Annotated in this window: 112 protein-coding genes, 1 tRNA gene, 1 pseudogene and 1 riboswitch (2 of these 115 cut by a window edge); of the genes and pseudogenes, 58 read left to right on the top strand and 56 right to left on the bottom strand. The window is 59.3% G+C overall.

The genetic code is table 11. The annotated features are described in order from the left end of the window. Window positions 1–97: the start of a YVTN family beta-propeller repeat protein gene (locus tag HH213_RS17485; RefSeq protein ID WP_169113056.1), read on the bottom strand. 857 nt of this gene lie to the left of the window's left edge; only the first 97 of its 954 coding nucleotides appear in the window; it begins with the start codon at window positions 95–97; its stop codon lies beyond the left edge, outside the window. Window positions 98–230: 133 nt separating this feature from the next. Here HH213_RS17485 and HH213_RS17480 point away from each other — a divergent pair, with 133 nt between their 5' ends. Then, the gene (locus HH213_RS17480) at window positions 231–587 is read left to right on the top strand and encodes an FKBP-type peptidyl-prolyl cis-trans isomerase (protein WP_110847095.1); all 357 of its coding nucleotides are present in this window, start codon (window positions 231–233) and stop codon (window positions 585–587) included. Window positions 588–599: 12 nt separating this feature from the next. Here the strand turns inward: HH213_RS17480 and HH213_RS17475 are convergent, their stop codons facing one another. Continuing rightward, window positions 600–1,382: a hypothetical protein gene (locus HH213_RS17475; RefSeq protein WP_110847096.1), complete on the bottom strand. Its 783-nt coding sequence runs from the start codon at window positions 1,380–1,382 to the stop codon at window positions 600–602. Window positions 1,383–1,598: 216 nt separating this feature from the next. Here HH213_RS17475 and HH213_RS17470 point away from each other — a divergent pair, with 216 nt between their 5' ends. Both HH213_RS17470 and HH213_RS17465 read left to right on the top strand, forming a co-directional pair. Beyond that, window positions 1,599–1,886: an HU family DNA-binding protein gene (locus HH213_RS17470; protein WP_110847097.1), complete on the top strand. Its 288-nt coding sequence runs from the start codon at window positions 1,599–1,601 to the stop codon at window positions 1,884–1,886. Between the two features lie 164 nt (window positions 1,887–2,050). Further along, entirely contained in the window at window positions 2,051–2,302 is a 252-nt protein-coding gene (locus tag HH213_RS17465) for an acyl-CoA-binding protein (protein ID WP_110847098.1), read from the top strand. 45 nt (window positions 2,303–2,347) lie between these two features. Here the strand turns inward: HH213_RS17465 and HH213_RS17460 are convergent, their stop codons facing one another. Then, window positions 2,348–2,626: a polyhydroxyalkanoic acid system family protein gene (locus tag HH213_RS17460; protein ID WP_169113055.1), complete on the bottom strand. Its 279-nt coding sequence runs from the start codon at window positions 2,624–2,626 to the stop codon at window positions 2,348–2,350. Window positions 2,627–2,865: 239 nt separating this feature from the next. Between HH213_RS17460 and fdxA the strand changes: the two genes are divergently transcribed. From fdxA to nth, 5 genes are all read left to right on the top strand, one after another. Then, window positions 2,866–3,189, top strand: a complete 324-nt coding sequence (gene fdxA / locus HH213_RS17455; protein ID WP_110847100.1) for a ferredoxin FdxA — start codon at window positions 2,866–2,868, stop codon at window positions 3,187–3,189. A gap of 49 nt (window positions 3,190–3,238) precedes the next feature. Continuing rightward, window positions 3,239–4,306, top strand: coding sequence for an NAD(P)/FAD-dependent oxidoreductase (locus tag HH213_RS17450; protein ID WP_169113054.1), 1,068 nt, complete (start codon window positions 3,239–3,241; stop codon window positions 4,304–4,306). Window positions 4,307–4,528: 222 nt separating this feature from the next. Then, a complete protein-coding gene (locus tag HH213_RS17445; protein WP_110847102.1) occupies window positions 4,529–5,764 on the top strand; it encodes a polyhydroxyalkanoate depolymerase in 1,236 nt (411 codons plus the stop codon). Window positions 5,765–5,833: 69 nt separating this feature from the next. Continuing rightward, the gene (gene rsxB / locus HH213_RS17440) at window positions 5,834–6,508 is read left to right on the top strand and encodes an electron transport complex subunit RsxB (RefSeq protein ID WP_229263043.1); all 675 of its coding nucleotides are present in this window, start codon (window positions 5,834–5,836) and stop codon (window positions 6,506–6,508) included. Continuing rightward, the gene (gene nth, locus HH213_RS17435; RefSeq protein WP_110847104.1) at window positions 6,505–7,152 is read left to right on the top strand and encodes an endonuclease III; all 648 of its coding nucleotides are present in this window, start codon (window positions 6,505–6,507) and stop codon (window positions 7,150–7,152) included. Before rsxB ends, nth begins: the two co-directional genes overlap by 4 nt. A 72-nt stretch (window positions 7,153–7,224) precedes the next feature. Here the strand turns inward: nth and proB are convergent, their stop codons facing one another. From proB to rplU, 4 genes are all read right to left on the bottom strand, one after another. Continuing rightward, window positions 7,225–8,343, bottom strand: coding sequence for a glutamate 5-kinase (proB, locus tag HH213_RS17430; protein ID WP_110847105.1), 1,119 nt, complete (start codon window positions 8,341–8,343; stop codon window positions 7,225–7,227). A gap of 164 nt (window positions 8,344–8,507) precedes the next feature. After that, entirely contained in the window at window positions 8,508–9,617 is a 1,110-nt protein-coding gene (gene obgE, locus HH213_RS17425) for a GTPase ObgE (protein WP_110847106.1), read from the bottom strand. Between the two features lie 101 nt (window positions 9,618–9,718). After that, complete coding sequence (gene rpmA, locus HH213_RS17420) at window positions 9,719–9,979, bottom strand: 50S ribosomal protein L27 (protein ID WP_110847107.1); 261 nt, start codon at window positions 9,977–9,979, stop codon at window positions 9,719–9,721. Window positions 9,980–10,018: 39 nt separating this feature from the next. Next, window positions 10,019–10,330, bottom strand: coding sequence for a 50S ribosomal protein L21 (rplU, locus tag HH213_RS17415; RefSeq protein ID WP_110847108.1), 312 nt, complete (start codon window positions 10,328–10,330; stop codon window positions 10,019–10,021). A 249-nt stretch (window positions 10,331–10,579) separates the two neighbouring features. On the opposite strand from rplU, the gene ispB reads away from it, so the two are divergent. Both ispB and HH213_RS17405 read left to right on the top strand, forming a co-directional pair. Continuing rightward, complete coding sequence (gene ispB, locus HH213_RS17410) at window positions 10,580–11,569, top strand: octaprenyl diphosphate synthase (RefSeq protein WP_110847109.1); 990 nt, start codon at window positions 10,580–10,582, stop codon at window positions 11,567–11,569. Between the two features lie 125 nt (window positions 11,570–11,694). Continuing rightward, window positions 11,695–12,606, top strand: a complete 912-nt coding sequence (locus HH213_RS17405; RefSeq protein WP_169113053.1) for a TIGR03571 family LLM class oxidoreductase — start codon at window positions 11,695–11,697, stop codon at window positions 12,604–12,606. 17 nt (window positions 12,607–12,623) lie between these two features. Here the strand turns inward: HH213_RS17405 and HH213_RS17400 are convergent, their stop codons facing one another. The 5 genes from HH213_RS17400 to HH213_RS17380 all read right to left on the bottom strand — a co-directional run bounded on the left by HH213_RS17400 (window position 12,624) and on the right by HH213_RS17380 (window position 18,707). After that, a complete protein-coding gene (locus tag HH213_RS17400; RefSeq protein ID WP_169113052.1) occupies window positions 12,624–14,048 on the bottom strand; it encodes a helicase-related protein in 1,425 nt (474 codons plus the stop codon). Next, complete coding sequence (locus HH213_RS17395) at window positions 14,041–14,859, bottom strand: CBS domain-containing protein (RefSeq protein WP_110847112.1); 819 nt, start codon at window positions 14,857–14,859, stop codon at window positions 14,041–14,043. Before HH213_RS17395 ends, HH213_RS17400 begins: the two co-directional genes overlap by 8 nt. Before the next feature lie 106 nt (window positions 14,860–14,965). Further along, window positions 14,966–15,313, bottom strand: coding sequence for an arsenate reductase (glutaredoxin) (arsC, locus tag HH213_RS17390; protein ID WP_169113051.1), 348 nt, complete (start codon window positions 15,311–15,313; stop codon window positions 14,966–14,968). Between the two features lie 41 nt (window positions 15,314–15,354). Then, window positions 15,355–17,673 (bottom strand): TonB-dependent receptor, encoded by a 2,319-nt coding sequence (locus HH213_RS17385; protein WP_169113050.1) that lies wholly within the window; start codon window positions 17,671–17,673, stop codon window positions 15,355–15,357. A gap of 107 nt (window positions 17,674–17,780) precedes the next feature. Then, window positions 17,781–18,707, bottom strand: a complete 927-nt coding sequence (locus HH213_RS17380) for a LysR family transcriptional regulator (protein WP_169113049.1) — start codon at window positions 18,705–18,707, stop codon at window positions 17,781–17,783. 100 nt (window positions 18,708–18,807) lie between these two features. Here HH213_RS17380 and HH213_RS17375 point away from each other — a divergent pair, with 100 nt between their 5' ends. From HH213_RS17375 to pyk, 4 genes and pseudogenes are all read left to right on the top strand, one after another. Then, window positions 18,808–19,896, top strand: a complete 1,089-nt coding sequence (locus HH213_RS17375) for a tartrate dehydrogenase (protein ID WP_169113048.1) — start codon at window positions 18,808–18,810, stop codon at window positions 19,894–19,896. Window positions 19,897–19,974: 78 nt separating this feature from the next. Then, the gene (locus HH213_RS17370) at window positions 19,975–21,324 is read left to right on the top strand and encodes a dicarboxylate/amino acid:cation symporter (RefSeq protein WP_110847117.1); all 1,350 of its coding nucleotides are present in this window, start codon (window positions 19,975–19,977) and stop codon (window positions 21,322–21,324) included. Beyond that, on the top strand, window positions 21,321–22,601 hold the full coding sequence (locus HH213_RS17365; RefSeq protein WP_169113047.1) for a glycerate kinase type-2 family protein: 1,281 nt from the start codon (window positions 21,321–21,323) through the stop codon (window positions 22,599–22,601). The genes HH213_RS17370 and HH213_RS17365 overlap by 4 nt, the downstream gene beginning before the upstream one ends. Window position 22,602: 1 nt before the next feature. After that, window positions 22,603–24,023: pseudogene (gene pyk, locus HH213_RS17360) on the top strand (pyruvate kinase). A 3-nt stretch (window positions 24,024–24,026) separates the two neighbouring features. On the opposite strand, the gene HH213_RS17355 reads toward pyk, so the two are convergent. From HH213_RS17355 to HH213_RS17345, 3 genes are read right to left on the bottom strand one after another with little or no spacing between them, the layout of a single operon-like run. Further along, window positions 24,027–25,406: a cytochrome c gene (locus HH213_RS17355; RefSeq protein ID WP_169113046.1), complete on the bottom strand. Its 1,380-nt coding sequence runs from the start codon at window positions 25,404–25,406 to the stop codon at window positions 24,027–24,029. A 7-nt stretch (window positions 25,407–25,413) separates the two neighbouring features. Further along, window positions 25,414–27,192: a GMC family oxidoreductase gene (locus HH213_RS17350; RefSeq protein WP_110847120.1), complete on the bottom strand. Its 1,779-nt coding sequence runs from the start codon at window positions 27,190–27,192 to the stop codon at window positions 25,414–25,416. Window positions 27,193–27,201: 9 nt separating this feature from the next. After that, window positions 27,202–27,891 carry a gluconate 2-dehydrogenase subunit 3 family protein gene (locus HH213_RS17345; RefSeq protein ID WP_110847121.1) on the bottom strand — a complete coding sequence of 230 codons (690 nt, stop codon included), beginning with the start codon at window positions 27,889–27,891 and terminating at the stop codon, window positions 27,202–27,204. A 188-nt stretch (window positions 27,892–28,079) separates the two neighbouring features. Between HH213_RS17345 and HH213_RS17340 the strand changes: the two genes are divergently transcribed. Continuing rightward, window positions 28,080–28,844 carry a FadR/GntR family transcriptional regulator gene (locus HH213_RS17340; RefSeq protein WP_169113045.1) on the top strand — a complete coding sequence of 255 codons (765 nt, stop codon included), beginning with the start codon at window positions 28,080–28,082 and terminating at the stop codon, window positions 28,842–28,844. 6 nt (window positions 28,845–28,850) lie between these two features. Here HH213_RS17340 and HH213_RS17335 read toward each other — a convergent pair whose 3' ends face one another. From HH213_RS17335 to HH213_RS17315, 5 genes are all read right to left on the bottom strand, one after another. Next, the gene (locus HH213_RS17335; RefSeq protein ID WP_169113044.1) at window positions 28,851–29,903 is read right to left on the bottom strand and encodes a DMT family transporter; all 1,053 of its coding nucleotides are present in this window, start codon (window positions 29,901–29,903) and stop codon (window positions 28,851–28,853) included. An 81-nt stretch (window positions 29,904–29,984) separates the two neighbouring features. Then, entirely contained in the window at window positions 29,985–30,341 is a 357-nt protein-coding gene (locus tag HH213_RS17330) for a winged helix-turn-helix domain-containing protein (RefSeq protein WP_110847124.1), read from the bottom strand. 46 nt (window positions 30,342–30,387) lie between these two features. After that, window positions 30,388–30,966: a hypothetical protein gene (locus tag HH213_RS17325; RefSeq protein ID WP_229263042.1), complete on the bottom strand. Its 579-nt coding sequence runs from the start codon at window positions 30,964–30,966 to the stop codon at window positions 30,388–30,390. Window positions 30,967–31,003: 37 nt separating this feature from the next. Next, complete coding sequence (locus tag HH213_RS17320; RefSeq protein ID WP_169113043.1) at window positions 31,004–32,476, bottom strand: chemotaxis protein CheW; 1,473 nt, start codon at window positions 32,474–32,476, stop codon at window positions 31,004–31,006. A gap of 1 nt (window position 32,477) precedes the next feature. After that, the gene (locus HH213_RS17315) at window positions 32,478–34,928 is read right to left on the bottom strand and encodes a methyl-accepting chemotaxis protein (protein ID WP_169113042.1); all 2,451 of its coding nucleotides are present in this window, start codon (window positions 34,926–34,928) and stop codon (window positions 32,478–32,480) included. A 252-nt stretch (window positions 34,929–35,180) separates the two neighbouring features. On the opposite strand from HH213_RS17315, the gene HH213_RS17310 reads away from it, so the two are divergent. Together HH213_RS17310 and HH213_RS17305 are read left to right on the top strand one after the other, a co-directional pair. After that, window positions 35,181–35,257 (top strand) — tRNA-Pro (locus HH213_RS17310). A gap of 177 nt (window positions 35,258–35,434) precedes the next feature. Next, window positions 35,435–36,946, top strand: a complete 1,512-nt coding sequence (locus HH213_RS17305; RefSeq protein ID WP_169113041.1) for a site-specific integrase — start codon at window positions 35,435–35,437, stop codon at window positions 36,944–36,946. 290 nt (window positions 36,947–37,236) lie between these two features. On the opposite strand, the gene HH213_RS17300 is transcribed toward HH213_RS17305, so the two are convergent. Continuing rightward, window positions 37,237–37,575, bottom strand: a complete 339-nt coding sequence (locus tag HH213_RS17300) for a hypothetical protein (RefSeq protein WP_169113040.1) — start codon at window positions 37,573–37,575, stop codon at window positions 37,237–37,239. A 107-nt stretch (window positions 37,576–37,682) separates the two neighbouring features. On the opposite strand from HH213_RS17300, the gene HH213_RS17295 reads away from it, so the two are divergent. Further along, the gene (locus HH213_RS17295; RefSeq protein WP_169113039.1) at window positions 37,683–38,189 is read left to right on the top strand and encodes a tyrosine-type recombinase/integrase; all 507 of its coding nucleotides are present in this window, start codon (window positions 37,683–37,685) and stop codon (window positions 38,187–38,189) included. A gap of 407 nt (window positions 38,190–38,596) precedes the next feature. On the opposite strand, the gene HH213_RS17290 is transcribed toward HH213_RS17295, so the two are convergent. Beyond that, entirely contained in the window at window positions 38,597–39,862 is a 1,266-nt protein-coding gene (locus HH213_RS17290) for a DNA primase family protein (RefSeq protein WP_169113038.1), read from the bottom strand. A gap of 521 nt (window positions 39,863–40,383) precedes the next feature. Then, window positions 40,384–41,028, bottom strand: a complete 645-nt coding sequence (locus tag HH213_RS17285; protein WP_169113037.1) for a hypothetical protein — start codon at window positions 41,026–41,028, stop codon at window positions 40,384–40,386. Window positions 41,029–42,130: 1,102 nt separating this feature from the next. Here HH213_RS17285 and HH213_RS17280 point away from each other — a divergent pair. Further along, window positions 42,131–43,153, top strand: a complete 1,023-nt coding sequence (locus HH213_RS17280; RefSeq protein WP_169113036.1) for a replication-relaxation family protein — start codon at window positions 42,131–42,133, stop codon at window positions 43,151–43,153. An 83-nt stretch (window positions 43,154–43,236) separates the two neighbouring features. Next, complete coding sequence (locus tag HH213_RS17275) at window positions 43,237–43,560, top strand: single stranded DNA-binding domain-containing protein (RefSeq protein ID WP_169113035.1); 324 nt, start codon at window positions 43,237–43,239, stop codon at window positions 43,558–43,560. A 141-nt stretch (window positions 43,561–43,701) separates the two neighbouring features. Here the strand turns inward: HH213_RS17275 and HH213_RS29885 are convergent, their stop codons facing one another. After that, window positions 43,702–44,010, bottom strand: coding sequence for a helix-turn-helix domain-containing protein (locus HH213_RS29885; protein ID WP_169115244.1), 309 nt, complete (start codon window positions 44,008–44,010; stop codon window positions 43,702–43,704). 323 nt (window positions 44,011–44,333) lie between these two features. Here HH213_RS29885 and HH213_RS17265 point away from each other — a divergent pair, with 323 nt between their 5' ends. The 3 genes from HH213_RS17265 to HH213_RS17255 all read left to right on the top strand — a co-directional run bounded on the left by HH213_RS17265 (window position 44,334) and on the right by HH213_RS17255 (window position 46,513). Continuing rightward, window positions 44,334–44,981 carry a hypothetical protein gene (locus tag HH213_RS17265; RefSeq protein ID WP_169113034.1) on the top strand — a complete coding sequence of 216 codons (648 nt, stop codon included), beginning with the start codon at window positions 44,334–44,336 and terminating at the stop codon, window positions 44,979–44,981. A 672-nt stretch (window positions 44,982–45,653) separates the two neighbouring features. Then, window positions 45,654–46,262 carry an HAD domain-containing protein gene (locus HH213_RS17260; RefSeq protein ID WP_169113033.1) on the top strand — a complete coding sequence of 203 codons (609 nt, stop codon included), beginning with the start codon at window positions 45,654–45,656 and terminating at the stop codon, window positions 46,260–46,262. Next, entirely contained in the window at window positions 46,262–46,513 is a 252-nt protein-coding gene (locus HH213_RS17255) for a hypothetical protein (RefSeq protein WP_169113032.1), read from the top strand. Before HH213_RS17260 ends, HH213_RS17255 begins: the two co-directional genes overlap by 1 nt. 310 nt (window positions 46,514–46,823) lie before the next feature. On the opposite strand, the gene HH213_RS30695 is transcribed toward HH213_RS17255, so the two are convergent. Continuing rightward, entirely contained in the window at window positions 46,824–47,249 is a 426-nt protein-coding gene (locus tag HH213_RS30695) for a helix-turn-helix domain-containing protein (protein WP_169113031.1), read from the bottom strand. 650 nt (window positions 47,250–47,899) lie between these two features. Here HH213_RS30695 and HH213_RS17245 point away from each other — a divergent pair. The 5 genes from HH213_RS17245 (at window position 47,900) to HH213_RS17225 (ending at window position 51,550) form a co-directional block, all read left to right on the top strand. Further along, window positions 47,900–48,466, top strand: coding sequence for a hypothetical protein (locus tag HH213_RS17245; RefSeq protein WP_169113030.1), 567 nt, complete (start codon window positions 47,900–47,902; stop codon window positions 48,464–48,466). Between the two features lie 220 nt (window positions 48,467–48,686). After that, window positions 48,687–49,037 carry a hypothetical protein gene (locus tag HH213_RS17240; protein ID WP_169113029.1) on the top strand — a complete coding sequence of 117 codons (351 nt, stop codon included), beginning with the start codon at window positions 48,687–48,689 and terminating at the stop codon, window positions 49,035–49,037. A 541-nt stretch (window positions 49,038–49,578) separates the two neighbouring features. Continuing rightward, the gene (locus HH213_RS17235) at window positions 49,579–50,433 is read left to right on the top strand and encodes a flagellin N-terminal helical domain-containing protein (protein ID WP_169113028.1); all 855 of its coding nucleotides are present in this window, start codon (window positions 49,579–49,581) and stop codon (window positions 50,431–50,433) included. A gap of 23 nt (window positions 50,434–50,456) precedes the next feature. Continuing rightward, on the top strand, window positions 50,457–51,152 hold the full coding sequence (locus HH213_RS17230) for a hypothetical protein (RefSeq protein ID WP_169113027.1): 696 nt from the start codon (window positions 50,457–50,459) through the stop codon (window positions 51,150–51,152). An 8-nt stretch (window positions 51,153–51,160) separates the two neighbouring features. Then, complete coding sequence (locus HH213_RS17225; RefSeq protein WP_169113026.1) at window positions 51,161–51,550, top strand: hypothetical protein; 390 nt, start codon at window positions 51,161–51,163, stop codon at window positions 51,548–51,550. A 71-nt stretch (window positions 51,551–51,621) separates the two neighbouring features. Here the strand turns inward: HH213_RS17225 and HH213_RS17220 are convergent, their stop codons facing one another. The 3 genes from HH213_RS17220 to HH213_RS17210 all read right to left on the bottom strand — a co-directional run bounded on the left by HH213_RS17220 (window position 51,622) and on the right by HH213_RS17210 (window position 53,071). Continuing rightward, window positions 51,622–52,344, bottom strand: coding sequence for a TIGR02391 family protein (locus HH213_RS17220; protein WP_169113025.1), 723 nt, complete (start codon window positions 52,342–52,344; stop codon window positions 51,622–51,624). 43 nt (window positions 52,345–52,387) lie between these two features. Next, a complete protein-coding gene (locus HH213_RS17215) occupies window positions 52,388–52,795 on the bottom strand; it encodes a YunG family protein (RefSeq protein WP_217363446.1) in 408 nt (135 codons plus the stop codon). Between the two features lie 81 nt (window positions 52,796–52,876). Then, window positions 52,877–53,071 (bottom strand): hypothetical protein, encoded by a 195-nt coding sequence (locus tag HH213_RS17210; protein ID WP_169113023.1) that lies wholly within the window; start codon window positions 53,069–53,071, stop codon window positions 52,877–52,879. Window positions 53,072–53,663: 592 nt separating this feature from the next. On the opposite strand from HH213_RS17210, the gene HH213_RS17205 reads away from it, so the two are divergent. Both HH213_RS17205 and HH213_RS17200 read left to right on the top strand, forming a co-directional pair. Beyond that, window positions 53,664–54,089 carry a hypothetical protein gene (locus tag HH213_RS17205; protein WP_169113022.1) on the top strand — a complete coding sequence of 142 codons (426 nt, stop codon included), beginning with the start codon at window positions 53,664–53,666 and terminating at the stop codon, window positions 54,087–54,089. A gap of 74 nt (window positions 54,090–54,163) precedes the next feature. After that, the gene (locus HH213_RS17200; protein ID WP_169113021.1) at window positions 54,164–54,745 is read left to right on the top strand and encodes a hypothetical protein; all 582 of its coding nucleotides are present in this window, start codon (window positions 54,164–54,166) and stop codon (window positions 54,743–54,745) included. Between the two features lie 31 nt (window positions 54,746–54,776). On the opposite strand, the gene HH213_RS29880 is transcribed toward HH213_RS17200, so the two are convergent. The 6 genes from HH213_RS29880 to HH213_RS17175 all read right to left on the bottom strand — a co-directional run bounded on the left by HH213_RS29880 (window position 54,777) and on the right by HH213_RS17175 (window position 58,992). After that, entirely contained in the window at window positions 54,777–55,037 is a 261-nt protein-coding gene (locus HH213_RS29880) for a hypothetical protein (RefSeq protein ID WP_229263041.1), read from the bottom strand. Between the two features lie 118 nt (window positions 55,038–55,155). Continuing rightward, the gene (locus tag HH213_RS17190) at window positions 55,156–55,332 is read right to left on the bottom strand and encodes a DUF3606 domain-containing protein (protein ID WP_169113019.1); all 177 of its coding nucleotides are present in this window, start codon (window positions 55,330–55,332) and stop codon (window positions 55,156–55,158) included. Window positions 55,333–55,632: 300 nt separating this feature from the next. Further along, entirely contained in the window at window positions 55,633–56,502 is an 870-nt protein-coding gene (locus tag HH213_RS30190; protein ID WP_229263040.1) for a hypothetical protein, read from the bottom strand. A gap of 158 nt (window positions 56,503–56,660) precedes the next feature. Next, a complete protein-coding gene (locus tag HH213_RS30185) occupies window positions 56,661–57,581 on the bottom strand; it encodes a helix-hairpin-helix domain-containing protein (RefSeq protein WP_229263039.1) in 921 nt (306 codons plus the stop codon). After that, window positions 57,578–58,348: a PP2C family serine/threonine-protein phosphatase gene (locus tag HH213_RS17180; protein ID WP_229263038.1), complete on the bottom strand. Its 771-nt coding sequence runs from the start codon at window positions 58,346–58,348 to the stop codon at window positions 57,578–57,580. Before HH213_RS17180 ends, HH213_RS30185 begins: the two co-directional genes overlap by 4 nt. Then, window positions 58,333–58,992, bottom strand: a complete 660-nt coding sequence (locus HH213_RS17175) for a vWA domain-containing protein (protein ID WP_169113017.1) — start codon at window positions 58,990–58,992, stop codon at window positions 58,333–58,335. The genes HH213_RS17180 and HH213_RS17175 overlap by 16 nt, the downstream gene beginning before the upstream one ends. Window positions 58,993–59,332: 340 nt before the next feature. Here HH213_RS17175 and imuA point away from each other — a divergent pair, with 340 nt between their 5' ends. The 4 genes from imuA to HH213_RS17160 are packed head-to-tail and all read left to right on the top strand — an operon-like array spanning window position 59,333 to window position 64,632. Then, a complete protein-coding gene (gene imuA / locus HH213_RS30690; RefSeq protein WP_371875716.1) occupies window positions 59,333–60,079 on the top strand; it encodes a translesion DNA synthesis-associated protein ImuA in 747 nt (248 codons plus the stop codon). Next, window positions 60,003–60,644, top strand: coding sequence for a Y-family DNA polymerase (locus tag HH213_RS30570; RefSeq protein WP_308494500.1), 642 nt, complete (start codon window positions 60,003–60,005; stop codon window positions 60,642–60,644). Before imuA ends, HH213_RS30570 begins: the two co-directional genes overlap by 77 nt. Further along, complete coding sequence (locus HH213_RS30565; RefSeq protein ID WP_308494499.1) at window positions 60,641–61,477, top strand: DNA polymerase Y subunit UmuC family protein; 837 nt, start codon at window positions 60,641–60,643, stop codon at window positions 61,475–61,477. Before HH213_RS30570 ends, HH213_RS30565 begins: the two co-directional genes overlap by 4 nt. Then, window positions 61,477–64,632, top strand: coding sequence for an error-prone DNA polymerase (locus HH213_RS17160; RefSeq protein WP_169113015.1), 3,156 nt, complete (start codon window positions 61,477–61,479; stop codon window positions 64,630–64,632). Before HH213_RS30565 ends, HH213_RS17160 begins: the two co-directional genes overlap by 1 nt. A gap of 58 nt (window positions 64,633–64,690) precedes the next feature. On the opposite strand, the gene HH213_RS17155 is transcribed toward HH213_RS17160, so the two are convergent. After that, window positions 64,691–65,338: a hypothetical protein gene (locus HH213_RS17155; protein ID WP_169113014.1), complete on the bottom strand. Its 648-nt coding sequence runs from the start codon at window positions 65,336–65,338 to the stop codon at window positions 64,691–64,693. 92 nt (window positions 65,339–65,430) lie between these two features. On the opposite strand from HH213_RS17155, the gene HH213_RS17150 reads away from it, so the two are divergent. Further along, window positions 65,431–66,219 carry an SOS response-associated peptidase family protein gene (locus HH213_RS17150; RefSeq protein ID WP_169113013.1) on the top strand — a complete coding sequence of 263 codons (789 nt, stop codon included), beginning with the start codon at window positions 65,431–65,433 and terminating at the stop codon, window positions 66,217–66,219. 21 nt (window positions 66,220–66,240) lie between these two features. Here HH213_RS17150 and HH213_RS17145 read toward each other — a convergent pair whose 3' ends face one another. Continuing rightward, entirely contained in the window at window positions 66,241–67,113 is an 873-nt protein-coding gene (locus tag HH213_RS17145) for a S8 family peptidase (RefSeq protein WP_169113012.1), read from the bottom strand. A 533-nt stretch (window positions 67,114–67,646) separates the two neighbouring features. On the opposite strand from HH213_RS17145, the gene HH213_RS17140 reads away from it, so the two are divergent. Next, window positions 67,647–68,030, top strand: coding sequence for a hypothetical protein (locus HH213_RS17140; RefSeq protein ID WP_169113011.1), 384 nt, complete (start codon window positions 67,647–67,649; stop codon window positions 68,028–68,030). 47 nt (window positions 68,031–68,077) lie between these two features. Beyond that, the gene (locus HH213_RS17135) at window positions 68,078–68,866 is read left to right on the top strand and encodes a HEPN domain-containing protein (RefSeq protein ID WP_169113010.1); all 789 of its coding nucleotides are present in this window, start codon (window positions 68,078–68,080) and stop codon (window positions 68,864–68,866) included. A 152-nt stretch (window positions 68,867–69,018) separates the two neighbouring features. Here HH213_RS17135 and HH213_RS17130 read toward each other — a convergent pair whose 3' ends face one another. The 3 genes from HH213_RS17130 to HH213_RS17120 all read right to left on the bottom strand — a co-directional run bounded on the left by HH213_RS17130 (window position 69,019) and on the right by HH213_RS17120 (window position 74,347). Then, window positions 69,019–69,498, bottom strand: coding sequence for a hypothetical protein (locus tag HH213_RS17130; protein WP_169113009.1), 480 nt, complete (start codon window positions 69,496–69,498; stop codon window positions 69,019–69,021). 16 nt (window positions 69,499–69,514) lie between these two features. Further along, window positions 69,515–70,444, bottom strand: a complete 930-nt coding sequence (locus HH213_RS17125; RefSeq protein ID WP_169113008.1) for a hypothetical protein — start codon at window positions 70,442–70,444, stop codon at window positions 69,515–69,517. A 126-nt stretch (window positions 70,445–70,570) separates the two neighbouring features. Then, on the bottom strand, window positions 70,571–74,347 hold the full coding sequence (locus tag HH213_RS17120) for an anti-phage protein Upx-like protein (RefSeq protein ID WP_169113007.1): 3,777 nt from the start codon (window positions 74,345–74,347) through the stop codon (window positions 70,571–70,573). A gap of 624 nt (window positions 74,348–74,971) precedes the next feature. Between HH213_RS17120 and HH213_RS30685 the strand changes: the two genes are divergently transcribed. Then, window positions 74,972–75,307, top strand: a complete 336-nt coding sequence (locus HH213_RS30685; protein WP_169113006.1) for a helix-turn-helix transcriptional regulator — start codon at window positions 74,972–74,974, stop codon at window positions 75,305–75,307. Between the two features lie 1,034 nt (window positions 75,308–76,341). Next, window positions 76,342–77,082, top strand: coding sequence for a LuxR C-terminal-related transcriptional regulator (locus HH213_RS17110; protein WP_169113005.1), 741 nt, complete (start codon window positions 76,342–76,344; stop codon window positions 77,080–77,082). Between the two features lie 50 nt (window positions 77,083–77,132). Here the strand turns inward: HH213_RS17110 and HH213_RS17105 are convergent, their stop codons facing one another. Genes HH213_RS17105 through HH213_RS17095 form a run of 3 tightly spaced genes read right to left on the bottom strand, consistent with a single transcriptional unit; the run spans window position 77,133 to window position 79,438 of the window. Beyond that, complete coding sequence (locus HH213_RS17105) at window positions 77,133–78,182, bottom strand: NAD(P)-dependent alcohol dehydrogenase (RefSeq protein WP_169113004.1); 1,050 nt, start codon at window positions 78,180–78,182, stop codon at window positions 77,133–77,135. Between the two features lie 35 nt (window positions 78,183–78,217). Next, window positions 78,218–78,646 carry a (R)-mandelonitrile lyase gene (locus tag HH213_RS17100; protein WP_169113003.1) on the bottom strand — a complete coding sequence of 143 codons (429 nt, stop codon included), beginning with the start codon at window positions 78,644–78,646 and terminating at the stop codon, window positions 78,218–78,220. A 27-nt stretch (window positions 78,647–78,673) separates the two neighbouring features. Then, window positions 78,674–79,438, bottom strand: a complete 765-nt coding sequence (locus HH213_RS17095) for an SDR family oxidoreductase (protein WP_169113002.1) — start codon at window positions 79,436–79,438, stop codon at window positions 78,674–78,676. A 114-nt stretch (window positions 79,439–79,552) separates the two neighbouring features. Between HH213_RS17095 and HH213_RS17090 the strand changes: the two genes are divergently transcribed. The 6 genes from HH213_RS17090 (at window position 79,553) to HH213_RS17065 (ending at window position 84,712) form a co-directional block, all read left to right on the top strand. Further along, window positions 79,553–80,446 carry a LysR family transcriptional regulator gene (locus HH213_RS17090; protein ID WP_110847132.1) on the top strand — a complete coding sequence of 298 codons (894 nt, stop codon included), beginning with the start codon at window positions 79,553–79,555 and terminating at the stop codon, window positions 80,444–80,446. Between the two features lie 117 nt (window positions 80,447–80,563). Next, entirely contained in the window at window positions 80,564–81,031 is a 468-nt protein-coding gene (locus HH213_RS17085; RefSeq protein ID WP_217363444.1) for a (R)-mandelonitrile lyase, read from the top strand. After that, window positions 81,031–82,221 (top strand): multidrug effflux MFS transporter, encoded by a 1,191-nt coding sequence (locus tag HH213_RS17080; protein ID WP_169113001.1) that lies wholly within the window; start codon window positions 81,031–81,033, stop codon window positions 82,219–82,221. Before HH213_RS17085 ends, HH213_RS17080 begins: the two co-directional genes overlap by 1 nt. Window positions 82,222–82,228: 7 nt before the next feature. After that, window positions 82,229–83,020, top strand: a complete 792-nt coding sequence (locus tag HH213_RS17075; RefSeq protein WP_169113000.1) for a carboxymuconolactone decarboxylase family protein — start codon at window positions 82,229–82,231, stop codon at window positions 83,018–83,020. A 163-nt stretch (window positions 83,021–83,183) separates the two neighbouring features. Next, window positions 83,184–83,534 carry a CzcE family metal-binding protein gene (locus HH213_RS17070; RefSeq protein ID WP_110847135.1) on the top strand — a complete coding sequence of 117 codons (351 nt, stop codon included), beginning with the start codon at window positions 83,184–83,186 and terminating at the stop codon, window positions 83,532–83,534. A gap of 101 nt (window positions 83,535–83,635) precedes the next feature. Then, window positions 83,636–84,712 carry a porin gene (locus tag HH213_RS17065; protein ID WP_169112999.1) on the top strand — a complete coding sequence of 359 codons (1,077 nt, stop codon included), beginning with the start codon at window positions 83,636–83,638 and terminating at the stop codon, window positions 84,710–84,712. Window positions 84,713–84,722: 10 nt separating this feature from the next. On the opposite strand, the gene HH213_RS17060 is transcribed toward HH213_RS17065, so the two are convergent. Then, entirely contained in the window at window positions 84,723–85,256 is a 534-nt protein-coding gene (locus HH213_RS17060; protein WP_229263037.1) for a DUF302 domain-containing protein, read from the bottom strand. A gap of 95 nt (window positions 85,257–85,351) precedes the next feature. Further along, window positions 85,352–86,311 (bottom strand): GlxA family transcriptional regulator, encoded by a 960-nt coding sequence (locus HH213_RS17055; RefSeq protein ID WP_110847137.1) that lies wholly within the window; start codon window positions 86,309–86,311, stop codon window positions 85,352–85,354. A gap of 154 nt (window positions 86,312–86,465) precedes the next feature. Here HH213_RS17055 and HH213_RS17050 point away from each other — a divergent pair, with 154 nt between their 5' ends. Further along, complete coding sequence (locus HH213_RS17050; protein ID WP_169112998.1) at window positions 86,466–87,230, top strand: SDR family oxidoreductase; 765 nt, start codon at window positions 86,466–86,468, stop codon at window positions 87,228–87,230. A gap of 3 nt (window positions 87,231–87,233) precedes the next feature. Beyond that, window positions 87,234–88,421, top strand: coding sequence for an MFS transporter (locus tag HH213_RS17045; RefSeq protein WP_169112997.1), 1,188 nt, complete (start codon window positions 87,234–87,236; stop codon window positions 88,419–88,421). 6 nt (window positions 88,422–88,427) lie between these two features. On the opposite strand, the gene HH213_RS17040 is transcribed toward HH213_RS17045, so the two are convergent. Then, a complete protein-coding gene (locus HH213_RS17040; RefSeq protein ID WP_229263036.1) occupies window positions 88,428–89,114 on the bottom strand; it encodes an alpha/beta hydrolase in 687 nt (228 codons plus the stop codon). Window positions 89,115–89,285: 171 nt separating this feature from the next. Between HH213_RS17040 and HH213_RS17035 the strand changes: the two genes are divergently transcribed. From HH213_RS17035 to HH213_RS17020, 4 genes are all read left to right on the top strand, one after another. Further along, window positions 89,286–90,146, top strand: a complete 861-nt coding sequence (locus HH213_RS17035; RefSeq protein ID WP_169112995.1) for a winged helix-turn-helix domain-containing protein — start codon at window positions 89,286–89,288, stop codon at window positions 90,144–90,146. A gap of 74 nt (window positions 90,147–90,220) precedes the next feature. Next, entirely contained in the window at window positions 90,221–92,134 is a 1,914-nt protein-coding gene (locus HH213_RS17030) for an ATP-binding protein (RefSeq protein WP_169112994.1), read from the top strand. Window position 92,135: 1 nt separating this feature from the next. Next, window positions 92,136–93,419 carry an MFS transporter gene (locus HH213_RS17025; RefSeq protein ID WP_169112993.1) on the top strand — a complete coding sequence of 428 codons (1,284 nt, stop codon included), beginning with the start codon at window positions 92,136–92,138 and terminating at the stop codon, window positions 93,417–93,419. Between the two features lie 52 nt (window positions 93,420–93,471). Beyond that, window positions 93,472–94,134 carry a response regulator transcription factor gene (locus HH213_RS17020; RefSeq protein ID WP_169112992.1) on the top strand — a complete coding sequence of 221 codons (663 nt, stop codon included), beginning with the start codon at window positions 93,472–93,474 and terminating at the stop codon, window positions 94,132–94,134. Window positions 94,135–94,136: 2 nt separating this feature from the next. On the opposite strand, the gene HH213_RS17015 is transcribed toward HH213_RS17020, so the two are convergent. Both HH213_RS17015 and HH213_RS17010 read right to left on the bottom strand, forming a co-directional pair. Then, a complete protein-coding gene (locus HH213_RS17015) occupies window positions 94,137–95,603 on the bottom strand; it encodes a PepSY-associated transmembrane domain-containing protein (RefSeq protein WP_169112991.1) in 1,467 nt (488 codons plus the stop codon). A 2-nt stretch (window positions 95,604–95,605) separates the two neighbouring features. After that, window positions 95,606–97,702 carry a TonB-dependent receptor gene (locus HH213_RS17010; protein ID WP_169112990.1) on the bottom strand — a complete coding sequence of 699 codons (2,097 nt, stop codon included), beginning with the start codon at window positions 97,700–97,702 and terminating at the stop codon, window positions 95,606–95,608. A gap of 145 nt (window positions 97,703–97,847) precedes the next feature. Then, window positions 97,848–98,066, bottom strand: a riboswitch (cobalamin riboswitch). 97 nt (window positions 98,067–98,163) lie between these two features. Between HH213_RS17010 and HH213_RS17005 the strand changes: the two genes are divergently transcribed. Beyond that, window positions 98,164–98,955: a HoxN/HupN/NixA family nickel/cobalt transporter gene (locus HH213_RS17005; protein ID WP_169112989.1), complete on the top strand. Its 792-nt coding sequence runs from the start codon at window positions 98,164–98,166 to the stop codon at window positions 98,953–98,955. A gap of 98 nt (window positions 98,956–99,053) precedes the next feature. On the opposite strand, the gene HH213_RS17000 is transcribed toward HH213_RS17005, so the two are convergent. The 4 genes from HH213_RS17000 to HH213_RS16985 form a co-directional block, all read right to left on the bottom strand. Next, entirely contained in the window at window positions 99,054–100,598 is a 1,545-nt protein-coding gene (locus tag HH213_RS17000; RefSeq protein ID WP_169112988.1) for a class I SAM-dependent methyltransferase, read from the bottom strand. 109 nt (window positions 100,599–100,707) lie between these two features. Further along, window positions 100,708–102,411, bottom strand: coding sequence for a glycoside hydrolase family 9 protein (locus HH213_RS16995; protein WP_169112987.1), 1,704 nt, complete (start codon window positions 102,409–102,411; stop codon window positions 100,708–100,710). A 159-nt stretch (window positions 102,412–102,570) separates the two neighbouring features. Beyond that, a complete protein-coding gene (locus HH213_RS16990) occupies window positions 102,571–102,807 on the bottom strand; it encodes a hypothetical protein (protein WP_169109988.1) in 237 nt (78 codons plus the stop codon). Between the two features lie 92 nt (window positions 102,808–102,899). Beyond that, window positions 102,900–104,189 carry a DUF2325 domain-containing protein gene (locus HH213_RS16985; protein WP_169112986.1) on the bottom strand — a complete coding sequence of 430 codons (1,290 nt, stop codon included), beginning with the start codon at window positions 104,187–104,189 and terminating at the stop codon, window positions 102,900–102,902. A gap of 106 nt (window positions 104,190–104,295) precedes the next feature. Between HH213_RS16985 and HH213_RS16980 the strand changes: the two genes are divergently transcribed. Genes HH213_RS16980 through HH213_RS16970 form a run of 3 tightly spaced genes read left to right on the top strand, consistent with a single transcriptional unit; the run spans window position 104,296 to window position 106,003 of the window. Continuing rightward, window positions 104,296–104,850, top strand: a complete 555-nt coding sequence (locus HH213_RS16980) for a molybdopterin-dependent oxidoreductase (protein WP_169112985.1) — start codon at window positions 104,296–104,298, stop codon at window positions 104,848–104,850. Continuing rightward, the gene (locus HH213_RS16975; RefSeq protein WP_169112984.1) at window positions 104,847–105,623 is read left to right on the top strand and encodes a glutamine amidotransferase; all 777 of its coding nucleotides are present in this window, start codon (window positions 104,847–104,849) and stop codon (window positions 105,621–105,623) included. Before HH213_RS16980 ends, HH213_RS16975 begins: the two co-directional genes overlap by 4 nt. 35 nt (window positions 105,624–105,658) lie before the next feature. Beyond that, window positions 105,659–106,003, top strand: a complete 345-nt coding sequence (locus tag HH213_RS16970; RefSeq protein WP_169112983.1) for a winged helix-turn-helix domain-containing protein — start codon at window positions 105,659–105,661, stop codon at window positions 106,001–106,003. On the opposite strand, the gene HH213_RS16965 is transcribed toward HH213_RS16970, so the two are convergent. Further along, a complete protein-coding gene (locus tag HH213_RS16965) occupies window positions 106,000–106,890 on the bottom strand; it encodes a LysR family transcriptional regulator (protein ID WP_169112982.1) in 891 nt (296 codons plus the stop codon). The two genes, HH213_RS16970 and HH213_RS16965, sit on opposite strands and share 4 nt — an antisense overlap. Window positions 106,891–106,984: 94 nt before the next feature. On the opposite strand from HH213_RS16965, the gene HH213_RS16960 reads away from it, so the two are divergent. Continuing rightward, window positions 106,985–107,812 carry a pirin family protein gene (locus HH213_RS16960; protein WP_169112981.1) on the top strand — a complete coding sequence of 276 codons (828 nt, stop codon included), beginning with the start codon at window positions 106,985–106,987 and terminating at the stop codon, window positions 107,810–107,812. 19 nt (window positions 107,813–107,831) lie between these two features. Next, complete coding sequence (locus HH213_RS16955; protein WP_169112980.1) at window positions 107,832–108,200, top strand: DoxX family protein; 369 nt, start codon at window positions 107,832–107,834, stop codon at window positions 108,198–108,200. On the opposite strand, the gene HH213_RS30180 is transcribed toward HH213_RS16955, so the two are convergent. The 4 genes from HH213_RS30180 to HH213_RS16940 are packed head-to-tail and all read right to left on the bottom strand — an operon-like array spanning window position 108,190 to window position 112,113. Beyond that, entirely contained in the window at window positions 108,190–108,354 is a 165-nt protein-coding gene (locus HH213_RS30180; RefSeq protein ID WP_229263035.1) for a hypothetical protein, read from the bottom strand. The two genes, HH213_RS16955 and HH213_RS30180, sit on opposite strands and share 11 nt — an antisense overlap. After that, window positions 108,345–108,989 carry an isocitrate lyase/PEP mutase family protein gene (locus HH213_RS16950; protein WP_229263034.1) on the bottom strand — a complete coding sequence of 215 codons (645 nt, stop codon included), beginning with the start codon at window positions 108,987–108,989 and terminating at the stop codon, window positions 108,345–108,347. The genes HH213_RS30180 and HH213_RS16950 overlap by 10 nt, the downstream gene beginning before the upstream one ends. A 19-nt stretch (window positions 108,990–109,008) precedes the next feature. After that, window positions 109,009–111,405: a DNA polymerase II gene (locus HH213_RS16945; RefSeq protein WP_169112979.1), complete on the bottom strand. Its 2,397-nt coding sequence runs from the start codon at window positions 111,403–111,405 to the stop codon at window positions 109,009–109,011. Between the two features lie 42 nt (window positions 111,406–111,447). Continuing rightward, window positions 111,448–112,113 (bottom strand): hypothetical protein, encoded by a 666-nt coding sequence (locus HH213_RS16940; protein ID WP_169112978.1) that lies wholly within the window; start codon window positions 112,111–112,113, stop codon window positions 111,448–111,450. A 130-nt stretch (window positions 112,114–112,243) separates the two neighbouring features. Here HH213_RS16940 and HH213_RS16935 point away from each other — a divergent pair, with 130 nt between their 5' ends. Continuing rightward, window positions 112,244–112,586, top strand: the start of a protein-coding gene (locus HH213_RS16935; protein ID WP_169112977.1) for a response regulator transcription factor. It continues 374 nt past the right edge of the window; 343 of the gene's 717 nt are visible here — the first part of the coding sequence; it begins with the start codon at window positions 112,244–112,246; its stop codon lies beyond the right edge, outside the window.

Here is a 112,586-nt window from a genome sequence, read left to right as displayed (position 1 = left end):
GCACGGTGGCGTCGCGGGAATTAAGGACTACGACGACATTAGCCTGGGCGGCGCCGAAAGCCATCAGGACGCTGGAGAAAACAAGACTGCGGAGCATGGAGAAAATCGCCGAGATGAACAAAGTCTTATTTTACGTGCAAACCAGACACAGGCGAGACGAAAGCCGACAAATCTTCATGGGAACTGTGGCCCTGCTACAATTCTGCCCTGTTTCTAATGAAAGGAAGATCATGTCCACTATTACTACCGACTCCGGCCTGCAATACATCGAACTGACCGTAGGCGAAGGCGAAGAAGCCAAAGCCGGCCAAAACGTCACCGTGCATTACACCGGCTGGCTGCAAAACGACGACGGCAGCAAGGGTTCGAAATTTGATTCGAGCAAAGACCGCAACGATCCATTCGAGTTCGCCCTGGGCGCCGGCATGGTCATCCGCGGTTGGGACGAAGGCGTGCAAGGCATGAAGATTGGCGGCGCTCGCCAGCTGATCATTCCAGCCGAACTGGGCTACGGCGCGCGCGGCGCTGGTGGTGTCATCCCACCAAACGCTACGCTGATTTTTGACGTTGAACTGCTGGGCGTTTAAGCCAGCTTAGCTTTAACGCTGCCAGTTGCGGCGTAAAGCTTCCAGCTCTGCTCGCGTGTCGAGCATGCCGCCGACGATGCGCTGGTCGATCGCTTCCAGCAGCGCCGTCGGCATCTCGGTTCCCGCCATGCGGTAGCCGCCGGTCGACGGCATCGGCCGCGCATTCTGCACCAGCACCGGTATGCGCCACTCCTCGCTGGCGCGGCAAGCAATCCCCACCAGATCCTGCGTCATCCCCACCAGCGTAAAGCTGCGGCAGTACGTGCCCTCGTTCGACAGGAAGCTCAGACCCACGCGCACTTCGCCTTCGGCCTGCGCCGCCGCGCCGCCCAGTTGCTGGCTCAACACCGCCGCCAGCTTGCCCTGCGCCACCAGCCAGCCATTGCGGCTGACCACTTCGGTCGGCACCGGCGCCGGCTCGCCGCTGAACCAGGTCGGCTGCCACTTGGCCAGGCCAAACTTGCCGGCCGCCAGCCCCATCACCATCACCAGTCCCAGCGCGCTCCACTCCAGCCAGCTCCAACGCCGCCGCGTGGCCTTGCGCACCGCCTGCTGCGCGGCCAGACGCTGCGCCCGCACCGCCGCCAGCTGCACCACATTGGCGCCCTGGCGCGCGCGCCCTCCAGACGGATTGCGCTGATCGGCATAGACCCCTTCGTCACGCGCCGCGCGCAGCCGCGCCACCCGGCGCACCAGGCTGCTGTCATGGCGCATGGCGAGTTCGACCTGCTGGCGGGTCTCCTCGTCCAGTTCGCCATCGGCATACGCGATCAGTGTCTCGTCTGAAAAGCTCATCTTCGCTGTCCTTTATGCGTTCAATCATAAACCTTTTTTGACCGGAATGCGGTTTTACAGAAAGCGCAGAAACCCTTTAAATACAAGGCCTTGTTCGCGTTGCAGCGCAGCGAGGCAGCCACTACAAGGCTTGCTTCATCAAGAGTTCGTACAGAAACCATTACTTTTAACAATATTTATGCTAATCTGCGCGCTCCAATAACCAAGGAGGTAGTAATGAAAAAAGGCGAACTGATTGCAGAATTTGCGAAACGCACCGAGCTGTCCGCTGCTGCCGCCAACGGCGCAGTGAACACCCTGATCGCCATCATCACCGAGCGTCTGAAAAAAGGCGACACGGTAGGCATCACCGGCTTCGGCACCTTCTCCGTAGCCAAACGCGCTGCACGCAAAGGCCGCAATCCCGCAACCGGCGAAGCGATCAAGATCGCTGCGTCGAAAACCCCGAAATTCTCGGCTGGCGCCACGCTGAAATCGGCTGTCAACCCGACGAAGAAGAAGTAATTCTTCCGGAGTTTTACGCGTGCCCGCGAGGGCACCGGAAACGGCGGTTCATGCGGGATCATTCCCGGCATGGCCGCCGTTCTGTTTTGGAGCGCGCACTCTAGCGGCTTTTGCCAGCGCTGCGGTTATGATGCGGTGATCAACCACACAACAAGGAGCGCGGTATGAGTTTGCAAGAACAGTTTGAACAGGCCCAGGCGGACTCGAAGAACCTGCCGGAACGTCCCGACAACCTGACGCTGCTGAAAATCTATGCGCTGTTCAAGCAGGCATCCAGCGGCGATGCAACCGGCGAGCGTCCGGGCATGACCGACTTCGTCGGCCGCGCCAAGTTCGACGCATGGGCTGAGCTGAAAGGCAAAACCCAGGACGAAGCCAAGCAGCTGTACATCGACCTGATCGAAGACCTGAAGTAATCAGGTCGCATGACGTAAAAAAGGCCCATCCGGGCCTTTTGTCTTTTAGCCAACAAACACTGTCCGCATTTTTTCCGCCACCTTGGCCTCGATCTGCGACGCCATCATGCTGATCGGGAAGCCCAGGTCGATCGTCAGCTGCGCCTGGTTCGGCAGCAACGTCAGCGCGCCGTTCACGCCGCTGCGCTCAAAGCGCAGCACATCGCCTTCCCAACGGCACGTCAGTTCAAATTGCTCGGCCAGTTTGTCGGCCACTTGTTGGGCCGCCGCGCGGGCCTGCTCCGGCGCCAGGTGGTGTTCCTGGACGATGTTGATATCCGCCATGTGGCTTCTCGCTCAATAAACAAAGCCGCCATGATGCCAGTTGCGCCCGCGCCGCGCCAGTCTCCAAACGGCCAGGCAACGTATGACGCTTTCGCCGAATGAATTTGCTTATATGTATTGTATATAAGCCCAATTTGTGAGAAATAGCGAATTACCTTAAAATACAGTGCTTTGCCAAGGTTAGCCGGCACTGCCCCGCCCGCCGAAGCCGCCAGCACACCAACATTGATAGGACTGTTATGACCCACGTTGTCACCGAATCTTGCATCGCCTGCCGTTATACGGACTGCGTCGATGTTTGCCCGGTAGATTGTTTCCGCCAAGGCCCCAACTTCCTCGCCATTGACCCGGACGAGTGCATCGACTGCGCCGTCTGCGTGGCCGAATGCCCGGTCAACGCCATCTACGCCGAAGAGGATGTCCCAGGCGACCAGCAACAATTCATCAAGATCAACGTCGATCTGGCACGCAAATGGCCGTCGATCACCAAGACTATTCCTGCGCTGCCGGATGCGGAACAGTTCAAGGACGTCAAAGAAAAACTGCAGCTGCTGGCCCGCTAACACGCGGCCGGCATGGACGCTGCACTACTGAAATCACAGGAAAACACGTATGAATAGCACCGTTACACCACCTGGCGTCATCGAAGCCGATGCCGTCATCATTGGCGCCGGCCCGGTCGGCCTGTTCCAGGTCTTCGAACTGGGTCTGCTGGAAATCAAGGCCCACGTCATCGATTCGCTGGGCGCCGTGGGCGGGCAGTGCGTGGAACTGTATCCGGACAAGCCGATCTACGACATCCCGGCCGTGCCATCGTGCACCGGCCAGGAACTGACCGACAACCTGCTGAAGCAGATCGAACCGTTCGAGCCAACCTTCCACCTGGGTCAGGAAGTGACCAAGGTCGAGCGCCGCGACGACGGCCGCTTTGACGTGGAAACCACGGCCGGCACCCAGTTCATCGCCAAAACCATCTTCATCGCCGCCGGCGTCGGCTCGTTCCAGGCCCGCACGCTGAAAGTGGACGGCATCGACGTCTTCGAAGGCAGCCAGCTGCACTACAAGGTCAAAGACCCGGCGCAGTTCGAAGGCAAGAACCTGGTCATCTGCGGCGGCGGCGACTCCGCGCTGGACTGGGCCCTGAACTTCGTCGGCAAGGCCGAATCGGTGGTGCTGCTGCACCGTCGCGACGACTTCCGCGCCGCGCCAGCCTCGGTCGCCAAGATGAAAGCCCTGTGCGACGACTACGAAATGCAGCTGCTGATCGGCACCGCCACCGGCTTCGAAACCTCGGCCGACGGCAAGCTGGAGCACCTGAAAGTGACCGCCGCCGACGGCGTGACCCGCCGCGTGCCGCTGGATATGCTGCTGGTGTTCTACGGCCTGTCGCCAAAACTGGGCCCGATCGCCGAATGGGGCCTGGACATCGAGCGCCGCCAGCTGAAAGTACAAAACACCGAGAAGTTTGAAACCAATGTGCCGGGCATCTTCGCCGTGGGTGACATCAACACCTACCCGGGCAAGAAGAAGCTGATCCTGTCGGGCTTCCACGAAGCAGCGCTGGCCGCTTTCGGCGCCGCGCCATACATCTTCCCGGACAAGAAGATCCACATGCAGTACACCACCACCTCGCCGAAACTGCACAAGGTGCTGGGCGTGGAAACCCCAGTGTTCGACTAAGCACCGAACTCGGGCAACTGTCCTACAAGAAAGCAGCGGAAACGCTGCTTTTTTTATGCCCGCAGCAGTATTATTCTTTCTTACAAGATTGTCTGTGGATAGTACGTAGTCTTGCTCAGCGGTACATGGAAATGCTTTTACGCCAAAAACACAGCGCCTATAATTTGGCTTATGATGTCATATTGGTGCACCGCACCAAACTTATAAGAATCGGGATGTGTCATGCTCTACCAACTCCATGAAATGCAGCGTTCGTTCCTTACGCCACTGATGCAGTGGGCGGACGCCTCGGCCAAATTGTTCACCAATCCAGTGTCGCCGCTGGCGCACACCCCGTTCGCGCAGCGCATCGCCGCTGGCTACGAACTGATGTACCGATTGGGCAAGGACTACGAAAAACCGGCATTCGAGATCGACACTACCGAGATCAAGGGCGAAAAGGTCGGCATCATCGAACACGTGGCGGTCAACAAACCGTTCTGCCGCCTGATTCACTTTAAAAAAGACCTGAATGACAAGCAGTTCAAGGCGTTGAACCAGCCGACCGTGCTGCTGGTCGCGCCGCTCTCTGGCCACCACTCGACGCTGCTGCGCGACACCGTGCGCGGCCTGCTGGTCAGCCATGACGTCTTCATCACCGACTGGACCGATGCGCGCATGGTGCCGGTCTCAGAAGGCGCCTTCCATCTGGACGACTACATCTACTACGTGCAGGACTTCATCCGCCACCTGGGTCCGGATGTGCACGTGATTTCCGTCTGCCAGCCGACCGTGCCGGTGCTGGCGGCGATTTCGCTGATGGCGTCGGACAACGATCCGAAACTGCCGAAGACCATGACCATGATGGGCGGCCCGATCGACCCGCGCAAATCGCCGACCGCCGTCAACAACCTGGCCACCGAGAAGAAATACTCGTGGTTTGAAAACACCGTGATCTATCCGGTGCCGCCAAACTATCCGGGCTTTGGCCGCAAGGTGTATCCGGGCTTCCTGCAGCACGCCGGCTTCGTCGCCATGAACCCGAGCCGCCACGCCCAGAGTCACCGCGATTTCTACGAACACCTGGTCAAGGGCGACGAGGAAACCGCCGAGGCGCACCGCAAGTTCTACGACGAGTACAACGCCGTGCTGGACATGCCGGCCGAATACTATCTGGACACCATCAAGACGGTGTTCCAGGAGTTTTCGCTGCCGAAGGGCGACTGGTTGGTCGGCGGCAAGCTGGTCAAGCCGGCCGACATCAAGTCGGTGGCGCTGTTCACCGTCGAAGGTGAGCTGGACGATATTTCCGGCGCCGGCCAGACCCAGGCCGCGCACGACCTGTGCAGCAACATCCCGGCCGACAAGCAGCAGGATCTGGTGGTCAAAGGCGCCGGCCACTACGGCATCTTCTCCGGCCGCCGCTGGCGCGAGATGGTATGTCCGGAAATCACCGCCTTCATCAAGAAACACGGCTGATCGTGTGGATAACGCCCCGTCTGACGGGGCGTTTTACTATAATGGCGCTTTAACGCCATCCGCCACGCCGTGTCTACCGACAAAACCCTCGCCGACCGCATCGAAGACGTCCTGCCGCAAACGCAATGCACCAAGTGCGGTTACGACGGCTGCCGTCCGTATGCGGAAGCCATCGCGGCTGGCGCGGCCGACATCAACCAGTGCCCGCCCGGCGGCGCCGAGGGCATCGCCCGGCTGTCGTCGGTCACCGGCCGCAAGGTCATCCCGCTGAATCCCGTGAATGGCCTTGAGCGGCCGCGCGCGGTGGCCTACATCGACGAAGCGCTGTGCATCGGCTGTACCTTGTGCATCCAGGCCTGCCCGGTCGATGCCATCATCGGCGCCGCCAAATTGATGCACACCGTGGCGCCGTCGCTGTGCACCGGCTGCGACTTGTGCGTGGCGCCTTGCCCGGTCGACTGCATCGTCATGTACCCGATCACCGAGACCACCGGCTGGGACGCGTGGTCGCAAGCCGACGCCGACGCCGCGCGCGAACGCCACGACTTCCGCACGTTCCGCCTCAAACGCGACAAGCAAGAGAACGACGCGCGCCTGGCGGAGAAGGCTGCGGCCAAGCTGGAGAAAGTCAACACCATCGAACCGGCCGACGCCGCATCGGCCGCCGCGCTGGAACGCAAGCGCGCCATCATCGCCGCCGCCATGGAGCGCACGCGCCTGAAGAAAGAACAAGAGCAAGAATGAACGCAGCAAAACGCTACGAAATGTTTGTGCGCTTCCGCGCCGCCAATCCCCATCCTGTAACCGAACTTGAGTACACCACACCGTTTGAACTGCTGATCGCCGTGCTGCTGTCGGCGCAGGCCACCGACGTCGGCGTCAACAAGGCCACGCGCAAGCTGTACCCGGTGGCGAATACGCCGCAGGCCATACTGGATATGGGTGAAGAGGAATTGCGGACCTACATCCAGACCATCGGCTTGTACAAGACCAAGGCCAAGAATGTCATGGCCACCTGCCGTATGCTGGTCGAGCTGCACGGCGGCGAAGTGCCGGAAGACCGCGAATCGCTGGAAGCCCTGCCAGGCGTCGGCCGCAAGACGGCCAACGTAGTGCTGAATACCGCGTTCGGCCAGCCGACCATGGCGGTGGACACCCACATCTTCCGCGTTTCCAACCGCACCGGGCTGGCGCCGGGGAAGAATGTCGACATCGTCGAACAGAAGCTGCTGAAGTTTGTGCCGAAAGAGTTTCTACAAGATGCGCACCACTGGCTGATCCTGCACGGCCGCTACACCTGCAAGGCGCGCAAACCCGAATGCTGGAACTGTATCCAGATCGATTTGTGCGACTACCGAAACAAGACGCCAGCGCCAACGAACGCCTGACACTCCCCCAAAGCGTGCGCATACGCGGGGTCTGACCCCGTACGGGGTCAGACCCTTGTGTGGCCCTGCGGGTTAGACCAGCACCAGGTTGTCGCGGTGGATCAGTTCCTGCCCTTCGACGAAGCCGAGGATCGCCTCGATCTCGCTCGACGGCTTGCGCATGATGCGGCGCGTCTCGGCGCTGGTGTAGTTCGACAGCCCACGCGCCACCGGCACACCGTCCGCCGACACGCACGTGATCACCGCGCCGCGGCCAAATTCGCCCTTCACCTCCACCACGCCGATCGGCAGCAGCGACTTGCCTTCGCCGGTCAGCTTCTGCACCGCGCCGGCGTCCAGCACCACCTGGCCTGCGGTGTGCAAATGATCCGCCATCCACTGCTTGCGCGCCGTCAGATGACCGGTCTGCGCCGCCAGCTCAGTGCCGATCACCTCACCACCAGCCAGCCGCGCCAGCACCTCATTCTCGCGGCCATAGGCGATCACGGTATGCGCGCCCGACTTGGCGGCGCGCTTGGCCGCCAGGATCTTGGTCAGCATGCCGCCGCGACCCAGGCTGCTGCCGGCGCCTCCCGCCATCGCCTCCAGCGCCGCATCGCCGGCGCGGCCGTGCTGGATCAGCACCGCCGACGGATCTTTGCGCGGATCGGCGCTGAACAAACCTTGCTGGTCGGTGAGAATAATCAGCGCATCGGCTTCGATCAGATTGGCGACCAACGCACCCAGCGTATCGTTATCGCCGAACTTGATTTCGTCGGTGACCACCGTATCGTTCTCGTTGATGATCGGGACCACGCCCAGGCGCAGCAAGGTGGTCAGCGTCGAGCGCGCATTCAGGTAGCGCTCACGGTCGGCCAGGTCGGCATGCGTCAACAGCACCTGCGCGGTGCCCAGTTGGTGCGCGCGGAAACTGGTTTCGTAAATCTGCGCCAGGCCCATCTGGCCGACGGCGGCGCAGGCTTGCAGTTCGTGGATATCGGTCGGGCGCTGCTCGAAGCCCAGGCGCAGCATGCCTTCGGCAATCGCGCCGGACGACACCAGCACCACCTCTTTGCCCAACGCGCGCAGGCCGGCGATCTGCGAGGCCCAGCGCGCAATGGCGGCGTGATCGAGCCCGCGTCCATCGTTGGTGACCAACGACGATCCAACCTTGATAATGATACGGGTAGCTTTTTGTATGACGGAATTCATGGCGGCGACAATCTCAAAACAAGCGTAGGAAAATCTGCTGTGATTTGGCGGGCTGGTTGCCCTGCTTTGCCGCTAACAGTCGCCGGCCCCGCGATGAGCAGGACGGGCGCCGAGATGGAAAGACATAATCAGCTGATCACTGATTATGCCGGTGATGCAGAGGATTAGTCGAGGATTTTAAAGCGTGGATCGTCCGGATCGATCGACGAAATGCCGCGCGCCTCTTCGGTCATCTGCGTTTCTTCCGAGCGCTGCTCGGTGTGACGCGTTTCTTCCAGGTGCTTCTGGATGGCGTTGACCAGTTCCTGCGTGCCGTCGCGGCTCAGCGCGGAGATCTCGAACACCGGGCCCTTGAAGCCAAACTTCTTGATGAAGTCCTTGACCTTTTTGGCGCGTTCCGCTTCCGGCACCATGTCCAGCTTGTTGAGCACCAGCCAGCGTGGCTTGTCGACCAGATCTTCGTCGTACTTTTTCAGTTCATTGACCAGCGCCTTGGCTTCCTTGACCGGATCGACCGTCGCCTCGAACGGCGCCAGATCGACTATGTGCAGCAGCAGGCCGGTGCGCGACAGGTGGCGCAGGAACTGGTGACCCAGGCCCGCACCTTCGGCGGCGCCTTCGATCAGACCAGGAATATCGGCGATCACGAAGCTCTTCTCGTGCGACACGCGGACCACGCCCAGATTCGGGTGCAAGGTGGTGAACGGGTAATCGGCGATCTTCGGACGCGCGTTCGACACGGCGGTGATGAAGGTCGATTTGCCGGCATTCGGCATGCCCAGCAGACCCACGTCCGCGAGCACCTTCAGTTCCAGGCGCAGCGTGCGGATTTCGCCTTCCTTGCCCGGCGTCTTTTGACGCGGTGCGCGGTTGGTCGAGGTCTTGAAGTGGATGTTACCCCAGCCGCCCTCGCCGCCTTTGGCCAGCAGCTCCTGCTGACCGTGCTCGCTCAGGTCGGCCAGAATCTCGCCGGAGACATCATCGATGATCAGGGTGCCCAGCGGCATGCGCAGCATCATGTCATCGGCACCACGGCCGTAGCAATCGGCGCCACGGCCAGGTTCGCCGTTGCCGGCGCGGTGCACTTTGGAGAAGCGGAAATCGACCAAGGTGTTGATGTTACGGTCCGCTATGGCCCAGATCGAGCCACCCTTGCCGCCGTCGCCGCCGTCAGGGCCGCCGAACGGGCGGAATTTTTCACGGCAAAACGACGAGCAGCCATTGCCGCCGTCACCACCGATTACTTCAATTTTTGCTTCGTCGATAAACTTCATGATGTACCGCCATAAAACTAAAAGGCTCTACCTATGGGCAGAGCCTTTCGATTGAAGGCTTGCGCCTTACAAACGGCCCCCTGAAGAGGCCGGAGCGTAAATTACGCTGCTGCTACTACGGTGACGAACTGTTTCGAGCCTTCACCTTTTTTAACGAACTTGACCACGCCGTTCACCAGAGCGAACAGGGTGTGGTCTTTGCCGGTGCCTACACCTTCGCCGGCGCGCACTGGGGTGCCGCGTTGACGAATGATGATGCCGCCTGCATTGATCGTTTGACCGCCGTAAACCTTAACGCCCAGGCGTTTTGATTCCGAGTCACGACCATTTCGCGTTGTGCCGCCGCCTTTTTTGTGTGCCATGCTAAAGCTCCTTGGATACTAAAAAAAGTGTCGATACGCTTACGCGTTGATCGAAACGATTTGGATTTCGGTGTAGTTCTGACGGTGACCCTGATGCTTTTGGTAGTGCTTACGACGACGCATCTTGAAGATCGTCACTTTTTCGTGACGGCCGTGGGAAACAACAGTAACCAGAACCTTCGCACCTTCGACCAGGGGAGCACCAAATTTGATGCTGTCGCCCGCGCCAACGGCGAGGACTTGGTCAATGGTGATTTCGGAACCAATGTCTGCCGGTATCTGTTCTACTTTAAGTTTTTCGCCAGCGACAACTTTGTATTGTTTGCCACCGGTTTTTATGACCGCGTACATGATTTGAAACCTCTCAAATGTTTATAAAAATCCCCGGATAAACCGAAGAACCGCAGATTATACACAGGAACCAAATTTGCGTCAAAAACTATTCACAAATGTCGGACGACATGGTATGTCAAACAATTTTTTCGGCGTGGTGCTTAACATTACAGCAATGTAATTGCCTCTAACGTGGGGCTGACGCCCCTGTAGCCGGGGCCATGACGTATAATCTCGCCACCATTAGTCTAACTGCACAGGTTCGCCTTGTCTGCCGCTACCCAAAACGCCACCCAAAACACCATCACCCACACCATTGCCGCCGATATGGACGCGGTCAACGCGGTGATCCGTCAACGCCTGCACTCCGAGGTGCCGCTCGTCAATCAAATTGCTGAGTACATCATCAGTGCCGGCGGCAAACGCATCCGTCCGGTGCTGGTGCTGCTGGTGGCCAACGCCTGGTCCTATAAAGGAACGGCGCACCATGAGCTGGCGGCGGTGGTGGAATTCATCCACACCGCTACCCTGCTGCACGATGACGTGGTCGACGAATCGTCGCTGCGCCGTGGCCGCGCCACCGCCAACGCCCTGTTCGGCAATGCCGCGTCGGTGCTGGTGGGTGACTTCCTGTACTCGCGTTCGTTCCAGATGATGGTTGGTCTGAACAATATGCGCGTGATGCAGATCCTGTCGGACGCCACCAACATCATCGCCGAAGGCGAAGTGCTACAGCTACTCAACATGCACGATCCGGACGTGACGCAAGAGCGCTACCTGCAAGTGATCCGTTCCAAGACCGCCAAGCTGTTTGAAGCGGCGGCCGAGCTCGGTGCACTGGTGGCCGGCGCTAACGACGCGCAAATCGCCGCGGCGGGCGAATACGGCCGCTCGCTGGGCACCGCGTTCCAGCTGATCGACGACGTGCTGGACTACGCCGGCGACGCCAGCGAAATCGGCAAGAACGTCGGCGACGACCTGCGCGAAGGCAAGCCGACGCTGCCGCTGATCTACCTGATGGAAAACGGTACGCCGGAACAGCGCGAGCTGGTGCGTTCGTGCATCGAGAATGGCGACGAGCAGCATTTCGACACCATCCTGGCTGCCATCACCACCAGCGGCGCGCTGGACTACACGCGCGAACAAGCGGTGATCGCCGCCCAGCGCGCGTCCGAAGCCATCGCCGACCTGCCCGACAGCATCTACAAAGAATCGCTGCTGCAACTGGCCCACTTCTCGGTCAACCGCAACCACTAAACAACGACGGCGCCTCAGGCGCCGTTTTTCATTGCGGCCGGCGCAAGGATCATTTGTGCCGGCACGGATTTTTCTTTGCGCTCGACAGGCCTAGACTGGGGCCTTCGATTTCGCAAGGACTCATCATGCTGGATAAACTGACGCAAGGCGGCTTTTCGGTCGGCCTGGAACTGCCGCTGGATAACGACTGGTCACCGGCCGGCGACCGTGCCCGCCGCGAGAGCGGCCGCCTGCCGGGCGAGCCGGATATGCAGCATCACGCCGAACTGGCCGTGCTGGCCGACCAACTGGGCTTCCGCGCACTGTGGGTGCGTGACGTGCCGCTGTACGATCCCTCTTTCGGCGATGCCGCGCAAGTGTTCGAAACCTTCAGCTATCTCGGCTACCTGGCCGGCATCACCAACAACATCCTGCTCGGCACCGCCGCTGTGGTGCTGCCGCTGCGCGAACCGGTGCTGACCATGAAATCGGCCGCCACCGTGCAACAGCTGAGCAACGGCCGCCTGCTGCTAGGCGCCGCCAGCGGCGACCGCCCGGTGGAGTATCCGATCTTCGACAAGGATTTTGAAGGCCGCGGCGCCGAGTTCCGCAAACAGGTCGCACTGCTGCGCGCAGGCCACGATCCCGCCTGGCCACCCGGCATCCAGCTGCTGCCGCGCGTGACGCAACCGATCCCGCTGCTGGTAGCCGGCCTGGCACAGCAAACGCCACAATGGGTGGGCGCCAATATGGACGGCTGGCTGGCCTACCCCGGCGCGCCGGAAGACCACGTGCGCCGCGTGGCGCTGTGGCGCGAAGTGGCGGGCGACAAGCCCTACATCAGCTTCATCCACCTCGACCTGCTGGAAGATCCCGATGCACCGTTGCGCCGTCACCGCTTCGGCGCGTCAGTCGGCCGCAATGGCCTGATCGCCGAACTGCAAGCGATGAAAGACGCCGGCGTCGATCACATCGGCCTGCACCTGCGCCGCAACCAGCGCCCGCTGCCGGAAACAATGAAGGAAATCGCCGCCCACGTCTTGCCATGTTTCGAGTAAAGACAGAAGCTTCTTCGTTAGCCCGCCAGATGCGCCATTTCATTAAACGCCTGAGCTACGTTCAGATTATTGAAGGCCCCTAAATTCGGGCTATCAAAAACAACGATGCTCAGCGGTTTAACACGGCGTCCTCGTCCGAAGCGTCCATAAAGATGATTCAGCAAAGTTTTTGTGAAGGGCAAATCATAGAGTATCAAGCTATTGACGTAGCCAAAGTCCGCGCCGCTCGACAGCAAGGAATTTGATCCAAGTAACAGCCCGCCATGGGCAATAAAACCTTGTATGGCCTTCTGGCGCTCACTCACCGAAACATCATCAAGTAATAGATAAGCAGGGACGTCCATCTCTTGCAATAACGTCTGCAGATAACGCAAGGTGGAGGAGTATGAGGAAAAGACACACACATGCTGGAAAATTCCGCTCTTCCTTATATGGCTATGTACATGAGATTTGAAAGCGTTTAATTTAGAATCGATAGGCAAGTTATCAATCGCATCAAGATACGCTGTCAACGCTAGCAAAAGTTGGTTTGCTTTCGCAGGTTGTTCCAAAGCCACTTTAACGAGATCGGAATCCGTATGAGCCGAATCAGAAGGGAACCAGAATGGCATGCCATGAGCAAGACGATTTCTAAGCACTCGCGCGCCCTCTTCCAGCGCAATGGGACTCGACTTGAAACGCCACACCAAATCCTCCGCCACCGCCGCACTATGGAAGACAGGCTCATTCACCAAGTTCACTAGCGTCGCGGCAGATGCATTCATGCTGGCTTCAATCCGGGTTGGACGTGTGGTAATAATTTGGACATCAGGCTGACTGTATCGCGCTCCAGCAGCGTCCATCATGCCGTCGAACTCACTCCAGTCAAACTCCACCGTTGACCAAGTACGTCTTGATACCGGAGCTGGCATTTCTCTATTCGCCACATCCAACAATGCCAATATCCTCAGGTTGGGTGATGCTGAAGAAAACCTGTCTAATAGCGTCTCCGACACCAATAGCTGATCAGCTGAAACAAGGACAAGCAACGTCCAATCCACGGCACATAGACTGCTCAAGATATCTTCCTGCGCGATGAGATTCTTTCCTAGCAAATAAGTTGTACCACCCGGCCACATTGGCTTACCGGCTAGCGCCGCATCTTCCATCTCACGATACGCGTAACGGTCAATAACGCTCGCCCTGATGTCCAGCGAAATGAGCGTCGCCAAGAAGGACTGTTGGAGGAAGTCGAGTTCAAAGATCGCCAGCACGCGCGCCTCCGGCAGTTGCGCGAACAAGCGCTGGATTAAGTGCGCTGTGGTTAGTGTCTTTCCAGTACCTGCCGGCCAAGCCAACTGGCATAGGCGCATATCCGAATGCGGCGCGAGAAATTCATCAATAAATTTTTTCTGGAAAGGCGCGAGTTCATGCGGCCGTGGGACAGTGCCTTGCTTAATCATGGGGGTTCCCCTTTCCACGCAGATCAGCTTTCTTTGCCTCTATCAGGAGCCAATTACGGTGACTACTTAGCAAACCAAAATCTTGGACCGTCATCTCTCGTTTGAAATGAAATATATCATTTCGTAGCTTACTTATCTCACTCAATTTCGTTGAGATACGAACTCTGTTGGCACCGAGTACGGGCGCAAACTTTGGCCAGTTGTCGCCGTGGGAAACAATGCTACGGTAATCCTCAAAACTCATTTGCAGCAACGTATCGGGAACTTTGCCAGCCCCATAGAGTTGCGTCAGTGCACGGTCAGAGCAGGCGACGAGCTCCGCGGGAGCCACTGCTTGTGTCATCAACGCGCGCAAGGCAGTCTCGATCTCGGAAATCATGACGAACGGGCTGGTAACGCGGTAAAGATAGCGTAGCAAATCCATCGGTGTGAGAATTCCCTGAAGCCGGTCCGGACTACCGACCAACACGCCATTATCCCGTTCCATTACGTCAAAGGTATTCTGCAACTCTTCAGTAAAGAGAACGTACTGGAAATGTTCGATGCATTCGTCCACAGTGAACTGACCCGGACCACGCCTTTCTTTCTGCGCATGGGCAAAGGAAAAATCTGCACACCGCAAAGAAAATGAACGAAACGAAAAAACTCCCAGCACTGTGCCACCGACAACAACGGGCGCTTGCGAATAACCATGTTGATCAAGTAGCGATATAGCCTCAGCGGCTAGCATCTCAGGTGGGAATGACAGCAATTTCTGTTGTTCCGGTAAAACCCGATTGATCTGATGGAACAGATTCGCTAGATCACGCATAGATTTTCTCCAGTCACGCTGTCACACGATGCTAGCCCCTTCTATTGCACGGTCTATTGATGACGCACAGTCCGACCGCCCAGCAGAGTCGCATGAATCACATTCCTCAGAGGATTTCCTGCACCAGCTCCGACGGACGGCACAGGCGCACGCCTTTGGGCGTCACCACGAACGGGCGTTCGATCAGCACTGGATGCGCCATCATCGCATCCAGCAGCGCGTCGTCCGACAACGATGCATCGGCCAGGCCCAGTTCCGCATACAGGTCGCCCTTGTTGCGCATGGCCTGGCGCACGCTGATGCCGGCTTTGGCGATCAGCTCCTGCAGCTGCGCGCGCGATGGCGGCTGTTTGACGTATTCGATAATCTGCGGCTCCACGCCGCTGGCGCGGATCGCTTCCAGCGTTTTGCGCGAAGTGCCGCAGACCGGGTTGTGATAGATGGTGACGCTCATGATGCTGCCCTTGTGCTGAATAACAAAGGCAGCATTATGGCTTAAAACTTGGTGGCCAGACTGACGCCGATGGCGCGTGGCGTCAGGCGATAGCCCTGCACGATCGACGCCACCTGGGGATGCTGGATGATGGTGTCGGTATCGAACGCGTTCTTCACAAACACCGTGAAGGCATACGAGCCAAACGTCATGCCGGCGCTGAAGTCCGTGGTGTGATACGCCGGCCGTTCGTAGTCGGTCTGCTCGGGATCGAGCGAACCGCGGCTGGAACCAACCCACTGCATACCCGCCATCACAAACGACGGCCGCTCCCACGCCGAGAAGTTGTACGTCGCATTCACCGCAGCGTTATATTTCGGCACGCCCTGAATGCGCGCGCCGGCAATAGCACCGACTACGCCATTCTGGCTGCCTACATCATTCGACAATTCCGCTTTCACGTAGCCACCCGATGCACTCAGCGTCAAACCAGGCAGCGGCTTGGCCTTGAGGTCGAACTCAAAGCCCTTGGTGGTGGCGTCGCCCGCGTTGGCGTTGTAGGTGTAGGCGCAGGTCGGCAGGTACACGCCCTGCTGGATGTTCTTCCACTTCACGTAGAACACGTCGGCATTCAGCGTCACACGGTTGTTGAGGAAGCGCGACTTGCTGCCCACTTCATAGCTCCACAAGCTGTCCGGCGAATATGCCGGCGGCCCGGCCTCAATGCCGTTCGCTTCCAGGTCAGGTCCGCAAGTGGTGGTCGGTACGTAGATATTGGCGCCGCCCAGGCGGAAGCCCTTGGCCACGCTGGTGTAGACAGTGTTGGCCGGATTGACTTCCCACGTCAGCGCGTACTTCGGCGTGAAGGCTTTGGAATCCGTCTCGGCGCCGCTGTTGTTGCCGGCGCCGGCCAGGTAATTGCCGTTGCGCTGCTCCAGCGTGGTATTCGCCTTCAGGTAGCGCGCGCCGACGGTGGCATGCACGGTCGGTGTGAAGTAGTAGTTCAACTCACCGAAAATCGACGCCTGCTTCTCGCGATAGTGGAAGGCACCGGCAAACGAATTATCGTTCGGGAACTGGCCGGGACGCGCATCCGGCAACAGGTCCGGATCGGCGATATCAAAACCATACTGTCTGAAGACGTCGGTGACACCAAAGATCGGATCGTTCTCGATGATGTTGGTGTGCTGGCGCGAGAAGTAGGCGCCGGCCAGCCAGGTCCACGGCGAGACCTTCTCGTCATAGGCGCGCGACGCCAGGCGGAATTCCTGCGATACCTGCCGCACCTGGTTATTCAGGTACACAGCCGACGGCAGGCCGGCAATCGCATCGATCAGTTCCGGCGGCGCCTTGCCGCCATCCGCCGTCGAGGTCAGGAAGGTCGACAGCGAATAGCTGTTGTAGGCCGAACCATTCTGCGTGCGGTCGAACTTGCGCTCGAAGTAGCTGGTGGCCGAAGTCAGATCAAACGCGCCCAGATCCCAGTTGACGGTGACGCTCGGCGCCAGCAGCTTGTCGATCGACGGCTCGCGCACCTGCTTCTGCGCCTGGTACAGCGGCAGGTCCAGATTGAAGGCGGCGATGTCCTTGGCGTCGATGCGCTGGTAGTAGACCGACGGCGTAATCGTCAGGCTGCGCGTCGGCTTCCATTTGAGCGAGGCGCGGAATTCCTGGTCGTTGATCTTGTTGATGTCATTGGCCAGCACCTTGCCGTCGCCGTCCACCTGGTTGATAAAGCCACCCGTGTGCTGCGCCTGCACGCCGATGCGCAGCGCCAGTTCGTCGGGTATCAGCGGGAAGTTGGCCACCACATTGGCGGCGTAATTGGCGCTGCCGCCCTTGGTGTTGGAGCCTTCGGTGTAGGTGGTGAATTCGCGCTCTTTCAGATCCGGCTCGTTCGGCACGAACTTGATGGTGCCGCCCATCGAGCTGGCGCCGTACAAGGTGGCCTGCGGACCACGCAGCACTTCCACCCGGTCGATGTCGAAGAAGCGCGGCTCGATGTTCCCCATGGTGTAGACGTTACCGACAGTGACCGGCGTGTCGCCCAGGTAGATGCCCACCGTGGCCGCGCCGGCGGTCGAGCTGATGCCGCGGATCTCGACGTTGGAGGTGCCCGGCCCCGCGCCGCCGTTGCCGCTGGCGGCGGTGAAGGAGATATTCGGCACCACGCGCGTCAGGTCGGTGATATCGCGCACATGCTCGGCCTGCAGCTGGGCGCCGGTGACGGCGCTGATACTCATCGCCACCTTGGCCGGATCTTCCTTGCGCTTTTGCGCGGTCACCTTCACGACCTCGATTTCGTCCGACTGCTGTGCCCAAACCGGGGCGCTGAACGCCGCCAGCACGGCGGATGCGATGAGTTTACGTCGAATATCCATGTCCGATCTTCTCCTTGGCGCCCCAAATGAGGGCAGTTGCTTATGTTTACCACATTGGTATTTTTACAAAGCAAAAAACTTGCCAAGATGTGGTTTTTTCAACCACCTTATTTGAAACGCTTGAAGCTCCCGGACAGAAAATCGACAAACGTACGGATACGCGCCGATAACTGGTGCCGCTGCGGGTACACGGCATAGATGTCCGCATCCGGCGTCTTAAAGTTGGGCAGCACCTGCACCAGCCGCCCGCTTTGCAGATAGCGCTCGATATCCCACTCGGCCCGCATCAGGATGCCGTGACCGTCCAGCGCCCAGTTGACGGCGATCTCGCCATCGTTGGTGGTCAGGTTGCCGCGCACCCGCACCGCGTCCGCCGTGCGTCCGGTCGCAGGTCCAGTTTCGCGTCCGGTGAACAGCCGCCACACGCCATACGCCTCATCACCCTGACGGATGCAGATGCAGTTATGCCGCGCCAGCTCCGCCGGCGATTTCGGCTCGCCATGCTGCTCCAGATATTTGGGCGAGGCGCACAGCAAGCGCCGGTTGGCCGCCAGCCGCCTGGCGATCACGCGCGTATCGGCCGGCGCGCCGAAACGGATGCAGACGTCGAACTGGTCGTCGGTCAGCGGCGGCGGATCGACTGATAGCTGTAACTGCACATCCACCTGCGGATACTTCAGCACATATTGCGAAATCGCCGGCGCGATATGCAGCCGTCCAAAGCCCAGCGTCGCGTTGACCCGCAACTGCCCTTTCGGTACGCCCTTGGAATTGGTCAGCAGCTGATCCAGGTCGGCAATCTCGCCGAGGATGCGGCGCGCATGCTCCAGCAGCACCTCGCCCTCCGGCGTGAGACTCATGCGGCGCGTGGTGCGGTTCACCAGCGGTACGCCGATGCGCGATTCGATAAACGCCAGCCGCTTGCTGACCGCCGACGTGGTGATGCCCAGTTCGCGCGCCGCCCCGCTCAAGCTGCCCGCATTGGACAGCGCGACGATAAAACTCAGCTCCGCCGGTTGAAATCCGCCGCTCATCGATTGTGGAGTCCAAGGTTGATAATGGATTGAGTTTAGCCACCTTAACGCGCGCCGTCCATTCCTTAAAGTAGACCCATTCACTTTCAAGGAGACAGCAATGAAGACCTACCACATCGCAACCATTCCAGGCGACGGCATCGGCAAGGAAGTCGTGCCCGCAGGCCAGCAGGTATTGGCCGCGCTGGCCGCCGCCAGCAACAGCTTCCAGTTTACGTTTGAAGATTTCGACTGGGGCGGCGACTACTACCGCAAGTACGGCGAGATGATGCCGAAGAATGGCCTCGATGCGCTGCGCAACAAGGACGCCATCCTATTCGGCTCCGCCGGCGATCCGGACATCCCGGACCACATCACGCTGTGGGGCCTGCGCCTGAAAATCTGCCAGGGCTTCGACCAATACGCCAACGTGCGTCCAACCCGCATCCTGCCCGGCATCGATGGCCCGCTCAAGCGCTGCAAGCCGGAAGACCTGAACTGGGTCATCGTGCGCGAAAACTCGGAAGGCGAATATTCCGGCGTCGGCGGCCGCGTGCACCAGGGCCACCCGATCGAGGCGGCAACGGACGTCAGCATGATGACCCGCGTCGGCGTCGAACGCATCCTGCGCTACGCCTTCAAGCTGGCGCAATCGCGTCCACGCAAGCTGGTGACCGTGATCACCAAGTCCAACGCCCAGCGCCACGCGATGGTGATGTGGGACGAGATTGCGCTGGAAGTCTCGCGCGATTTCCCGGACGTGAAGTGGGATAAGGAACTGGTCGATGCCGCCACCGCGCGCATGGTCAACAAGCCCGCCACGCTGGACACCATCGTCGCCACCAACCTGCACGCCGATATCCTGAGCGACCTGGCGGCGGCGCTGGCGGGCAGCCTGGGCATCGCCCCTACCGGCAATATCGATCCGGAGCGCCGCTACCCTTCGATGTTCGAGCCGATTCACGGTTCCGCTTTCGACATCATGGGCAAAGGCCTGGCCAACCCGGTCGGCACCTTCTGGTCGGTGGTGATGCTGCTGGAGCACCTGGGCGAGCACGAAGCCGCACAGCGCGTGATGCAGGCCATCGAAGCCGTCACCGCCACGCCGTCGTTGCACACCGGTGACCTGGGCGGCAAAGCCACCACGGTCGACGTCACCAACGCCGTCTGTGCCCACCTGGCCGCCGACAAGGAGCGCAAAGCCGCTTGATCCACTTGATCCAAAACCCGCCTCCACCAGCCGACAAGAGCCGGGGAGGCACGCGGGGGAACACATAAAGGAGACATCATGTACAAGCGATTTTTCGGCAAGCTATACGTGCAGGTGCTGATCGGCGTTATCGCCGGCGGCCTGCTCGGCCATTTCTATCCCGCCCTCGGCACCGACTTCAAGCCGCTGGGCGATGCCTTCATCAAGTTGATCAAGATGGTGTTCGCGCCGGTGATCTTTGCCATGGTGGTGCTGGGCATCGCCAAGATGGAAAGCATGAAGGAACTGGGGCGCGTCGGCACGCGCGCGCTGATCTACTTTGAAGTAATGTCCACCTTTGCGCTGGCGCTCGGCCTGATCGTGGTGAACATCTTCCAGCCCGGCGCCGGCATGAACGTCAATCCGGCCACGCTGGACACGCACAGCATCGCCAGCTACACCGCCGCCGCCACGCACACCGGCGGCTTTGTCGACTTCCTGCTCCATATGATTCCCAACAGCGTGGTTGATGCGCTGGCCAAGAACGACATCCTGCAAATTCTGGTATTTGCCACCTTGTTTGGCATCGCCCTGTCGCACATGGGCCGCCGCGCCAAGCCGGTGGTGGACTTCCTGGAGGCGTTCAGCAACAGCATGTTCGTCGTGGTGGGCATGATCATGCGCGTGGCGCCGCTGGCGGCGTTTGGCGCGATCGCATTCACCGTCGGGAAATACGGCGCCGGTTCGATGCTGTCGCTGGGCCAGCTGATGGGCTGCATGTACCTGACCTGCGTGGCGTTCGTGTTTGGCGTGCTGGGTGTGGTGGCCAGGGTATCGGGCTTCAGCTTGTGGAAGTTCCTTCGCTATATCAAGGACGAGATCTTTACGGTGCTGGGCACCTCGTCGTCGGAATCGGTGGTGCCACAGATGATGCGCAAGCTGGAACATCTGGGCGTATCCAAGCCGGTGGTTGGCCTGGTGATTCCCGCCGGCGTGACGTTTAATCCGGATGGCCAGTGCATCTACTACACCATGGCGGCGATCTTCATCGCGCAGGCCACCAATACGCCGCTGACCATGATGGACCAGTTTATCGTGCTGGGTGTGCTGATGGTGACGTCCAAAGGTTCGGCCGGCGTGACCGGTTCCGGCTTCATCACGCTGGCGGCGACGCTGGCGTCGATGGGCAAGATACCGGTGGCCGGCATGGTGCTGCTGCTGGGCGTGGACCGCTTCATGTCCGAGGCGCGGGCGATTACCAACACCATCGGCAACGCCGTCGCCACCATGGCGATCGCCAAGTGGGTCGGCGCGGTGGACGAAGAACGCATGCACCGCGTGCTGAATGGCGAAGCGACCGAAGAGGAAATGCGCTCGCTATATGAGGTGGACGATGCGCCGGAACGTCCAGCCGCCGAAATCGCCGTCATCCACAAGGCGTCAGCATGAACGCGCTGAATGACGTCGCCGCGCGCGGCCTGCTGCGCCGGATGTTCGACGCCGCTATCGCCGCCGCGCAGCCGGCGCTGTGCGTGCCACCTGCACTGCCGGCCGCGCCGAAAGGCCGCCTGATCGTCATCGGCGCCGGCAAGGCCTCGGCCGAAATGGCGCGCGCCGTGGAGCGTAACTGGCCTGGCCCGCTCACCGGCCTGGTAGTCACCCGCTACGGCTACGCAGTCCCCTGCGAGCGCATCGAGATCGTCGAAGCCGCGCATCCAGTGCCGGACGCCGCCGGCCTGCAAGCCGCCCGCCGCATCCTCGACCGCGTGCAGGGTCTGAGCGCCGATGACACCGTCCTGTGCCTGATCTCCGGCGGCGGCTCGTCCCTGCTGCCATTGCCACTGGAAGGCATCACACTGGAAGACAAACAACAGATCAACCAGGCTTTGCTGACTTCCGGCGCCACCATCAGCGAAATGAACTGCGTGCGCCGCCACCTGTCCGCCATCAAAGGCGGCCGGCTGGCGGCCGCCTGCCACCCGGCCAAAGTCGTCACCCTGCTGATCTCCGACGTTCCCGGCGACGACCCGCGCGACATCGCCTCCGGCCCCACCGTGCCGGACGCCAGCACCTGCGCCGACGCCCTCGCCATCAGCCAGCGCTACGGCATCGACCTGCCCGAGCGCGTGCTGGACGTGCTGCGCAGCGGCCGTGGCGAATCCATCAAACCCGGCGACCCGCGCCTGGCCAACAACGAAATCCACATCATCGCCACACCGCAAATGGCGCTGGAAGCCGCCGCCCGCGTGGCCGCACAACACGGCGTCCCCGCCCACATCCTCGGCGACAGCATCGAAGGCGAAGCGCGCGAGGTCGGCAAAGTCATGGCCGGCATCGCGCTGCAAACCGCGCGCCATGGACAGCCGTTCGCCGCACCCTGCATGCTGCTATCCGGCGGCGAAACCACCGTCACTGTGCGCGGCACAGGACGCGGCGGCCGCAATGTGGAATTCCTGCTGTCCTGCGCCATCGCGCTGCAAGGCCAGGCCAACGTGCATGGACTGGCCGGCGACACCGACGGCGTCGACGGCCAGGAGGAAATCGCCGGCGCCTTCATCACGCCGGACACCTTGCAGCGCGCCTTTGCCGCCGGCCTGCGCCCCGCCGACAGTCTGGATAACAACGACGGCCACGGCTTCTTCCAGACGCTGGACGACAGCGTCGTCACCGGCCCCACGCTCACCAACGTCAACGACTTCCGCGCCTTACTCATCACGGGGAATTGATATGCACCGCCAACGCAACGCCAAAATCGTCGCCACGCTCGGCCCGGCCAGCAGCGACCGCGCCACCATCGAAGCGCTGTTCGATGCCGGCGCCGACGTGTTCCGCCTGAACTTCAGCCACGGCAGCCATGCCGACCACAAACAGCGGCTGGACATCATCCGCGCCATCGAACGCGATAGCGGCCGTCCGATCGGCGTGCTGCTCGACCTGCAAGGCCCCAAGCTGCGTCTGGGCGCCTTCACCGACGGCCCGGTCACGCTGCGCGCCGGCGACGCCTTTCGCCTCGACATGGACTACGAACTATTGGGCGACCAGCGCCGCGCACCGCTGCCGCACGCGGAAATCTACGCCGCGCTGGAAGTCGGCGCCGAACTGCTGATCGACGACGGGCGCGTACGGCTGCGGGTGGAATCCTTCGGCCCCGAACACGCGGAGACGCGGGTGGTCGTCGGCGGCCGCGTGTCGGACCGCAAAGGCGTCAATGTGCCGGGCGTGGTGCTGCCGCTGTCCGCCATGACCGACAAGGACCATGCGGACCTGGACTACGGCCTCAGTCTGGGCGTGGACTGGGTGGCGCTGTCGTTCGTGCAGCGGCCAGAGGACATTGAACAGATCAAGCGCATCGTCGGCGTGCGCGCCGGCGTGGTGGCCAAGCTGGAAAAGCCGGCCGCCATCCACAGCCTGGCAGCCATCGTCGCCGCCAGCGATGCGGTGATGGTGGCGCGCGGCGACCTTGGCGTGGAAATGCCGCCGGAGCAGGTGCCGGCGATCCAGAAGCGCATCGTGCGCGCCTGCCGCAAGGCCGGCAAGCCGGTCATCGTCGCCACGCAGATGCTGGAATCGATGGTCAGCGCGCCGGTGCCCACGCGCGCCGAAGCCTCCGACGTCGCCACCGCCATCTACGACGGCGCCGATGCGGTGATGCTGTCGGCCGAATCGGCGTCCGGCCAGTATCCGCTGGATGCGGTGCGCATCATGGACTCCATCATCGCGCAGACCGAGGCCGATCCGCACTATCGCGACACGGTCGCCGCCAGCGTCAGCGATGGCGGCGGCACGCTGGCCTCGGACGGTATCGGCGTGGCCGTGCGCAGCGTGGCCTCGGCGTTAAAGGTTGCGGCGGTGGTCGCCTACACCAGCTCCGGCTATTCCGCGCTACGCATGGCGCGCGAGCGGCCCTGCGCCCCATCGTCGGCATGACGCCGCGCATCGCCATCGCGCGCCGCCTGGCGCTGGCCTGGGGCGTCTACCCGGTGCTCTGCCACGACGTGGTGGACGTGATGGAGATGAGCGAATGGGCCGGCCGCACCGCCCAGCGCGAAGGCATTGCCCATGCCGGCGACAGCATCGTCATCTCCGCCGGCATCCCTTTCGGCACGCCGGGCGCCACCAACCTGCTGCGCATCATGCAGATCGCATAAGCGCTACTTGGTATCGCGCTTGTCGATCGGGCCTGCCTCCACGATCGGCCGTAGCAGCGTACCACTGCGGCCAGCGGCATAGGCGGCAGCGGTCAGCGGCTGGACTGGCACCGCTGTCTTGCGCACCTTGGCCACCTGCTTGGCCGTGGTGGTGCCGCCCTTGTTACCCCAACTGGTCTGGATGAAATTCACCACCTCGGCGACCTGCTCGTCGTTCAATTCCTTGGCATATGGCGCCATCGTCAACGAAGACGGCGCCGTATGCGTGGCCGGCACCGCGCCACCGGACAGGATGATGCTGATGGCCGACGTGGCATCAGCAGTCTGCAACACCGCATTGCCCGCCAGCGCCGGAAACGCCTTGGCGTAGCCTTGGCCGTCCGAACGGTGGCAACCCGCGCACTTGTTCAGGTAAGTCAGTGCGCCAGCGGTAGCCGGCTTGCCGTTGTACAGCGCCTGCGCCACCGACGGATCGCTGACAAACGGCTTGGCGTCATTCCGCGCCGGCAGCGACTTCAGGTAACCGGCGATGCTGGTCAGGTCCGCCTCGGTCAGATACTGCGTCGAATGCGCCACCACATCGTTCATCGCGCCGAACGACGCGGTGTGGCCGTTGCGGCCGCTCTTCAGGAACGCTACGATGTCAGCCTGGCTCCACGCCGCCAGACCGCCACCATGCTCGTTGCGCAGCGACGGTACCGCCCAGCCATCGATGACCTGTCCGCCCGCCAAATACTCAGTGCTATCCAGGCTGGTCAACGCTTTCTCCTGCATGCCGACGCCGCGCGCCGTATGGCATGCGCCGCAATGGCCCAATCCTTCGACCAGATACGCGCCGCGCAACAACTGGGCATTGACCACCGTGCTGGCCGGCGCCTGATACGGCGCCGGCTTCGGCGCAAACATCCAGCGCCAGATCGTCAGCGGGAAGCGCATCGACAGCGGCCAGGCGATGTCGGATTTGCGGTTCGGCGTCGGGTCGGCCTGCACGCCTTGCATGAAGTAGGCGTATAAAGCTTTCATATCGGCTTCGCTCAGGCGCGAATACGATGGATACGGCATGGCCGGATACACCGTGTAGCCGGCCTTGCTCACGCCGGTGCGCATCAGCTTGTCGAAGTCGGCGAAACTCCAGCCGCCGATGCCGGCCTTTTTGTCAGGCGTGATGTTGGACGAATAGACCTTGCCGATCGGCGTCGCCATGCCCAGGCCGCCAGCGAATGGTTTGCCGCCACTTACGCTGTGGCAGGCGAAGCAATCCCCGGCGCGCGCCAGGTATTCGCCATGCTTGATCAACTGCTGATCGGCGGCCCAGCTGCTTGCGCCAACCAGCGCCAGCAACACGGCCGCGATGCCCTTGCTTATGGAAATATGTTTAGTCATGGATGGCTCACGCGGCAACAAGTGGACGAGGATCTTTGAGGTACTGCTCACGGATCGCCTTGGCGGACCAGTAAGTCAGCGCCGCCGCCAGGCCGGTCGGGTTGTAGCCGATACCAACCGGGAACACGCTCGATCCCACCGCAAACACGTTGTGCACATCCCAGCTTTGCAGATAGCGATTCAGCACGCTGGTCCTGGGATCGGTGCCCATCGCCGTGCCGCCGGCCCAGTGCGTGGTCTGGTAGTTGCGCAGGTCCAGATGGTCGCCAAAGTTTTTCACCGAGACGTGGATCGATTTCGGATCCATCGCCTTGGCCACGGCCAGCATCTTGTCGGTGACATAGCGGCTCATCTTGATGTCGTTGTCCTTCCAGTCGAAGGTGAAGCGCAGCAGCTTCTGGCCAAACTGGTCGGTGTAGGTCGGATCTAGATCGACATAACAGTCGCGGTAGACCATGTTGGCGCCGTGGACGTCGAACGACACCGTATTGGCGTAGTTATCCTTGACCGCCTTTTTCCAGCCAGCTCCCCAGGCCGGCGTGCCGTTCGGCACCGGGATGCCGGCAATCGGCTTGACGCCGGCCGGATTACACCAGGCCGGCGAACCGCCAACGAAGCCCAGCGGACCGTGGTCGAAATTGTCGCCGTTATAGTCATCCACCGCCACACCGTTGCCGCCTGAGCCGATGAAGGGATTGGTGTTCTTGTCCGGATCGAAGAACATCTGCACGGTCGACATGGTCTGGTAGGCGATGTTGCGGCCAACCACACCCTCGCCGCTGACCGGGTCATACGGCTTGCCGACGCCGGACACCAGGAACAAATGCGCGTTGTTGTAGGCGAAGGTACTGGCGATCACCAGATCGGCCGGTTGCTCGACGGTCTTGCCGTCCGCATTGACGTAGGTAACGCCGGTGGCTTTCTTGCCGCTGCCATCCAGATTAATCCGCAGCACATTGCAGTTGGGACGCAGTTCAAAATTGCTGACCTGGCGCAGCGCCGGCATGATGTTGACCTGCGGCGAAGCCTTGGAATAGTTGTAGCAGGCGAAGCCGGAGCAATAACCGCAGAAATTACATGGACCCATCTGGCAGCCATATGGATTGGTGTACGGGCCGGATGCATTCGACGACGGCGCCACGAACGGATGCAGGCCGACTTCCGCCGCCGCCTTCTGGAACAGGTGCGCGGTGTACGGCACTTTTTGCGGCGGCAGCGCGTAGTGGTCCGAACGGCTCGGCTCGAAGAAATTACCGGCGCCGACCACTTCGCCCTTGACCTTGTAGGCCACCCCCGAGGTGCCGAACACCTTCTCGACGAAGTCGAAATGCGGTTCCAGCTCTTCATAGCTGACGCCGAAGTCCTGGATGGTCATGCCTTCCGGGATAAATTTCTTGCCGTAGCGTTTTTCGTAGTGCGTTTTCAGTTGCAGCTCTTCCGGCAGCACCCGCCAGTGCTGGCCCGACCAGTGCAGGCCCGCGCCGCCAACGCCGGTGCCCGGCTTGAAGGCGCCGATCTGGCGATACGGCACAGCCACGCCGCTCACCGCATGACGGAAAGTGAACGAGCTCTTCGACATATCCTGGAACAGCTTGCTGCGCTGGATATACGTCAGCTCATCCAGCGTCTTCGGATAGGCGCCGTCCGGATAGGTGTCGCGGTATTCGCCGCGTTCCAGCGCCAGCACTTCCATGCCGGCCTCGGTCAATTCCTTGGCCATGATGGCGCCGGTCCAGCCGAAGCCGACGATAACCACTTCGACTTTTTTCAGTGTGATATCTGCCATTGTGATTCCTTAAGCGATCGAGGCAGGCGGCAGCGGGTAGTGCTTGCCGTACTGCTCGACCCAATCCATGTAGTCGCCGCGCGCGCCGGGGAAATTGATCATCTTCCAGGCCGCCATGTCCTTGTTGCCGCCGTGGACAGGGTCGCTGAAATACCCTTCGCGGGTGTTTTGCAGCAGCTGGCCGAAGAAAGTCGCCGGCGGCACCTCGCCGATGGCGAGCGTGCCCTTCTCCAGTTCGCCGATGATGGCGTCTTGCTGGGCCGCATCCAGTGCGCTGAAGACTTTGCCCAGCTTGTGCTGCGTGGCCTGGTTCAGCCCGGCCAGAGCGCTGCGGTACAAATCGCGCGGCGCCATGTGGAACTGGTAGCCGAACTCCGGGCTGGACGGCACAAACGGCGCCTGCATGAACCACAGCTTGCCGTACGCATACGGCGTGTTCATTTGCAGATCGATGAACTCGTGGACGCCGGCTTCCAGCGCGCTCGGCCCATCGGCGTTGGGCGGGATCAGGCGCTCGACCAGCGCCTTCAGGGTGGTCCATTCCGACTCGTTGAAATAGCTCGGACGATACGCCTCCGCCGGTCCCACGCTAGCGGCCACGCCCACGCCTGCGCCGGCCAGCAACGCCACCGCCGGAGCCGCCGAAACCGCCTTGCGCAGGAAGTTGCGCCGATGGGGAGAGATGCCAATGACTTTCATGATTAGCCTTTCAGATTGTATTAAATCTGTTCTAAGTTGTTCTTAATGAGGCAGAATAATACGCGCATTTCAGTTTTTTGGTTCATTTATGAATTAATGAATCGATAAGCATTCTGCTGGCCGGCGTGCTTTGTGACTGTGCGGTCGCTACAATAGCGGCGCATTTGACCCACCCTACGCTGATAATCATGGATAAACCGCAGTCCCCCGCTTTAGCTGAATCGGCATTTACCGCCGGCACCCTGGGCCAGCGCGTCGCGGTCGCGTTGCGCAAGAAAATTCAGGACGATGGGCTGGCGGTCGGCACGCGGCTGCCGTCGGAACAGGCCATGGCGACCCATTTCCAGGTCAGCCGCAACATCGTGCGCGAAGCCATCGCCCTGCTGAAACAGGAAGGCGTGCTCGACACCCGCAAAGGCAGCGGCGCGTTTGTCAGCCGACTGCCGGCGCCAGCGGCCGATGCACTGACGGCCGCCTCCATCGAATCGCTGTTGAATGTGATCGAAGTGCGGCAAGGACTGGAAGGAGAAACCGCAGCACTGGCGGCATTGCGCCGCACGCCGGCGCAGTTGCTGGAACTGGAACGCGCGCTGCTGCGGATTGAAACCGCCGTGGCCAATGGCCAGGACGGCGTAGCAGAAGATTTTCACTTCCACCTGCTGATCGCCCAGGCGACCGGCAATAGCGCCTGGGCCAGGCTGGTGGAAATGTTTGCCACGCCGATCCGCTCGGCGGTACAAGTCACCCGCGCTAATGAAGCGCGACGGGCCGAGCTGGCGGCGCAGGTATTGCAGGAACATCGCCAGATCCTGGCGGCGATTACGGACGGCTCACCGGAAAACGCGCGCGCCGCCGCCATCGAACACATGCAGCAAGCCGCCAACCGCGTGCGCCAGGCCGACCGCGAATTCTGGCAAGGCGACGGCGGCGCGCTGGCGCGGCAGATCGTCTAGGCGCGTCTAATGCTCATGGCGGTGATGGATGTCCGGATAATGCGCGTGACTATGCCGTAGCGGCGCATGCTGGTGCGGATGCGCATGCGGCTCGGCCCCATCCCATTCAAAGTCATGGCTGTGTTGATGGTGCTCATCGTGGCGGTGCAGATGCGCGTGCGCCATCGGCAAATGCTCATGCTCATGCGCGTGCGACTCGGTCAGGTGCAGCCAGATGCCGCCGCCCATCAGCGCAGCGGCAATCCAGAACAGCGCATCCGGCGCATCGCCCAGCATCAGCAGCGACAATGCCGCACCGGCAAACGGCGCCATCGAAAAATAGGCGCCGGTGCGTGCCGTGCCCAGGTGACGCAGCGCTAGCACATACAGCACCAGGCTCAAACCGTAACCGGCGAATCCCACCACGCCGGTCAGCAGGACAGTAGTTGATGCCGGTAGCCGACTGCCCATCGCCAGGCCAATCGCCAGATTCAGCGAACCCGCCACCAGCCCCTTGATGCAGGCAATCTGCAAAGGATCGCTGGCCGACACCTTGCGCGTCAGATTGTTATCGATGCCCCAGCACAGGCAGGCGCCGATCACCGCGACCATGCCCCACAGCCCGCCCTGCGACGCCGCGTGATCCCACGACAGCAGCACGCCGGCGGCGACGATCAGCAGCATGCCGATAAAAATGCGGCGGTCGAAATTCTCCTTGAAGACAAACCAGGCCAGCATCGCCGTCAGCACGCCCTCCATGTTGAGCAACAGCGATGCCGACGATGCCGAGACGCTCTCCAATCCCAGCATCAGCAGCACGGGGCCCGCCACACCGCCCGCCAGCACGGCGCCGGCATACCACGGCAAGTCGCTACGGCTCAACGTCGCCGGCCGCTCCTGCGCATGACGCTGCAACGCCGCGCGCGCCACGTAGCAAACCAGCAGTCCGACGCCGCTGCCCAGATACAGCAACCCAGCAAGCGCAAATGGCGACATCTGCCCCACCAACAGCTTGGCGAAAGGCGTGCTGGCGCCAAACAACAAGGCCGCCAGCATGGCGTAGATCACTCCTGTGTGCATAGAATCGCCGTTCTGTGTAGAAGCTATTAAATCTAAATTACGCTGAGTTCCAGAGCAATTTTAAGTACGATTTCGGTGAGGTTAATTCTGCTTGGCCGCTTGCAGCAGGCACTTCGACAATTTATCGAAGTGCAGCAAGGCGGCCTGGGTCAGCTCGATCTGCTTGCGGCGGGTGTCTTCGGTATCGCTCAGCATGATCCAGCCCTTCTCGCGCATTGACGTCAGGCGGCTGTGCAGCGTGGCCGGCGCACCCAACTCCTTCTTGGCCATCATGTCGCGCACGGACAGGCGTTCCTCGTCCTGCATGGCGCGCGCCACGATGGCCAGGATGCGCTCCTCCAGCGGATCGAGCGCCGGCAGCGATGGCAATCCGCGCAAGGCTTCCGTCAACTGCAGGAAGCGCAAATAAATATCGGCCGGACGTTTGGGGCTGGACATGGTGGGAAGGAAAACAGGTTATTGTTATAAATTCTAGCACACGCGCTTAGCGCACGGTTGCTGCGCCCGGCATCTGCGACAACAGCCACTTGGCGGTGTACAGCACGATCAGCGTGCCCATCAGGTCACCAACGAACATCACGAACAAGCCAGGCAACAGGTTGCTGTCACCATGCAGGGCGAACCACAGATGATGCAGCAGCGGGCTGGCGATCGAGCAGCCGAGCGCACACCACAGCAACCGGCGCGGCGTCAGATTGGTCAGCGAGGAGCGCCAGCCGAATTGATGGCGGGCGGCGAGATACACCAGATACGGTCCCATGGCGCCGGTGGTCGAGCGCAGCGCGTCTCCGGGGAAGTAGTACCAGAAGCAAGCGATCCAGCCCGCGATCACCAGCCCTACCGCGCCAGCCCAGCCGAACAGCAAGGTGCACAGCAAGCGGGTGCCGGCCGGGATATAGATCCAGCCAATGCCCTGCATGAACTCGGTGTTGCGAAACAGCAGTTCGTTGGCCGACATGACGGCGCCGTGCAGCAGCACGGTGGCGGCGATCATGCCGAGATTGAGTTGTGGGGAGGTGCCGGGCTGCTTCATGGAGCGGTAACGAATGCGGAGACGTAGCATGTTACCTAAATTCTGTCATGCAAGCGACCTCCATCTATCAGGCCCGGCGCTGCACCAGCGCGGCGGCGTCGGCGATGCGGTAGGTGCTGCTACCGCTTTCCTCATTCAGGATCAGCAGCTCGACCGCTTCGCCGCCGCGCTGCATACGCGTCAGCTCGGCGCCACCCGGCGTGATCATCGAGACCACCTGATCCACCGCCAGCGCCACCGGCGCCGCGTCCGTACGTACCACCACCAGCGCCACCTTGCCGCGCCGCGTCGTCGTAGCGGTGGCCGTCGTCGTCAGCCCTGTGGCCGTCGCCGGCACCGTACCGACGGTCGCCGCTGCGGCGTTCGCCATGCCTCCGGCCGTTGCGCTTGCCTTGCGCAAATCGCGCACCGCGATGGTGGCGCCGCGCCAATTCACCGTCGCCTCCACGCCATCCGGTGACGGCACGCACTCCTCCTGCTCCACGTGCAAAACCTCCTCACAGGCATCGATCGGCAACGCCAGCTTGCCGCCCGCATCCAGCACCACATAAGTCTGCTCATTGCGACGCGCGATGCTGCCGGATGCCGCCGGCGTCGCCAGATTCAGCGCAGCCTCTGGATGCATGGCAAACAGCGCCTCCGTATCGACCAGCCGCAACGGCGCGCCATCGTCGCCGGTCACGGTCACACACGGCAAACGTCCCGGCGCATCGCTGCGCACGCCTTGCAAGCCACCCGGCAACTGACGCAACTCGCGCACCGACTGAATCGGCAGGCCCAGCGCATGCTCACCGCGCCGCAGCACCGCCAACAACGGCGCCGGCGACGAGGCGCCACTGCCCAGCAACCGCGCCAACGGCAGCACGGCCAGATGGCCGCCGCGCCACTGGCAAAGCGCCACGCCGCTACCGCCGGGAAACGCCTCAAGTTCGGGCATCGCCGTGACTTCGGCCACATCATCGGCCCGCAGCGCCAAGCACTCACCGCCCGCCTCCACCAGCGCCCAGGTGTGCATATCATCGACAGCGCTGTCCTGTTGCGCCGCCACCGGCGAAGTATCGACATCAGCCGCCACACACCAGCTATGCGCCAGATCGAACAACTGGTCGACTTCCAGCAAGGCCAGCAACTCGCCGCTGTCCGGCAGCACGGCAGCACTGTGGAACAGCTGCTGCGGATCATCGTCATGGCACAAGCGCATGACCGCGCCAGCCGGCAACGCCGCCATCGGCTCCAGCACATTGACCTGCAAAGCCGCCATGCGCTCACCGGCACGCAGCAACACCACACGCGGCCGTCCGCCCAAGCCTCCAGCATCGGCACCAGCCAGCGCCACCCAGCAAGCCAGATCGATCACCGGCACCGGCAAGCCATCCACCGCCAGCATGCCGAGCAAAGCGCCCTGACGGCGTGGCAACGGCGTGTACTGCTCCGGCGCGGACAGCGCGCGCACCACACTATCGGCTGGAATGCCGATGCGCGCCGCCCCTATCTGCACCACCACATGCGGCGCCAGCGCGCCATTGGCGTGGGTAGCCATATCAGGCCTTGGCCGTCATGCGTTCGAGATCCTGCAACAGCCCGGCCACGTCGCTGGTGGCGGCGGCCTGCGCGGCAGTCGACTCGTGAATGCTGGCGATCGACTCGCGCGTGGTCGCCACCGACTTGACGATGCGCGCAAACGCCGCCTCCACCTCGCCCGACAAGCGCGTGCCCTCGTCCACCCGGCTCACGGTCTGGTTGATCAGCTTGGAAATCTCGCGCGCCGCGCCGGCCGACTTCTCGGCCAGCTTGCGCACCTCATTAGCCACCACCGAAAAGCCCTTGCCATGCTCACCCGCGCGCGCCGCCTCAATCGCCGCGTTGAACGCCAGCAGATGCGTCTGCGCGGCGATGTCGCCGATGGCGTCGACAATCTCGTGCACTTCGCCGGAGGAAGTCTGAATCGCCTGGTTGGCGGCACGCGCCGAATCGACCAGCTGGCCGCCCTCGTGCGCCTCGCTCTGCGTCTGGCCGGCCAGGCCGCTGGAGCGCTCGGAACCGCGCGCAATCTCGTTGATGGAATTGGTCAGCCCCGCCAGCAGTTGCGCAATCGCCTGCACCTTCTGGGTAATGGCCTGTTCGCGCAGCACCTGCTCGGTGATGTCCATGGCGAACTTGACCACCTTGTACGGCTTGCCATTGAAGTCCAGGATGGGATTGTAGGTCGCCAGTATCCACACCTCGGCGCCATGGCGCGCGCGGCGGCGGAAGCGGCCCGACTGGTACAGCCCCTGCGCCAGATTGGCCCAGAAGTGGCGGTACTCGCTGCTCTGCACCAGCTCCGGCTCGCAGAACATGCTGTGGTGCTGGCCCAGCACGTCATCCACCGTGTAGCCCAGCGTGCGCAGGAAATTCTCGTTGGCAGAAATCACCTCGCCGCGCAGATCGAATTCAATCACCGCCTGCGAGCGGCCAATGGCGTCCAGCTTGCTCTTGATGTCGGCATGCAGGCGCTTCTGCTCGGTCACATCGGTGGCGAACTTGACCACCTTGTACGGCTTGCCGTCGGCGTCGAAGATCGGATTGTACGAGGCCAGGATCCAGATATCCTTGCCCTGCTTGGTACGGCGGAGGAATTCGCCGGCATGGAACTCGCCGCGGCCGAGCCGGTCCCAGAACGTCATGTACTCCGGCGAATGGGCAAACTCCGCATCGCAGAACATGCGGTGGTGCTGGCCCTTGATCTCGTCCAGTTCGTAGCCGATCACGGCCAGGAAGTTTTCATTGGCGGTCAGCACCCGGCCTTGCAGATCGAATTCGATCACCGCCTGCGCCCGGTCCACCGCCGCGTTGCGACCGGCGGAGTCGGCGGCGCGGGTCTTGGCCTCGGTGATATCGGTGGCAAACTTGACCACCTTGACCGGCTTGCCCTCGTCGTCAAAGATCGGGTTGTACGAAGCCTGCACCCAGATCGTGCGGCCATCGCGCGTGAGTCGCTTGAACTCGCCGGCGTGATAACCGCCGCTGGCCAGGTGGCGCCAGAAACCGTGGTACTCGGTCGACTGGCTGAACGCCGCTTCACACAGCATGGCGTGGCTACCGCCCAGCAGCTCGTCGGCCGCATAACCGAAGGCGTCGAGGAAGTTCTGGTTGGCGCGCAGCACGCGGCCGTCCAGATCGAACTCCACCACCGCCTGCACCCGGTCCAGCGCCGCCACCTTGCCCTCGAACTCCAGGTTGCCGTGGATAACGGTGGTGATGTCCGATGCGTACTCGACAATCTTGACCGGATCGCCGTCGGGTCCCAGCACGGCACTGTAGGAGCCGCTGATCCAGATGCGGCGGCCATCCTTGGTGACGCGGCGGAATTTGCCGACCTGGAAACCGCCGGCGGCCAGCTGCTGCCAGAACTCCGCGTACTCGGGCGACTGCGCCTCGTCGCGGTCGCAGAACAAGCGGTGCGGCTTGCCCAATACCTCCTCCGCCGAGTAGCCGAAAATGGTGGTGAAGTTATCGTTCACCGACAGCACCGCGCCGCTGGTACTGAACTCGGTCACCGCATGCACGCGGTGGATCGCCGCCATCTTGCCGTCGTGGTCGGCGGCGCGGGTCTTGCGCACCGTGATATCGCGCGCCAGCTGGACCACCTTGACAACCTTGCCGTCGTCATCGAAGACCGGGTTGTACGAGCCTTGCAGCCAGACCATGTTGCCACCGCTGGTGAGACGCTTGTATTCGCCGGTATCCGACTCGCCCAGCGCCAGCTTGCGCCACAGGTCGCCATAGGCTTCCGAGCCGATGAACTGCTGGCAGCAGAAGATGCGATGGTCGCGGCCGGTAATCTGGTCGCGCGTGTAACCCATCAGGTCGAGGAAGTTCTGGTTGGCGTCCAGCACGCGGCCGTCGGGATCGTATTCGACCACGCCCTGGGTGCGGTTGATGGCGTCGAACACGGTGACGGCGCGCTGCATGGCAAGCGCGGGCGCCACGGCGGTGGAGAGATCGGTCATGTTGGTTTCCTGGTCTGGGCCCCGGTAGCGGCGCGCATCGAGAGGCGCAGCGACGGATGGTGAACCGGGGCGAGGGCGCGTAGCGGCGCTCGACTAGGCCGGAGGACGGGCACTGGGACCAGCGGCGGAGAGGATTTGACTGTAGCACTTGGATTGCCGAGCAGCAAGAAAAATCTGCCGATGTGGGACCCCGTAGGCGAGCGCGCCACAGTTGATAAGGAAAGGGAAATCTGGTGTAATTAACATCACAGTCGGGGCGTAGCTTAGTCCGGTAAAGCGCTACGTTCGGGACGTAGAGACCGGAGGTTCGAATCCTCTCGCCCCGACCAGAAATCCTTGATTTTATATAGGTTTTCTGCGGGGACGGCTCTCCAAATTCTGTGCCATACGCAAATCTGTGCCAAATCTGTACCAGACATCAGCATTTGCCGCTCGGCAATTTTGCCGGTAGAATGGCTAGGTCGAGGTTGCTAAACGTCTTTTTCAACTTCAGGAAAAACACGTTTATGGCCACCATCTCCAATCGCTCCCGTCACTTTGTTCACGTCAAGAATCGCCCAGACCTGTACTCCGAATTCCCATTTGATAAACTAAATGAGGCGGAGGCATATAAGCGAAGAATTGAGAAGGACCTAGGTCTCAAAGCTAAGCGTGACCGGAAAAACGACGCTTTTTTGGTCCGCATTCGGCAAACGGGTTACCCTCTATTTCAGAAGACGTTCCCCTCTGAGGAAGAGGCTGCAAATGCCATGGCACGTATCGAGGCAGAGCGGAGAAGCAGCATCTTTACCGACTATGCCAAAGGCCATAACGTGACCTTTGAACACCTTGTGGTCCGCTACATGGCAGAGGAAGGCCCGAAAACAAAAGGTTGGGATAAATCTGGCAAGTACAAATACCAAGGATGGTTAGAAGACGTCCGCGCGTCCGATGGTAAGGCCGCAGCGAAATCCAGTGAGACTACAACAGGCAAGCCGACGAAGCGTCCGGCTGTCCAAATGCGCGTACCAACCAAAGCAATCGAATGGATGCGTAAGCCCTTTGCAACAATCACGACCGAAGATATCGAGCGCTACAAGGAAGAGCGTCTGACCAACGTGAAACCTGCGACGGTCGATAGGGAGCTTGACGCGATGCGTTCGGTATTCTCTGTGGCGATTAATATTTGGAAGTATCACCTTACCGACAATCCCATGGACGCTGTTCGCCGCCCTACCTACAACAATGAGCGGGAGCGTCGCCTAAAGGGAGATGAACTCGAACGCCTCATCACATCGGCTGTCGAAGAGGATGCGCAGAGGTCAATGCAGTTGCGTGTGGAAGAATTAGTTACCGAAGACCGCAAAGTGGCAAAGCAGCTACCTACCGTTTATCAGCAAAAGAACTATTTAAAATCTGCACTCCAAAGCGCCAGAGCTCAGGCAAAGGAAGAATATACACACGTCCCACTATTCGAGACGTTCGTCAATTTCCAAGTCATGACTGCCGCAAGGCTGGGCGAAGCATTGCAATTGAATTGGACCGATGTCGACTATGATGGCCGTTCAGCGTTTTTGGCAGAAACCAAAAACGGACATTCTCGCTCGCTACCATTGCGAATGGATTTGGTCGACCTTCTAAAAGCTCTTCAGGAAGATGGGACCGAAAAGGTTTTCGCAATATCCCAATCAAACATGAGGAAGGCTTGGGACCGCATTGTGGCAAGAGCAGGGATTAGTGACCTACACGTTCACGACCTGCGCCATGAAGGTATCAGTCAAGTGGCAGAGACCGCGAAGTTCTCACTAATTGATTTGCAAAAATTTAGTGGGCACCGGGATGTACGGATGCTTCTACGCTATGCTCACCTGTGCACCAAACATATGGCGCACAAACTGGACGAGGCATTCAGCGCAGCGGAATCATCTTCCAAACATCGCGGCCGAAAACGCCTAAAACTCGCGGAGGTCGCCCGCATCACTAAGGCAGATGCGGAAGCGCGTCCGTCAAATGTCATCCCATTGCGCCGCACAAGATAGCTGAGCGGCTCTCCATTGAAGCTCGATTTACTGAGGTGATGCCCGAAGGTGCTGTTCGGCCATTCCAGCCTGTACCGGGATGCGGGTTTGGTAAGCCACACCAGTCAAGTCAATTCAGGCTTGGGGCTACGAAAAATTATGGTTGAGTATGTATCGGGGATTGCGGGGGATTTTTTGATAAATTCCCCCGCTTACTTTCCTTACCTCGCTTCCTCACTCTCTCGTCTATTTTTTCCGATTTTATTTTTCCTTTAAACGCCGTGTGAACGGCGTAAGGATACTGTTCGCCCTTATCGCTTACGAACCCAGTCATCATCGAACCAGGCTTCGACGCCCTTGGCTACCGCCTCCACAACACTTTCTAAATCCATCCATGTGCAATCGTCGGAGGCAGTGAACTCCGTCGTCTTTGCGCCGTCGTCCTCCACCCAAATATTGACCCCGAACCCACCGTCATATCGGGGAAGCCGTGACAGCGTAAGGGCAGCGTCCTCGTATGCCAAATCCTCGTCATAGGCATAGTCCGAAACAATCTGAACTAGCAGCGCTTCTGCGGTACCGGGTTCATAAGTAGGTGCGGTCGAGACAATCTCGAGAAATCTCTCCGAGTAATTTGAACTTTCTTTCATTTCTAAATTCCATCTAATGCACTGGGACATTCCAGTTAAAAGTGTAGGAACGCGGATTATCCCAATTTCGAAAATTTCTTCAATTTTAGAAAATAACCGCCGCCCGCATGAGTGACGCCCCGGCGCTGAATTGGACGGACGTCGACGTCGACGAGCATTTCGCGTTCCTGGTAGAGACAAAAACCGGTCGCCCACTCTCCCTCTCGTTGCGGACGAGATTAGTTGAAATATTTAAGGAATTACCGAAAACAGCTGACACGGTGTTCAACTGCTCAGAAGAGGCATTGCGCAAAGGTTGGTGGAGCATCGCGAAGCGTGCGGGAGTGGAAGCCCTGAATTTCCCTGAACTCCGCCATGAAACGATAACTCGCGTGGCAGAGACCTCCAAACTCGCAATCATCGACTTCCAAAAATTGAGCGGGCACTGCGACGTTCGAATGCTACTGCGCTATTCCCACCTCTTCACTACATACATGGCACAGATGTTAGACGAAGCGCTCGCCTACGAAGACAAGGTGACAACTCATCGCGGGCACCGTCGCGACAAAGCTGGTGTAGGCTTCAATGTGGCAGAGGTGGTCAATTCGACGCCAACATCGATGCCGTGTCCCTAGTTAAAACGAAGGTCACTGAAGGACAACGAATGCGGGATGGGCGGGCGCACATTCACTCGTCCGGCTTCGACATGCCCTGCTCGGCAAATATTGTGTCGAGCGTGTCAGGGTGTGTCGGGTGGGCTCACAAGCCCTTGACACGGGGATATCATTCTTTTTTAACGGAAGACCAAAAGTGTGTCAGGTGTGTCGAGTCATTTTGAAAAACCAAAGAGGGTAAAACAGATGGCTCATAGTTTTTTCGGTGGTTTGCCTGACACACCCGACACAGCGGGAAATGCGAATAATTCATTGGAGATTTCTGTGCCAGGTTCTAGCTTGTCTGCTCGACCCGCCGCGACATCGTATTCACCACTCAATAAAAAAACGCCCGAAGGCGTTTTCATACGTTACTGCCCCTACCTAGCCTAGACACTACCAGAAAGGTCTATGGGGCAAACTCTCACTGGCGCACCGCCTCTTTCGACCCTCCCCCTCTGGTTATCCACCTCCAAGTTCAAAATGGCTTTGAGCTTCTTCCAAAAAGCCGCATCACCGTCTGCTCGGCGCCCATTCCGCTCACACCACCCCCGGAAATGCGAGTACACCTCGCTTTTTCGAGTCTGCAATCCGACTCTTTTTTGAATCGAGCAATCTTCGCACCACGCAAGCACGGCGTTGGACTCCGCCTTAACTTCCTGAATTAATTCCGCCATCGCGGCCGGAACATTCGCGGAGAATCCCCCGCGTTTTTGAAGCCTTATCAACCCCTCGAGAGCCCAAGTTAAAACTCCCCCTAGTTCGTTTTCGATAATTCTCTCCGCAAGAATCGGGTCACGGTTTTCTTCGCTGATTGTGATATTGAAAGGCACCACATCCCATCTGCGCCAGAATCCTGTCGAGTGGTCACGTATCAAAGGCAAATGGTTGCCTAGCACCAGCCACTTACCACGAAGACGCGCACTTACTGGCTCTTTGTATTTTCTGTCGATGTATATTCGCTCACCCGCGATTGCGGATTTCAGGACCTGCTCTTGGATAGCGCCTTGAGGCACTTCATCAGAATAAATTAGGCTAGCGCCAACCAGTGCAGATAGCCCGAAACCATCTAACTCGTCGAGACGCACCGCTTCCGCACGTCCATGCAAGGCCTGCACTATGTTGGCGAGCACACCCTTCCCGTTAGCTCCACTTCCTAACCACAGTTGGGCTCGTTGATACCGGGTATCAGATGTCAGCGTGTAGCCGACATATTCCTGAACACGAGCTCGCACTTCAGCGTCCGGTAAGACTTGCTGAATAAACCGGGAAAAACATGGCGAGGATTGCTCCGCTGTGTCAAATGCACATGAGAGAACATGTCGAAGTCCCATGGCAGGGTCAGCATCCGACAGGCTTGGAACACCATCACATATTTTGACGTAACCGTTCATGCACGGCACGACCATCTCATCGGCTATAGGCCCAAGAGCGTCCACCCAATGCTTCGCCGACCCCACCGCGCTTGCCGCGTTTCTAGTCGTTGCATACTCACGCTGATTAGCGACCAGCCAATGATAGGCATTCCGCTCGGCAGCCTCGTCACCCAGTACATTCCAGTGGGTTCCGGTCCACTCATACAATAAATTGTCATCTTGCTTGAACCTCTGTAACGACGCCAGGTGTTCAGCAAACGCATGCGGGTCGAAGCTCATCGCTGTCCTCCTTCAACGATATGCTCCTCGAGCCACTGCTCGACATCTCGAGGCCTCCAACGGAGCAAGCGAGTACCTGGTAGGTGCACCCGGGGTGGAACAGCGAACGGGTTTCTCTTCAGGTCTTTTTTAATCGTTCCAGCATTGCGGCCTAGCAGGTGTGCCAATTCATCTACGTCTAAAAGCTTATCCATTGAAATTATTTTTAGGGTTGCAGCGTGAGCCAACATGGCACGCAGCATCACGAGTGACACATAGCCTAGAACCCGGCATTTAAACGCCACAAAAAAACAACAGAATGCAGTAGGAGCGAAAAGCTGCCATAAAGAGACACTGTCAGAGAAAACTTCGCTGCGTGCGCGCCATAGCAGCCCGACAGTAAGGTTCAGCTTTTGACATGTCGCATCAACCTGGCAGACGAATTGAAATTATGGCAGAGACGCTACTAACGTCAGCTGATAAGAAGGGCGCCACGCGCCCAAAGGAACCAAAATCCAAACTGAAGTGGGTACAACCTACTGTTAGCGGTTCCGCTTCTGCGCGTAGCGCTTTTTCTGCAACGCGACCAACAGTGCTCCGTGCGCGCTCTTTGTTTGGGTCCAGGCCACGTGCATCGGGCCTTCCTTTGCGCTGCCTCGTTCCGTGCCGGGAAACGCAGTACCAGAAACGTAATGCGCAATCTCAGAGGTAGCTTTCGCCAACACGCCAAGCAATTTGCTGACTGAATTGACGGACTCTCCGCAAAGAGAACCTGCCCGAATCCCTGCATTGACGCAGCAATTTATGATTTCTGCCAGCCGGTCGAAATCGAGTTCCGGGCTCAGAGGCTGAATCGAATCAGACACATCTCCCATAACTTCAATAGCACGCGCTAGTCGCCAATTAGGGTCAATTTCGTGACGCTTGCTGGCTTCACGTGCCTGTGCTTCCAGAGCGATACGCCTTTTTTGCTCTTCTCGCGCGGGGATAATTGCGACGTTCATGACCCGCTCAAGTTCTTCAGCCGTGAGAGCGTCCTTGATATTTTGCGGAACTTCAGTAGCGCTTGCGGGAAATTTGTGAACGAGGCTCAGCGTTGAACGGCCACCAATCTTACTGAGCTCGTCGTAACGGTGATAGCTCGATTTCAAAAGGTGAATCCAGTTGCCGCGTCTTCGTACTTGCATTTTGTTCTCCATCGAAGTTTAAAGATATGTATAGCAACTGCCGGGCGGCTAATCTTGCGGCATGCCACATCTAGGTTCGGAGAGGAAGTGCCTGCGTATCAATGGATGGCGCCCTCACCCTCGCGTAGCACGCATGCGAAGCACATAAAGGTCCTGCCTGATGGCGCCAGACATTGGCCCCCGAAGGCTGTAGCAGGAGGCGCTGCACGACGTTCAGGAGTGTGCATAGTGTGCAGGTTCGCCGCGTGCATGAGTCGCGGCTGTCCACAGGGTCGGGTTAAAGAGGAGTGAGTTGCTCGCGGTTGGGGACGGCTGAGGCGGGGCGCAACCCCGCCGACGCGGATGCCATGATGCGTTGGATTCGCTCGAGCACCTGTGCGAGGCAATTGGCGCGGGGCCACGAATTGCAACGGAAACACGTTTGCTCTTGCAATTTGGGGAAGCCAAGATGGTACGCATGTTGGGTCACGGCTGCGTGCCGACGTACCCACGGAGAACTGTGGCATTGCAAGAACATTAGGGGTCGTCGGCGGGGTTGCGCCCCGGCGAAGCCGGACTGGAAGCACAATCGCTCCGGGTCACGCAGCGACGAGAACAGAGATGGCGCTCGCACAAGCGAGCGAGGTGGGATAAGGGGAAAGTACATTTGCCCCCTGCCCGCATCACGCCGTACATCGAGGCATTGGGGGCACGAACTAGATGCCGCGCCTGTCCCCCTTGGGTCACTTAGGCTTGGGAGCAGAGTTGCTATACGACGGAACATACGAATCGCGCGGAGGGAACCCGGCGGTTCGCCCGCCCTCGAATACTTTTTGCGATGAAAGGCCTGATGAAGCAGCCATCCTTGAATACGAACACTACGCCGATAGAACATTTCCCGACGCGCTCACATTTGATGACCACTGCCACGCGCAGTCCGCTAGTACCCACGTCTGCGAACGTTGGCACTCAACCACCCACAGACTGCGGCACATCGGTCGATACCGTTGCTGATACTGCTGCGCCATCACGCCGGACTAGGCCGAAAATACGTCCACCATCGCGCAAGCGAAATAGCGAACCAAGCGGCGGCGCCCCCTCCTCCACTGATAAACCGAGGAGCATGGAAGAGCGGATTGCCATCGAGACCTTGAGATGCTTCGAACGTTTTCGTATCGTCAGAACGTTAGATGTCGCGGCAAACTGTTTCGCCGACCGTCCTTACACTGCGGCACAAAAAGCGGCACGGCGCTCGGTTAAATTGCTTCTGAAACGCGGCGCGATTAGAAAGTTTTTAAGTGAGCATCATCAAACATTCTATGCGTTGACAAGCGCCGGTGCTGCATATCTCAGGTCAACGGGACTTCAAGCGACGTCATCAGTAGGCAGGGCCACGACACTCACAAATCCGACGCACACGTTATGGATAAATTTCGTCACACTCAGTTTTGAGGCAAGGGGGGTTCAAGCATTCACTGAAAGCGAAATCATGCGGATGCTCAGCGCTGGCAAAGGAAGCGTCACAAAACATCAGAACCGAGGCGTTCTCCAAGTCACGCCATCGCCAAAGCGAGGCAGCGAATCAGACCTGAAATTGAGAAGCAAGAAAGTGACACTTTTGCCCGACGCGATAGCGACCGAAGATGATGGGCTTACCTGGATTGAAGTCGATACAAGTGAGCGCGGTTCATCTAGGATGGCAAGGCTAGTCGGACTTCTCCACAAAATGGGAAAGGAACTCAGTGTCATCGCTAGCGCACACGGAATCCCGTTAGAGCAGGCCTCTTTGAAACGTATCTCACTTCATTTTTCGGCCCCAGGTTACCTGAAGCGGATGCGCACTAGACTAATGGATTTAGCGTGCGCGACGCGGGACAATATATTGACCGAAAGCGCCAACAACATCAGATTAGTGCACATCGGTGACGACGTTTTTGAGGTATATCGAGCAGGCGACACGCCAACCGGGCAGGCGGACTTCTGTATGGGTCACGCTGTGCTTCAGATGCTTCCCATTGGCCTTCCTGCTTTTAAGTCAAACATACCCAATAAGTCTACTCATCTTCAATGGTTTGAGGGTAACCACTTACCGTATCGCCGTCCTCTGAGCTTGGGCCTCTGGTCCGCCCCACGCTCAAATTTATGATGGAATGAGGCCACTACAAATTGTTGCTATACGTTTTAGGAGCGCAATTTTGCCAACTCCTCTTTCTAGAAAAAGGACATAACATGCAGGCATTTGGAAACGTAGCGACCGCACCGGAACGTAAGGTCGGCAAGATTAGTGGCAAAGGCTATTACGAGTTTCGGATGTGTGAGAGTCAGCGTGGCAAAGATGATGCCCCCACCTGGTACACCGTCCGAATCATGAAAGACGAAGACCCGAAGCTCCTCAAGGGAGATTTTGTGAAGGTCACAGGAAAATTGAAAGCCGACTTTTACACTTCGCGTGATGGCAAACCCACAGGCACTTTGCTCATCATCGCATTCGAAGCTGCGAAGATTGCGAAACAAGCTGAGTCAGAAGCTGAGAAAGCTGTAGCAACAAATTAATTACGCTGCCATCCTCAATGAGGATGGCATTTTCCGTTGGACCTTGCAATTCTTGGCGCTCACAAAAAATGCAAACCGCCAGGGACATACCGTTCGCCTGTAAGCGAGAGCCTAGTCAGCAAAGGAACAATTTGGTGGCGACTATAGGGCTAAGAGGTCTAGAGAGGATATGCCGAGAGCCGTGCCTATTGCTTCGATTTGGTCTAAGCCGGGATTAGTGACTCCACGCTCAACACGTCCAACATAAAAAAGGCCCAAGCCCGCTGCCTCAGACAAGGCTTCCTGTGAAAACCGCCCTTCCCGCGCGACCGAAATCCTGCGTCCAACTTCTTCGACTAAAGTCGGGAACCGAGGAACTGTGATGAACAGCAACCCTCTAATTTTATCGAGGGTGTCCAGAGATGTGTTCGTTCGTCCGGCTTCAACTCTAGCGTAGTAAGAGCGGTCCATTCCGACCAATTTAGCAAATTCAATCTGGGACAGATTTAGCTTAAGCCGTGCCTCTTTAACGTGCTGAGCACAGGCCAAACGTAGTCTATTTTTAATTTCCTTTTCGCTCATGCGCGTGAGGGTGCAGCATCCATCGCTCGCACACCAGATACTTTTAAGTCCAATCCGTTTAAGTCCAATCCGTTTACAGCACATCGGTTTCTGTTTACAATCCCTACATGTATCCCGGTCTGACAACAGCGCTCCTCCAGAGTGCCGTGGCGGAGCTCTGCCCTCTCCCTATCTCAGTGTTAGGCCGAAATTTGCATAGTTGAGGAGCATCAATGCTGCATGCAGAAATCAAATACCGTGTCGACGACGCTAACGGTCAGTTCGGACTGACTATTAACCGTGCCGATACTGGCCTGAGCGCCACGCTACATGGACCTTATTTTCCTGAAGTCAGGGAAATAGCCGGGTATATGCCATGGCAGGAATCTGGCTTTGCCATGCTGTCACGTGGGTTGGCAGAATTCGCCCAGGAGCTCGGTTATGAAGCAGGCATGTTCACAGAAGCTGAAATCCGATTTACATTCGCCGATACTGGCGCAGTAGCGGCGAACGCAGAACCACTTTGCGTTGCGAATTTCGTGTGCAGCGCAACGGCAAATCGTCTAGTGGTCGACGGCCCGGTACTACGAATGACTGCGCCGATAAGAGGGCTGGATATCCCAGAAGACCTGTTCGCCCTTCTCCAATTCCTGCTCAAAATCTGTGATTCGAGGATTGGAAATTCGGGGTCGGCCGCAACTGAAGTACTGACATACTCTGCCACGGCTGGTGGCCCAGATTTCATCTTCGTCGACGACATCCCGACCTCAATACAACCATGGTTTCTTGCCAGTGCAAAAGCCAAGGCCCATATCCTGCAACGCGGCGGCCTTTTAGCATCTGCAAAGGCATACGCGGACTTCTGCTCGGGACGTCCTTGATGAGCTCGCTGACCAACTCCTCGGAAGTACCCTCAGACTTTCCACGAAGTGCGAACACGGCTTCGATTTCAGGCGCTCAGCCCAAACTCGCAGTCATACGAGACGGGGCGTCCGGGGAGTACATTTCGCAGCAGGATAGCGATGAAGTTGCTGCGCGTTTCGAAATATGTGAAGACCTCGCGGAACAACTTGCGGCCAAATGCATGCGAAACCGAAGCGGTAAATACGCGTGCTTTTCGGAGGGTGAAATCCTAAAGCAGCTGCTGAATCAGTTGCTGAAGTCGGGCTGGGGAACCGATGCCGAGATGTGCTGGACAATTCGACGTACTGCCGAGAAGCTTAATTGGGAATTGCCATCATAGACGACGGCCGCCGGTTATGAATCAATTTGTGGACCGCCTATTCGGATACGCTTTGCTGTGCTGGCTAGTGCGGCGCCTCATGTTCATCAACCCGGCGAAGGCATCGGAAATTCTTGAGATGGCATGGCGTGGTGACGACTCGTTTGAACTTTACCTTCATTCGCTTGGGTTCGAATTCACACCGGACGAGGCTTCTGCGAGCGAACCGCGTACACGAAAATTTAGCGAGCTAGAGCCTTTCACAGGCGAGGCTCGTCCGATAAGAATGCCGCCATTGCGGATTAGAAGAATCAAAGGTAGGTAAAATGCGATGGCGACATTCGAGTTTGAAAATTTAAAAGAAGCGCATCCAAGCATGATTCCACTTCCTGACCAACGACCCGTGATATTCCTCGATATCGACGATGTCCTGTGTGTTCATCGCACGCTGAACACAACGCAGGTACTGCTCGCGCTAGCCGGTGACGAGACTGTCAATGCCGTCGAGGTTTGGCAGCAGATTTTTTATAGTCATGCTGTTGAAAATCTACGTCTGCTGAACGAAGAATTTCGGCCATGGTTTGTAATCAGTTCGTCGTGGACGTTACACCTTACGCGGGAGCAGTTGTTCGCAACGTTCGAAGCTACCGGCATGGCATTCGTGGCCGGGAACCTTCATGAACACTGGTGCACCCCGCGCGACGACGACTCGTATCGCCTCGTTGAAATAGATGCCTGGCTTGATGCATATGCGTGGAAGGGTTCGCGGCAGATGGCACCGGCGCCATACGTGATTATTGATGATGTGCTGAGCGGACAATCGCTAGTAGGTTCACATCTTGAACAGTGCACTGTGTTTTGCAACGCATCTGCCGGATTTCTGTTTCCGCAGTTGAAGGCCGCACGGAGAGTTCTTAGTGCAGGACTTGGCCGGAAATAATGGAGCACGAATTCACTCTAGTATTTTCTACAGCGCGCTGCGTGGAGGGTGTCGATGAAATCGTTGAAATTCTGGGACAGGCAGGCCCAACGGATGCGACCGTGGGTTTGGGCAAACGCGGACATGTGGCTCTAATGTTTAGTCGAGAGGCAGCGTCACTGGGAGCCGCCGCCCAAGACGCCATTGCTGAAATTAAACGGGTCTTGCCGATGGCGAAGCTCGTCGAACTGCGCCAGGGAGATGTACGCTAAATGCTGAGCTGTGTCGGAGCAGGAATTAAATGAAAAATTTAGGTAGTTTCAAATGTCCCACTTGCAATCAGGTTCACTCTGGAATTTCCGAGGCAGACGCCGTAGTCGCTGTGAATGATTTTAACGAGCATTTTGCGGCGCTGAGCCCTGAGAAACAGGCTGAATTCGGCGGACGACCCGCATCGCTTGAAATGTACACACGGTGCACTAAGTGCGGCGCACTAGCTGAGAGCTTTGTGCCAGCAGCGCCTAGCGACTCATGGTTGGGGCGCACAGTGCAAGTGGTGATTGCCCCGGTCGCGATTGGCGGCTAATCAAATACCTCGTTGTAGTCGAGTTGGAGCACGTCCACGACTTTGGCCAACTGGTCCAGTGTAGTCCCGACAAGTCCAAGTTCGAGCTGATTCACGTATTTAAGGTTGCACCCGGCCGTAATTGACAACGCCTCTTGCGACATAGGAGGGTGCATGCCCGTGCGAGCATCAAATATTTTTTTGGCGATACGCATGCGTAACGGCAGTTTGCCTCTTTCGCTAGGCAGCAACGCAGACCTGATTAGGTCAACGGTATCGACGGTGACATTTACATCGCCACTTTCAGCTTTCGAAATCCACGTCCTGTGTCGTTTGACGATGCCTGCCAGCGCAGGTTGAGACAGTCCCGCCTCTGCTCTCAATTGCCGTAGGACGGCAGCGTGGTGCAATCGAAAATGGGATGGGGTTTCGGATGTGGGCATCCTCAGAGCATGAGTCAACCGGAATTATGATGCCACCCAGCAAACATCAACCCTTTTTGATTCACCCCGGTTTACATCAACCCCTTTTCAGCCTTACAATTATTTCCGAAACGCAATTTAAATTTTTATTTTAAGACTCGGCCCTCCGTTTAGCCCGCAAATTCAAGGACAAACATGCCTGCAACATTGATTCGCACTCTTACAAACGTCGTCACTGCGCTTGCGTTAGTAGTCTGTGCTTCCAACTCGGCGTCTGCTGCTACCGCAGTAGCAATCTCAAACAACCTGGGTTCCGTATCGTATGTTGGTAAAGGCGCAACAATCGAACGGGCCGATGAGTACGCACTGGCGCTTTGTGACCTTGAGACTAGAAAACGTGGTGTGGTACCCGTTTGCAGAGTTTATGGGCATACAGATACAGTCGGATGGTATGCGGTCGCATGTGGACAGCTGGGGTGCGGTGCGGCCATCGGCAAGAAATCCCTTCGGCTGGCTCAGGAGGGCGCGTTCGAAGAGTGCTTGAGACAACAAAAATTCTGCAACACTGACCTAGTGGCGTTTGGGAACGACCTCCCAGTACCAGCGCAAACCGGTGCGGAAAAAGACCCAAGTGCGGGACTGCCCGCTTACTATCGCGCAGGACCAGCCCAATGATGCAGCGCCTTATTGGTAACGCTATGGTGGCTATGGGCGCGACGGCCGCTATTTCAGGCTGCGTCATTAAGCCGCTGTCAGATTCTGCGGTTCTCAAACATGTGAACGGCAACGTAGTGCGGATGTCAGTGGAATGGGAGGACAGATTCGACAGAGCTCAAATTCCCGCGTTCTATAACAATGAAGCGAAATATTTTCACTGGGGGCCGGAGGCCAATCAATATCGTTGGGTCCAAACCATCGCCGGAACACGGCGCGATATCTACGGCATGGTATTTCGTCGTGCATTGGTCGCTGACGGCGTCCCTGCTTTAAAACGCTATGACTGGGTTGACGTTTACCTCGGCAATGAAGAGCAGACTAACTACTCGGAATTACGCGCACCGGTAGTCCTCCGCCTGGTATGCCGTGCAGCAGACAGCGAATGCAAAGCCCGCTCAAAGAGGGAACTCGGCGGCGAAAACGAAGTCGTCAGCAAGGGGCGTCCGCCTGAGATGGACCTTGTGACATTCACAAAGCTTTATGACCTAAAAGGCCAGCCGTTGAAGCAGCAAGCCAAGTAGGCACGCACACGGCGAGTTAAAGCGACCATATGAAAAGATATCTCTCTGCCGTAGCATTGATTTGCGGAGCTGTTTCGGGCTGCGCGATGCGTCCTATCCACGACGAGGGGCTGCTCAAGCTCGTCGATGGCAACGTTGTCCGGATGACCGTGACTTGGGGCGAGCACGACGACAAGGTTCTCAAGCCTGCGTCGTACAACGTCGACGGGCTACACTTCAAATGGAACTCCAACGCGAACCAGTACAGATGGGTTCTGGCTACGGCGGTTATGCGCCGCGACCGATGGGCAGCGTTCACAGACGGGCCCTAGTCCCAGACCAGATTCCACAATTACACAAAGGCGATGTAGTCGATGTGTACGTAGGCATTTTCGATGAAACGAACTACGGTGAATTGAAAGCGCCGGTGGTCATACGCCTAGTTTGCAAGGATGCAGACGGTGCGTGCAAAAAAGCCGAGGAGAAAACACTCGGTGGGGCCAATGAAATCGTAAGCAAAGGAAAGCCGCCTATGGCCGCATTGAGCTTCTCAAAAATCTATGACCTTGAAGGCAACCGCCTGCATCCATAGGCCGAACGATTTATACCGTTTCACATGCATCCAATAATTTTTTTATCGCTCGACTCTTTTTTGCCGGGCTATCTGGAGCCAGCATTTCGCTCGCTGATGGCGTTGGAGAGTGTAAGCAAAGCCGCGTCTGACGTCGGACGCTCAGGCGGAATTTGCAAGCCCTGCGGCCGCAGCACTGACCGCAATCGCTCGCGTCGACAAGCACACCTTATCTTCACGAGCGTTTACGCGCCAGGGTTCGAGGCAGCCCTAATGCGAAACCACATTAACAACCTCGGACTTTCAGAAATGGCTACCCAGCTGTCAGAGAATTGGAGCACGCCGGTGCGGCGGGCCAGCAATCGTACCGATGAGATTCGCTGCTGGCTTGGCAAGTACGCTAGTGCCGACGCGGCTTTCGCGATAATCGACACAGCCGAGTATGCTCGCGAATTGATGGAGAGTGATATGGCAGAACACGTTGTCATAATCGATAGCGAAAGCCGTGACTACAGTTACCTCGCGGAGCAGGTAAACCGAGCATTACGAAGCGGGATACGGCATGCTTAGTGTGCACACAAACTCGGCATCATTAAGCGCTCAGAATGCTGTCACGCGCGCTTCGAGGGCGAACACTACCTCGGCCACGCGCTTGTCGACCGGCTATCGCGTAAACTCCGCAATGGATGATGCCGCAGGTCTGCAAATCGCTACACGGCTCTCTGCGCAGAGCTCTGGCATGACGGTGGCAATGCGCAACATCCAAAATGGCATCTCGCTGATGCAGGTTGCTGATACGGTGGCGGGCAGCATGGTGGATGCCTTTAGCCGGATGCATGACCTGGCAATCCAAGCAGCAGATGCCTCGACCACGCAGGCCGACAAAACTGCGCTCCAGGGCGAGTTTGTGGCCCTCTTCTGGCACGCCTGGGACGTGGTAGCGACGACATACAACGGAGAATCGCTGTATGTCGATACCGGTGCCGCTGGCTCGGACAAACTTATGCAGCCGTTGAAATTCCAAATCGGCGACAGTAGCTCTGACGTGCTGACGGGTGATATTCGCTCGTCGCTTCTCAATACCTTGGGAGTAGGCCTCGCTTACAGTAACAGCCAGCTAGAGGATGTTCTGACCTCACATGCATCTGACGCTATCGAGAACATGTCTGAGGCGATTAACGCGTGGGCAGGTGTTCGCAGTGCCACTGGTGCAGTCTCAAATACGCTTGAGCACGCGTACAACAACCTGGCCACGATGCTCAGCAATACACAGGCGGCCACGGGTCGAATCATGGATACGGACTATGCCACCGAATCGGCGAACGCAACTTCTTCGCAGATGTTGATGCAGGCTAGTACGTCGATGCTCAAGCAGAGCAATTCAACCGTACAGCTGACGTTATCACTCATTTCTTAGCCCATCAAATTTCAAAGGTAATCATGTTCAAAGGTATCTGCGCTGCCGCAATAGCAGTATCGTTAGTCGGTTGCGTTGCCACGAAGGACGGCATGCGTTTCGGCACCGGCTCAGCTCCGTCAGATTCCGATGTAGCTCGCGTCCGCAGCCAAATTGCGGAAAATGCACAAAAGTCAGCGGCCAAAAAAGCTTTGGCTGAGGCGTTGACGCCAGCCCCTAAGCCCGGCGTTTTGGTGATTGGCGAAACCGGTGTGCTACGTGAAATGGACCTTGCTAAACTCGACCAGGAATACAAAGCGTTCTCCGTCATTGCCGAGAAGTGGCATCCTGGTGTCCCTCCGCACTGGACGAAGCAGGACTATGGCAATCGAATCGGCGGAGTGACCACGCTGGAGATTTATTCCATCCCCGGCATCATCAACCTTAAGTTGCCCGCAGCGGTTCCTCGAGACCGAATGACATCTATAAATTTCGCGTCCATCGCTGGTGCTTGGCTGATGAATTCGACAAAGGACTTGGTTATAGCGCGGAGCATCGACGACGGTATCTTGGTAATCGAACGTGTCCTGTGCTCCTCCGCTAGCGAAGACTACCGGAGCTGCGCTTCTCAGTATGCACCCGGCCGCTACGATGCTGTATCGGGCATCGAAGTCGACCGCAGCTTCAAGCTCAAAACTGATGGCGTACGAATCGACATCACAACGTTCAAGAAAATTTGAGGGCGGCTGTGGGTATTTATTTTCGCAATTTCATCAGAGTGCTGGTTCACATCATTTGTCTTCCCATGGTCAAGGCCACGGCAAGTATGACGATTTTCATGATGATTATTCACATGCTGCAAGCGAGCGGTTTTGCAGACGTTCTCCGGCAGCTGATGAGACGCGAGACTTACGAGGATGGAATGGTCATCGGTGGAATCGTAGGTGTGTTCAAAGTGCTGGGCGCTATAGGCACGGTTCCGATGGAATCAAATTTTAGCAATGCCGGTCCGGGCATCGATAACAATGAGTACATCAACCCGGCCACAGGGCTGCCGCTGATTAACCCAGAAGCCGGAGCTCACGGAGGCATTGACATTCACAACAATTTCTACGGTTCTTCGTCTAACGAGTTCTAAAGAGTCAGTCCCACGTATGGCACCGATGACCTCGCCTACATGAGACCGAGAACGTTAAAACGCACAAATAGCTACGTGGCTCGTCGTGCATCCACTATTTTCATCAAGTGACTAGCCAACACAATCATTTCACTCGCGTCCATGGCACTGAGCTGCACCTTGCGATGACTATGAGGGTTTTTGTAGGAACCCAGCGCTCCAGTCATCATGTTGAGCAGGGCTACACGTTCGCCGGACGGTGCATTTCTGTCCGTAAGGGGGCCTTTTTCGCCAAAGGCTTTTTGCGCCAATGGCACACCGAAATCATCAGCAGAAAAATTGCCAGCTAGCCGAATTGCGACTTCGAGTTCTCGAAAAGCTTGGAAAACCGCTGTATCGTATTCGCCTCGCATAAAGGCAGACCAACAGCACTGAACAATAGACGGATGCAGCATGCCTCGTGGGAGCAGAACTGAGTTAGCGTAAGCCACGACTCCAGCGCGGTCACGCAACTGCTTTCCCCTTCGTGTCACAAAGTGCCAGCCGGACGTCTCCCCCGGGACCGGGGCAATCATCCCTTCACGGAGCAGCCAGTTCCATCCCTCGGCCATCGCATATTCCACTTCCTTGCGTTTTTCTGATGGGAACGTCCCAAGCGTTTGCGGATGTGTAAATGATGTCGGATGTAGCGGTGAACCAATCCCATCTTCAGGAGTAATAGAAGTGATGAGCTCCAGTCCGAGCCCAGCCAACTCTTCGGGTTGAAGCGCCAAAATAGCGTCTGCATCAGGAATAAGCGTGGAGAGCGTTGGCATAAGCCTCCAATAATTGTAAATGAAGGATGATGGTTGTTTGCCGTTACATAGCAACGCTTAGGCTAGCTTTTATATAGTCCTCAACCCGCTTTAGCAACAACGCACAGCGTATTACTGTTCCTTCGCTATCATTCAGTTCCCGACGTTCGATGACTACGAATTCCTGAACGACGGAACCAACTGGAAACTGTTGCCACGTCAAGTCGATGTGATACCACTCATCGCCGAGACGTAGACCGTTCCAAAAGTGCACCTCAAGAGCTTCCCCGGTCCACACTGTTCCTTTGAAAATTTCGGTCTTAGGGTAGTAGTGCTGCACTACCCTAGACGTCGGGTAGCACTGCCCTAGTGCTGCGTTTCCTATTTCTTCGACTCCCATATAAGCGGTTTGTTTGTCCCAGGAAGCAGTCAGCGCTTCTCGAAGGCGCGGCATGAATTCTTGACGGTGCAAGTGCATTGTCCATCCCCTATCAATGTCCTCGCAGGGCTAGTCCGTAGAATCGAAACTAGCAAGGTCCGCTTATGGCCGAACTCAGACACCAGCTCGAGTGCTAGTGCTTGCGAAAGAACGCAAATGAGTCATTGCCGCGATATGTGGCTTGATGCCTCCATTGAGCACTGTCTGCCTGATGTCTCCATCGGGCAGATACACGACCAGCATGTCATCAAAAATCTCGTATTCCGCGCGATATTCTTTTCCGTTTTCGGTCAGGGCAATTTCAGTCATTAGCAGCTTCTGTTGGTTATGTGGGCCGTTCCCCTGAGCCGTCGCTTGCGCGCAAGCTCGTGTAGGCAGATTTGCGTTGGCAGCAGATGGCACAACGGCCGCTTAGGCGGCCGTTGCGTGCGGGATTCTCTTAGTCACTCCAGATGGGTTTTTGCACCCACTCACACTCAACTTTCTCAAATCATGGGCAACAATATCCTCGGCTAACTACCTTGTCAATAGATGACCTTTTATTGGTACCGACAGCAGGAAGCGAGCCAACTGCGCCCAGGCTTCGGGTCAGAATCCTTTGGTAGCCATTGAAGAAATCTTTAGATGCACCATCCCATGCGTCATCCGGTGTGACTTTTGCCAGTTGATTGTTTCGCTGCCAAAGCGGGCACTAGCCTGCTTAGGACGCCGAAGGTGGTGAACGAAGAACGCGCCCTTGACGCTATGCAATGGTGAGATGGAGAGATGTGTCGCGAATCATGGTATTTAGCTGAGTGCCAATCACTCCGCCTTAAAGGTTTAGGTTTAACAGCAGAAATATAGGAAACCCGGCGGGAGTACACTTAGTATGTTCTGGGACCGGATTGAATGAGGTGACAACATGGCCGTTTGGCAGTTCGACCTGTACATCGTGGATTACGACGCTCCAGCGCCTCGCCAAACGGGCGATGGGTGGCAGCCACCGCCTTTGCCTCTTTCCATGGTCTACAAGGTGCAAGAGGAGTTGGCTCACTACATGGGGCCGCCTTGGCAGATGTTGAAAAACTGGCTGGTCTTTGGCCCGGAAAATGGCAATCGCATCGACATACTTTTCGAAGATGATGTCGGCGCAGAAATATCTGTGCGTTGCGATATCAGGGAGGAAGCTCCACAGTTTCTGGTGCTCGTATCGGACCTCGCACGTTTTCATGGGTTTAAATTTTTCAGTCCACTCACCCGCGAATTCATTGCCCCGAACTCGAGCTCGTCCTGGAGGCAATCCGACGAAGCCAGACTTAGCTGCTTAACTGTAACAGCTCGGACCTGAGCTACCACCAGCTCTCAGCTGAGTTAGAGTTGCACGAGGCCGCTACCGGCAGGCTGATTAGTGAGAATGAATAGATGACGCACGAAGAGGAACTAGAAATTGTGCAGCTTATGCGGAAAGCTCGGCTAGAAAGTCGTGGCTACGCTAGCTTCTTTGGCTGGTCCGTCGATAGGGACCAAGAGGAACTAGGTGCGGCGAAGGCTTTAGCAGAGAGCCTTGAGCTTGATGGTAAGCTCTTTTTTCACGAGCTCAAACTCAGAGGAAGAGGAAACGACCCTCCTGACCTTGAGGCTCTTTCGCTTTTAGGTGAGCGTTTAGCGTTCGAACTCACGGAGCTTGTCGATGGTGCTGCAATACAAGCTTATAAAGCAGGAAGAGTATATGACTGGGCTTTATGGGACCGGACGAAATTCATCGACCTTGTAAGCTCCTTGCTCACAAAAAAAGCGAAGCGGTTTTCAAAATTGAAGGGGTCGCCGTATCCCGGCGGTTACGTGATTGTCATTTTTACTGATGAACCGGAGCTGACTAAGCAAACCGTTGAAAACTATTTGAAGGGGCATACGTTTAGCAAATCTCCAAATGTATCAGGTAGCTATTTAGTCCTATCATACGACCCTACGCTGGGGCGCTGTCCTTATTTTGATTTGACATAGCCTTTATAGGATGCCCCATCGACTCTGCTTGTCAATCGCTTGGCAATGCAGCATACCAATCCGCGTACGGCGTGTTCTTGACTAGTCTGCGGTTAAAATCCGGCGCATCGTCCGTCCACCACACCGGCCCTCGCTCACCGAGTGCGCGTTTGGCCGCATCCACATTTGCTCTCGCAGCCTTCTCAGCTTTTGAGTCGTGGGCTTTAAGTGCCATTGCGACCGTCCGGCGCGCATCCATCAGCTTGTCTACCCAATGCTGTCTAACTTCCGGGCTGAGAGCCGGATTGCTCATGCGCCACAACCTGCCACGGACGATGAAGTAGCGCCCGTCGGGCGTGCTCAAATAGCTCGATGTCTCGGGCATTGGTTGGTCGACCCGGACGCGCCGAAATAGGCTGGCCATCGGTGCATTATTTGCCTAAGTGCTTACGAACGTCTACGGCCATCACGCCCGCTGTTTTTACCGCTCGCTCAAGCTCTTCCTTGGTTACGTTCAACTCTTGCGTCCAGTAGCGGACTTCATGCTCTTCATTGACGTTGATGCGCAGGCGGTCTTGGCCACCACGATTCTTGAGGTCGTCTGACATAGTAAGCTCTCGGATAAAAGCTTTACCATATCAGTTGACAACGCTTGCCTCAGTTAGCTCCCACACCAAGCCACCCCGAATGCGCCCCTCCCTGAATGTGTCGCCTTCATCTTGCTTACCCTTATCTAGAGAGCATTCCCGAGTGCTAGTTCCGCCGGGGGGCAGCGAAACGCTTCGACAACGCCCTCTCGCAAGCTTTCACCATTATATAAATTTCACCATTATATAAATGATGGTGAAAACTCTAAAGCGACAGGGCTGCTTCAACGATATCCCTCATCCGCATCTGTGGGAATCCATCTAGAAGACTGACAAATCCTGTTCAGCTTGCGCGAGCTGTTTCGCCGCAGCTTCTAAACTAGGCAGCGCTACCTTTTTTCTACTTTCCGAAACCGCAGCAAACGACTTCAGTTCTCCCAAGCCCGCCTCAAGGGCTCGTTCAATCTGGGCGGCCCTTGTACCGAATTTTTTCCTAATTGCGTTTGTATCTGCTGGAGTGAACGCTACGCTTGGGTTGTAAACAAATTTACGTTCACAACTCGCCTTCCAATCCATCATCGCCCTTGTATTCCTTTCGCCGAAACCCTTGACCTGCATCACAGCGTGCTTCGTTACATCGGCTGCCGTTTCGATACCGAAAGAGCGTAACGCGGCCTTCCGCCCCGGACCGACGTTCGGAATAGTTGCCACGTCTATGAAGCACTGTTCGAGAAACTTTTTCTTCTGCCTTGCTTGCGCGGTGTCTTTCAGTTGAGTGATTTCACGCTGCTCCATTTCGGGAATTTTTTTGTACTCATCGCGCAGCTTCTCCAGTTCAGTTTTCTTCGCAACAAATCCTTGTGGTCCAATGGATGCTTTCACTTGCTGTACAAGGCGGTCGAAGTTTAACTTTGCAGAGTCACGCGCTTGCTTCCTTCTCCGATGCTCATCGGCACGGACCTTATTTTCTTTGGGGCTACCAAAATGCCATCCCCAAAACGCGACAATCACTGCGGGGATAATCAGCTTCAGCGATTGAGCGACCATCAAAACTCCGCCCAAAATAGCTAATATCCTAATCCACAACTGACCACTATCCGCCAACGCATCCACCGAAAGTGGCGTTGGGCTAAGGTTGAAATCAGGCATACCTGGCAAGGCGAAAGGGGCTGGAGGCTTAACCAATTCCAAGAGAGTCCAGAATCGCCCAAGGTCGAAGCCTGTAGCGGGCCGCACATATGCAGCGCCCATATCGGTGAAATAGGAAACCCCAATTTTCTCTAGCGCACACCAAGTGCATTCGGAGAGATGGCCTGGATAAATATGCAAAACCGAGTTAGCACACTTTTTTAGTCTTCCACGAACAGCATCCAATGCGGCGACCCACTGGCTAGCAGTAGGTCGGGAAGTGCGCGCCCCTGCTCAGTGAATGCTTGATGAAAAAGCTGTTCCACCTCAGAAGGCAACATCGATGTCGGGATTGAACGTGGAGGAGGCGCGATTCCCCTCTGCTTCGCATCTTTGGCATAGGCATACCGGAATTCTTTAATGTCGCTTTCAAGAGAGTCCCCGACACCATCTCTCTGCGGGACACCCGCGTATGGATGTCGTCCTCCGAACAAGGTATGAAAAATCAACAACGCGAGGCCAAAATTGTCGTGATTTATCGTACGACGAAAGCCTGAGAACGAAGAGAGTCCTTGTAGCTCCGGGGGAGTAAAGTGAGATACTCCAACTTCACAAAAGTGCACAGTTCCGTTGGCTTCTACCTGAAAGGAATCACTGTCAATAATTACTACAGTGCTATCCTTACCGACCATGACGTTGCCTTGGTTCACATCGCCGAGAATATGACCCTCCGCGTGAAGCACTTCAAATGCCGCAGCGACATTCCTCGCGATAAACAGCAGGAAGTCCCACCCTGCCTTCGGGTGATTTTGCCTACGATGAGCGGGACTGTACAGCATCTGAATAGACGAACGGTTGGTCACCTTGGGCATTAGGTAACCGACGACAGCCCCGGTCTTGGAATCACTCAGCGTTGATTGTGGCCAAGCGACATACTTGAGGAGCTTCTCTGACGAGCGTGTCGCCATGAAGCGAAGCTTATCCTGCTTTTTTTTATCAGGGACTTTGTGGTAAATCTTTGCGACGTTGTGCGACTCCGGCGCAAGCTCAAATACACTCCCCTCCCCACCACGACCGAGCTCTCGACTGATGGTTACGGATTCTCCCCGCGACGTAACAAATGCCTTTGCCACTTCTGTCATTCATTAAAGGTTGCGACGACCAGAGTTTTATCGTCATCAGTGCGCGAATTAACGCGCTCGCTGTTTAGAAAGTTGTTCAATGCTTGATGCAAAGCATCCTCATCTTCAGGCGTCGCGCGTCGCAACGCATCAAAAAAAGGACTGAAGAACGGAACATGTGGTGTGTTGGTCGCCAACTGTAGTGCTATCCGCTGCAATCCATCGCTGAAAACGGCAACCTCCGTCAACTGGCCTATATATTCGCGCGTCTGCAAGGCTTTTACAGCGTTCTCATCAGTGACAAAGCTAGTCATGTTTGCGTATTCGCCTGACATCGGAACTATCGCCAGCTCCAACCCTTTGCCAGCGTTTAACACAATGCCGCCATCTCCAATCTGCATCGCTAGCGAAGCTTGAGGAAGGGAGACGACACCCAAGAAGGTACACGCTAAGTCTCGCATGACCAAGCTATGCTCAGCTGCATAACTTTCTAGACGCATGCGGATAGCTAAAACGCATTCAACGGCTAACTCATCCGCAATCCCAAACTCTCCTTTAGCCGTCTTCTCAGCGACTTTCTCAGCCGCCGCTTGCATTGCAAGCTCTGCGCCAATTTCTCCATGCGAGGCGCTACCCGCCCCATCCGCGACGAATACCGCTAGAAATGGTCCATTGGGAAGCGTATCCGTCTGAAACCAGCAGCTATCCTCACAGACGCGATTCGTGGATATGTGCGAGGTACCGGTGACGGACGCCCCAATCGCGTACCAGCTCAAACTGAAGCCCACCCAGTGGGAGCACTTAACTGAACTTCAGTACCGGGAGTGGAACGAGATACCGAACGAAGCGAGTTCGACAGCCAGCTAAACAACTCTCGGAATTTGAGCTCCTGTAGCGACAACGGAGAACGCACACTAATCTGGCTCAAAATTTCCATGTTCGCCCCCTTCACACCAATCGCAAAGAACGCAAATGCCTTAGATGCTTCCCCTTCTTTGACTTCCGCCGCAGCGTTTTGCCATGTATCCGTTGGAGCTCCGTCAGTAATTAAGAACACCCATGGACGGTAAAACGCAATCCCGTTTGCTCGGTATTCTGCCTTCCGGTCTTTCAGCAAATTTAATGCTTGAGTAATAGCCGCGCCCATGGGTGTATCGCCGCGCGCATTAAGCACTGGTGGGTAAAAAGCGCCTGCCGAAGTGAATGGTAGTTCAACTTGGGCTGGGCCAAAGGTAACTATGGCAACCTCAACTCGTTGCATCGCCAAAGAGTCTGCTGCGAGCTCATCCCGGAAGGTAGCTAAGCCAGCATTCAACTCGGTGATTGCAGCGCCACTCATACTTCCCGATACGTCCAGCAACAATACGCATGGACAGCGTGGTTCGGGATTGTCCGCAAATCCAGGGTCAACAAAAGCGATTTGGTCACTCAACGCGTTCTCCAACATGCAAGTAAATTAAAAATTTACAATCAATAATAGTTACTTTCCGTCAAAGAGGAAAGGCGTTTCTACAACTTAAGTAGAAGCAAATTTCTGTTCAAGGCAATGTACATACCGGGTGCATATAAACAGTTTCATGGCAAGCTAAACTTTATAGCCTTTCAAACTCAAATCGACAGCCGCATTCTTCAAACGAAGCCAGAGGGAAATGCCTCCATTCCTGCAAGCAAAAGGCGTTTGGTGCATTCAGTAGCTACTTGGCAACTTGACTACCGATGCATTGGCGGTCTATAGTAATACTGTACATACATACAGTAAAAAATGCACTCTCATGATTGCGCCACCTCTCACAACATCGTCCGAAGAACAGCGTATTGCTGAGGCCACCCTGCGGCAACACATTTGGCGCGCAGACGAATTGAGTCGCAGCCGCACTTTGTCCTCTCCTTCTGGGTATGAGTGCCTGGACGCGGAGTTGCCCGAGGGAGGCTGGCCTCAGTCCACCTTAGTAGAGCTCCTACTTCAACAGCCTGGGATTGGAGAAATGCACCTGCTGCGCCCGGCTCTCGCAAATTTATCCAAAAGCCGTTATGTCGCGTTTATTGAGCCCCCTCATCGCCCCAACTCGGCCGCATGCAAATTCCTGGGATTGCACTGCCCAAATCTTCTTTGGATTCGTGCCCCCACGACGGCGAATGCCCTATGGTCGACTGAGCAAATTCTACGGAATGGGGGTTTTGGAGCGGTTTTACTCTGGCAGAAGAACATACGCAATGAAGCCCTTCGTCGACTGAATCTAGCAGCGCAATCAACGGACACAACATTTTGGCTTTTACGCCCCTTAAGCGCCGCTGCTGATGCCTCTCCTGCGCCACTTCGAATAGCACTACGACCGTCGGCAGGCGGAATATCAGCAGAAGTTATTAAGCGACGTGGCCCGCATCACGACCAACCACTAATTATTCCACTGGCCAAAATGCCAGCACGTCAACGATTCCTGGATGAGCAAAATGCGGTACTGGTTAAGCGTTCATCTCCCACTCCTACCACTCGAGTCCGTCAGGCCGCGTTGGTGTGACCCGGCGCCTTACGTCGTTGTCGAAAAAGGGAAAGTCATTTCGGTATCGCGTGAAGCCTATGCGTTAGGGGTTCGTGTCGGTATGCGGCCAGGCGGAGTATCCGCAGTGGCGCCGTCAACCGTCGTGTTAGAGCGAGACCTTCAGCGTGAGGAAATAACTCGCAATGCCATCGCTTTGGCACTGCTTCAGTTCACGCCGGAAGTGGCGCACGCTGGCGACTCAAGTATTGTGCTGGACGTCACCGCAAGTCTAGGACTTTTTCGGGGGCGTGCGGCGATAGGTAGAAGGATTCGAGCAAGCACGCAAGCTGTAGGCGTAACCGTTCGACTTGGAACCGGGCCTACTGCGTTGGGCGCTTGGCTGCTAGCTCGTCTGCCACTATCAAGACGCTTGGCCTTGCTACGTCGAACTGTGAAGATGGCTTCGCTGGAGCGGCAGCTGGACCGCATCCCATGTGATTACTTGCCCGCTGCTGTACCTCATCTGGAATGGCTAGCGGGCATCGGCGCTACCGACCTCGCCGCCTTACGTCGCCTCCCCGCCAAGGTGTACAGCGCAGGATGAGTAAGCAGGTCCTCGAGGAATTGGACCTCGCCTATGGGCTGGCCCCCGAAATGTTTCAATGGATTGCCATTCCTGAGACCTTCAGTGCTCGTATCGAAACATTCGACAGGGTTGAGCATGCAGAGGCTTTACTGGACGGTGCGACAGGGTTGCTGGAACAATTCGTTGGTTGGCTGGTAGCTCGCCAGCAGGCGGTGAATACTTTCGCGTTCATGCTGGAACACGAACGCGGTCGAGAAGCCATTCCCGCGACTGAAGTCGAGATTCGTTTGGGGGAACCAGCCTGGCGTATCGACCACATGAGTCGACTCCTCAAAGAACGATTACCTCGCGTTGAATTGACGGCGCCGGTAATCGGGGTTCGCCTTGAAGTGCGACTCTTGGCAGCCATGGTTCCGCTGACTGACGACCTATTTCCCGAACCTGGAGGAAGTCCGGCTGACCGAAAGCGCCTCATGGAGCTGCTTAGCGCCCGTTTGGGACCTGAAAACGTGCTGGTAGCTGTGGAGACCCCAGACCACGTGCCAGAAGCCTCTAACGCGTGGATTCCGATAAGCCAGACTCCTATAAAATTGACGGAAGACGTCAAGGCGTTTGAGCGCCCATTCTGGTTGCTGGACGAGCCGCATAAGCTACTGGTCCGGGACGACCGTCCATTCTATGGTTCGCCGTTAAAGATAATTAAAGGGCCCGAGCGCATTGAAGGACATTGGTGGAACGGCCAAACAGCCGCGCGTGACTACTATATTGCGCAAGCCTCAGATGCGTCGTGCTACTGGATTTATCTGGAGCGAGTGCCTGGTGGCGCCTGGTACTTGCACGGGAAATTCTGATGGACGAGCAAAAGACTAAGTCGGAACTCACGCTACCCGACTATGCTGAACTCCAATGCGTAAGCCACTTTTCATTTCTGAGAGGCGCCTCTCCGCCTGAGCTTCTAGTTCAGCGAGCGGCGGAACTCGGATACAGTGCGCTGGCCATTACAGATGAGTGCTCACTCGCGGGTGTAGTGAAGGCACACGTCGAAGCCAAAGAGATTGGGCTTCATCTGATTATTGGCAGCCAGATGGTGGTAACGCCGGAAGACGGCTCTCCTTCGTTCACACTGCTCATCTTGGCTATGAACCGAAATGGCTATGGCAATCTAAGTGAGTTAATCACGGATGCGCGGCGTCGGGCAGATAAAGGACAGTATTTGGTACACCCGAGGGACATCGCTACCCCGGTGGCTACGTACGCACATCTAAGAGGTCTACCAGACTGCCAACTTATTCTATGCCCCACATACAACGCCGATTTTGATGATGTCGCGCGGCAAGCCGAATGGCTTGTTAGATGCGCACCTGGTCGAGCACGTGTGGCTCTGACGCTTCACTATCGCGCGGAGGATGACAAGCATCGCGCAATGGTCGAAGCGATATCAGAAGAATTTAGTCTTCCCCTCGTCGCAACGGGGGATGTGATGATGCATCGCAGGTCGATGAAAGAAGTGCAGGACACAATGACTGCCATTCGTTTGAAAAAGCCAATTGCCCAATGCGGCTATGGTCTCGCGTCGAATGCTGAAGCACATCTACGCTCTCGCCTTCGGCTAGGCATTCTCTATCCACGTTCTGCATTAGACGAAACTATCCGCGTCGCGCAGCAGTGCTCCTTCTCTCTCGATGAACTGCGGTATGAATACCCTGGTGAGATTGCACCTGAAGGGAAGACACCCAAAGCTTATCTTCGAGAACAAGCCTACATCGGGGCGCACTGGCGCTACCCACAAGCCATTCCAGAAAACGTACAGGACCAGCTTGAATACGAGCTAGCTCTTATCGGTGAAATGGAATATGAACCGTACTTCCTAACGGTCTACGACATCGTTCGATTTGCAAGGTCTCAAAAAATTCTTTGCCAAGGACGCGGCTCCGCTGCAAACTCTGCTGTCTGCTACTGCCTGGGTATTACAGAAGTTGACCCATCGCGCGGAACACTACTCTTTGAGCGATTCATCTCGCGTGAACGTAACGAGCCTCCTGACATCGATGTGGACTTTGAGCATCAGCGTCGGGAAGAAGTCATTCAGTACATCTACGAAAAATATGGCCGGGTTAGAGCAGCACTCACAGCCGTGGTCATCTGCTATCGCCCACGCAGCGTCATTCGCGATGTTGGCCGAGCCTTGGGTGTAGACCTGTCGGTTGTTGATAAGGTGTCGAAGGCCAGTCACGGCTGGGGTGGGCAATCTGACCTTCAGCAACGACTGCTGACATGCGGATTCGAACCGAACTCTCTCGTTGCCGACCAGTGGGGGCAGATTGCCGACCGGATGATGCGCTTCCCACGCCATCTGTCACAGCATCCAGGTGGTTTCGTAATTTCACGAGGCCCGTTGTCACGTCTGGTCCCGATTGAAAATGCGGCTATGCCCAACCGTACCGTAATTCAATGGGACAAAGACGACATCGATGCAGTCGGACTTTTGAAAATTGATGTCTTGGCATTGGGTATGCTCTCATGCATGTCCCGCGCGCTCGAACTCATTTCTCAGCAGAGAGGTGAACGATTTGAACTGAGTGACATCCCGCATGAAGACCCTGCAACCTACGCCATGATTTCGAAGGCCGATACCGTTGGTGTCTTCCAAATCGAATCCCGCGCTCAGATGTCGATGCTACCGAGGATGCAGCCCAGGGAGTTCTACGACCTTGTGATTGAGGTAGCCATTATTCGTCCTGGTCCTATCCAAGGTGGAATGATTCATCCATTTCTTCGTCGGCGCCGTGGCGAGGACCCAGTGGACTATCCGCCTCAACTCGAATCGGTGTTGAGCCGTACCTTGGGCATTCCGATTTTCCAAGAACAAGTGATGTCCATAGCGATGATTGCATCAGGTTTCTCGCCAGGTGAGGCAGACCGTCTTCGCCGCGCGATGGCTGCGTGGAAACGCAAAGGAGGTCTGGAGCAGTTCGAAGACAAGCTCATGGCCGGTATGGCGGAACGTGGATACACCACCGAATTTGCCAAATCGATTGTGGGCCAGATACGTGGCTTTGCGGAGTATGGCTTTCCTGAGTCTCATGCACATTCGTTTGCCTTGCTGGCTTACGCAAGCAGCTGGTTGAAGTGCCATCATCCAGCCGAGTTCCTAGCAGCTCTTCTTAACAGTCAGCCGATGGGATTCTACAGCCCTTCATCACTAGTACAGGACGCCCGACGCCATCGCGTTGAGGTACGTCCTATCGACGTCTGTACAAGCAGCTGGGAGGCTTCTTTGGAGCCGTCCAGTCATCGATTGCCCGCTGTACGATTAGGACTAAACAGTATAAAAGGTATGGAGCGGGAAGCGGCGTTCCGGATTGAGGAAGCACGTGCAGCAAGGCAGTTCGAGAGCACCCGTGATTTAGCAATGCGGGCAGACCTCACCAAAGAGAACATGAAAGCACTCGCTTCGGCAAATGCACTGGCATCACTTACTGGCAATCGTCGCACAGCCATGTGGAATGCCGCAGCCAGCGTTCCGGATAAGGGACTATTGAAGGAAGCAGGAATTGCCGAGCCTATGCTCGAGTTGGCAGCTCCGACCGAGGGTGAAGACATCGTCGCAGACTACCGGCACATCGGTCTAACACTGGGACGACACCCACTTTCACTGCTACGTGACCGCCTGTACAAAATGAGATTCACACCATCAGAAATCCTGAACACGTTCGACGATGGACAACTCGCACGAGGCTGTGGAATCGTCACTGTGCGACAGCGTCCCGAGACGGCAAACGGCGTGATTTTTTTGACGCTTGAAGACGAGTTCGGCACCATCAATATCATCGTGTGGCCAAGTCTTGTAGACCAACAGCGCCGCGAGTTGATGACCTCACAATTGCTTGGAGTGTATGGTATCTGGCAGTCCAAACAAGGCGTTCGCAACCTGATAGCGAAGCGCCTCGTTGACTGTTCGCATCTGCTCGGTGAACTTGAGACACGGTCGCGTAACTTCCACTAGCTCGTTTCCTGTGCCATTCGCGTTCCCTAAAGCCAACCATTGACGGCGGACAACCTCGCTAAATTAAGTTGGCGTGCAAACTACCAAAGGGGTCACCCGCCTTGTACTCATTTTCGGCACGAAGAACAGCGAGGGATTTTTCTGTAAATAATTCAGAGGCATGGACTACGAAGACATCAGCAATCTTGATGTTCAAGTCCAATACCATGCCCAGAATGTGAGGAGCCCCCTTTTCATCATGCTTAGCCGCATTGTAGTAAAAGCACTTATTCTTTTTCGACGCTGTACTCTTAATATCGAAGTGGAAAACTTCAGATTTCTGAGTTGCGGAGTCAAAAAAAACGAACGAAAAATCAGGCTCCGGAACTCCGCTGAACGAAACTAAACTAACTGTCTTAACCGCATCCTGGCATTTGATAGGCCTGAGCAAAGACCACTCCCCAATGGCACCAATACGATGATTTTCAACTGAATACTTATCCGGCGAGAGGGTGTACGTATGAGCACGCAACCAAGCGATGTGCGATGCGGCCTCAATGTCTATGTCTGTAATATCCATGGTTCCGATGTACACTAGCGGAGACTTCTGCTTAAGCGCCAAGACCACTGCCTCCAGAAAATCTTCTCTTTCACTGTAAGGGCAAAATTTAACTCTAGATATTTGAATATTAGAACTTAATTTTCCATAAACCGTATTAAATGGCATTTTTCCTCCGCAGGCTGTCATCGTATTGGTTAAATATTAACCCAATATTCAGCACTGGCGAGCAATCTTTGCAATAACTCGGAGCAAAGCCCATGTGCGTCAACTACATCACCGTTAGCCGCCAGATGGCCTTCGATTGGTTTCGCACGCCAATCGAAGTGAACGACGACTGGCGCGAGGAAATCTATCGCGACTACCAGGCGCCGTTCATCATCCACGACGAGAAAGGCGAACGTAAAGGCCTGCTCGGCACTTACGCTTTCGTGCCTCAGGCTCATCGGCCGTACAAAAAGCTCACCGAAGAAGAACAAGCGAAATACGCAAGGGCTGTTGAGAAAGCAAAGGCTCAAGGCAAAGAGCCACCTGAGCCACCCCGGATTCGCATGGACACAATGAATGCACGGTTCGAAGAGGTCACCGGCAAGGTGAACTACAAACGGTTCTGGCTTCAACAGCAGCTTTGCATCGTGCCTGCGCTTGCAGTCTTTGAACCGAACTGGGAGACTGGCGAGCATGAGCGATGGGCGATTGAGATGGAGAACGGAGAACCATTCGGATTACCTGGCATGTGGCGCACGTGGGAAGAGAAAGACGGCACCATCAAAAACTCGTTCACTCACTTCACACTGAACGCGAATGAGCATCCGCTACTCAAACGCTTTCATGCCGACGAAGAGAAGCGCGGCGTCGCCATCCTGAGGCCTGAGGACTATGACGATTGGCTTAGCTCGACGAATCCGGAATTCGCGCGTGCACTCGTCCAGCTATATCCGGCTGAACTTATGCATGCTCGACCAGCGCCAAAGACTGCGAAGGCTGTGGAGGCAGATGACACCACAAACCCGAGGTCTCCCCAACGGCAAGTCGACCTATTTGAGTGAAAGGCCTCAATACCTGCTGACTTACAGCAGCCGCGCACCAGAGGTAATTCTATCGACAACTTCATCAGGAGATGCCGTCGGGTGTTTCTCAAAAATGAGCGCAGCAAGACCCGCCACGTAAGGACCTGCGAAAGAGCTTCCCCCATTATCGAATTGCTCGGCTGTCATCTTATATGTGGGAAATACCCCTGACGAATTCGCCATTACCCAAGGGAAAAGTATTTCACCAGGTACATTGGACTCAGGGAACGGGCATCCCCCTTTTACGTCGTAATTTCCTACGGCAAGTCCGAGCCGATGCTTCGCAGCTAAAGCATAAGCAGTCCCTCCCCAGGTATGAAAATTCCCCCCAATAATTATCGAAACAACGCCGTTGTTCTTTGCATGACTAAGCGCGTCCATAACAAGAGGGGCAACAAAATTGTCGGGTCCATTTACCGGTATGATGATGACTTTCGCACCGGCAGAAACAGCCCACAAAATCCCGCGCCGCATCACTTCTGAATCACTATACCTCGCATTTCCTGTGCAGCGAATGTTTAATAGTTTGGCTTCCGGCGCAACGCCCGCAATCAAGCGTTCTGCACTTGCGACAGAGTGACAACCAGAGACTATGGAAGCAACGCCAAGAGCGTGGTCGGGGTGATAGCCCGGGTCGTAGCTAAAGGTACCATCGCCAACGATGGCATCAAAACTGCCTATCACCTTCCCAGAAATCAGAGGATGGGGGGCAATTCCAGCATCCAAAATTGCGACGGTAACGCCCTTTCCAAAATGGCCTGCGGCCCAAGCTGAAGAGCAGTTAATGAGGTTCAACGCTTCAGAATTCGATGCGAACTCCGAGCTAACCGGCAATGCTAACGGTAATCCCAACGAAGCTGAGACGTCAATCACGCCGAATCCCTGACTTCCGGACCAACAATCATTCCCGTGCCTCCAAATCAGCGGACCACCCTCAGTCAACTCAAATAGGTCTACGTGCTCAGCGTAAAACTGAAAATTCAGACTTTCCTTACCTATATGTTCCACAAACAATGGATGGGTTATAAACACATAGCAATGGTACCCGCAATCGCTTTTCACTTCCGACAAAAATTGTTTATTAAAATTTTCGTCAATCCAATATATTCGAGCGCTAACCGACGTTCGATTAATTACATAAAATCTGGTACGAAATTCGCTGTGCGAATACGGGAGCAAAGGGGTGGGAGGTAAGAATTTATAGGTCACACGACGCCCTTACGAAGAAAAGTGTTGGTACATGCGAAGGTCGGCCTTTCACCAGATGAGAAAGATGCAATTTTTTTACCGCTCCCGCCCATGCGCCGGTCTTCGCAGAGCACATCGAAAGCGACATCGACCATCCACATCCCCTCAGAGTTACTGTAGCATAGCAATCAAGATTGCTTTCATTTAAGAGGATAGTTGTGAGCCAAAAACCATCTCGAGTTCAAATCGTCAAAAATCTGATTTCCAGCGCGATTCCGGGTGGCACGTTAGAACACGATGGAACCTACCGGGGTTTTGGGTGCGGTATATCGATACCGTATGACACCGCAATACAATACGTAGATGCACTTACCGCTCTATACGAAGAAGAAAAGACGATTGCACCAACGTTAACATTGGAGTCGTTTGAGCAAAGAGTTGCTCCGTTCATAGCAGACTACGTCTTGAGTAAAACAGAGGTTCAAACTGCGGAAGTTACAGCATTTTTACAAGAAATTTTGTCCTTACCAGTTAGTGTCCACGATGTCTTTAGGCCAATCTCCGGCATTACGATGACCAAGGGGGGGCGCCAGTTACGCTAGGCCCGTTCACAATTTACAGTACCGAAAAACATGCCCCTGAACTTGATTTGGAAGTCCAAGGAAGACTTACCGCGTCATTGCTAGACCATCCAACCGCATATCTCATCAGAGTCAAAGTAAGCGCGCGAGAAGACTCAAAAGCATTGGAAATTGCGGATGGGTTGTTTGAGCAGTTCGAACGTATCATTAGATTTATTACTGCACAACCCAAGACCTCGCTTGACGTAGGCATTCTAAACTATAGCGGGTTAAGCAGAAATTCTGCCTTCGTCTTCACGGATGAATGGAGTGCCGCGTCCACACAGCGCAAAGGAGCTACACAGCCCCTTCCCATTGACAACGACTATCTCATCAAACATCAAAATGGGTTTGACACGATTTGGAGTATGCTCGGTAGCGCGTCTCCGTCAGAAATGGGGAAACGAGTTTTGCTTGCCATAGATTGGATTGGCGAATCATACGCCGAGAATGTGCAGTCCAGCGCATTCATAAAAGCGGCAATAGCACTGGAAATTCTCTTTAATGAGCAAAGTGATTTTCTCACAAAAGGAATCGCTGCTCAAATCTCAGAGAGTGTAGCGCTACTACTTGGTCAAGGTGTTGATGAGAAAATGGCCATAGAGAAAGATGTCAGACGTCTCTACGGTATTCGGTCGGGTATCGCACATGCTGGGAAGAGTGACATCAGCTCTGGGGACCTCACTCTACTCCAAAAACTTGCACGGCAGTCAGTCATTCGAATGATAACAAAAGTTCCGTTCAAAGATGCTCATAAAGCTAGCGAAATAACAACACTATTTAAAAAACTCAAGTACGGCTGGGTTCTCCCTCAATAGTTTTCAACGACAACTACATCGGGAGGTGAAGGGCTAACTTTTAACGTAAAGTGATTGTTTGGGCGTACTAGCACCCGAAATAGAAATGGCAGACCGCTGGACCAAGACAACACACTGCGACTATGGAGTCTGCCAATCACCTAACCTAGGCCTCATTGCGGCAACGCTTCAAGATGTAATGCTAAACGTTCAAGTCTGTCTTCTTCCAAATCATCGAGGTCGCCGAACGAAGTCTTAAAGACCGATGAACCGGACGCGTCAGACCTTAACGAAGTAATTTTCATCTCTTCCGCCATTTTACGAACTTCGTCTGAGAAGTTTTCTTCATTGAATGCCTTCAACCCGTCCCAGAAGCGCTTGTGCCCAAGCCGCCTTGCACAAACATGGAGCCGTTTCTCCAACTTTTCTCTTCGGTTCCTCGTTATTCCGGCTACAGAGTCAAAATAATCCGTAGTGCCCTCTGGAATAATTTCTACTTGAAGAGCCAGATGAAGTAAAGACGGGGGAATAGAATCAATGCCAGGGTTCACGATTTCTAAGCGACGAGCTGCACTCAGTTCAAGCCATTCTCGGATTATGGAATTTATATGCAAATCTCCAAAGCCATATCCAATGCAAACTAACGTCGTCACAAAATTCAGATTAACTTTAAACTGGGCCTAGCACATTAGGAAGTACCTGCCCGTGGCGCTTGTCGAACTTATAGGCTCCGGCCAATATGGTACGGCGCAAGAATTGCATCTCGCCTAATGCATCGGCGTAAGCGATTTCGTTCTGCACATTAACGCGCCCGTTTGGAGAGCTGGATTCCGGGAAAAACAAATCTTCATTCACTGCCCGTAACGACTCAAGTACTGATTTTGCACTTGCTTCATTCGGTAAAATCTTTAAAAGGTCGTTCCCATCGTTGTACGTAAAAACGTCAAGCGCCCCATGAATTTTTAGCAAATTAATTCCTCGAAATCCAGTAGTTTGGAACATTGACGTGCCGCTCTTCAATTCCACTTCACTCAAAACCTCGGCCTGAATTGCTCCGACGATGCCCCCATGAGAAGCTCGGCAAGGCAAACTAATAGTTCTATTACTGAATCCAGAATGTATCGGAATATCGAATTGGGCAGCTAACGCCTCTAGAACTAAGTCGTGATTGAGGGAGAAAACCCAAAGCGGATTGTTCTGTTCAGCAAGGACTTTGATACCTGAGTAGAAAGGAAGGTGCTTTTCGAAGAACGGCAAATTTTGCACATGCCTGAAATAAAGCTTGTAATACACCGTCTGCACTAGCCACGAGTACAAGGAGTGGTAATGCTGCGAGTTAGCCCCAGGTCGACGAAACTGAACTTGTAAGAACCCCAGCAAACTTTCGTAGTGGACATCAGCTCGCTGGAGGATGTCTATAAACGAATTGATTACTTCGTCGGGGTGTCCGCCACCCTGCTCTCGCCATCCAACGTTGAATTGCCTCAGCTTCTCCGGAGTCAGCCACGTCCGAATTTCCTGGGTCAGTTCCCATACGAGGGGCATTCCTGCCTCGTACGATGCTCCAGCCCCTAAAAATAAGCCAATATTTTTCTGCATTCTATATTCCATCAAAGTATCCAGACATCAGGCATCAAAGTGCCTTGGAACACCATCAAACTTCCCGCAATGAAAGCCTGGGGGACTAACCAGATTTCGACTCGCTCTTTACTGGAATGGTACTTTTCAGCTCTTAAGTCGAGCAGTCAACGCACGCAGAGGTACAACGTCAGTCGCCGGTATAGGAAGGTCATTCACATACATCATTGGGACATCTCTATCAGTCACAAGTAGCCCTAGTAGCCTCAAATTGCATTCCGTGATGTCCGTTAGGCGCAAGAGCTCTCGAGGATTCGCTTTGAGCCAGACCATTCGAGCGCAGTGTTTCTGCAAATTGTCGCGCTCCTCACCCGCAAACTTCGCAAGCACCTCCGCAACTTCTTTTACTGTCCTGGCCTGCTGGAGCCATTTACACTCAATAGCCAATACACGTCCGCATGGCTTCCATGCGAGCACGTCTAAATCTCCTTGCGCCTGAGTCCCCCCAAGAGCTGTAAGTTGTATCCGCGTTATGGCCTTCCAACCTTCTGAGCGAAGTACATCAGCCACTTGGTTTTCAAAATCCGCTCCCTGTTTATTTACCATTCGACCGACATAGAGTCGCATCTCCTCACTCTCAAAGAAGTCGTTGGAAAACCGACCAACCTCGCTTCTAGAGACAAAATAATTCCAGCTGTGACTCAACTGGCTAGCACCATAAATGACGCGGCTATCAGAATCCAAACCGTCCATCAGCACAGGACGAATCATGATAGACAAACGTCGACGGAACAACCAAGGTGCAATGTCTCGGAACTTGAACGGCGGAGGAGCCTTATCCCACTTTTGCCGCGAAACCAAACAAAACGTCTGAACGAACGCATCACATACCGCTTCGCTGAGACCCCGATTCTCTGTGAAACGCTTCTTAATTTCCGCCCAAGTACTTACAACCACCGCTGAGTCCTTAACAACGGCAAGGTCTATAAGTTCAGAACAGCAAAGGAGTAATTCATCAGGAGTTAGCTTATATTCGGCGGCGAAAGATTTGGAAAATTCGGCTGAATATGGCGACTCCAAATCCTTATCTGAAATTTCTCTCGGTGTGACCTTGGCTTCGTACTCGACAGCTGCGTCTTGAAACTCCGAAGCGAATTGGTTAGAAACAAAAGGAGCCATAATTGTCTTACGATACCGTCTATCTAAATGATACTCACCGTTCGGGTAGACAACCAACTCAGCCTCCGCGAGTTCGCCATGAATGGCGTCAGAGTCATATGCGACCTCAACTAGCACGGAAATCAATGCCAATAACGATTCATATTCGCTGAGCGCGAGCACGCCCCCATCTTGCACCGGGCACTCACAGATAGCCATTTCCAATAAAATTCTGGTAGCGAGTGACGTTCTGCTTCGGTCCTGGTCCCTCTTAAAAGCGGACGAAATGGCATCTGCCCCATGCAGTGCAAGCACCGCTTGCGCGGAATTTCTCCACTGAGAATTTTCCGCATGGAGTGCTTCAATCGAGCGAAACCCCTCGGTCAATAGGCTAGTTCTTTCAATGGACTTCAAGAAGGTGCGAATTCTCCCCCAAAGACTGTCGACGATGCCATTCAGCAAACGGATGCAGTTGTCTTTGCCTTTAACTCTTTTTGGCTTGTCTATGGAAAACCCTCTGACCAACCCTATACGAACGAAATTCACGTCAGCATCATCGACAAACGAGGGGATTTCTTCAACGCGGTTCAGAATATTGTCAATTGCCAAACGGCTAGGAAATATATGGATAAGTCGCCCACCACCTAAAGGCAAAACCTCATCACAAGCCTTCGATGCAATCCCGGGTAAAAGTGTAATTCCGATAGTATGCGACGCAGCGACCAGGGCCGCTCCAACCTTCAATAGAAAAGACCTCTCGGCCGCATTATCAATACGCATGAATCCATCGAAAAAGTTCGGTGGTAATCGAATCAAGGCCCCACCATTTGAGATGGGTCTTATCGTCGCATCAAAGGGAGATGAGGTGTAAGAGCCCATACCAGTCTGCTCCATTTCATTCACCCGACTGACATCAACATGAACCTCCAAAGTTGGAGCGTGCCCGGTGGATGATAGCGAATCCAACACTACCGCCAACTCAAAGAACTTATTCGCAAAGTTAGACCATATCTCGTATGCGGTCCTTCTAGTTGAGGGGGGTAGGCCGTCAATCTTTACGATTAACCAGCGATATCCGTTTGCTGATTTGGCGGCCGCAGCGAGATATCCGTTCTCTGCGGCTAAAGGGCTAGCATACAGCGGAGCCTTTATATGGGATTGAAAAAAAGAATCTCGGCCGAAGCGTGCGACAGGGAGGAATTTTCCGTCTCGATTCGTAACCACATGCTCATCGCTCAAATCTCTGAATCTTTGACGGACAACAGCCAAAAAGTTTCCAAGAAGCGGTATAGGCCCACTGTCGCGAAGCGGTATCCAGTGAGGCACTATTTTATAGTCAGAAGCGGTCCAATAGCAGTACTGACCAAAGGCACCGCTCGGATTGTAAACATTTACGCCTGTCTCCCGTAGCCATCGTGCCTGCTGCTGACATTTCAGAAGCTTTCGAAATTCCTCAGTGCCAAAATTTAAAAGTAAATCAATGTCTGGGACGTCAAAGCTTATTGTGTCCCAGTTAGGTTTCTCAGGTGGCAGCGCCAAAACCCGCTGACGCCCAATGCCTCCAAAGACCACCACCAAAGTCCCTCTATCAAAACCCGAGCGCAACTCGAGTTCTACTCTTCTCTCTTCGATACGGCTACGTAAGGCGGTAAGCTGAGCTTTCGTATAGTCCCCAGTAGAGTAATCACCTTCGCTCATCGATACATCGGCATCATCCAGAAGCACCAGAAGATGGACCACATGCCTCGGCTCGTAAACGAAGTCAAAGCTAATCGCATTTTCCATTTCAGGAAATTGCTTATCATCATGTTTGATTTCTACACCTAACCTCGAAAAACAGTTTAGAACTTGATTGAGCTGAGATTCCGCGATGCTATCGGATACTTTACGTCCTAGGCCTAGATGCTCGATGTGTCGAATAAGGAAACGCTTTGATGCGCTAGCAACAGCATTCGGAAGCGCAAGCAATATGACATCCCCAAATTTAACTAATGGCCGGTCACGTAGGGGACTATCAATCCGATTGATAGTCCCTGGAGAGCTGTCATCGATTGCGCATGCACCTAATAAGAACGGCTCCAAATCGTTGATATCAATACCGATTTCACGTAGTCCATCGACATTGAACTGAAGCGTACGCCCCCTTTCGACCAATTCGGCAGACTTCCCAACCAAGATGTCGGAATGGCTTTCTGAATCTTCTAATGACCATCGCTTTAAGCCGAGCCTTTTACACGTCTGTTCACTCAACTTCAGCAGTGCAAGAACGCTTTTCAAAGGTGCATTTAATTCTTGTACTCCTCGCGCAAGGAAGAACGCACTGTTAAGAACAGTCGAAAGATAGCAATCGTTATAGGGGTAGGCGTCCTGAAGAATCCTGAAGTTGCCCGTTTGGGTGCTGACATTCCCGACGAACACATCCTCAGCTGGGTCCTCCATACGCCAAGCTGGAGTGCCATGCAGATTTCTGTTCAACCACCTGGCGATATCTTGGTCAGTTGCTTTCCGTTTTCCCGCACAAGAACTCGCGACAAGATGAATTAGACATTCGATGCGGGGTGTCGACGCTTGCAACTGTGGAAGCGTGAGCAAAGCCGCCGAGAGTTCCAGTGCAGTTCTTAGATGAAATGGCTTAAGCAAGCGCCTCATCTTAAGAACATCTTCCTCGTGCATCAATACATCGCCTGGCAATGTCTCATCATCGCCATCCAATAGCGCTGCCATAACTTCGGCGGAAAGCGCTTTGCCCTTGCTCCGATATTTCATTAAAACCTCTCGTAAGGTCTAACTCGACGCATCCTCCGATGCTCCAAGCGCGATAGCTTTTTTACATTAAGAGATAGTACAGGAAGGATTTCTTAGAAGCACGCCTTTCGCATTCACATGAGAGTTGCCATGTGACATCGCCAGACACTAATCACCATTATGAGAATAATGGTGAATACGGCCTCGGCGAGGTGGACATAGTCCAACCTCACGCTGTCAAGAGTCGCTCAAAGTGTTCTATTTATCTCGCTTCTCATTTCGAGGTTTAGCTATCCGACAAGAATTTTTGCTCAGCTTACGAACCAAGAAGTGAGTTATGAGGTGACCTCCCCCTACGGAACGCCCTTCCTTGTCCTCGTTCGCGGCGCCCAGGCTGTGCAGCATTATTAATGTCAAATTCACGATGCTGATGCAAAATTTCCACAGGTGTATAAATAGATAAATTTACGATAAAAACATATCAGATTTTTTTCTCTTAAAAAATAACGATTTTCTTTAGAAATATAATTATTTATACCAATAGTGCAAAAATAGCAATTTGAAGTTTATTAAAAATGTGAGTTAATGGTGACCTGACATGAAACGAAGCAGTATTTACTAGAATTGAAAATTCATCTTAAATTTATGAATATCGAAATAAGAGCCATGAGTAAGGAAGATGTTGCCGAAATAGTCGGATGCTCCGTTCGCAACATCGAAAAAATGATTAAGTCTGGTGACATTCCTGAACCAAAGCGGCTAGGAGGCTTGGTCCGCTGGCACTCCCAGGTCATCTATGACTGGCTCAACCGCGTGCTTGGAGGGACAAATGGAACGGAATCCGTCCAACTAGCGCCCGAGATGGAGATTGAAAAAACAAAAATTTCGCCAACCCATCGCAAGGCTACCGCTCAATCTAACCGCTCGGACGCCATAATGCGCATGAGGGCTAGAGAAGCACGGAACTGCCTACCTAGTTAGGCAGGGCAGCAGCAACACCTATAGCCAAGCAGGCCCTATTGATGGCTTACTACTGCATTTCTATGGAACTATCGTACGAATGCTCGTGCGGTGACGAAGCAGAGTGATGAAAATGCTGTGAGCCAATTGACATTTCCACATGACAGAATCGAGGGCGGCCTCTTTGTAAGCCCTAACCATTCAAAGTCGAGTGCATCGCTGTCCGCGCCCCAATTTTCGGGGTAACTAACTTTTCTTCATTTTCACAAGACCCCAGCCTAGCTCGCGTCTAAGACGCTCGTCCATTGATACGTCTCCGTTGTTAGAGCGGACCTCAGTGATTGTGCGGGGTTAAAGCGACAGTTTTTGCTTTCCCGCCGAGACTTCCACTCTAAGTTTTCATCCAAAAATTACTTAGGGCCAGCGCCCGACCTCCTCTCGTCCTATCCATATCATCGACATTCTGACGGCAGTTCACCCCTTCCAAACCCACTTAGCTCGGTCGTGTCATCTGTCGTAGCAAAGGCGAACTCGCCGTACTTTTTCTACATAACGTCGCGTGGTACATGCGTACGCCGTAATCACTATGCACGCCATTCTCATGAAGCCCAGCGCAGCGTTTCGTCCGACTTTATTGAAGTACGGATTGAGCCACGTCTTCTAAACTCATACCAACGATTTCGGGCATACGTGGCCGGATAGGCTATGTCGAAGCGACCTGCAAAACGTTGCCATAAAACAAAGGGGAAGGTCGGTTCCCAGCCCATTTCGGTCCGAAAGCCGTGGTCTTACATCAACTGAAAACTGTACCAATCTGTGCCAATTCTGTGCCAAATCATCGCAGATTCAGGTTCGAGAAAGTTCACGAAAACAACCGAACGAAAACATAACATATTGATTTTAAAGGATTCATGTATAATTAATTAATACGTTTAGCCTTCCATGACCTAAATTCACATTGTTCGGGACGTAGAGACCGGAGGTTCGAATCCTCTCGCCCCGACCACAATAGCCTGGTATGACACGCTGTCCGCCGCGCTGAACCAACGCCTTTCATGCTGTTCCGTCAGCTTCTTGCACGCATAGACAACATTCCCCGTGACCTGTTGCGCCTGATCGACCGACCAATTACAGTCAGGTCCTCAATGCATCCTGAAACTCACCACACGATGAGCCGCCCTATCACCGTCCATGTCACGCATGGCGAACCTTTGCTTGAAGCAGGAATGGCCGCTGCGCTATACCCGCATGCGGAGTTCGCCATCGTCCGCTCGTTCGCTCAACATGAATCGTTGAGCGACGTGCAGGTAATTGTGACCGGATACAGCAATGGCCTGATGATGCGAACGGAAACGCTTAAAGCGTTGGGGCATAAAGCGCCAGCGATTCTGATCGTTACCCCCTACCGCCAGGGGCGCCAGATCCGAACCGCCATTGAACATGGCATCCAGGGCTACATCTTACAAAACGCGACATCGGACGAATTGGTCGCCGGCGTCAGGGCGGTGGCGCAGGGACGCCGCTACATCACGCCAAGTCTGGTTGCCGAGATCGCCAACAGCCTGACCCAGAGCTCGCTGACTGTGCGCGAAGGGGGCATCTTGCACTTGCTCGCCAAGGGCCACAGCAATAAAGCCATCGCCAAAGCGTTGGACATCTCCATGAATACCGCCAAAGCCCACGTCAAAACCATTATGCGCAAGCTCGATTCTGTAACGCGTACTCAGGCAGTCGTCACCGCCATGGACAGGGGCTTGATCGACGACCGCGAGTTGTTCAACACGGCAGCGAACTGAGCAGACGAAATGCAAGACCGTCGTCTGCTCTCCCACACCCGCACTCGCGTTCAGGCCGCAAGCGTGGCGTTGTCGATCACGAAGCGGTACTTGACGTCGCCCTTGAGCATGCGTTCGTAGGCGGCGTTGATGTCGTCGGCGCGTATCAGCTCGATGTCGGCGACGATGCCGTGTTCGGCGCAGAAGTCCAGCATCTCCTGGGTTTCCGGAATGCCGCCGATCATCGACCCGGCAAGCGCGCGGCGCTTCATGATCAGGTTGAACACATTCGGCGACGGGTGCGAGGTGGCCGGCGCGCCGACCAGCGTCATGGTGCCATCGCGTTTCAGCAGCACCAGGAAGGCGTCCAGGTCGTGCGGCGCGGCCACGGTGTTGAGGATGAAGTCGAGGCTCTTGGCGTGGGCCGCCATCTCGTCGGCATTGCGCGACGCCACTACCTCGTCCGCACCGAGCGCCCTGGCGTCGGCGCGCTTGGATTCGGAGGTGGTGAACGCCACCACATGCGCGCCCATCGCATGCGCCAGCTTGATGCCCATGTGGCCCAGACCGCCGATGCCGACCACGCCGACTTTGCTGCCCGGCCCCACCTTCCAGTGACGCAGCGGCGAGTAGGTGGTAATGCCGGCGCACAGCAGCGGCGCGACGGCGGCCAGGTCCTGTTCCGGATGGCGGATGCGCAGCACGTAGCGTTCGTGCACCACGATCTGCTGGGCGTAACCACCCATCGTCCAGCCCGGCTGGTCCGCAGTCGGCGCATTGTAGGTGCCGACCATGTTGTCGCAATAGTTTTCCAGCCCCTCTTCGCAGTCCGCGCAGTGCTGGCAGCTGTCGACCATGCAGCCGACACCGACCAGGTCGCCCACCTTGTGGCTGGTTACGTGATCGCCCACTGCCGCGACGCGGCCGACGATCTCATGTCCCGGCACGCAAGGGAACAACGTGCCGGCCCATTCGGCGCGCACGGTATGCAGGTCCGAATGGCAGATGCCGCAAAAGGCGATGTCGATCTGGACGTCGTGGGCGCCCGGTTCGCGGCGGGTGATGTCCATTGACACCAGAGGTTGGTCGCTAGCGTGGGCGCCATATGCTTTGACTGTCATGTAATGCGTCCTTTCATTGATTCACTGTGGCTGACTTAATCGTGCGCATGCGCGTGCCATTCGCTCACCGGGCTCAGATAATCTTCGTCGCTGACCTTCTCCAGCCACACCACCGCCACGCCATCAAGCGCTTCCTGGACTGCGATGTGGGTCATCGCGGTGGTCGCAGTGGCGCCGTGCCAGTGCTTGTGGCCGGGCGGGCACCAGATCACGTCGCCGGCGCGGATTTCGACCTTGGCTTCGCCTTCACACTGCGTCCAGCCGCAGCCGGACGTGACGATCAGGGTCTGGCCCAGTGGATGGGTATGCCAGGCGGAGCGTGCGCCCGGTTCAAACGTCACCTGTCCGCACGAGGTGCGCGCCGGCGCTGCGGGCGAGCTTAACATTTCGATCCGCACCTGGCCGGTGAAATAAGCCTCCGGCCCTTTGGCCGATGGCATGCTGCCTACACGTTTGAGTTCCATGGTATGTCCTTTCGATTGTTTGAGTGTTTAACGCATGATGAAGCCGCCATCGACCGAGATCGACTGGCCGGTGACAAAGCTGGCGCCGTCGCTGCACAGGAACAGCACCACGTCGGCGACTTCCTCGGCGCGGCCGTAGCGGCCCATCGGCACCGCTTTCAGCATGCCTTCCAGCGCCTCGCCCTGGCCGCCGGCAATCATCTGGTCCGCCATCGGCGTCTGAATCAGGCCGGGGCACACTGCGTTGACGCGAATGCCGCGCGCCGCGAATTCCAGCGCCGCGCTTTTGGTCAGCCCGATCACGCCATGCTTGGCGGCGTGATAGACGCCCCGCTCCGCGCCGCCCACGAGCCCGCCCAGCGACGAGCAGTTGACGATGGCGCCGCTACCCTGCTTGCGCATCTGCTGCAACTCAAACTTCATGCAACTCCACACGCCGCCCAGATTGATGGACATGACGCGGTCGTAATCGTCGCGCGTGGCGTCGGCCGTTTCGGCCAGCACGTTCTGCACGCCGGCGTTGTTGTACGCAAAGTCGAGCTTGCCGAAGGCCGCCACCGCCTGCGCGATCATCGCTTCGACTTGCGCATCATCGGCCACGTCGCAGCGGATCGCCAGCGTCTTGCCGCCCAGCGCCGCGACTTCTGCGGTCGCCGCAGCCAGCGCGCCCTCGTGCCAGTCCGACAGCACCACCGTCGCCCCGGCTTGCGCAAATGCTTTGGCGGCGGCGAGACCGAGTCCGGACGCCGCGCCGGTCACCAGCGCAACCTGCTCATTAAAAGAGAATTTCATGTATGCCACCTGATCGAAAATAGAAGAAAAACCACGCAGGTCTGCAATGTACCGAAGCCTGATTCATGCGAATAGGTGGTAATCTTCACTAACTGACATGCAGCGGATTCATATATGGCACGTATCGACCTCAACAATTTGGCCGCGTTCGTGGTGGTGGCGCGGGAGCGCAGCTTCACGCGCGCGGCGGCGCAACTGGGCCTGACGCAATCGTCCCTGAGCCATACCATTCGCGGGCTGGAGGCCAAACTCGGCATGCGCCTGTTGACGCGCACCACGCGCGGCGTCTCTCCCACCGAGGTCGGCGAGCGCCTGCTGGCCAACATCGGTCCCTACTACGAAGGCATTAACGCCGAGCTCGATGCGCTGAGCGAGATGAGCGACAAGCCGGCCGGCACCATCCGCATCAGCGCGCACGATCACGCGTCCAGCACCATACTGTGGCCGAGATTATCGCAACTGCTGCCCGGGTATCCGGGCCTGAAGGTCGAGATTTCGATCAGCTACGGCCTGATCGACATCGTGGCGGAGCGTTTTGACGCCGGCGTGCGCCACGGCGACCGGGTGGCGAAAGACATGATCGCGGTGCGCATCGGCCCGGACTTCCGCCTGGTCGTGGTCGGCGCTCCGGCCTATTTTGCCGGGCGCGAAAAGCCGGTGCTGCCGCAAGACCTCACCACCCATAACTGTGCCAACCTGCGCCTGCCGACCCACGGCGGCCTGTACGCCTGGGAATTTGAAAAAGACGGCCAGGCCGTCCAGGTACAGGTGCAAGGGCAGATGATCTTCAACAGCACGCCGCAGATGCTCACGGCCGCGCTGGACGGCTACGGGCTGGCCTATGTGCCGGAAGACCTGGTTCAGCGCGACATCGCCGAAGGCAGGCTGATACAGGTGCTGGACGACTGGTGCCAACCGTTTCCCGGCTATCATCTGTACTATCCAAGCCGCCGGCAATCGTCGCCGGCGTTCAACCTGGTGGTCGACACGCTGCGCTATCGCGGTTGAAGCAGCAAACGCCATTTATGCATGCCATACATATGGGCATGCAATTTTACGGCCTAGATACACAGGCAAATTGCTAATACAGTTCGGCTATCGATCTCACTCCTTAGCGGACTCTCCATGAATATCAACCGCCTGGCAGCCCTGCTGCTGATGGCCTGCGCCAGCCATGCCATGGCCCAAACCCAAACCATCACGCGCGCCGGCAGCCTGCCGTCAAGCACAGGGCCGGCCGACTACTTTACCGGCGAGGTGCGCGTCGATCCGCTGTTTGCGCCGACCGAGGCCACGCCGTATTCCGGCGCCTATGTCACCTTCGCTGCCGGCGCCCACTCCGCCTGGCACACCCATCCGACCGGCCAACGCCTGATCATTACCGCCGGCACCGGTTGGACCCAGGTCTTGGGCGGCAAAGTCACCGAACTGCACGTCGGCGACGTCGTCTGGTGTCCACCTGGCGTCAAGCACTGGCACGGCGCCTCGGCCACCTCCTCCATGACCCATCTGGCGCTGACCGGCATGGCCAGTGGCAAGGGCGTCGAGTGGATGGAAAAGGTCGCCGACAGCGACTACCGCTACCAGCCCTGATGTCCACCGCAACGGCGCAACGCCATGACCTGTGGACGCTGACCATCCTCAGCCTGCTGATGGCCTTCGCCTCCATTTCCACCGACATCTACCTTCCCGCCATGCCTATCATGGGCGCCGCCCTGCACACGGCGTCCGGCGGCGTCGAGCTGACCATCTCCGGCTACCTGGTTGGCTTTTGCCTCGGCCAGCTGTTCTGGGGACCGCTCAGCGACCGCCTGGGCCGCCGGCTGCCGATCGCGATCGGCATGATCCTGTTCATCGTCGGCTCCGCAGGTTGTGCGCTGTCGAACAACGTCGAAAGCATGATCGCCTGGCGTGCGTTGCAAGCGGTCGGCGCCTGCGCCAGCGTGACGCTGGCACGCGCCATCGTTCGGGATTTGTATGCCGGCAGCCGCGCCGCGCAGACGATGTCGACGCTGATGATCGTCACCGCCATCGCACCCTTGCTCGGCCCCAGCGTCGGCGGCCTGATACTGCAATTCGCCGGCTGGCGCGATATCTTCTGGCTGCTGGTCGCGGTCGGCCTCGTCACGCTCGGCTTGCTGTACACCTTGCCGGAGACCTTGCCAGCCACACGCCGCATACGTGAACCGCTGTCACGCGTGTTCGTCACCTATGGCGCGCTGCTGCGGCAGCCACGTCTGCTCGGCTACGCCGGCGTCGGTGGCTTTCTGTACGGCGGCATCTTCGCATATGTGGCGGGAACGCCTTTCGCCTACATCAGCTATTACCATGTGCCGCCGCAGTATTACGGCTTGCTGTTTTCACTGGGTTCGGTCGGCATCATGGCCGCCAACCTGTTCAACGTACGTTTCGTTGCGCGCTGGGGTAGCGACCGGCTGATGCGGGCCGGTGCGCTTGCCGCCGGCATCCTCGGCATCAGCGTTGCCATCACTGCGGCCTCCGGCTGGGGAGGTTTGGCCGGACTGGTGATTCCCTTGTTCCTGTTCATCTCGTGCACGGGGCTGATTGCCGCCAACGCCATCACCGGCGCGCTGAACCTGTTCCCGGAAGTCGCCGGGTCCGTATCGGCGCTGATCGGCGCCAGCCAGTTCGGCACCGGCATTCTCGGCTCCGCCCTGGTCGGCATGCTGTCGAACGGCACGCCTTGGCCGCTCGGCGCATCCATGGCGTTTTTCGGCCTCGGCTGCATGCTGTGCGCAGTGCTCCTGACACCATCACACTGAGGTTCACATGAAGAAATTGACAGCGATCAGCGCTGCATTCGCCATCGCTACCGCGACGGCGCAGGCAGCACCTGCAACCACCAACCAAGGAGCAACAATGGAATCATCCTCCAGCCTGCAAGCCGTAGCACCTGCCCTGCAACAATATGCCGATCAACGCCTGATGGGCGAAGTATGGAACCGCCCCGGTCTGTCCCCGCGCGACCGCAGCGTGGTCACCTTGGCGGCGCTGATTGCGCGCAATCAGACTGCTGAAATGCAGCAGCATGTCAGCCTGGCACTAGACAACGGCGTCAAGCCGGGCGAGATTTCGGAGATCATCACCCACCTGGCGTTTTATGGGGGTTGGGGCAATGCGGTGGATGCGGCCAACATCACGCAGCAGGTCTTTCAAGCGCGCGGCATCAGCGCCGCGCAATTGCCACAAGCGGGCGACAAGCTGTTGCCCCTCAACGAAGAGGTGGAAGCCGCCCGCGCCACGCAGGTTGCCGCAAACTTTGGCGCGGTGTCGCCCGGGGTGGTCCAATACACCGGCGAAGTCTTGTTCCGCGATCTGTGGCTGCGGCCAGGATTGGCGCCACGCGACCGCAGCCTGGTGACCGTCAGTGCGCTGATCGCCAACGGCCAAGTCGCGCAAATCACGTACCACCTCAACCGCGCCATGGACAACGGTTTGACCCAAGCCCAGGCGTCGGAGATGCTGACCCAACTGGCTTTCTATTCCGGCTGGCCCAGCGTCTTCTCGGCCATGCCGGTGATAAAGGAAGTGTTTGAGAAGCGGCCAGGAAATCAATCATGAATTTTTCGACTTGAAAATCGCCTTAGAATTCATGCCATCCATAAATTGCCTGTCTATAATTTCAATCAGACGACATCGCAAATCACTCTGTCGATGTCGTTCAACATCGACACACCATGCCGATACAAACATAAACCAAAAATGAGCAAATCGGAGTAATAGCATGTCTAACTTTAAGAGCAACGTAATCGCCCTGGCCCTGATCGGCCTGACCTCCACCGCCATGATGGCCAGCGCCCAGGCCGCCGGCCCGAGCGGCACCGCCGCCGACTACGGCACGCTGGCGCCGGCCACCGCAGCGGCCCGCACCATCGTGATCAACGGCGATACCAAGTGGGTCAATGTCGAAAACGGTGAGACCGTGCAGTTCAGCGTGGGCGGCCAGACCTTTACGTGGAACGTCAGCACCTTCCCGGGAACCACGTCCTTCGATCTGAACAAGATCAGTCCCGCCGGCGTCCAGCTCGGCAACGTCCGCGTCTACGTCGCCTCCAATCCGCTCTACCGCGGTTAATCACCGCCTTGCGGCTCCGGGCACCATCGCCCACCGATCACCCGGAGCCTGATCAGTCCTGCGGCGCAGTCGCGCCGTAACACCTCCCAAAAGGCATCACCATGAATAAAACCTGGTTGGCTACGGCCGTCATGTACGGCCTCGTCTTCAACGCCAGCGCACAATCGAATGTCACCATCTACGGCATTGTCGATGCGGGCCTGGTGGCCGAACGCGGCGGCGCGGCCGGCAATGTCAGCAAAGTCACCAGCGGGGTCGGCTCCGTCTCGCGCCTGGGATTTCGTGGCGTCGAGGACCTGGGCGGCGGCCTGCAAGCACTGTTCATTCTCGAATCCGGCTTTAAAGTCGACACCGGCGAATCGGATGTCGCCAACGCCTTCGGCAACCGCCAGGCGCTGGTGGGCCTGAACAGCCGGTCGCTCGGCATGCTGACGTTTGGCCGGCAGAAAAATCCGTTGTACAAGGCGTTGGGCGAAGTGGGCGATCCGTTCGGCCTGGGCTACGCCGGCACCTCCAAGAACCTGTTCCCGCTGGTCGGCCCCAACACCCGCACCAGCAATACCGTGGCGTACGCGACGCCGTCCTACGAGGGCCTGTCAGGCGAAGTCACCTACAGCATGGGCGAGCAGGCCGGCAGCCAGTCCGCCGGTCGCCAGTACGCCGCCGCACTGGCCTACAGCAACGGCAACCTGAATACCCGGCTGGTCTACAACAGCCGTAACAGCGACAGCGTGACGCCGGACGCGCCGCTGGTATCGCATGATCTGGGACACAACCTGCTGTTCGTGGCGAACTACAACTTCCACGTGTTGAAGGCATTCTTTTCCTACAGCCAGGATAAGGGCTACAACAGCGCCGTGCTGCCGTCGGCCAACGCTTACGGCACCGCGCCCAAGGCCAGCACCGACAGTTCCGACCTGCTGGTCGGCGCCACCGTGCCGGTCGGCGCGCGCGGCACCATCATGACGTCCTACCTGCACAAGAACGACAAGCAATGGAACCAGGACGCCAGCCAGTTCGGCATCGGCTATTCCTACGCCTGGACAAAGCGCACCAACACCTATATCGCCTACGCCAAAATCAACAACAAGAACGGCGCCGGCTATACGGTCGGCAGCAATGGCGATCCGGGCAGCGGCAATTCGGCTTTCGACCTGGGCATTCGTCACGCGTTCTGACGGATCAGCTTTATGGCTTTACGGTGGCGGCGATCAGCGTTTCCGCTTTCAGCAACGGCGCGGCCAGCTGGTCCGGCAGGCCGGCGCTTCGCACCAGTTCCAGCGCGGAGTGAAACGCTACACGGGTGGCGCCGGTGTCGTCCTGCCGCACCAGCACGCGCAACGGCAGATCGAGCGCGAGCGCTGGCGCCGCCAGCATGGCCGGCGTGCCGCCGCGCGGGTTGCCGTAGATGAGGACGGTGGCCGGTGGCATGCCCAGTCCGACAGCGGCGGCGCCGGCGCTATGGTCGATGCGCGCAAAGACCGTCATGCCGGCGCCTTCGAAGGCGCTGACCAGCCGCGTCAATGTCGTCGGATAGTCGTAAGCGCTCAGCAGCTCTTGCGGTGCCGCGGCCGGGACTGCGGTGGTGGTGCCGTTCATACCATGCTCCTGATGATTGTTGTGAATCTGGCCGGCGGCGTACGCGGGCGACAGGGCGGCGCTTAACGCCAGCGCGACGGCGCCGGCCATCATGGCGGCGCGCGACATCGGGATTTGCATCATGGACTCCTGAAATGGCATCAAGCGCCATTGTAGGCAGCCAACTCGCACGCGGGCAGCCCCGAAAAGGGTTACACCTTTGGCCGGGGCGGTCCGGCTTACGACAGGTAGATATGATCGTTGCGTGAACGCGCCTGCTGCACGAACACTTTCGGCGGCTGGCCAAAGGCGCGCAGGAAGGCACGGCGCAGACGTTCCTCGTCGCCAAAGCCGGTCATGTCGGCGATACGGCCAATCGATGAGTGACCCTGGTCAATCAGCGCCTGCGCCGCTTCCACCCGCAGCTTTTCGATCGCCTTGGCCGGCGCCATCCCGGTCTGCGACTGGAACACGCGGCTGAAGTGGCGCGGGCTCCAGTGCACCTGCGCGGCCAGATCCTCCACGCTGAGGTCGCGGTGCAGGTTGTCGCGTGCGTACAGCAGCGCTTCCTTGACGCGGTCCGAACTCGGCTCGATCTCGGCCAGCGCGGAAAATTGCGACTGGCCGCCGCTGCGGCGGTGGTACACCACCATCGCCCGCGCCACCTTGCGGGCGATCTCGACACCGAGGTCTTCTTCCACCATCGCCAGCGCCATGTCAATGCACGCGGTAACGCCGGCCGATGACCAGATCGCGCCGTCGCGGGCGAAAATCTTGTCCTCGTCCACCACCAGCGTCGGATGCTGCTCCTGCAGCTTGCGGCCGATCGCCCAATGGGTGGTGACCCGCTTGCCGTCCATCAGACCGGTGCGCGCGAGGACGAAGGCGCCGGTGCAGATGCTGGCGATGCGGCGCGTCACGCCGGCGCTGGCCAGCAGCGCCGCTTCCAGTTCCGGCTGCGGCCCCGGCATGCCGATGGCGCCGGCGACCAGCAGCGTGTCGTAGCCGCCCCAGCCGAGCGGCAGGCTGTCCAGCGCCACGCCGCTGGAGCTTTTCACCGCGCCACCGGCCAGCGACAAGGTGGACAGTTCATACAGCGGCTGCGGCAGCAGGGAGTTGGCGAACTCAAAAACGGTCAGCGCCGCCATGTCCAGCGCCTGAAATTGCGGAAAGATCACCAGGCCGATACGCTTGCTCATGATCGTGTCCTTTTTTTATAGAAAAACGTATTTTACGCCAGTTTATGGCTTTTTATAGAGATTAATGATGTCCCGAATTGCGTGTTTAATGTCCCGATGAACATTGCCGGGAAGCGCAGAATGGCCTGCATCAACTCAACCGAAAGGAGTCATCATGAAAACCAGCGGCAATACGATCTTCATCACCGGCGGCGGCTCCGGCATCGGTCGCGGCATCGCCGAGGCCTTCCACAAACTGGGCAACCAGGTCATCATCAGTGGCCGCCGCAAGGCGCTGCTGGACGAGGTGACCAAGGCCAATCCCGGCATGCATAGCGTCGAGCTGGACATCCAGGACCCGCAGCAGATCACCGCCGTGGCGGCGCAACTGGTCAAGGATTTCCCGACCCTGAACGTGCTGTTCAACAATGCCGGCATCATGCCGTTTGACGACGCCGCCGGCGCCATCGACGATGCCACCGCCGTCGCCACCATCACCACCAACCTGTTGGGTCCGGTGCGCATGACGTCGGCGCTGCTGCCGCACCTCAAGCGGCAGCGGGATGCGGTGGTGATCCACAACTCGTCGGTGCTGGCCTTTGTGCCGCTGGCCGGCAACGCGGTGTACTCCGCCACCAAGGCCGCCATCCACTCCTACGCCCTGTCGCAGCGTTTTGCGCTGGCCGGCAGCGGCGTGCGGGTGGTGGAAATCGCTCCGCCATGGGTCGATACCGACTTGGTCCACAAGAGCGGCGACCCGCGCGCCATGCCGCTGCCGGCCTTCGTCGCCGACACCATGCAGGGTCTGGCGCAAGGCCGCGATGAAGTCTATATCGATGGCATCAAGGCGCTGCGCGACAACCCCGGCTCCGGCGAGCACGGCTTTGTTCAGGCCTTCAACCAGGACATGAAGGACAATCCGATCCCGGTGGGCCACTAAGCCATGGACGCCATCGCCCGCCCTGCGGCACTGGCGCTGCGCTCGCTGAGCCTGGCGTACTTCGTGCAGGCCACCGGCGCGCTGTCGGTGGTCGGCAGTCTGGCGGCGATTGCCACCGAATGGGGACTCAGCGACGCCCAGACCGCGCTGCTGATCACCGTGTTCGGCGTCACCTTCGCGCTGGCGGCGCCGCTGTTGCAGGTGGCGTTCGGCCATCTGCCGCGGCGCCGCCAGGTGCTGATCGGGCTGGCGGTGTTCAGCAGCGCGGCGCTGGCCTTCGCGCTGGCGCCGGACTATCGCGCGCTGCTGGTGGCGCGGGTGGTGATGGGACTGGGCGCAGCGCTGATCGGCCCGGTGCTGGGCGCGCTGGCGGCCGGTCTGGTCGAACCGAAGCAACAGGGCAGCGCGATCGCCATGGTGCTGCTGGGCCTGAGCATGGCCGGACTGGTGGGCATGCCGCTGTCGGCCTGGATGGCGCAAGCCTGGGGCGCGCGGCCGCTGTTCGTCGCGGTCGCCGCCGCCGGTCTGCTGACGGTGGTGCTGATTCGCCTGGCAGTGCCGGCACAGGCCGGCGGCCAGGCGATTTCGCTGACCACGCTGGGACGGGTGCTGACCGATCCGGTGCTGTTGCCGGCCTACCTGGTGGTGTTCTTCATCGCCGCCGGCGCCTACACCACCTATGCGTTCATCGCGCCGATCATCCGCGACGTCTTCCATGGCAGCGCACATACGGTCTCGGCCGGCATGGCGGTGCTGGGCGTGGCCGGTGTGCTGGGCAATCTGTTCGTGGTGCGGGCGGCCCGCCGCTACAGCGCCGACGCCATGCTGCTGGCCGGCATGGGCTTGCTGGCGCTGGACCTGGTGCTGCTGTTGCTGGCGCCGCCGACGCTGGCCCTGCTGTTCGGCGTACTGCTGTTATGGGCCTTCGCCACCGACATCGTCTGGCCATCGCAGCAGCGCCGCATCGTGGAATTGTCGGCCGCACTGCGCGGCGTGGCGCTGGCGGTGACGGCGTCGTTTGTGTTTGCCGGCATCGCCTTCGGTTCGGCGCTGGCCGGCCTGCTGTATGCGCGCTATGGCTACCACGCCAACCTGCTCGGTTCGTTGGCCCTGTTGCTGCTGGCCGCTGCCTTCCTGGCCTTGTCGGCGCGCCGCGCGCAACTGCCCGGCTGGTCCCACGGAGCCGAGTAGCGCCGCCTAGCGCAGGTAGCGCGCGGCCCGGTCGATCAGCTCGGCCACGGCGCCGGGATGGGATTCATGCACCGCATGGCTGCTGCGCGCTTCGGTCACGGCGGCGCCGGCGCGCTGCGCCATCAGCTGTTGCGCCAGCGGCGCGATCATATTGTCTGCGCTGGCCACCAGATACCAGCTGGGCCTGGAGCGCCACGCCGGCATGCCGACCTCGCCGGTGAAGGCGTCCAGTCCCAGCGGCTGCTGCGCGCTGGCCAGGAAAGCGGCGCGTTCGGCCTGCAGGTCGGCGGCGTAAGCGTAGGCAAACTTGGCCTGGTCCAGCCGCAGAAAGCCGCGCACCGGCGCCAGCATCGGCGGCAGCGGCGCGCCGGGCAACGGCATGGCGCACAGCTTTTGCACCGATTCGCCGCAGTCGGGCGCGAACGCGGCCAGGTAAACCAGCCGCGCCACCTTGGCATGGTGGCCCGCTTCGGTAATCACCACACCGCCATAGGAATGGCCGACCAGCACCACCGGACCGTCCTGCAAATCGAGCACAGCCTTGGTCGCCGCCACGTCGGCCGCCAGCGAGATGGTGGGGTGCTGGACGATGTGCACATGGTAGCCCTGCGCTGTCAGCAGCTTGTAGACCGCTTCCCAGCCGCTGCCATCGACAAACGCCCCATGCACCAGCACGACATTATTGACGCGCATTCCTCTCCCCATCTGCTGTATGTGCCCGGCAGTGTGCGCGCCGCGCCAGACCGCGGCAACCACCCAAACGGGTAGCGCCGCCGGGGCGCCGGGCGGAGGCCGGCTCGGTTAGCTCGAAGGAAATAAGTTAAAATCGTGAAGTATTTGCTCAATCAACGTGGTGCTTAATCAATGAATGCCGAGTGGCGCGCTCAATTTGGTCCGTTTACGCTGTCACCGGCCGAACGCCTGCTCGAACAGGATGGCGTCGCCGTCCGGCTGGGCGGGCGCGCGCTCGACGTGCTGATCGCGCTGGTGGCCTCGGCCGGCGAAGTGGTCGGCAAGCGCGAGCTGCTGGCCACCGTGTGGCCGAATATGGTGGTCGAGGAAGGCAGCCTGCGCTTCCACATCGTCGCCATCCGCAAGGCGCTGGGCGACAGCGCCGGCCAGCACCGCTACATCGTCAACGTCGCCAATCAGGGATACAGTTTTGTCGCGCCGGTGCACCGCATCGCCGCGGCGGCGGCGGCGGCCGACCGCCCGGCCGCCGTCAGACCGGACGCGCCGCCGCGCCTGCCGTCGCTGTCGACCCAGGTGCTCGGCCGCGACGAGGAAGTCGGCCTGCTGACCGCCGCGCTGGCGCGCTACCGGCTGGTGTCGATCGTCGGCGCCGGCGGCATCGGCAAGACCACGGTGGCGATCACCGCCATGCATGCGGCCCGTGCGGACTTCGCCGGCGATGTGCACTTCGTCGATTTTTCCTGCATCACCGAAGCCGAACTGGTACTGGCCACCCTGGCCGGCGCGCTCGGCATGGCGCACCGCGCCGACGACCCGCGCGCGCTGGAAGTGCATCTGGCCCAACGCAAGGCGCTGCTGGTGCTCGACTGCTGCGAACACGTGATCGATGAAGTGGCCACGCTGGTCGAGAGCCTGCTGCGCAACTGCCCCGAGGTCCGCGTCCTGGTGACCAGCCGCGAAGTGCTGCGCGCCGCCGGCGAGTACGTCTACCGCCTGCAACCGCTGGCCTGCCCCCCGACGGCGACACCCTGACCGGCGCGCAGGCGCTGGCCTACCCGGCGGTCAGGCTGTTTGTCGAGCGCGCCGCCGCGGGCGGCCTCGACTTCATGCTGTCGGACCACGATGCGCCGCTGGTGGCGCGCCTGTGCCGCGACCTGGACGGCATCGCGCTGGCGATCGAGCTGGCCGCCAGTCGCATCGACGCGCTCGGCCTGCACGCCGTCACCCAGCATTTTGACGCCGGTGCCTCGCTGTCGTGGCCCGGCCGCCGCACCGCCAACGCCCGCCACCAGACGCTGCGCGCCACGCTCGACTGGAGCTTCAACCTGCTGCCGGACGCGGAACGGCTGCTGCTGCGCCGGCTGTCGGTGCTGACCGGCACGTTCTCGCTGGAGGCCGCCATCGCCATCTGCTGTCCCGACCAGGACCAGTTTGCGGCCATGGAGCTGCTGGCCAATCTGGTGTCGAAGTCGCTGGTGGCGGTGCACGCCGGCGGCGCCACGCTGCGCTACCGCATGCTCGACACCACCCGCTCGTATTGCCGCAACCTGTTGCAGGTATCCGATGAACTGGCGGCGGTGACGCAGCGTCACGCCGAATTTTTCCAGCGCTGGATCGGCCGCTTCGACGGCCAGTCGCCCGACGCCGACCTGATCGAACAAGACCTGCCCAATCTGCGCGCCGCGCTGGACTGGTATCTGCTCGACCGCCGGCACGTCGGCCGCGCGCTCGAACTGGCGGCGCAGACCTGCCCGCTGCTGCTGCAGCACTCGCAGCTGGTCGAATGCTCGCGCTGGGCGCAGGCGGCGCTGCAACACCTGCCGCCGGCGCTGGCCGGTTCGCAGCTGGAAATGCGCCTGCAGCGCGCGCTCGGCCAGTCGCTGATGTTCCTCGGCAGCGGCCGCAACGGCCGCGCCAGCGCCGCCTATCGCCGCAGCATCGCGCTGGCCGAGCAGCTGGACGACTTGCCGGAGCTGTTGCAACTGCTGAGCGGCTACCTGGTGCTGCTGCACCGGGAAGGCGCGTACACCGAGGCGCTGGCCATCGGCCACCAGGCGCAGTCGCTGCTGCAGGGGCGCGACGATCCGCAGGCGCGCTTCATGGTCGATGCGCTGATGGGCGTCTGCCTGCACCTGACCGGTCAGGTCGAGGCCGCCCGGCAGCACTGGGAGAACTGCTTCAGCTACGCGGCCAGCGCGCCACAGGTGCTCGATTCCCGGGTGGGCTTTGAATACCACATCCGCGCGCTGTGCGGCCTTAGCCGGACACTGTGGCTGACCGGCCATCCGGCCCAGGCCTACGCACTGGCGGCAGAGACCATTCTCAAGGCCAAACACTACGGCCACGCGGTCACCTACTGCCTGGCGCTGATCTGGGCCGGTTCGGTCTACAGCTATGCCGAGGACGTCGAGCGCATCGCCGCCGTCGCCGACGAACTGGAACGGGTCGGCAAGCAGCATTCGCTGGAACCGTACCGCAACTCCGCCGACATCCTGTACGGCCAGGTACTGCTGCTGCAAGGACAGCCGGCCGCCGGCGGCGAGCGCATCCGCGATGCGGTGGAGTCGCTGCACGACTACGGTTACGAGATGCTGACCAGCATGGCGCTGACACTGATGGCCAAGGGCCTGTCCGACCTGGCGCTGCACGCCGCCAGCCTGTCGATGTGCGAGCAGGCCGAAGCCACCATCCGGCGCGGCGGCGACCTGCTGCGCCTGCCCGAATTTCTGACCACGCGCGGCGGCTGCCAGGCCAATATGGGCCGCCATGCCGACGCCGAACAGAGCTTCCTGGCGGCGATCGCGCTGGCGCAGCAACAGGGCGCCTGGTCGGAACAGCTGCGCGCCAGCGTGGCGCTGGTGCAATTGCGCCAGGCGCACGGCGCCGTGGACGCGGCGGCGCTGCTGCTGCCGCTGGTGGACGCCGCCCGGCACGAGCACTCACCGGACCTGGCGCGCGCCCGCGCGCTGCTCGGCCACCCGGCCGGCGACGCCGCGCACGCTGTCCCGGTCGCGCTCTAGCATGGCCGCCACGCGTCCCGCCAAGGCGATCGTCCTGGCCGCCGTCATCTGCAACGGGCTGGAGTTCTTCGATTTCGTCGCTTATGCCTTCTTTGCGCAAACCATCGGCAAGGTCTTTTTCCCTGGCGCGGCGTCCGACCTGGCGTTGCTGCTGTCGGTCGGCGTGTTCGGCGTCGGCTTTGTCGCCCGGCCGCTGGGCAGCATCGTCATCGGCCGCTATGCCGACCGGGCCGGACGCCGCCCGGCGCTGCTGCTGAGTGCCATCCTGATGACGCTCGGCACGGTCGCACTGATGCTGACGCCCGGTTACGCCACCATCGGCCTGGCCGCCCCGCTGCTGATCACGCTATGCCGGCTGGTGCAGGGTTTCGCCCTCGGCGGCGAAACCGGCCCCGCCACCGCCTTCCTGCTGGAAGGCGCGCCGCCACACCAGCGGGCCACCTATGTGGCGCTGCAAATGGGCAGCCAGGGCATTGCCACCGCATTGGCCGGGGCCCTGGGCATGGGCTTGTCGCTGTCGCTCAGCGCCGGCCAGATGGAGGACTGGGGCTGGCGCGTACCGTTTGCCATCAGCACCTTGCTGATCCCGATCGCGCTCTACCTGCGCTTCCAGATGCCGGAAACGCTGGCCAGCCAGGCCGGCGCCGCCAGCGCCCCCACCGCTCACGCCGTGCGGTTGCCGTGGTGCAGCCAGCATGTGGTGCTGGGCATCCTGGTCATCGCCGGCGGCACCGTGTCGACCTACATCGGCAGCTACATGACCACCTACGGCGCCACCGTGCTGCACCTGCCGCCGGCGGACGCCCTGCAAGCCGCCATCACCACCGGTCTCACCATGCTGGTCGGCGCGCTGCTGGGCGGCCATCTGGCCGACCGCTATGGCCGCTGGCCGCTGATGTTCTGGCCGCGCCTGCTCACGGCGCTGGTCTGCCTGCCGATGTTCAGCTGGCTGATCGCCCACCCGCACGCGATGGCGCTGCAACTCATCTCGGCCACGCTGGCGTTTTTGACCGCGCTCACCGCCGGCGCCGTGCTGACCACCATTTGCGAGCTGTTCCCGGCCGCCCAGCGCGCCTCGGCGCTGGCGCTGATCTATTCGGTCGGGGTGTCGCTGTTTGGCGGCAGCGCACAGTTTGTCGTCACCTGGCTGATCGCCCGCACCGGCGACCCGATGGCGCCGGCCTGGTGCATCGCCGCCACCAGCGTGGCGGCGCTGATCGCCACCGTGCACCTGCCGGAAACCGGCGGCTCACAACTTACAACAAGCGCTAACTCGACGCGGTAGCGCTGACTGGCGATGATAGCGGCATGCCTTCATTAATAGCCAGGAAATTGCAATGAACATCAGCGCAGCCAAGTCGCTCATCCATGTCGCCGTCCAGATCCGCGAACCGCTGTTGCAGGCCGGCGCCTGCGCGGCGCTCCAGCAGGCTGGCGACATCGTCCAGGTCGACACCGGGGGCACACCGCAACCGGTGCAGGTGCTGGTGGTGGACGGCGCCGCCGTTCCCACGCTATCGCAACACCTCGCCACCGGCGCGCAGACCTATGCCGGGGCGCGCGTGCTGGTGGTGGTGGCTAGCGCGCGCAACCACGCCATCGAATGCGCGTTCCGCCATGGGATCCATGGCGTGATCCTGAACACCGCCTCGGTCGAGGACTTTATTGCCGGCGTCAAGAGCGTAGCGCGCGGCGATTTCTTCCTGTGCAGCGAGCTGGCGCGGCAGGCCCATTTGCCGGGCCGTAACACGCTGACCACCCGCGAGGACGATGTGATGCAGCTGCTGGCCCAAGGCCTGTGCAACAAGTCGATCGGACGCCAGCTGGATATCGCCGCCGAAACGGTGAAGTTTCACGTCAAATCCATTATGGTCAAGCTCAATGCCAGCAGCCGCACCGAGGCCGCCAGCATCGCCATCTCGCAGGGGTTGACCGAGCATTTTGCGTTATCGCTGCCAAAGTGGAAAGCACCGGCCAGCCAGTCGCGCTGCCACGCCTAACCCTAGCGCCTGCGCAAGCGCCGCCAGCCCAGCACCATGCCGGCCAGCGTTGCCGTCCCGCCGAGCAGGCACAGTATGATGACCAGCACGTCCCATAGCGGCCGCGCGCGCAAGACGGCGGCGAAGTCCAGTTGATGCAGGCCGTTGAACAGCCAGCGGTTCCATTGGCTGTTGCGGTCGGAATAGCCAACCAGTTGGCCTTGGGCGGGGTCGATGTAGAACGTGGTGTCGTCGGCCAGCGCGAAGCGCCCGCGTAATACCGGCAGCACAGCGGTGTTGTGGTGGCTGTAGTGGTAGCTGTCTTCGCTGGTCAGCGTTTCCACGGATTGCAGTTGCGCGCCGGGACGCATGGCCTGGATGGCGTGCAGCAGGCGCGCTTGTGGGATCGGGCCTGCTGGCGCGCCGGTATGTGCGTCCAGCAGGCGCCGCTGCGTGCGCCCCAGCGTGCTCAGATAAAGCTGGCCATCAACACGCAGCCATGTCAGTTCCATTGCGCCGGGATGCTTCCGCACCGTGTAGGCTATTGAGATTGACAGGTCGTCGCGGGTCAGCGGGCCGCCGGCGAATGCGAGCCGGTCCTGCGCCGTGATGCCCGGCGATGACAGCCAGTCGAACGGTGTGACCGACAGCCAGCCGCTGAACAGCCATGTCATCATCAACGCGCCTACGCTCAGGCCCAGCCAGTGGTGCCATGCTTGCCAGCCGCGATATGGCGAGCGCCGGCCGCCGGCGTAACGGCGGCGCAGGCGCAGGCGCTGAATGCCCAGCGCCATGCCGAGCATCACCAGCAACAGCGCCGCGCCCGAAGTCCACATCACCACCTGTCGCCAGGGCTGGCCGTGCGTGCGCAAGGGCGTGAAGTAGATCCAGTGGATCACCGATCCGGCCCAGTTCCAGGCGCGTTCGCTGCGCGTGGTGTCGCGCACCAGTTCACCGGTGCGGCTGGAGATGTACAGCAGGCTGCCCGCCGCGTCGTCTGCTTGGACGCGGTACAGCGGGCGGTGATGTTGCAGGCTGCCGAAACTCCATTGGTCGATGTCGATCAGCTCCGCCGACAGTGCTTGCGCGCCGGGTGCGGCGTTGCGCGCGCTGGCCATCGCCAGTGCCGGCGTGACCTGCACCGGCTGGCCGGTATCGGCCCAGACGGATAGCCAATGGCCGTCGGCCTTGAAGTGGTAGGCCGGACGGCCGGCGACGGTGGTCATGCGCACTTCGGCCGGCAACGCCTCCGGCGCGGCGGCATCGGCGCGATTGGGATGCGCGGCGGCGTGCCACGCATCCCACGCGTTCAACCGCACCTGGCGCGCATCGATAGTCGGCAGCCACGCCATGCGTTCCTGCTCCGTCAGCGACGGATACGGCACATACATCATGACGATGCCGGAACCGAACCATAGCAGCACCAGCAAGCCAAGCACGATGCCCAGCCAGCGGTGCCACAGGTGCAGCTGACGCTTCCAGGAGCCCATGATCAGTAGCGCCACTGCACGGTCAACTCGGCATGGCGGCGATCGCCCAGCAGATACTGGCTGTCGCTGTACGAGGTGCTGGCATACAGCTTGTCGGTCAGGTTGCGCAGGTTAAGCTGCACCAGCACATTGCGGCTGTAGTTCCAGCCCAGCGACCCATCGAACGTCGTGTAGGCAGGTATTGTCTGGCTGTTGGCGTTGTCGATGAAACGTTCGCCGACATAGCGCACGCCGGCCGATGCGCGCCAACCGCGATAGCGGTAGTTAAGCCACAAGTTGGCCGACACCTTCGGCACGTCGGACGGTCGATTGCCGGCGCGCGACTGGTTGCCGCCTTCAAGCAGCTGGTCAAACTGCGCATCAGTGTAAGCAGCATTTGCTTCCAGACGCCAGGCCTGCGCCAGCGCGACGCTGGCCGTGACTTCCGCGCCGCGCGAAGTCTGCGAACCACCCTGCACCGACAGCGCCGGGTTGGTCGGATCGCGCGTGATGATGTCGTCCTTGCTGATGTGGTACAGCGCCGCCGTCCATTCGGCCTTGCCGCCGGCCAGCGATTGCTTGACGCCCGCCTCCACCTGGCGCGCGGATGTCAGCTTGTAGCGGCTATTGGCCAGATTGAGCGACAGCAAACTGGTGACCGGATCGCTGCCGGTGCTCACCTGGCCGTACAGCGAGGTGTCAGCCGCCAGCTTCCACGTCAGGCCGAGGCGCGCGGCGTTCGCTTGCAGCGTCGAGCTGAAGCCGGCCGCGCCCAGCAGGCTGACGCGATCAACCTTGTAACGGTCATGGCGCAGGCCGGCCAGCAACAGCAGGCTATCGTTGATGCTGTAGGCGTCTTCCACATAGAAGGCGGTGGTGACGGTGTGGGTCGAGAAGTTCGGCAGCAGCGGGTCCGGGCTATCGAATACGCCGGGATCGAAGCCGGTCGGCGCCACGGTGGACGAGCCGCCGTACGGCGAGTTATTCGTATGCAGGAAGTTGATCACGGCCGCTTCCCAGCCGGCCGCCACGCGATTGGCGCCGTTGTTCCAGCGCGCTTCCAGGCGGTTGCCGGTCTGTTCCTGATCGTGATGGATGGCGATATAGTCGCTGCGCTCGACCACATTGGCGCTGGCGTCGTAGTGATAGTACTCGGCATTGCGCCAGTTGCGGCGCGCCTTCATGTAGGCCAGCTCGTTGCTGATGGTGAGCGCCGGCGAATAGCGCCAGGTCAGGCGCGCCTGCGCCTTGTCGTCAACGAAGTGGATATCGGCGTCGCTGACATCGTAGTTCTGGTCGCGCAGCGCGCGCGACAAGCCACCATTCACCAGCGGCGTGCCGAAGTAGCGCTGCGGCTTTTGCTCCAGATGGTCGAGCTGCATATCCAGGTCGAGATCGGGCGTCAGCGCGTAATGCACGCTGGTCAGCAGCTTGCCGTGACGCGAGTCGCCACGGTCGATAAAGCCGTCGCTGTGGTCCGCATACGCGTCGATGCGGAAGGCGCCATGTTCGCCCAGCGCGCCGGTGCCGCCGACGCCGGCGCGTACCGCTTCGCCGCCGCCGATGCCGGCCATCGCTTCAAATGAACTGGTACGGCTAGGCGCCTTGCGCACCGCGTTGATGGTGGCGCCGGTGGTGCCGCTGCCGTACACCACCGATCCCGGACCGCGCAGCACTTCGATGTGGTCATAACCCCATGGGTCGGCCGGATACGTGGCGGTGCCGGAACCGACTTGCGGGCGCTGGCCGTTTTCCAGCAAGGCGATTGAGCCGTTGCCAGTGAAGCCGCGCGCCGAATAGGCCACGCCATTGCCGGGTGAGCTGATGTCGGTCAGGCCGGTGCTGCGGGTGACCGCATCCTTCACCAGCAGGTCGCCACGCGCCTGCATGGTGTCGGCGCTGAGGATGTCGACGCTCGCCGGCAGTTCCTGCGCCGTCAGATTGAGGCGGCTGGCGGTGCCGCTCTGGCGCGCCAGTCCCAGTGCGGGACTGGTGGACGTGCCCTGCACGGTGACGGTCTGCATCTCGTCGGCCTGTTGGGCAAAGGCGCCGGCGGCGCACAGCAGGGAAACAATAACGGCAATGGTGGTCGTACTGGCGGAGTGCCTGGAATCGGTCATGACAACATCTCTATGATGAATGGTTGGCGGAATCCGTCGCGCAGACGCAGGCGCGCACCAACACACACGCGGCAAAGCGTGCGATGGCAGTGATGCATACGGAGAGCGACGAACATCTAACAGGCAAAGCCACACCCCGGGCCTGGCGCATTAATCGTGACTGGCCGGTCTTCTGGCTGGCCTTCATCCTTCGCTGTCCTTGCCTTCCCGCGCGATGCGCAGTGGCGTTCGGTCAACGTCGTCAGGCTTACAGCAGCGGGGGCTGCGCCGGACTGGCGCACGATGCAAATCGTGCGCGTCACCGGCTTCCCGTTTCACCCCGCAGCTGACAAGCATGCAGGGCACCATTCACGTATGAAGCCGAATTCTACCCGAATGCCCTTGCCGTTGTCATGGCATCCAAGCGCCAGGACCGGATCAGCTCTATAATTAACGCAACTAACTTGCATTAAGGATTGTATATGAACGAAGCACTTCCGACAATCGAACTGGCCTTGCTGCTTGGTTTGCGCCATGGCCTGGCGCCCGATCACCTGGCCGCCATCGACGGTTTGACCATGCGCGCGCAGCCGGCCAGCGCGCCGTGGATGGGCGGTCTGTTCGCGCTGGGCCACGGCCTGACCGTGCTGCTGATCGTGGCGCTGGCCGATCTGGCATCAGTCTGGCTACAGCCGGATTCCAGTTTTCTGCATGCGATGGACTGGCTGGAATGGCTGCCGGGGATTTTATTATTGGCGCTGGCGGCGCTGAATGCGCGCACCTTGCTGCGGCCCATGCAGGCGCGCAGCGTCAATTCCATCGGCGCGCGGTTGCTGGCGCCATTGACGGCGGTGCGGCCGTTGACCGCGTTCGGCATCGGCATGCTGTTTGCGCTAGGCGTGGAGAGTATCCTGCAGTCGCTGGCCTGGGGTTACGCCGCCACCCAGTTGGGTGGCGGCAGCTGGAGCGCATTGCAGGTGGCCGGCGCGTTTGTGCTGGGGATGGCGTTCACCGATGCGCTGGATGGTTACGCCACCGCGCGCATCTCGGTCACCGCCGGCCAGCAGGCGATACAGCAATTCCGCCACCGCATCGGCTGGCCGATTATCGTGCTGTGCACCGTCAGCGGCTTGCAGTTGTTGATGTCGAAGGTCTGCGTCCGCTGCCAAGTGGCCGAGGACGGGCTGGAACTACTGGGCGTCGGCATGGTGACACTGACCCTGGCGCTTTATGCCTTCGCGTGGACGCGCGGCGCGCGGCCGTCAGCGGAATAGCGAGAAGTCCGGCAACGCGGCGATCCAGTCGAGGAGGCCCTGGTTGCCGGAGGCGCGGGCCGATATGAAGATCAGGCACAGGCCAACGCGACCTCGCTTCACAGCACTTGCAGCGTGCGCCACAGCGGCAGGCCGATCGTGAGGAAGCCTTTGGCGTGGATCTCCAGAAGCGCCAGATTTTCCTGCTCCGATTGCAGCGTGACGCCATCTTTTTGCAAGCGCCGTCCGCTCGGCGCCATGATCTGCCAGGCCACCCCCGCCAGGCTTTCCGGCGTCAATTCGGCCTGCTGATGAATCGCCGCCAGGAACAACCGTTCCAGGAAGTTGGCCGCGATGCCATTGCTGAGCAAGGGCGCGCATAACGCCTGGTGTTCGTCGCCATATCGGGTCTGCGCCGCCAGCGCGGCGTTCAGGCGCGCGGCGGCGGTGTGATCGGCGCTGTCCGGCACAGGGAAGTAAAACACCGCCTGGTTGGAGGCCGATAGCAAGGCCGCCACCTGCGCCAGCGCGTGGATATTCTGTCCCGCCAGCGCCGGCAATTGCTGGAGTTCGGCCAGCGTATGCGGGCGTTGCGCCAGCGTGTCGAATACGACGTTGTATAGCGCCTCGTGGCCATTCACTTCGCCGAGCGTCAATTTCATCTTGGCCGATGCGGCGGGGCGCGGCACGGTCAGCGCCAGGCCAACTTGCGCCAGCAGTTCGCTCTGGCGGCGCGCGCCGATGTGCTGGGCGCCGCGCACGAAGACGTCCTTGCGGAAGCTGGTGTTGAGCAGGTAGTCCTTCAGCGTTTCGCGCATTTCCGGATGGGGCAGGCGCTCGATCAGCTGCCGCTGCTCGTCGTTAAGGAACACCATCGGATAGGCGTAGGCCAGGTCGGCCGGGCCGGCAAACGTCATCTTGGCGTCCGCCAGGTCGCGCGCGACGTCGGCATGAAACAGCGGCTGCCAGTGCTTGTGCAGATACTCGTGCACCAGATAGTGCGGGCTGGCGGTTTTCAGGCTGTCCAGCCGGACTTTGAGTCCGGGATTGGCGCTCAGGTAGCCGGCTTTGACGGCCTCCAGCTGGCCGACAAATTCGGTCGCGCCCTTGATCTGCACATCGCTGCGGTTGGGGAAGGCGTCGGCATATTCCACCAGCAGCCGCTGCAAGGGCAAGGCCGGCGCCCAGCCCGGCATGGCGTTGTAGCTCAGGTAGACCACGCCGCCCGGCTTCAGGTAGCGGCCGATGAAGTCGACGATGTGCCGGCGGTTCTCCGCTGTCACCCAGCTGTAGATGCCGTGCAGCGTGATGAAGTCGAACTGCGGCAGCGCGGCCTTGGCCTGGCCGTGGGCCAGTTCTTCGAAGCTGTTTTCCAGCAGCGTCAGGTTGGACAGCTGCGCCTGTTTTGCCAGCGCGCTGGCGCCGGCCACGTGGGCCGGGTTGAAGTCGGCCGCGTAGAACTGGCCGTTGGGATGGCTGGCGGCCACCAGCTGGGCGGTCAGGCCGCGGCCGAAGCCCAGTTCAAAATAGGTGAAGGGCTGCTGCAAATCGACCGGCTCAATGCCGTTCAGCAGGCACACGAAGTTGAGCCAGGCGGGGCTTTGTTCGCGGTAAAAGCCCGAGGTGTATTCAATGTCCGAAACGTAGCCAGAAGTCCAATCCATGCGCTGTCCTTTTCCCGGGTTCGAATGCCGATGCAGCCTCCATCATACTGAATTTTGCCAAAAAGTCATTAGAACTCCGCCAACAGGAACCCGGTCGCTGGCGCGGAGATTACGGAGCGGCCGGCGTCAGCGCCTGCAGGCCGGCCGACACATACACCAGCGGCGCATTCCAGTTGATGGCGATTTCGTTGCTGGCGTAGGAGCAGGCGTGGTCCAGGTATGAACGCGCCGGCAGTGCCGACGGATACGGCTGCGGACAGCCCTGCTGGTCCTGCTGGCCCGGCTGCGGACCGCCCACCAGCCAGCCCGGCACCGGCGCGGCGATGCCGTCGGCCACCGACGGCCGGTGGTGCGGATGCAGCGCCGAACGCGTGCCGTAGCCGGTGACGAAGGACAGCTCGACAGCATTCCGGCCCAACACATAATCCAGCCCGGACTGGGCAGCGTCCAGGTAGGCGCGCTTGCCGTTCACGCGGTAGGCGTGCAGCAGCACCATGGCCTGGTTCAGCACCACGGCGTTACTGCCCCACACATAATCCTTTTTTTGCAGCGTGATGCCGTATGGCGATTGCTGCCAGGCGGCGGCCAGCTGCTGCGCCAGGCCGTCGACGCGGCTGGCGATCAGCGCCTGGTCGGCGGCGGCACCCAGCGTCGTGCGGTGGCGCGCCAGCGACAGCCAGGCCAGGCCGCGCACGTCGCTCCACGCGGACACGGTCATGGCCTGCTCGGGCGCGTGCAGCGCCTGGTAGTAGGCATTGTCGCCGGTGGTGATGTACAGCTCGGCGGCGGCCCACGCCTGCTCGTCGCTGACGTCGTTGTCGGCGTATTCGCCGGTGGCGACGTCGGCCGGCTGGCGGTAGTAGTCGCGCGGATGGACCTGGGCCCAGCGCCACGCCTGCTGCGCAGCGCTGCGCATGCGCGTGGCCAGCGCCGCATCGTATGGTGCGTAGACGCGGCTGGCGGTGGCCATGACGGCGGCGAAATCGAGCGCGGCGGCGGTGGTTTTCTGCACCACGTAGCGCGGCGCGGTGGCTTGCGCCGGCATCACCATGCCGTCGAACTTGAGGTTGGTCAGCTTGTGGTAGACGCCGCCGTCGGCCGGGTCTTGCATGGTCAGCATCCAGTCCAGGTTCCAGCGCGCTTCGTTGAGGATGTCCGGCACGCCGTTGCCGCTTTCCGGGATGTTGAGGCGCTGCGCCTGAAAGTAGGCCGGGAAGTCTTCGTAGGCGGCCAGCAGCGTGTAGGTCGAAATGCCGGAGTTGACGATGTATTTGTTGTAGTCGCCGGCGTCGTACCAGCCTTTCGGGCTGGAGATGAGGCTGCCGGCAGGACGCGCCGGCGAAGCGGCCGAGGCGTGGATCAGCACTTGCGTGTCCGGATGGCCGGCGGCGCGGGCGTAGATGCCGGCGTGGGCGGCGTCCAGCGCGATGCCGGCGCGGTTGAAGTAGTAGGCTTTGAGGGCGGCGGCGTTGACGGCTTGATAGGCGCTTGCGCTGATCTCGAATGGCGGCGAATCGGGCAAGCCGGCCACGCGCAGCTGGTAGCGGCCGGGCGTTTTCAGGCTGGCGAAGTGCGCCAGCCGTACCGTGTCGCCGGACTCGGGGGCCTTAGTGGCCTGGCCCAGCGTGCCGGATTGCACCACGGTGTCGCTGCCGGCGCGCACGATGCTGAAGTCGCGCGCGGCGCCATCGGGTACCACCGCGACCTTGTCGGCGCCGGGCAGGAAGCCGAGCTGGTTGAGTTTGATGCCGTCGGCTGCGGTGGCGGTGACGCCCGCGCCGGCCAGCGCCAGCAAGGTGATGATTTGTCGCATAGGTCTCCTCTGTTATTTTGAAATCGTTTTCAGAGGATCATCGCGTACTTTGGCGGCCAGCGCAATCGATTCCGGTGTCAAGCGACAGCAGCATGCGGTTGCGGCTGCCGGAGCAGCCAGCCCGGCGGGCGGATGGTGCTGCCGGCGCGCGGGTGGCGGCTACTTGCGCGCGGTGCTGCTGCGGCTGCGGCGGGCGACGCGGTGCTTGCGGCGCGAGGCCGAACGGCGCACCGGCTTGTGGTGGTATTTTTCCGTCTCGCCGCTTTCGGCGCGTTGTTTGTTGACGATGCGCGATGCGACTTCTTCCTCACGGCCTTTATAGCGGCCTTCCTTCTTGAACTGGCGTTCCAGCTTCTGGTATTCGTGCTCGCGCTTGGGACTGGCTCCTCGTGGCATGGTGACCTCCTGTAAATGACTGAGGTGTTCCATCATGCACGCCGGCCACGGGCGGGTAAGTTCGCTACTTCACGCAAGCGCGGCAAGCGCGCTCAGGCCCGCTGAAGTTGCGTCACTTCGCGCTGCATCAGCTCGACAAAGCTGGCGATGCCGGCATTGCGCACCGGATGGCACGGGATGCCGGCGCGCGCGGCCAGCTGGCGGGTGACGTGCATGGCGTTGTGGCTGATGCAGTCGACCGGGAACACCACCATGTCGGCGCGCGGCAGCAGCGACGCCAGCATGCCTTTGCGGTCTTCGATGCCGCCGTCGTGCGTCAGCAATTCGCCGCCGGCGGCGGCCACCAGCCGCGCCAGCAACTGGTTCGATTGCGGCCGGCCGCCGACGTACATCACGCGCCGGCCGTGCAGCGACGGCAGCGTGGCGCTGTCGTCGTCATTGTCCAGCGTTTGCAGCAGCGCCTGTTCCAGCGCCTGCACTTCGACGCGCGCCTGTTCGGCGTCGGCGCCCAGCTGGCGCGCGGCGTTGCGGGTCAGCTCGGCGGCGGCGTCGCTGGCGGCCAGCCGCGCTGCCAGGTCGGCGCTGCGCGCGCTGTGCTGCGCCAGTTGCTCATCGCGCGCGGCGATGAGGTCGCGCAGTTGCGCCAGCTGGTCGGCGGCGGACGCATGGGCCAGGCCGGCATGGCGTTCGCGCAGCCGGGTCAGCTCCATCGCCTGCTGCGACACCACTTCGACCGCCTGCTGGTGCTGCGCCGCCTGTTCCTGCGCGCGGGTTTGCAGTGCGGCGTTCTGTTCACGCAGGCGCGCGCACTCCTCTTCCAGCGCGTTCAGGCGGCGCAAGTCGGCGCGGTTGGAGGCGCCCACCAGGTGCGACAGCATGTGAACATCGCCGAAGGCCTGGCGCCGCAGCGCATGGCTGCACAGCGGATGCGTCAGCAAGGCCCAGTAGGCGCCCGGCACGTCGCCCTGCGCCAGCGCATCGGCCCACAGCTGCGCCAGCCCCTCCTGGTCGGCCGGCTTGAAGCGTTTGATGGCCAGCGCGTGGCGGGTATCGAGCGCCTTGTGCAATTCCTTGGCGGCGGCCTCGCCCTGCATCGACAGCTCGACCGCCGTGTGGTGGATGTCGAGGTCGCTGGCGGTCTTGCGGTCCAGCTGTGCCGCGTGGCGCGGCACCAGCTTGCGCAGCTCGCCGGTGGTCAGGCAGGTGCCGATGACCGAGCAATGCAGGTTGGAATCCAGCTCGGCCAGCTTGGCGCGGCGTGGCGCCGGCGCCGGGGCGGCCAGGAACGGCGTGGTTTCTGGCGCGCAGCAGGCATCGGCCGGCACGTTCAGCAGGCGGTGAATGAAGTGCGGCGGCGCAGGTTGGGCGGGCAGGAAGGGCATGGGAGGACCGTGAAAACGCTATATACATTGGAATATAGCGCATTACCGGGCTGCGCACCATAAGCGCTGTATAATTTCCTATATAACGCTTTTTGAAGGAGCACCGATGTCCGATTTGTTGCGGCAGCTGGTTTTGGCTGCCTGTCTGGCGGTCGCCTTGCCGGCCTGGGCGCACGATGCGCCGCCGGCCGCGTCGGCCGCGCCGGTCGGGGCTGCGGCCGTAGCCGGTCAGGTGGCGATCGGCGGCGCGGTGACGCAGCCGCTGACGCTGGATGCGGCGGCGCTGCGCCAGTTTCCTGCGGACCAGATCGTCGACTTGCGCCTGCCCGGCCGCGACGCCGGCGCGCCGCCCAGCGTGCTGCGCGGCGTGCGGCTGCGGGCGCTGCTGGAGCGTGCGCAGGTCAAAACGGCCGACCACAACACAGTCAAGAAGCTGGCCGTGATCGCCAGCGCCAGCGACGGCTACAAAGTGGTGTTTTCGTGGAGCGAGCTGTTTAACAGCGAACTGGGCGACTCGGTGCTGGTGCTGTTCGAGCGCGACGGCAAGCCGCTGGCGCCGGCCGAAGGGCCACTGGCACTAATTTCGGGTAAGGATATCCGCACCGGCCCGCGCCATGTGAAGTGGCTGCAAACGGTGGAAGTACGGCAGATTGTCGAATGAAGACCGCGCTGATACTGCGCCATCTGGCGTTTGAAGACCTGGGCCTGCTACAGCCGGTGCTGGCGCGCGCAGGCTACGCCATCCGCTATATTGAGGCGGGCGTCGATGCGCTGGCCGCGCACCCACCGCTGGCGGCGGATCTGGTGGTGGTGCTGGGCGGCCCGATTTCGGTCTACGACAGCGCCGACTATCCGTGGCTGCCGGAGGAAATCGACTGGCTGCGCCAGCGCCTGCTGGAAGACCGCCCTACCCTCGGCATCTGCCTCGGCGCGCAGTTGATGGCGGCCGCGCTGAACGCCAGGGTGGAGGCAGGCCCGCGCAAGGAAATCGGCTGGGCGCCGCTGACGCTGGGCCGCGAGGGCGACGATTTCGCCGGCATGGCCGACTATCTGGCGCAAACGCCGGCCGTGCTGCACTGGCACGGCGACACTTACGCGCTGCCGTCCGGCGCGCGTCATCTGGCGTCCAGCGCGCTGTACGAGAACCAGGCCTTTGCCTGGGGCGCGCATTGCCTGGCGCTGCAATTCCATCCGGAGTTTGAGCCGCACCGGCTGGAGCAGTGGCTGATCGGCCATGCGCTGGAGATCGCCTCCACGCCGGACGTCACGCTGCACCAACTGCGCGCCGACACGGCCCAGCATGGGCAGCAGGCGCAGGCGGCCGCTACGCAATTTTTGGCCGGCTGGATCGCCACGCTGTCAGGCTGCCGCTGCAAGCCGCTGATCGTGCCGTTGGTGCGGCGCCAGCACGCGCCCTGCCGCCGGAATTTTTAAGGCATACTGGCGCATCCCTACTGCGCCCGTCCGTCATGGCTGTCGAACTGAATCTGAAACTCCGCGTACTCCACAACGATGAGGTGGCCTTCGGCCCCGGCAAGGCCGATCTGCTGGCGGCGATTGCCGACACCGGCTCGATCAGCGGCGCGGCGCGGCGCATGAAGATGTCCTACCGGCGCGCCTGGCTGCTGGTCGATGTGATGAACCGCTGCTTCCGCCAACCGCTGGTGCTGAGCGCGGCCGGTGGTTCGCACGGCGGCGGCGCCCAGCTGACCGACACCGGCCTCGCCGTGCTGGCGCAGTTCCGCCAGATGGAGACGGCGGCGCAGCAAGCGGCGCAAGCCCATCTCGACGGCCTGAGCGGCCTGCTGCGCTAGTTCTGCTTCAGGTGGTTGACGAACCACCGCCCCGCCGGTCCCGGTGGGTGATCCTTCATATGAATCGCGTGCATCGAGAAGCCCGGCCCCAGCCGCGCGTGCAGCTCGATGTTGATGCGCACCAGCTTGCCGCTGCGCAGGTCATCCTCGACCATGTGCAGCGGCATATAGCCCCAGCCTAAACCAGCCTTGAGGAAGGCGTGCTTCGCGCCGAGGTCGGCCAGGCGCCAGGTCTGGGTCGACATCACGCCGAAGTTGCGTCCGGCCGTCAGCGTCGAGCGGTCGGTCAACACCAGCTGCACATGCTTGCCGGCCTCCTCGTGCGGGATCGGCCCGCCGAGCGCGGCCAGCGGATGGGTCGGCGCCACCACCGCCACCGCCGCCACGCTGAGCAAAAACTCCGAGGCGCAGCCGGCCGGGATCTCCGGCAGCGAACCGATGATGGCGACCCGGCAGTGGCCATCCAGCAGCGGCTGCACCACCGCGCCCAGCGCTTCCACGTACAGCCGCAACGGCGTGGCGGGAAACTGCTGCTGGAACGCCTGCACCGCCGCCGTCAGCGTGGCGATCGGGAACATCACGTCCACCGCCACCGCCAGTTCCGGCTCCAGCCCTTCGCCCAGCGTGCGCGCCTTGGCTTTGAAGGCGTTCATGCCGTCGACCGCCGCGCGCGCCTGTTCCAGCAAGGCGGCGCCGGCTTCGGTCAGGCGCGGGTAGCGGCCGGTGCGCTCGAACAGCGCGAAGCCGACTTGCTGCTCCAGGTTGGCCAGCGTGGTGCTGACCACCGATTGCGCGCGCCGCAGCTTGCGGCCGGCGGCGGAAAAGCTGCCTTCGTCGGCGGCGGCAATGAAGGTGCGCAACTGGTCGAGCGACAAGGCGTCCAGCATGTATCCACTCCTTGGATATGATCCATCGAATTATATAGGCTATTCAGATGGATGCGGGCGGCCTAAGATGGCCCCATCACATCAGGAGCCAATCATGAATCAACGTAACGTCGCTTTCCGCACCGCCGGCCATACCCGTGGCCCGATCACGCGCCTGGCCAGTCCCGGCGACGCCGGTGAGCTGATCAAGCCTTTCGTGTTCCTCGACCGCTTTCACCTGCCGGCCGGCGACGGCGGCAAGATGGGCATGCACCCGCATTCGGGCATCGCCACCATCACGGTGCTGCTGGACGGCGCCATCGAATACCGTGAGACCACCGGCGCGGAAGGCGTGCTGCGCACCGGCGGCGTCGAGTGGATGAGCGCCGGCAACGGCGTCTGGCATGACGGCGGTCCGGCGGAGGGCGAAAGCGCGCTCGGTTTCCAACTGTGGCTGGCGCTGCCGCCGGAAGATGAAAACGGTCCTTGCGACAGCCGCTACCTGTCTTCCGATCAGGTGCCAAGCGTGGGGCCAGCCCGCATAATCCTTGGTCGCCATGGCGCTGCGGCCAGCCCGATCCAGCCGCGTGCGTCGCTCAGCTATCTGCACGTCAAGCTGGCTGACGGCGAACGCTGGACTTACACGCCGCCGGCCGGCCATACGGTGGCCTGGGTGGCGGTCGCGAGTGGAGCCTTAGTTACCGATACCGGCAGCGGCCGCACCACCATCGGCCGCGAGCTGGCGGTGTTTGAGGAAGGCGAAGCGGCGCTGGAGTTTGTCGCGGAAGGGGCGACCGAGTTCGTGCTCGGCTCGGCGGTCAAGCATCCGCACGATCTGGTCACCGGCTATTACTCGGTGCATACCAATGCGGCGGCGCTGGCGCAGGGCGAGCAGGAAATCCAGCGCATCGGCAAGCAGCTGCGCGCAGCAAACTTAATTTAATCAGACAGGGATCACTATCATGAACAGCAATACCATTTCGATCGTCGGCCGCGTGCTGTTGGCCACCATCTTCGTCTTCAGCGGCATCGGCAAGATCATGGCGCCGGCCGCCACCATCGGCTACATCGCCTCCTCCGGGCTGCCATTTGCCACGCTCGGCTTTGCCATCGCGGTGGCGGTGGAACTGGGTGGCGGCCTGGCGCTGGTGTTCGGCTTCCAGACCCGCATCGTGGCCGCCATTCTGGCCGCGTTCTCGATCGTCACCGCGCTGGCCTTCCACAACAATCTGGCCGACCAGAATCAGCTGATCAATCTGCTGAAGAATTTCGCCATGGCCGGCGGCCTGTTGCAGATCGTGGCCTTCTACGGCAATAAGGTCAAGGCTTGATCTGAGCCGGCAGGAACAGCGCCTGCAGGTCGCCGTACGGCATCGCCTTGGCGATCAGAGGGCCAGCGCTGCCGGTGTCCAGGAAGCCTTTGGCCATGCCGGCCGCGACCGACCACAGCGCCTGCGGAATGCCGGAACCGGCGCTCAGGCGCACCGCCCCAGTTGCAGCAATTCGGTGGCTGGCGGCAGGCCCGGCCAGTCCATAACGTTGAGTGGCAAGCCGGCGTCGGCAGCGACCGCCTTGATTTCTTCCGGCAGGCAGATGCCGGGCACGAACAGGCCGTCGGCGCCGGCGGCCTTGTACAGCGCGGCGCGCTTCAGCACTTCGGCCACGCGCTCGCCTTCCGGCGCCAGCCCTTTCAGATACACGTCGGTGCGGACGTTAATAAAGATCTCCGACGACGCGGCCAGCGCCTTGATGGCGCGGATCTTGTCGGCCAGCAGCGCCGGCGCGTCGTTGCCGTCTTCCAGGTTGATGCCGGCCACGCCGACATGGATCAGCCGCAGCACGTTGCGCGCCACCTGTTCCGGGTCGGCCGAATAACCGTGTTCAAAATCCACCGACAGCGGCACCGTGATCACGCGGGCGATATTGGCCGCCACCGCGATGGCGCTGTCGACCGGCAGATGGTCGTTGTCGGCATAGCCTTGCGCCCACGCCACGCCGGCGCTGGTGGTGGCGATGGCGGCCGCGCCCAGGCTCTCGAACAGGCGCGCACTGCCGGCGTCCCAGGCGTTGGGCAGGTGTAGCAGTTGGCGGCCGTCGTGCAGTTGCTGGAATACGCTCATGTTGTCTCCTTTGGCTCAATTAGAAAAGGCTGGCTTGCGCCGTCGTCAGGCTGGTGAAGCTGTCGTGCATCGGCTGCAGGATGGCGTCGGCAATCGGTTGCAGTTGCTTGGTCAGGTAATGCTCGTAATCGATGTGCGAGCGCAGCGCTTCCAGCGGCTCGGGGCCGCCGGTGGTCATCACGTAGCTGATCCAGCCGCCGTTCTGGTAGCGCAGCGGGCGGCGCTGCGCCTGGTTGTATTCATCGGCCAGGCGCGCGGCGCGCACCTGCGGCGGCACGTTGACTTTATAGTCGTCGAGCGGTTGGCGCAAGCGCTTGCGGTACACCAGCAGGTCGTCGTGGTCGCCGGCCAGGGTGCGCTCGGTGTAGTCGCGCACGTAGTCCTGGTAGGGCTGGTCCTTGAAGATGCGGGTGAACAGCCCTTGCTGGAATTGCTGCGCCAGCGGCGTCCAGTCGCTGCGCGCCACTTCCAGGCCACGGTAGATGACTTCCTCTTCGCCCTTGGCGTTGACCGCCAGCCCGGCGTAGCGCTTCTTGCTGCCCAGCTCGGTGCCGCGGATGGTCGGCATGAAGAATTTCTGGTAGTGGGTGTCGAACTCGATTTCGAGGTGGCAGTCGAGGCCGTGCTGTTCCTTCAGCATGGTGCGCCACCACAGGTTGATCTGGTCGGCCAGCCGCTGGCCAATCGCCAGCGCTGCGGCCGGCGGGTGTTCCTTTTTGAGCCAGATGAAGATCGAGTCGGTGTCGCCGTAGATGACATCGTAGCCTTCGGCCTCGACCAGCTTGCGGGTCTGCTTCAGCATCTGGTGGCCGCGCAGCGTCACCGACGATACCAGCCGGGGATTGAAGAAGCGGCATTCGGTGGCGCCCAGCACGCCGCAGAAGGAATTCATCAGCAATTTAAGCGCGGTCGACAGCGGCTCGTTTTTGGCGCGCTTGGCGGCGTCGCGCTGTTGCCACAGGTCGGTGGTGATGGCCGGCAGGCAGTGCCGGTCGCGCGAGAACACGGTGCCGTTGACGCCCTCCACCACGGTGGCCGGATCGGCCGCGATTTCGCCTTCGACCAGGCCGACCGGGTCGACCAGGAAGGTGCGGATGATCGACGGGTACAGGCTTTTGTAGTCCAGCACCACCACCGAGTCGTACAGCCCCGGCTTGGAATCGAGCACGAAGCCGCCCGGCGAGGCGCCGCCGCTGACGTCGCCCACGTTCGGCGCCACGTAGCCTTCGCGGTGCATGCGTGGCAGGTAGTGGTGGTTGAAGGCCGCGATCGAGCCGCCCAGGTGGTCGGCCGGCAGCCCGGTGACGGTGGCGCGCTCGATCATAAAGGCCAGCAGGTTGGCCTTGGCGAAGATGCGCGTGACCAGTTCGCAGTCCTTGAGGTTGTACAGCGCCAGCGCCGGCTTGTCGTGCTGGAAGCGGCGCTCGATTTCCGCCATCTTGTCGTAGTCGTCGCCGATGTCCTTGCCTTCGCCCAGCATCGCTTGCGAGACGTTTTGCAGACTGTACGAGGGGAACATCCACGAGGCGGCCTTCAGCGCGTCGATGCCGTCGAGCACGATGCGGCCCGGCAGCGGCGCGAACAGATAGCCCTGCTTGCCCGGATGTTCGCGCCATTCGATGCCCTTGCCTTCGCGCCCCAGCGCCAGAGGCACCTTGTACTTGTCGGCGTTCTTTTGCAGCACGCGCAGGTCGAACTGCACCACGTTCCAGCCGATCAGGACATCGGGATCGTGGCGCGCCATCCAGCCGTTCAGGCGTTCGATCAGCTGGCGCGGCGTGGCGCAGTATTCGAGCTCGAAGTCGATGGCCGGCGCGGCGGCCTCGTCGTCGGCATCGGCATCGGCGTCCGGCGGTTCGCCCAGCATGTACACCTGGCGCTGGCCGCAGCCTTCCAGCGCGATCGAGTACAGGTCTTCGTAGGCGCTGGTTTCGATGTCCAGCGACACCATCTTGAGCGCCGGCCGGTAGTCCGGTGCCGGCTTGAGCTTGCAATTGTGGATCACGCTGCCGCTGGCGTGGCCGCCCTCGGTCTGCACGCCAGCCGTGATGAAGCGTTCCATCAGGTAGCGCTCGGGCGGACGGATGTCGGCCTCGTACAGTTTGATGCCGTGCTCGCGCAGCGTGCGCTCCAGCGCGGTCAGCTGCTTGTAGCGCGCCGCGTAGACGCCCACCACCGGCTGCTGCTGGAAGGTCTTCAGCGGCAGTGTGCGCAGCGCGATGCCGGCTTGCGGGCCGATCTGGGCGGTGATGGCGTCCTGCACCGCCGCCTCGGCGAAGGCCACCGAGGTCTGCCCGGTCAACCGCACCTTGCGCGGACCGTCGTCGGTGGCCAGCCAGAAATCGATCTCCGTGCCACTGGGCGTGTCGCGCCAGTGGCGGGTCAGGATGAAGCCGGTTTGTGCGGGATGCGTCATGCCAGAATTATACTGTATGCGCATACAGCCGGCACAGCCTCCTTATGCGCGCGGCGGCCAGTTGCCCGCCAGGTAGGACAGCCGCAGCGCCGCCGGTCCGCGCGGCGCCGGCCGGTGCTCCGGCCGTCCCGGCGTGCCCGGCTGCTCGACGTCGAAGGCCACGCCGTCCAGGCTGATTTCGACGCTGGCGCCATCCTCGTCGCGGCCGGAGAACAGCAGCAAGGCGCCGGGGCCGCGCACGGCGCCGCGCAAGGTGGTCAGGCCGGACCAGCGGTAGCTCATCAGGTCGACAGCCAGCCGCGTGGCGGCCTGCACCAGCGGCAGGCGCTGTTCCTGCGACGGGTCGCCGCTGCTGATCCAATACACGTGGACTTCGCACAGCCGTGCATAGTCAGCGTCGAACATATAGCGCAGCCGCGCCGGGCCGGGGCCGGGCGCCATCGCCGGCACCGTCAGTTCCAGCCATTGTTCTCCGCTGAGGCGGTCGACTTGGTGGCGCAGCGTGGCCTGGGCGCGCGGATGTTCGGCGGCCAGCACCGCCATCACGCCTTCCAGGTCCATGCCCCAGCGCGCGCGGCCATAGCCGTTACAGCGGTAGCGGTGTTCGCGTACCCGCCACGCGCGCGGCTGGCCGGTCAGCGACAATTCCAGCAGGTGGCGGCGCGGCGCACGGGCAGCCGCGGACGGCAATATATGGGGGACTTGCATGGGAAATAACGGAGCCTATAAAACTGGTGTCAATTTTATGTGGCGCGCTGACTTCTTGTATGTAGCACGAATGTGCTACAAGCCCCGTTTTGGCTGCCGTCCGCCGCCGTCATCCGCGTAAAATGCCTACATGAATCCAGCCGCCCCACAAGATCCCCGCCCCATCCACGTCGCCATTGTCGAAGATGATCCGGACTTCAGTCACGCCCTCAGCGTGGTGGTGCAGGACAGCGCCGACATGCGGCTGGCGGGCTGCGCCGCCACCCAGGCCGAAGGCTTGGCGCTGCTGGCCGGGCCGCCGGCCGATGTGCTGCTGGTCGACCTCGGCCTGCCGGACGGTTCCGGCATCGAGGTGATCCGCGCCGCCGCGCTGCACTGGCCCAGCTGCAGCATCATGGTCAGCACCAACTTCGGCGACGAGACCCATGTGATGCGCTCGATCGAGGCCGGCGCCGCCGGCTATCTGCTGAAAG

Origin of the sequence: Duganella dendranthematis, assembly GCF_012849375.1 — a bacterium.
GTDB lineage: Bacteria > Pseudomonadota > Gammaproteobacteria > Burkholderiales > Burkholderiaceae_D > Rugamonas > Rugamonas dendranthematis.
Note: the sequence above shows the minus strand (reverse complement) of the source record. Positions and strands in the feature narration are given on the sequence as shown.

Excerpts from the sequence above, each read along its gene's own strand:
- HH213_RS17480 (WP_110847095.1), top strand. The coding sequence starts at position 231 with ATGTCCACTATTACTACCGACTCCGGCCTGCAATACATCGAACTGACC.
- HH213_RS17475 (WP_110847096.1), bottom strand. The coding sequence starts at position 1,382 with ATGAGCTTTTCAGACGAGACACTGATCGCGTATGCCGATGGCGAACTG.
- HH213_RS17470 (WP_110847097.1), top strand. The coding sequence starts at position 1,599 with ATGAAAAAAGGCGAACTGATTGCAGAATTTGCGAAACGCACCGAGCTG.
- HH213_RS17465 (WP_110847098.1), top strand. The coding sequence starts at position 2,051 with ATGAGTTTGCAAGAACAGTTTGAACAGGCCCAGGCGGACTCGAAGAAC.
- HH213_RS17460 (WP_169113055.1), bottom strand. The coding sequence starts at position 2,626 with ATGGCGGATATCAACATCGTCCAGGAACACCACCTGGCGCCGGAGCAG.
- fdxA (WP_110847100.1), top strand. The coding sequence starts at position 2,866 with ATGACCCACGTTGTCACCGAATCTTGCATCGCCTGCCGTTATACGGAC.
- HH213_RS17450 (WP_169113054.1), top strand. The coding sequence starts at position 3,239 with ATGAATAGCACCGTTACACCACCTGGCGTCATCGAAGCCGATGCCGTC.
- HH213_RS17445 (WP_110847102.1), top strand. The coding sequence starts at position 4,529 with ATGCTCTACCAACTCCATGAAATGCAGCGTTCGTTCCTTACGCCACTG.
- nth (WP_110847104.1), top strand. The coding sequence starts at position 6,505 with ATGAACGCAGCAAAACGCTACGAAATGTTTGTGCGCTTCCGCGCCGCC.
- proB (WP_110847105.1), bottom strand. The coding sequence starts at position 8,343 with ATGAATTCCGTCATACAAAAAGCTACCCGTATCATTATCAAGGTTGGA.
- obgE (WP_110847106.1), bottom strand. The coding sequence starts at position 9,617 with ATGAAGTTTATCGACGAAGCAAAAATTGAAGTAATCGGTGGTGACGGC.
- rpmA (WP_110847107.1), bottom strand. The coding sequence starts at position 9,979 with ATGGCACACAAAAAAGGCGGCGGCACAACGCGAAATGGTCGTGACTCG.
- rplU (WP_110847108.1), bottom strand. The coding sequence starts at position 10,330 with ATGTACGCGGTCATAAAAACCGGTGGCAAACAATACAAAGTTGTCGCT.
- HH213_RS17405 (WP_169113053.1), top strand. The coding sequence starts at position 11,695 with ATGCTGGATAAACTGACGCAAGGCGGCTTTTCGGTCGGCCTGGAACTG.
- HH213_RS17400 (WP_169113052.1), bottom strand. The coding sequence starts at position 14,048 with ATGATTAAGCAAGGCACTGTCCCACGGCCGCATGAACTCGCGCCTTTC.
- HH213_RS17395 (WP_110847112.1), bottom strand. The coding sequence starts at position 14,859 with ATGCGTGATCTAGCGAATCTGTTCCATCAGATCAATCGGGTTTTACCG.
- arsC (WP_169113051.1), bottom strand. The coding sequence starts at position 15,313 with ATGAGCGTCACCATCTATCACAACCCGGTCTGCGGCACTTCGCGCAAA.
- HH213_RS17385 (WP_169113050.1), bottom strand. The coding sequence starts at position 17,673 with ATGGATATTCGACGTAAACTCATCGCATCCGCCGTGCTGGCGGCGTTC.
- HH213_RS17380 (WP_169113049.1), bottom strand. The coding sequence starts at position 18,707 with ATGAGCGGCGGATTTCAACCGGCGGAGCTGAGTTTTATCGTCGCGCTG.
- HH213_RS17375 (WP_169113048.1), top strand. The coding sequence starts at position 18,808 with ATGAAGACCTACCACATCGCAACCATTCCAGGCGACGGCATCGGCAAG.
- HH213_RS17370 (WP_110847117.1), top strand. The coding sequence starts at position 19,975 with ATGTACAAGCGATTTTTCGGCAAGCTATACGTGCAGGTGCTGATCGGC.
- HH213_RS17365 (WP_169113047.1), top strand. The coding sequence starts at position 21,321 with ATGAACGCGCTGAATGACGTCGCCGCGCGCGGCCTGCTGCGCCGGATG.
- HH213_RS17355 (WP_169113046.1), bottom strand. The coding sequence starts at position 25,406 with ATGACTAAACATATTTCCATAAGCAAGGGCATCGCGGCCGTGTTGCTG.
- HH213_RS17350 (WP_110847120.1), bottom strand. The coding sequence starts at position 27,192 with ATGGCAGATATCACACTGAAAAAAGTCGAAGTGGTTATCGTCGGCTTC.
- HH213_RS17345 (WP_110847121.1), bottom strand. The coding sequence starts at position 27,891 with ATGAAAGTCATTGGCATCTCTCCCCATCGGCGCAACTTCCTGCGCAAG.
- HH213_RS17340 (WP_169113045.1), top strand. The coding sequence starts at position 28,080 with ATGGATAAACCGCAGTCCCCCGCTTTAGCTGAATCGGCATTTACCGCC.
- HH213_RS17335 (WP_169113044.1), bottom strand. The coding sequence starts at position 29,903 with ATGCACACAGGAGTGATCTACGCCATGCTGGCGGCCTTGTTGTTTGGC.
- HH213_RS17330 (WP_110847124.1), bottom strand. The coding sequence starts at position 30,341 with ATGTCCAGCCCCAAACGTCCGGCCGATATTTATTTGCGCTTCCTGCAG.
- HH213_RS17325 (WP_229263042.1), bottom strand. The coding sequence starts at position 30,966 with ATGCTACGTCTCCGCATTCGTTACCGCTCCATGAAGCAGCCCGGCACC.
- HH213_RS17320 (WP_169113043.1), bottom strand. The coding sequence starts at position 32,476 with ATGGCTACCCACGCCAATGGCGCGCTGGCGCCGCATGTGGTGGTGCAG.
- HH213_RS17315 (WP_169113042.1), bottom strand. The coding sequence starts at position 34,928 with ATGACCGATCTCTCCACCGCCGTGGCGCCCGCGCTTGCCATGCAGCGC.
- HH213_RS17305 (WP_169113041.1), top strand. The coding sequence starts at position 35,435 with ATGGCCACCATCTCCAATCGCTCCCGTCACTTTGTTCACGTCAAGAAT.
- HH213_RS17300 (WP_169113040.1), bottom strand. The coding sequence starts at position 37,575 with ATGAAAGAAAGTTCAAATTACTCGGAGAGATTTCTCGAGATTGTCTCG.
- HH213_RS17295 (WP_169113039.1), top strand. The coding sequence starts at position 37,683 with ATGAGTGACGCCCCGGCGCTGAATTGGACGGACGTCGACGTCGACGAG.
- HH213_RS17290 (WP_169113038.1), bottom strand. The coding sequence starts at position 39,862 with ATGAGCTTCGACCCGCATGCGTTTGCTGAACACCTGGCGTCGTTACAG.
- HH213_RS17285 (WP_169113037.1), bottom strand. The coding sequence starts at position 41,028 with ATGCAAGTACGAAGACGCGGCAACTGGATTCACCTTTTGAAATCGAGC.
- HH213_RS17280 (WP_169113036.1), top strand. The coding sequence starts at position 42,131 with ATGGAAGAGCGGATTGCCATCGAGACCTTGAGATGCTTCGAACGTTTT.
- HH213_RS17275 (WP_169113035.1), top strand. The coding sequence starts at position 43,237 with ATGCAGGCATTTGGAAACGTAGCGACCGCACCGGAACGTAAGGTCGGC.
- HH213_RS29885 (WP_169115244.1), bottom strand. The coding sequence starts at position 44,010 with ATGGACCGCTCTTACTACGCTAGAGTTGAAGCCGGACGAACGAACACA.
- HH213_RS17265 (WP_169113034.1), top strand. The coding sequence starts at position 44,334 with ATGCTGCATGCAGAAATCAAATACCGTGTCGACGACGCTAACGGTCAG.
- HH213_RS17260 (WP_169113033.1), top strand. The coding sequence starts at position 45,654 with ATGGCGACATTCGAGTTTGAAAATTTAAAAGAAGCGCATCCAAGCATG.
- HH213_RS17255 (WP_169113032.1), top strand. The coding sequence starts at position 46,262 with ATGGAGCACGAATTCACTCTAGTATTTTCTACAGCGCGCTGCGTGGAG.
- HH213_RS30695 (WP_169113031.1), bottom strand. The coding sequence starts at position 47,249 with ATGCCCACATCCGAAACCCCATCCCATTTTCGATTGCACCACGCTGCC.
- HH213_RS17245 (WP_169113030.1), top strand. The coding sequence starts at position 47,900 with ATGATGCAGCGCCTTATTGGTAACGCTATGGTGGCTATGGGCGCGACG.
- HH213_RS17240 (WP_169113029.1), top strand. The coding sequence starts at position 48,687 with ATGGAACTCCAACGCGAACCAGTACAGATGGGTTCTGGCTACGGCGGT.
- HH213_RS17235 (WP_169113028.1), top strand. The coding sequence starts at position 49,579 with ATGCTTAGTGTGCACACAAACTCGGCATCATTAAGCGCTCAGAATGCT.
- HH213_RS17230 (WP_169113027.1), top strand. The coding sequence starts at position 50,457 with ATGTTCAAAGGTATCTGCGCTGCCGCAATAGCAGTATCGTTAGTCGGT.
- HH213_RS17220 (WP_169113025.1), bottom strand. The coding sequence starts at position 52,344 with ATGCCAACGCTCTCCACGCTTATTCCTGATGCAGACGCTATTTTGGCG.
- HH213_RS17210 (WP_169113023.1), bottom strand. The coding sequence starts at position 53,071 with ATGACTGAAATTGCCCTGACCGAAAACGGAAAAGAATATCGCGCGGAA.
- HH213_RS17205 (WP_169113022.1), top strand. The coding sequence starts at position 53,664 with ATGGCCGTTTGGCAGTTCGACCTGTACATCGTGGATTACGACGCTCCA.
- HH213_RS17200 (WP_169113021.1), top strand. The coding sequence starts at position 54,164 with ATGACGCACGAAGAGGAACTAGAAATTGTGCAGCTTATGCGGAAAGCT.
- HH213_RS29880 (WP_229263041.1), bottom strand. The coding sequence starts at position 55,037 with ATGAGCAATCCGGCTCTCAGCCCGGAAGTTAGACAGCATTGGGTAGAC.
- HH213_RS17190 (WP_169113019.1), bottom strand. The coding sequence starts at position 55,332 with ATGTCAGACGACCTCAAGAATCGTGGTGGCCAAGACCGCCTGCGCATC.
- HH213_RS30185 (WP_229263039.1), bottom strand. The coding sequence starts at position 57,581 with ATGACAGAAGTGGCAAAGGCATTTGTTACGTCGCGGGGAGAATCCGTA.
- imuA (WP_371875716.1), top strand. The coding sequence starts at position 59,333 with ATGATTGCGCCACCTCTCACAACATCGTCCGAAGAACAGCGTATTGCT.
- HH213_RS30570 (WP_308494500.1), top strand. The coding sequence starts at position 60,003 with ATGAGCAAAATGCGGTACTGGTTAAGCGTTCATCTCCCACTCCTACCA.
- HH213_RS30565 (WP_308494499.1), top strand. The coding sequence starts at position 60,641 with ATGAGTAAGCAGGTCCTCGAGGAATTGGACCTCGCCTATGGGCTGGCC.
- HH213_RS17160 (WP_169113015.1), top strand. The coding sequence starts at position 61,477 with ATGGACGAGCAAAAGACTAAGTCGGAACTCACGCTACCCGACTATGCT.
- HH213_RS17155 (WP_169113014.1), bottom strand. The coding sequence starts at position 65,338 with ATGCCATTTAATACGGTTTATGGAAAATTAAGTTCTAATATTCAAATA.
- HH213_RS17150 (WP_169113013.1), top strand. The coding sequence starts at position 65,431 with ATGTGCGTCAACTACATCACCGTTAGCCGCCAGATGGCCTTCGATTGG.
- HH213_RS17125 (WP_169113008.1), bottom strand. The coding sequence starts at position 70,444 with ATGCAGAAAAATATTGGCTTATTTTTAGGGGCTGGAGCATCGTACGAG.
- HH213_RS17120 (WP_169113007.1), bottom strand. The coding sequence starts at position 74,347 with ATGAAATATCGGAGCAAGGGCAAAGCGCTTTCCGCCGAAGTTATGGCA.
- HH213_RS30685 (WP_169113006.1), top strand. The coding sequence starts at position 74,972 with ATGAATATCGAAATAAGAGCCATGAGTAAGGAAGATGTTGCCGAAATA.
- HH213_RS17110 (WP_169113005.1), top strand. The coding sequence starts at position 76,342 with ATGCTGTTCCGTCAGCTTCTTGCACGCATAGACAACATTCCCCGTGAC.
- HH213_RS17105 (WP_169113004.1), bottom strand. The coding sequence starts at position 78,182 with ATGACAGTCAAAGCATATGGCGCCCACGCTAGCGACCAACCTCTGGTG.
- HH213_RS17100 (WP_169113003.1), bottom strand. The coding sequence starts at position 78,646 with ATGGAACTCAAACGTGTAGGCAGCATGCCATCGGCCAAAGGGCCGGAG.
- HH213_RS17095 (WP_169113002.1), bottom strand. The coding sequence starts at position 79,438 with ATGAAATTCTCTTTTAATGAGCAGGTTGCGCTGGTGACCGGCGCGGCG.
- HH213_RS17090 (WP_110847132.1), top strand. The coding sequence starts at position 79,553 with ATGGCACGTATCGACCTCAACAATTTGGCCGCGTTCGTGGTGGTGGCG.
- HH213_RS17085 (WP_217363444.1), top strand. The coding sequence starts at position 80,564 with ATGAATATCAACCGCCTGGCAGCCCTGCTGCTGATGGCCTGCGCCAGC.
- HH213_RS17080 (WP_169113001.1), top strand. The coding sequence starts at position 81,031 with ATGTCCACCGCAACGGCGCAACGCCATGACCTGTGGACGCTGACCATC.
- HH213_RS17075 (WP_169113000.1), top strand. The coding sequence starts at position 82,229 with ATGAAGAAATTGACAGCGATCAGCGCTGCATTCGCCATCGCTACCGCG.
- HH213_RS17070 (WP_110847135.1), top strand. The coding sequence starts at position 83,184 with ATGTCTAACTTTAAGAGCAACGTAATCGCCCTGGCCCTGATCGGCCTG.
- HH213_RS17065 (WP_169112999.1), top strand. The coding sequence starts at position 83,636 with ATGAATAAAACCTGGTTGGCTACGGCCGTCATGTACGGCCTCGTCTTC.
- HH213_RS17060 (WP_229263037.1), bottom strand. The coding sequence starts at position 85,256 with ATGATGCAAATCCCGATGTCGCGCGCCGCCATGATGGCCGGCGCCGTC.
- HH213_RS17055 (WP_110847137.1), bottom strand. The coding sequence starts at position 86,311 with ATGAGCAAGCGTATCGGCCTGGTGATCTTTCCGCAATTTCAGGCGCTG.
- HH213_RS17050 (WP_169112998.1), top strand. The coding sequence starts at position 86,466 with ATGAAAACCAGCGGCAATACGATCTTCATCACCGGCGGCGGCTCCGGC.
- HH213_RS17045 (WP_169112997.1), top strand. The coding sequence starts at position 87,234 with ATGGACGCCATCGCCCGCCCTGCGGCACTGGCGCTGCGCTCGCTGAGC.
- HH213_RS17040 (WP_229263036.1), bottom strand. The coding sequence starts at position 89,114 with ATGCGCGTCAATAATGTCGTGCTGGTGCATGGGGCGTTTGTCGATGGC.
- HH213_RS17035 (WP_169112995.1), top strand. The coding sequence starts at position 89,286 with ATGAATGCCGAGTGGCGCGCTCAATTTGGTCCGTTTACGCTGTCACCG.
- HH213_RS17030 (WP_169112994.1), top strand. The coding sequence starts at position 90,221 with ATGCTGTCGGACCACGATGCGCCGCTGGTGGCGCGCCTGTGCCGCGAC.
- HH213_RS17025 (WP_169112993.1), top strand. The coding sequence starts at position 92,136 with ATGGCCGCCACGCGTCCCGCCAAGGCGATCGTCCTGGCCGCCGTCATC.
- HH213_RS17020 (WP_169112992.1), top strand. The coding sequence starts at position 93,472 with ATGAACATCAGCGCAGCCAAGTCGCTCATCCATGTCGCCGTCCAGATC.
- HH213_RS17015 (WP_169112991.1), bottom strand. The coding sequence starts at position 95,603 with ATGGGCTCCTGGAAGCGTCAGCTGCACCTGTGGCACCGCTGGCTGGGC.
- HH213_RS17010 (WP_169112990.1), bottom strand. The coding sequence starts at position 97,702 with ATGACCGATTCCAGGCACTCCGCCAGTACGACCACCATTGCCGTTATT.
- HH213_RS17005 (WP_169112989.1), top strand. The coding sequence starts at position 98,164 with ATGAACGAAGCACTTCCGACAATCGAACTGGCCTTGCTGCTTGGTTTG.
- HH213_RS17000 (WP_169112988.1), bottom strand. The coding sequence starts at position 100,598 with ATGGATTGGACTTCTGGCTACGTTTCGGACATTGAATACACCTCGGGC.
- HH213_RS16995 (WP_169112987.1), bottom strand. The coding sequence starts at position 102,411 with ATGCGACAAATCATCACCTTGCTGGCGCTGGCCGGCGCGGGCGTCACC.
- HH213_RS16990 (WP_169109988.1), bottom strand. The coding sequence starts at position 102,807 with ATGCCACGAGGAGCCAGTCCCAAGCGCGAGCACGAATACCAGAAGCTG.
- HH213_RS16985 (WP_169112986.1), bottom strand. The coding sequence starts at position 104,189 with ATGCCCTTCCTGCCCGCCCAACCTGCGCCGCCGCACTTCATTCACCGC.
- HH213_RS16980 (WP_169112985.1), top strand. The coding sequence starts at position 104,296 with ATGTCCGATTTGTTGCGGCAGCTGGTTTTGGCTGCCTGTCTGGCGGTC.
- HH213_RS16975 (WP_169112984.1), top strand. The coding sequence starts at position 104,847 with ATGAAGACCGCGCTGATACTGCGCCATCTGGCGTTTGAAGACCTGGGC.
- HH213_RS16970 (WP_169112983.1), top strand. The coding sequence starts at position 105,659 with ATGGCTGTCGAACTGAATCTGAAACTCCGCGTACTCCACAACGATGAG.
- HH213_RS16965 (WP_169112982.1), bottom strand. The coding sequence starts at position 106,890 with ATGCTGGACGCCTTGTCGCTCGACCAGTTGCGCACCTTCATTGCCGCC.
- HH213_RS16960 (WP_169112981.1), top strand. The coding sequence starts at position 106,985 with ATGAATCAACGTAACGTCGCTTTCCGCACCGCCGGCCATACCCGTGGC.
- HH213_RS16955 (WP_169112980.1), top strand. The coding sequence starts at position 107,832 with ATGAACAGCAATACCATTTCGATCGTCGGCCGCGTGCTGTTGGCCACC.
- HH213_RS16950 (WP_229263034.1), bottom strand. The coding sequence starts at position 108,989 with ATGAGCGTATTCCAGCAACTGCACGACGGCCGCCAACTGCTACACCTG.
- HH213_RS16945 (WP_169112979.1), bottom strand. The coding sequence starts at position 111,405 with ATGACGCATCCCGCACAAACCGGCTTCATCCTGACCCGCCACTGGCGC.
- HH213_RS16940 (WP_169112978.1), bottom strand. The coding sequence starts at position 112,113 with ATGCAAGTCCCCCATATATTGCCGTCCGCGGCTGCCCGTGCGCCGCGC.